The organism is Mixta mediterraneensis, from assembly GCF_030283135.1.
Taxonomy (GTDB): Bacteria; Pseudomonadota; Gammaproteobacteria; order Enterobacterales; family Enterobacteriaceae; genus Pantoea; species Pantoea mediterraneensis.
This window is the reverse complement of sequence record NZ_JASUAZ010000002.1, coordinates 168,901-284,243: the sequence shown is the minus strand read 5'-3', so window position 1 is coordinate 284,243 and position 115,343 is coordinate 168,901. Positions and strand designations below refer to the sequence as shown.

98 protein-coding genes, 2 tRNA genes and 3 pseudogenes (1 of these 103 running past the window's edge) are annotated in these 115,343 nt (G+C 53.1%); 45 read left to right on the top strand and 58 right to left on the bottom strand.

The annotated features are described in order from the left end of the window. Positions 1-19: 19 nt before the first annotated feature. The 4 genes from QRY16_RS03060 (at position 20) to QRY16_RS03045 (ending at position 2,603) form a co-directional block, all read left to right on the top strand. The gene (locus tag QRY16_RS03060; RefSeq protein ID WP_289775593.1) at positions 20-649 is read left to right on the top strand and encodes a LysE family translocator; all 630 of its coding nucleotides are present in this window, start codon (positions 20-22) and stop codon (positions 647-649) included. Between the two features lie 91 nt (positions 650-740). Further along, positions 741-968 (top strand): putative quinol monooxygenase, encoded by a 228-nt coding sequence (locus tag QRY16_RS03055; RefSeq protein WP_289775592.1) that lies wholly within the window; start codon positions 741-743, stop codon positions 966-968. A gap of 263 nt (positions 969-1,231) precedes the next feature. Next, on the top strand, positions 1,232-1,867 hold the full coding sequence (locus tag QRY16_RS03050; protein ID WP_289775591.1) for a hypothetical protein: 636 nt from the start codon (positions 1,232-1,234) through the stop codon (positions 1,865-1,867). Between the two features lie 64 nt (positions 1,868-1,931). Next, positions 1,932-2,603: a MarC family NAAT transporter gene (locus tag QRY16_RS03045; RefSeq protein ID WP_289775590.1), complete on the top strand. Its 672-nt coding sequence runs from the start codon at positions 1,932-1,934 to the stop codon at positions 2,601-2,603. Positions 2,604-2,649: 46 nt separating this feature from the next. On the opposite strand, the gene QRY16_RS03040 is transcribed toward QRY16_RS03045, so the two are convergent. The 3 genes from QRY16_RS03040 to QRY16_RS03030 are packed head-to-tail and all read right to left on the bottom strand — an operon-like array spanning position 2,650 to position 6,456. Then, on the bottom strand, positions 2,650-3,915 hold the full coding sequence (locus QRY16_RS03040) for a c-type cytochrome (RefSeq protein WP_289775589.1): 1,266 nt from the start codon (positions 3,913-3,915) through the stop codon (positions 2,650-2,652). Positions 3,916-3,919: 4 nt separating this feature from the next. Beyond that, positions 3,920-5,689, bottom strand: coding sequence for a GMC family oxidoreductase (locus tag QRY16_RS03035; RefSeq protein ID WP_193406441.1), 1,770 nt, complete (start codon positions 5,687-5,689; stop codon positions 3,920-3,922). Positions 5,690-5,727: 38 nt separating this feature from the next. Then, the gene (locus QRY16_RS03030) at positions 5,728-6,456 is read right to left on the bottom strand and encodes a gluconate 2-dehydrogenase subunit 3 family protein (protein WP_289775588.1); all 729 of its coding nucleotides are present in this window, start codon (positions 6,454-6,456) and stop codon (positions 5,728-5,730) included. An 847-nt stretch (positions 6,457-7,303) separates the two neighbouring features. On the opposite strand from QRY16_RS03030, the gene QRY16_RS03025 reads away from it, so the two are divergent. Both QRY16_RS03025 and QRY16_RS03020 read left to right on the top strand, forming a co-directional pair. Then, positions 7,304-8,806 carry a helicase HerA-like C-terminal domain-containing protein gene (locus QRY16_RS03025; RefSeq protein WP_289775587.1) on the top strand — a complete coding sequence of 501 codons (1,503 nt, stop codon included), beginning with the start codon at positions 7,304-7,306 and terminating at the stop codon, positions 8,804-8,806. Between the two features lie 26 nt (positions 8,807-8,832). Next, a complete protein-coding gene (locus QRY16_RS03020; RefSeq protein ID WP_193405141.1) occupies positions 8,833-10,104 on the top strand; it encodes a DUF445 domain-containing protein in 1,272 nt (423 codons plus the stop codon). 149 nt (positions 10,105-10,253) lie between these two features. On the opposite strand, the gene lptG is transcribed toward QRY16_RS03020, so the two are convergent. Continuing rightward, complete coding sequence (lptG, locus tag QRY16_RS03015) at positions 10,254-11,330, bottom strand: LPS export ABC transporter permease LptG (protein WP_289775586.1); 1,077 nt, start codon at positions 11,328-11,330, stop codon at positions 10,254-10,256. After that, entirely contained in the window at positions 11,330-12,430 is a 1,101-nt protein-coding gene (lptF, locus tag QRY16_RS03010; protein ID WP_289775585.1) for an LPS export ABC transporter permease LptF, read from the bottom strand. Before lptF ends, lptG begins: the two co-directional genes overlap by 1 nt. A gap of 268 nt (positions 12,431-12,698) precedes the next feature. Here lptF and pepA point away from each other — a divergent pair, with 268 nt between their 5' ends. The 4 genes from pepA to QRY16_RS02990 all read left to right on the top strand — a co-directional run bounded on the left by pepA (position 12,699) and on the right by QRY16_RS02990 (position 18,184). Continuing rightward, on the top strand, positions 12,699-14,210 hold the full coding sequence (pepA, locus tag QRY16_RS03005; RefSeq protein ID WP_289775584.1) for a leucyl aminopeptidase: 1,512 nt from the start codon (positions 12,699-12,701) through the stop codon (positions 14,208-14,210). A gap of 66 nt (positions 14,211-14,276) precedes the next feature. Beyond that, on the top strand, positions 14,277-14,735 hold the full coding sequence (locus QRY16_RS03000) for a DNA polymerase III subunit chi (RefSeq protein ID WP_193405145.1): 459 nt from the start codon (positions 14,277-14,279) through the stop codon (positions 14,733-14,735). A 5-nt stretch (positions 14,736-14,740) separates the two neighbouring features. Continuing rightward, a complete protein-coding gene (locus QRY16_RS02995; protein WP_289775583.1) occupies positions 14,741-17,596 on the top strand; it encodes a valine--tRNA ligase in 2,856 nt (951 codons plus the stop codon). Between the two features lie 78 nt (positions 17,597-17,674). Further along, positions 17,675-18,184, top strand: a complete 510-nt coding sequence (locus QRY16_RS02990) for a GNAT family N-acetyltransferase (protein ID WP_419776104.1) — start codon at positions 17,675-17,677, stop codon at positions 18,182-18,184. A gap of 37 nt (positions 18,185-18,221) precedes the next feature. Here QRY16_RS02990 and miaE read toward each other — a convergent pair whose 3' ends face one another. Both miaE and rraB read right to left on the bottom strand, forming a co-directional pair. Beyond that, positions 18,222-18,983, bottom strand: a complete 762-nt coding sequence (gene miaE / locus QRY16_RS02985) for a tRNA isopentenyl-2-thiomethyl-A-37 hydroxylase MiaE (protein ID WP_193405147.1) — start codon at positions 18,981-18,983, stop codon at positions 18,222-18,224. Positions 18,984-19,037: 54 nt separating this feature from the next. Then, entirely contained in the window at positions 19,038-19,457 is a 420-nt protein-coding gene (gene rraB / locus QRY16_RS02980) for a ribonuclease E inhibitor RraB (RefSeq protein ID WP_289775582.1), read from the bottom strand. 162 nt (positions 19,458-19,619) lie between these two features. Here rraB and argF point away from each other — a divergent pair, with 162 nt between their 5' ends. The 4 genes from argF to ridA all read left to right on the top strand — a co-directional run bounded on the left by argF (position 19,620) and on the right by ridA (position 22,739). After that, positions 19,620-20,627: an ornithine carbamoyltransferase gene (argF, locus tag QRY16_RS02975; protein ID WP_289775581.1), complete on the top strand. Its 1,008-nt coding sequence runs from the start codon at positions 19,620-19,622 to the stop codon at positions 20,625-20,627. A 242-nt stretch (positions 20,628-20,869) separates the two neighbouring features. Then, positions 20,870-21,805, top strand: a complete 936-nt coding sequence (pyrB, locus tag QRY16_RS02970; protein WP_289775580.1) for an aspartate carbamoyltransferase — start codon at positions 20,870-20,872, stop codon at positions 21,803-21,805. Positions 21,806-21,817: 12 nt separating this feature from the next. Then, positions 21,818-22,282: an aspartate carbamoyltransferase regulatory subunit gene (gene pyrI / locus QRY16_RS02965; RefSeq protein ID WP_289775579.1), complete on the top strand. Its 465-nt coding sequence runs from the start codon at positions 21,818-21,820 to the stop codon at positions 22,280-22,282. A 70-nt stretch (positions 22,283-22,352) separates the two neighbouring features. Then, positions 22,353-22,739, top strand: coding sequence for a 2-iminobutanoate/2-iminopropanoate deaminase (ridA, locus tag QRY16_RS02960; protein ID WP_193405152.1), 387 nt, complete (start codon positions 22,353-22,355; stop codon positions 22,737-22,739). Between the two features lie 37 nt (positions 22,740-22,776). Here the strand turns inward: ridA and lplT are convergent, their stop codons facing one another. The 11 genes and pseudogenes from lplT to QRY16_RS02905 form a co-directional block, all read right to left on the bottom strand. After that, positions 22,777-23,973 carry a lysophospholipid transporter LplT gene (lplT, locus tag QRY16_RS02955; protein ID WP_289775578.1) on the bottom strand — a complete coding sequence of 399 codons (1,197 nt, stop codon included), beginning with the start codon at positions 23,971-23,973 and terminating at the stop codon, positions 22,777-22,779. Next, positions 23,970-26,120, bottom strand: coding sequence for a bifunctional acyl-ACP--phospholipid O-acyltransferase/long-chain-fatty-acid--ACP ligase (aas, locus tag QRY16_RS02950; RefSeq protein ID WP_289775577.1), 2,151 nt, complete (start codon positions 26,118-26,120; stop codon positions 23,970-23,972). The genes lplT and aas overlap by 4 nt, the downstream gene beginning before the upstream one ends. A 63-nt stretch (positions 26,121-26,183) precedes the next feature. Continuing rightward, positions 26,184-27,575, bottom strand: coding sequence for an efflux transporter outer membrane subunit (locus tag QRY16_RS02945; protein WP_289775576.1), 1,392 nt, complete (start codon positions 27,573-27,575; stop codon positions 26,184-26,186). A gap of 3 nt (positions 27,576-27,578) precedes the next feature. Further along, positions 27,579-30,655 (bottom strand): annotated as a pseudogene (locus QRY16_RS02940) (efflux RND transporter permease subunit). Further along, positions 30,652-33,789 (bottom strand): annotated as a pseudogene (locus tag QRY16_RS02935) (efflux RND transporter permease subunit). The pseudogenes QRY16_RS02940 and QRY16_RS02935 overlap by 4 nt, the downstream one beginning before the upstream one ends. Positions 33,790-33,836: 47 nt before the next feature. Next, positions 33,837-34,969, bottom strand: a pseudogene (locus tag QRY16_RS02930) (efflux RND transporter periplasmic adaptor subunit). A 266-nt stretch (positions 34,970-35,235) separates the two neighbouring features. Next, positions 35,236-36,642, bottom strand: coding sequence for an efflux transporter outer membrane subunit (locus QRY16_RS02925; protein ID WP_289775575.1), 1,407 nt, complete (start codon positions 36,640-36,642; stop codon positions 35,236-35,238). Continuing rightward, positions 36,632-39,760, bottom strand: a complete 3,129-nt coding sequence (locus QRY16_RS02920; RefSeq protein WP_289775574.1) for an efflux RND transporter permease subunit — start codon at positions 39,758-39,760, stop codon at positions 36,632-36,634. The genes QRY16_RS02925 and QRY16_RS02920 overlap by 11 nt, the downstream gene beginning before the upstream one ends. Before the next feature lie 9 nt (positions 39,761-39,769). After that, entirely contained in the window at positions 39,770-40,906 is a 1,137-nt protein-coding gene (locus tag QRY16_RS02915; protein ID WP_289775573.1) for an efflux RND transporter periplasmic adaptor subunit, read from the bottom strand. A gap of 561 nt (positions 40,907-41,467) precedes the next feature. Then, positions 41,468-43,195 carry a penicillin-binding transpeptidase domain-containing protein gene (locus tag QRY16_RS02910; RefSeq protein WP_193405162.1) on the bottom strand — a complete coding sequence of 576 codons (1,728 nt, stop codon included), beginning with the start codon at positions 43,193-43,195 and terminating at the stop codon, positions 41,468-41,470. Positions 43,196-43,475: 280 nt separating this feature from the next. After that, complete coding sequence (locus tag QRY16_RS02905; RefSeq protein WP_193405163.1) at positions 43,476-45,749, bottom strand: molybdopterin guanine dinucleotide-containing S/N-oxide reductase; 2,274 nt, start codon at positions 45,747-45,749, stop codon at positions 43,476-43,478. A gap of 191 nt (positions 45,750-45,940) precedes the next feature. Here QRY16_RS02905 and galR point away from each other — a divergent pair, with 191 nt between their 5' ends. From galR to nrdG, 3 genes are all read left to right on the top strand, one after another. Then, the gene (galR, locus tag QRY16_RS02900) at positions 45,941-46,942 is read left to right on the top strand and encodes an HTH-type transcriptional regulator GalR (protein ID WP_289775572.1); all 1,002 of its coding nucleotides are present in this window, start codon (positions 45,941-45,943) and stop codon (positions 46,940-46,942) included. A gap of 138 nt (positions 46,943-47,080) precedes the next feature. After that, the gene (gene nrdD / locus QRY16_RS02895) at positions 47,081-49,219 is read left to right on the top strand and encodes an anaerobic ribonucleoside-triphosphate reductase (RefSeq protein WP_289775571.1); all 2,139 of its coding nucleotides are present in this window, start codon (positions 47,081-47,083) and stop codon (positions 49,217-49,219) included. Then, positions 49,216-49,683 carry an anaerobic ribonucleoside-triphosphate reductase-activating protein gene (nrdG, locus tag QRY16_RS02890; protein ID WP_193405166.1) on the top strand — a complete coding sequence of 156 codons (468 nt, stop codon included), beginning with the start codon at positions 49,216-49,218 and terminating at the stop codon, positions 49,681-49,683. The genes nrdD and nrdG overlap by 4 nt, the downstream gene beginning before the upstream one ends. Here nrdG and QRY16_RS02885 read toward each other — a convergent pair. Then, entirely contained in the window at positions 49,675-50,310 is a 636-nt protein-coding gene (locus tag QRY16_RS02885; protein WP_289775570.1) for an NAD-dependent epimerase/dehydratase family protein, read from the bottom strand. The genes nrdG and QRY16_RS02885 overlap by 9 nt on opposite strands. Before the next feature lie 237 nt (positions 50,311-50,547). Between QRY16_RS02885 and QRY16_RS02880 the strand changes: the two genes are divergently transcribed. Continuing rightward, on the top strand, positions 50,548-51,069 hold the full coding sequence (locus QRY16_RS02880) for a type 1 glutamine amidotransferase domain-containing protein (RefSeq protein WP_289775569.1): 522 nt from the start codon (positions 50,548-50,550) through the stop codon (positions 51,067-51,069). A gap of 35 nt (positions 51,070-51,104) precedes the next feature. Here QRY16_RS02880 and QRY16_RS02875 read toward each other — a convergent pair whose 3' ends face one another. Next, a complete protein-coding gene (locus tag QRY16_RS02875) occupies positions 51,105-51,539 on the bottom strand; it encodes a YhbP family protein (RefSeq protein ID WP_289775568.1) in 435 nt (144 codons plus the stop codon). Positions 51,540-51,632: 93 nt separating this feature from the next. Between QRY16_RS02875 and QRY16_RS02870 the strand changes: the two genes are divergently transcribed. Further along, the gene (locus tag QRY16_RS02870; RefSeq protein ID WP_193405170.1) at positions 51,633-51,920 is read left to right on the top strand and encodes a GIY-YIG nuclease family protein; all 288 of its coding nucleotides are present in this window, start codon (positions 51,633-51,635) and stop codon (positions 51,918-51,920) included. On the opposite strand, the gene QRY16_RS02865 is transcribed toward QRY16_RS02870, so the two are convergent. Beyond that, positions 51,904-52,410, bottom strand: coding sequence for a GNAT family N-acetyltransferase (locus QRY16_RS02865; RefSeq protein ID WP_289775567.1), 507 nt, complete (start codon positions 52,408-52,410; stop codon positions 51,904-51,906). The genes QRY16_RS02870 and QRY16_RS02865 overlap by 17 nt on opposite strands. Next, on the bottom strand, positions 52,404-52,892 hold the full coding sequence (gene ubiT / locus QRY16_RS02860) for a ubiquinone anaerobic biosynthesis accessory factor UbiT (protein WP_289775566.1): 489 nt from the start codon (positions 52,890-52,892) through the stop codon (positions 52,404-52,406). The genes QRY16_RS02865 and ubiT overlap by 7 nt, the downstream gene beginning before the upstream one ends. 202 nt (positions 52,893-53,094) lie before the next feature. On the opposite strand from ubiT, the gene QRY16_RS22180 reads away from it, so the two are divergent. Together QRY16_RS22180 and QRY16_RS02850 are read left to right on the top strand one after the other, a co-directional pair. Continuing rightward, entirely contained in the window at positions 53,095-53,451 is a 357-nt protein-coding gene (locus QRY16_RS22180) for a hypothetical protein (protein WP_419776105.1), read from the top strand. Positions 53,452-53,638: 187 nt separating this feature from the next. Beyond that, positions 53,639-54,649 carry a luciferase-like monooxygenase gene (locus tag QRY16_RS02850; protein ID WP_289775565.1) on the top strand — a complete coding sequence of 337 codons (1,011 nt, stop codon included), beginning with the start codon at positions 53,639-53,641 and terminating at the stop codon, positions 54,647-54,649. A 437-nt stretch (positions 54,650-55,086) separates the two neighbouring features. Here QRY16_RS02850 and QRY16_RS02845 read toward each other — a convergent pair whose 3' ends face one another. From QRY16_RS02845 to rlmE, 18 genes are all read right to left on the bottom strand, one after another. Beyond that, entirely contained in the window at positions 55,087-56,985 is a 1,899-nt protein-coding gene (locus QRY16_RS02845) for a DEAD/DEAH family ATP-dependent RNA helicase (RefSeq protein WP_289775564.1), read from the bottom strand. Next, positions 56,978-57,052 carry a protein YrbN gene (gene yrbN, locus QRY16_RS22175; protein ID WP_419776103.1) on the bottom strand — a complete coding sequence of 25 codons (75 nt, stop codon included), beginning with the start codon at positions 57,050-57,052 and terminating at the stop codon, positions 56,978-56,980. The genes QRY16_RS02845 and yrbN overlap by 8 nt, the downstream gene beginning before the upstream one ends. 110 nt (positions 57,053-57,162) lie before the next feature. Continuing rightward, a complete protein-coding gene (nlpI, locus tag QRY16_RS02840; protein ID WP_289775563.1) occupies positions 57,163-58,047 on the bottom strand; it encodes a lipoprotein NlpI in 885 nt (294 codons plus the stop codon). A 129-nt stretch (positions 58,048-58,176) separates the two neighbouring features. After that, the gene (pnp, locus tag QRY16_RS02835; protein ID WP_289775607.1) at positions 58,177-60,309 is read right to left on the bottom strand and encodes a polyribonucleotide nucleotidyltransferase; all 2,133 of its coding nucleotides are present in this window, start codon (positions 60,307-60,309) and stop codon (positions 58,177-58,179) included. Between the two features lie 306 nt (positions 60,310-60,615). After that, positions 60,616-60,885, bottom strand: coding sequence for a 30S ribosomal protein S15 (gene rpsO, locus QRY16_RS02830; RefSeq protein WP_193405177.1), 270 nt, complete (start codon positions 60,883-60,885; stop codon positions 60,616-60,618). Between the two features lie 128 nt (positions 60,886-61,013). Continuing rightward, positions 61,014-61,958, bottom strand: a complete 945-nt coding sequence (truB, locus tag QRY16_RS02825; RefSeq protein WP_289775562.1) for a tRNA pseudouridine(55) synthase TruB — start codon at positions 61,956-61,958, stop codon at positions 61,014-61,016. Beyond that, complete coding sequence (gene rbfA, locus QRY16_RS02820; RefSeq protein WP_193405179.1) at positions 61,958-62,365, bottom strand: 30S ribosome-binding factor RbfA; 408 nt, start codon at positions 62,363-62,365, stop codon at positions 61,958-61,960. Before rbfA ends, truB begins: the two co-directional genes overlap by 1 nt. A gap of 65 nt (positions 62,366-62,430) precedes the next feature. Next, entirely contained in the window at positions 62,431-65,121 is a 2,691-nt protein-coding gene (gene infB / locus QRY16_RS02815) for a translation initiation factor IF-2 (protein ID WP_193405180.1), read from the bottom strand. Between the two features lie 17 nt (positions 65,122-65,138). Then, on the bottom strand, positions 65,139-66,626 hold the full coding sequence (nusA, locus tag QRY16_RS02810; RefSeq protein WP_289775561.1) for a transcription termination factor NusA: 1,488 nt from the start codon (positions 66,624-66,626) through the stop codon (positions 65,139-65,141). Positions 66,627-66,650: 24 nt separating this feature from the next. Beyond that, on the bottom strand, positions 66,651-67,103 hold the full coding sequence (rimP, locus tag QRY16_RS02805) for a ribosome maturation factor RimP (protein WP_193405182.1): 453 nt from the start codon (positions 67,101-67,103) through the stop codon (positions 66,651-66,653). 209 nt (positions 67,104-67,312) lie between these two features. Continuing rightward, positions 67,313-67,389 (bottom strand) — tRNA-Met (locus QRY16_RS02800). A 59-nt stretch (positions 67,390-67,448) separates the two neighbouring features. Then, positions 67,449-67,535, bottom strand: a tRNA-Leu gene (locus QRY16_RS02795). A 48-nt stretch (positions 67,536-67,583) separates the two neighbouring features. Further along, entirely contained in the window at positions 67,584-67,919 is a 336-nt protein-coding gene (gene secG, locus QRY16_RS02790) for a preprotein translocase subunit SecG (RefSeq protein WP_193405183.1), read from the bottom strand. A 278-nt stretch (positions 67,920-68,197) separates the two neighbouring features. Next, the gene (locus QRY16_RS02785; protein ID WP_193403339.1) at positions 68,198-69,238 is read right to left on the bottom strand and encodes an IS481 family transposase; all 1,041 of its coding nucleotides are present in this window, start codon (positions 69,236-69,238) and stop codon (positions 68,198-68,200) included. A gap of 104 nt (positions 69,239-69,342) precedes the next feature. Further along, positions 69,343-70,677 (bottom strand): phosphoglucosamine mutase, encoded by a 1,335-nt coding sequence (gene glmM / locus QRY16_RS02780; RefSeq protein WP_289775560.1) that lies wholly within the window; start codon positions 70,675-70,677, stop codon positions 69,343-69,345. 6 nt (positions 70,678-70,683) lie between these two features. After that, a complete protein-coding gene (gene folP, locus QRY16_RS02775; RefSeq protein ID WP_193405185.1) occupies positions 70,684-71,517 on the bottom strand; it encodes a dihydropteroate synthase in 834 nt (277 codons plus the stop codon). An 80-nt stretch (positions 71,518-71,597) separates the two neighbouring features. Beyond that, positions 71,598-73,526, bottom strand: a complete 1,929-nt coding sequence (ftsH, locus tag QRY16_RS02770) for an ATP-dependent zinc metalloprotease FtsH (protein WP_289775559.1) — start codon at positions 73,524-73,526, stop codon at positions 71,598-71,600. Between the two features lie 113 nt (positions 73,527-73,639). Continuing rightward, a complete protein-coding gene (gene rlmE / locus QRY16_RS02765) occupies positions 73,640-74,269 on the bottom strand; it encodes a 23S rRNA (uridine(2552)-2'-O)-methyltransferase RlmE (RefSeq protein ID WP_193405265.1) in 630 nt (209 codons plus the stop codon). A 127-nt stretch (positions 74,270-74,396) separates the two neighbouring features. On the opposite strand from rlmE, the gene yhbY reads away from it, so the two are divergent. Beyond that, the gene (gene yhbY / locus QRY16_RS02760; RefSeq protein WP_289775558.1) at positions 74,397-74,690 is read left to right on the top strand and encodes a ribosome assembly RNA-binding protein YhbY; all 294 of its coding nucleotides are present in this window, start codon (positions 74,397-74,399) and stop codon (positions 74,688-74,690) included. A 106-nt stretch (positions 74,691-74,796) separates the two neighbouring features. On the opposite strand, the gene greA is transcribed toward yhbY, so the two are convergent. Further along, positions 74,797-75,273, bottom strand: a complete 477-nt coding sequence (greA, locus tag QRY16_RS02755) for a transcription elongation factor GreA (RefSeq protein ID WP_289775557.1) — start codon at positions 75,271-75,273, stop codon at positions 74,797-74,799. Between the two features lie 248 nt (positions 75,274-75,521). Here greA and dacB point away from each other — a divergent pair, with 248 nt between their 5' ends. Continuing rightward, the gene (dacB, locus tag QRY16_RS02750) at positions 75,522-76,955 is read left to right on the top strand and encodes a serine-type D-Ala-D-Ala carboxypeptidase (protein ID WP_289775606.1); all 1,434 of its coding nucleotides are present in this window, start codon (positions 75,522-75,524) and stop codon (positions 76,953-76,955) included. 54 nt (positions 76,956-77,009) lie between these two features. Here dacB and QRY16_RS02745 read toward each other — a convergent pair whose 3' ends face one another. After that, a complete protein-coding gene (locus QRY16_RS02745) occupies positions 77,010-79,277 on the bottom strand; it encodes a TonB-dependent siderophore receptor (RefSeq protein ID WP_289775556.1) in 2,268 nt (755 codons plus the stop codon). A gap of 254 nt (positions 79,278-79,531) precedes the next feature. Between QRY16_RS02745 and fes the strand changes: the two genes are divergently transcribed. The 3 genes from fes to QRY16_RS02730 are packed head-to-tail and all read left to right on the top strand — an operon-like array spanning position 79,532 to position 84,930. After that, positions 79,532-80,749: an enterochelin esterase gene (fes, locus tag QRY16_RS02740; RefSeq protein WP_289775605.1), complete on the top strand. Its 1,218-nt coding sequence runs from the start codon at positions 79,532-79,534 to the stop codon at positions 80,747-80,749. Between the two features lie 40 nt (positions 80,750-80,789). Next, positions 80,790-81,011, top strand: coding sequence for an MbtH family protein (locus tag QRY16_RS02735; RefSeq protein WP_289775555.1), 222 nt, complete (start codon positions 80,790-80,792; stop codon positions 81,009-81,011). Then, the gene (locus tag QRY16_RS02730; RefSeq protein WP_289775554.1) at positions 81,004-84,930 is read left to right on the top strand and encodes an enterobactin synthase subunit F; all 3,927 of its coding nucleotides are present in this window, start codon (positions 81,004-81,006) and stop codon (positions 84,928-84,930) included. The genes QRY16_RS02735 and QRY16_RS02730 overlap by 8 nt, the downstream gene beginning before the upstream one ends. A 29-nt stretch (positions 84,931-84,959) precedes the next feature. On the opposite strand, the gene QRY16_RS02725 is transcribed toward QRY16_RS02730, so the two are convergent. The 3 genes from QRY16_RS02725 to fepD are packed head-to-tail and all read right to left on the bottom strand — an operon-like array spanning position 84,960 to position 87,720. After that, complete coding sequence (locus tag QRY16_RS02725; RefSeq protein ID WP_289775553.1) at positions 84,960-85,757, bottom strand: ATP-binding cassette domain-containing protein; 798 nt, start codon at positions 85,755-85,757, stop codon at positions 84,960-84,962. Continuing rightward, complete coding sequence (gene fepG, locus QRY16_RS02720) at positions 85,754-86,734, bottom strand: iron-enterobactin ABC transporter permease (protein WP_289775552.1); 981 nt, start codon at positions 86,732-86,734, stop codon at positions 85,754-85,756. Before fepG ends, QRY16_RS02725 begins: the two co-directional genes overlap by 4 nt. Next, positions 86,731-87,720 carry a Fe(3+)-siderophore ABC transporter permease gene (gene fepD, locus QRY16_RS02715; RefSeq protein WP_289775551.1) on the bottom strand — a complete coding sequence of 330 codons (990 nt, stop codon included), beginning with the start codon at positions 87,718-87,720 and terminating at the stop codon, positions 86,731-86,733. The genes fepG and fepD overlap by 4 nt, the downstream gene beginning before the upstream one ends. A gap of 145 nt (positions 87,721-87,865) precedes the next feature. On the opposite strand from fepD, the gene entS reads away from it, so the two are divergent. Then, complete coding sequence (gene entS, locus QRY16_RS02710; RefSeq protein WP_289775550.1) at positions 87,866-89,113, top strand: enterobactin transporter EntS; 1,248 nt, start codon at positions 87,866-87,868, stop codon at positions 89,111-89,113. Here entS and fepB read toward each other — a convergent pair. Further along, positions 89,108-90,076, bottom strand: a complete 969-nt coding sequence (fepB, locus tag QRY16_RS02705; protein WP_289775549.1) for a Fe2+-enterobactin ABC transporter substrate-binding protein — start codon at positions 90,074-90,076, stop codon at positions 89,108-89,110. The two genes, entS and fepB, sit on opposite strands and share 6 nt — an antisense overlap. A gap of 177 nt (positions 90,077-90,253) precedes the next feature. Here fepB and QRY16_RS02700 point away from each other — a divergent pair, with 177 nt between their 5' ends. The 5 genes from QRY16_RS02700 to QRY16_RS02680 are packed head-to-tail and all read left to right on the top strand — an operon-like array spanning position 90,254 to position 95,110. Then, positions 90,254-91,432, top strand: coding sequence for an isochorismate synthase (locus QRY16_RS02700; RefSeq protein ID WP_289775548.1), 1,179 nt, complete (start codon positions 90,254-90,256; stop codon positions 91,430-91,432). A 10-nt stretch (positions 91,433-91,442) separates the two neighbouring features. Continuing rightward, entirely contained in the window at positions 91,443-93,059 is a 1,617-nt protein-coding gene (locus tag QRY16_RS02695; RefSeq protein ID WP_289775547.1) for a (2,3-dihydroxybenzoyl)adenylate synthase, read from the top strand. Between the two features lie 18 nt (positions 93,060-93,077). Next, positions 93,078-93,932 (top strand): isochorismatase family protein, encoded by an 855-nt coding sequence (locus QRY16_RS02690; RefSeq protein WP_289775546.1) that lies wholly within the window; start codon positions 93,078-93,080, stop codon positions 93,930-93,932. After that, the gene (dhbA, locus tag QRY16_RS02685) at positions 93,929-94,687 is read left to right on the top strand and encodes a 2,3-dihydro-2,3-dihydroxybenzoate dehydrogenase (RefSeq protein WP_289775545.1); all 759 of its coding nucleotides are present in this window, start codon (positions 93,929-93,931) and stop codon (positions 94,685-94,687) included. Before QRY16_RS02690 ends, dhbA begins: the two co-directional genes overlap by 4 nt. A 3-nt stretch (positions 94,688-94,690) precedes the next feature. Continuing rightward, a complete protein-coding gene (locus tag QRY16_RS02680; protein WP_289775544.1) occupies positions 94,691-95,110 on the top strand; it encodes a hotdog fold thioesterase in 420 nt (139 codons plus the stop codon). 50 nt (positions 95,111-95,160) lie between these two features. Here QRY16_RS02680 and cgtA read toward each other — a convergent pair whose 3' ends face one another. The 3 genes from cgtA to rplU all read right to left on the bottom strand — a co-directional run bounded on the left by cgtA (position 95,161) and on the right by rplU (position 97,165). Then, the gene (gene cgtA, locus QRY16_RS02675; protein WP_289775543.1) at positions 95,161-96,336 is read right to left on the bottom strand and encodes an Obg family GTPase CgtA; all 1,176 of its coding nucleotides are present in this window, start codon (positions 96,334-96,336) and stop codon (positions 95,161-95,163) included. 244 nt (positions 96,337-96,580) lie between these two features. Then, positions 96,581-96,838: a 50S ribosomal protein L27 gene (gene rpmA / locus QRY16_RS02670; RefSeq protein WP_006121751.1), complete on the bottom strand. Its 258-nt coding sequence runs from the start codon at positions 96,836-96,838 to the stop codon at positions 96,581-96,583. 15 nt (positions 96,839-96,853) lie between these two features. Next, on the bottom strand, positions 96,854-97,165 hold the full coding sequence (gene rplU, locus QRY16_RS02665; RefSeq protein ID WP_193405201.1) for a 50S ribosomal protein L21: 312 nt from the start codon (positions 97,163-97,165) through the stop codon (positions 96,854-96,856). 255 nt (positions 97,166-97,420) lie between these two features. On the opposite strand from rplU, the gene ispB reads away from it, so the two are divergent. Beyond that, a complete protein-coding gene (ispB, locus tag QRY16_RS02660; RefSeq protein WP_289775542.1) occupies positions 97,421-98,392 on the top strand; it encodes an octaprenyl diphosphate synthase in 972 nt (323 codons plus the stop codon). Positions 98,393-98,638: 246 nt separating this feature from the next. Then, the gene (locus QRY16_RS02655; protein ID WP_193405203.1) at positions 98,639-98,980 is read left to right on the top strand and encodes a helix-turn-helix domain-containing protein; all 342 of its coding nucleotides are present in this window, start codon (positions 98,639-98,641) and stop codon (positions 98,978-98,980) included. Positions 98,981-99,036: 56 nt separating this feature from the next. Here the strand turns inward: QRY16_RS02655 and murA are convergent, their stop codons facing one another. The 7 genes from murA to mlaF form a co-directional block, all read right to left on the bottom strand. Beyond that, a complete protein-coding gene (murA, locus tag QRY16_RS02650) occupies positions 99,037-100,296 on the bottom strand; it encodes a UDP-N-acetylglucosamine 1-carboxyvinyltransferase (protein WP_289775541.1) in 1,260 nt (419 codons plus the stop codon). Positions 100,297-100,363: 67 nt separating this feature from the next. Then, the gene (gene ibaG / locus QRY16_RS02645; protein ID WP_193405205.1) at positions 100,364-100,621 is read right to left on the bottom strand and encodes a BolA family iron metabolism protein IbaG; all 258 of its coding nucleotides are present in this window, start codon (positions 100,619-100,621) and stop codon (positions 100,364-100,366) included. Positions 100,622-100,734: 113 nt separating this feature from the next. Then, a complete protein-coding gene (gene mlaB / locus QRY16_RS02640; protein WP_289775540.1) occupies positions 100,735-101,040 on the bottom strand; it encodes a lipid asymmetry maintenance protein MlaB in 306 nt (101 codons plus the stop codon). Positions 101,041-101,042: 2 nt separating this feature from the next. Continuing rightward, on the bottom strand, positions 101,043-101,672 hold the full coding sequence (mlaC, locus tag QRY16_RS02635) for a phospholipid-binding protein MlaC (protein WP_193405207.1): 630 nt from the start codon (positions 101,670-101,672) through the stop codon (positions 101,043-101,045). Between the two features lie 17 nt (positions 101,673-101,689). Beyond that, on the bottom strand, positions 101,690-102,232 hold the full coding sequence (gene mlaD / locus QRY16_RS02630) for an outer membrane lipid asymmetry maintenance protein MlaD (protein WP_193405208.1): 543 nt from the start codon (positions 102,230-102,232) through the stop codon (positions 101,690-101,692). Positions 102,233-102,236: 4 nt separating this feature from the next. After that, positions 102,237-103,019 carry a lipid asymmetry maintenance ABC transporter permease subunit MlaE gene (gene mlaE / locus QRY16_RS02625; RefSeq protein ID WP_193405209.1) on the bottom strand — a complete coding sequence of 261 codons (783 nt, stop codon included), beginning with the start codon at positions 103,017-103,019 and terminating at the stop codon, positions 102,237-102,239. 4 nt (positions 103,020-103,023) lie between these two features. Next, the gene (gene mlaF, locus QRY16_RS02620) at positions 103,024-103,839 is read right to left on the bottom strand and encodes a phospholipid ABC transporter ATP-binding protein MlaF (RefSeq protein WP_193405210.1); all 816 of its coding nucleotides are present in this window, start codon (positions 103,837-103,839) and stop codon (positions 103,024-103,026) included. A gap of 226 nt (positions 103,840-104,065) precedes the next feature. Between mlaF and QRY16_RS02615 the strand changes: the two genes are divergently transcribed. The 11 genes from QRY16_RS02615 to npr all read left to right on the top strand — a co-directional run bounded on the left by QRY16_RS02615 (position 104,066) and on the right by npr (position 112,044). Further along, positions 104,066-105,046 (top strand): calcium/sodium antiporter, encoded by a 981-nt coding sequence (locus tag QRY16_RS02615; RefSeq protein WP_289775539.1) that lies wholly within the window; start codon positions 104,066-104,068, stop codon positions 105,044-105,046. A gap of 16 nt (positions 105,047-105,062) precedes the next feature. Beyond that, on the top strand, positions 105,063-106,049 hold the full coding sequence (gene kdsD / locus QRY16_RS02610; protein WP_289775538.1) for an arabinose-5-phosphate isomerase KdsD: 987 nt from the start codon (positions 105,063-105,065) through the stop codon (positions 106,047-106,049). 13 nt (positions 106,050-106,062) lie between these two features. After that, a complete protein-coding gene (gene kdsC / locus QRY16_RS02605; RefSeq protein ID WP_289775537.1) occupies positions 106,063-106,629 on the top strand; it encodes a 3-deoxy-manno-octulosonate-8-phosphatase KdsC in 567 nt (188 codons plus the stop codon). Continuing rightward, entirely contained in the window at positions 106,626-107,204 is a 579-nt protein-coding gene (gene lptC / locus QRY16_RS02600) for an LPS export ABC transporter periplasmic protein LptC (RefSeq protein WP_193405214.1), read from the top strand. The genes kdsC and lptC overlap by 4 nt, the downstream gene beginning before the upstream one ends. Beyond that, complete coding sequence (gene lptA, locus QRY16_RS02595) at positions 107,173-107,718, top strand: lipopolysaccharide ABC transporter substrate-binding protein LptA (protein ID WP_193405215.1); 546 nt, start codon at positions 107,173-107,175, stop codon at positions 107,716-107,718. The genes lptC and lptA overlap by 32 nt, the downstream gene beginning before the upstream one ends. 5 nt (positions 107,719-107,723) lie before the next feature. Beyond that, entirely contained in the window at positions 107,724-108,449 is a 726-nt protein-coding gene (gene lptB / locus QRY16_RS02590) for an LPS export ABC transporter ATP-binding protein (RefSeq protein ID WP_193405216.1), read from the top strand. Between the two features lie 48 nt (positions 108,450-108,497). Further along, the gene (gene rpoN / locus QRY16_RS02585) at positions 108,498-109,931 is read left to right on the top strand and encodes an RNA polymerase factor sigma-54 (RefSeq protein ID WP_289775536.1); all 1,434 of its coding nucleotides are present in this window, start codon (positions 108,498-108,500) and stop codon (positions 109,929-109,931) included. Between the two features lie 21 nt (positions 109,932-109,952). Next, the gene (hpf, locus tag QRY16_RS02580) at positions 109,953-110,240 is read left to right on the top strand and encodes a ribosome hibernation promoting factor (protein ID WP_193405218.1); all 288 of its coding nucleotides are present in this window, start codon (positions 109,953-109,955) and stop codon (positions 110,238-110,240) included. A 153-nt stretch (positions 110,241-110,393) separates the two neighbouring features. Next, entirely contained in the window at positions 110,394-110,873 is a 480-nt protein-coding gene (ptsN, locus tag QRY16_RS02575; RefSeq protein WP_193405266.1) for a PTS IIA-like nitrogen regulatory protein PtsN, read from the top strand. Positions 110,874-110,920: 47 nt separating this feature from the next. Next, positions 110,921-111,775 (top strand): RNase adapter RapZ, encoded by an 855-nt coding sequence (gene rapZ / locus QRY16_RS02570; RefSeq protein ID WP_193405219.1) that lies wholly within the window; start codon positions 110,921-110,923, stop codon positions 111,773-111,775. Continuing rightward, the gene (gene npr, locus QRY16_RS02565; RefSeq protein ID WP_193405220.1) at positions 111,772-112,044 is read left to right on the top strand and encodes a PTS phosphocarrier protein NPr; all 273 of its coding nucleotides are present in this window, start codon (positions 111,772-111,774) and stop codon (positions 112,042-112,044) included. The genes rapZ and npr overlap by 4 nt, the downstream gene beginning before the upstream one ends. A gap of 3 nt (positions 112,045-112,047) precedes the next feature. Here npr and mtgA read toward each other — a convergent pair whose 3' ends face one another. Both mtgA and arcB read right to left on the bottom strand, forming a co-directional pair. After that, the gene (mtgA, locus tag QRY16_RS02560; protein ID WP_289775535.1) at positions 112,048-112,764 is read right to left on the bottom strand and encodes a monofunctional biosynthetic peptidoglycan transglycosylase; all 717 of its coding nucleotides are present in this window, start codon (positions 112,762-112,764) and stop codon (positions 112,048-112,050) included. An 877-nt stretch (positions 112,765-113,641) separates the two neighbouring features. Further along, positions 113,642-115,343, bottom strand: partial view of an aerobic respiration two-component sensor histidine kinase ArcB gene (arcB, locus tag QRY16_RS02555; protein ID WP_289775534.1) — the 3' portion only. It continues 635 nt past the right edge of the window; only the last 1,702 of its 2,337 coding nucleotides appear in the window; its start codon lies beyond the right edge, outside the window; its stop codon occupies positions 113,642-113,644.

The following is a 115,343-nucleotide window of genomic DNA, read 5'->3' as shown; positions in this document are numbered from 1 at the left end:
CGCTTACTATCCAACGCCTATGGAAATCAACCTCATCGGCTTTATGCCTGCACTACTACCTGTAGCGCTCTCGCCGGGAGCCAGCTTCACTCTTGTCATGAGTAGCGCTCTGGCAGACGGACGTAAAGGGCTTTTCAGCACCCTGGCCGGCACAGCTCTGGGCATATACACACATGCGCTTTTTATCGGATTCGGTATAACCGCTGTCATTGTCTCGTCTCCCACCGTTTTTGGTAGCTTGAAAATGGCAGGAACGATTTATCTCCTTTGGTTAGGCGTGATGCTTATCCGCAGCGGCCTGAAAACAAAGCATATCGAACTTAATAGCAGCCTGTCTTCGGTTACGGTAAGCAAGGCGTGGCTGGCGAATGTTCTGAACCCTAAAGCCATCATGTTCTATCTGACGGTCATTCCACAGTTTGCTGGAAACCAGGGAGGCGTTAGCAATTATTTGACCCTGGCCTCTGTTCATGTAGCAGTGATGAGCCTCTGGCTTATCGCCATCAGTCATGCCCTGATTTTTTCAGCCAAAAATACCGATCCACTGCGGTTGAAAAAATACGTCAACTGTGTGGGAGGGCTTCTGCTCATTATTTTTTCTCTGTTCAGCCTAATTGAGTCAGTTTCTCCGTTGCTGTATCAGTTATAAATCTTCCCTGATACATCGCTCATCGATCCTTTGGTATAACGTTTACCTGAAGGAGAACATCCTACGAATCAATCAAAAGAAAGGGATAATAATGATTAAACTGACTGGGCGTTTAGTATGCACAAATAGAGAAGAGTCGAAAATTGTCCGTCATTACCTTCCAGAACATAAAAGGCTGACGCATGAAGAGGCCGGATGTATCTCTTTCGACGTAACAGAAACAGCAGATCCGTTGATCTGGCAGGTCGAAGAATGTTTCACGGATAAAGATGCCTTCGATACTCACCAAATAAAGAACGAAGGTTTCAGTTTGGGGTAAAGAAACCGGCGCGATTGCCAGAGAGTATAAAATATTCGACGTTGAGTAGCTGTTAGCAGTCAGGAACCTTCATAGCGGATTATGTATTTGATTTCGCTAATCTGGCTGTCGATCATTTCCTTATAGTCGCACGCGCTATATCACTGCGGCGGGCGAGTGAATCGTGCGGACATCATGCAACGCAACCCGTCATTAACACCTGACGTTTCCTAACTGTCCATCCAGCGTTATAGTGAGTTTTTGAATCACACAGGACAGCACGTATGAAAGGCTTCAACATTGCGATTTACTTTGATCCCGATCTCATTAAAGCCTGCGTACATGATCCGGATGGCAGCTATTTCAACAAAAAATTCGAGTACGACGACGGCGTCATTGAAGAGATTTACCAGTGGCTCGATCAGTATGATCCGCACAAAACCCATATCTGCCTGATCGAAAATGAAACCGCAGAACTGCTCGCCGATGAGTTAGTCGACAGCGGCTACCATGTGCATCAAATCACTTTGCATCAGTTACTGAGCTGGTTCGCTGCCGAGCCGCCCACAGCACCAGATGGCACACCGATGCGCGCCATGCTGCGTTTTCTTGAGGATGAACATCCACACGAATATCAGTCACGCACGCCACAGACCGAAGCGCTGATGGAGATGTTTGATGAGCTGGATGCGCTGGAAATGGCTGACGACGCGGATGATGAGGACAGCCTGCCCGACGCAATGTTGCGTATCATGAAGAAGCAAAAGGTCAGTGCTACCCGCGCTGCACAGCTTTTGATCCCCGACGTCAACGAACGCATCCGTGAACATTTGATGCAATATCCTGAATTAATGACCCCTGAGATCCTGCAAGACTTCTTCCCGGAACTGCTGGAAGCGCTGGAACGTCCGAAACATTAAACGCATCGCTTTGATTGCTGCGCGTCAGTATCCTGCTGGCGCGCTATTCTCCTGGAGCAGCAAAATGCTGGAGTTATTTAAAGCCATCGGATTGGGGCTGGTGGTTATTTTGCCGCTGGCAAATCCACTCACCACCGTGGCGTTATTTCTTGGCCTGGCGGGCGATATGAGCTATAGCGAGCGCAATCGTCAGGCGCTGCAAGCCTCCGTATATGTGTTCGCCATTATGATTGTGGCATGGTACGCCGGTAACGCAGTGCTGCATACTTTCGGTATCTCAATTCCGGGTTTGCGCATCGCCGGGGGCTTGATCGTCGCCTTTATTGGTTTTCGCATGTTGTTCCCGGTTAAACCGGCGGGTCAATCGGTTGAAGCCAAACATAAACAGGATGAACTGGAGGCGAAAAAAGAAAGCGTTAACATCGCCTTTGTTCCTCTGGCGATGCCCAGCACAGCCGGGCCCGGCACTATTGCAATGATTATCAGCTCGGCCTCTACGGTCAGGAGCGGCGTGGATTTTCCTGACTGGGTGCTGACCGTGGCCCCTGTCATCACCTTCTTTCTGGTCAGCGTCATTTTATGGATATCGCTGCGCAGCTCAGGCGGGATTATGAAGCTGGTCGGCAAAGGCGGCATCGAAGCCATTTCGCGTTTGATGGGATTTTTGCTGGTGTGTATGGGCGTGCAGTTTGTAATAAATGGTGTGCTGGAAGTGGCTCACGGCCTGCACGGATAAAAACGGGGCGCTAATGACGCCCCGTTTTCCGTTAAGTACTCAGTATTTAGTGCTCAAATGACTTACGTACTTCCGCTACCTGCTCTTTGCTTACCGCAGGGGCTTTGTTGCTCCAGCCTTGACGAACGAAAGTTGCAAGCTTCGCGCCTTCATCATCGCTCAGACGATTGCCGAAGCCCGGCATCGCCAGTTTCGAAGGGGCTTTCTCAGTTGATGGCTGTTGTGCTCCCACCAGAATAGTGTGGATCAACCCGGTTGGATCCTTCGCATTGACAAGAGTCGCCTGATCCAGCTCCGGAAAAATGCCTGCCGCGCCTTTACCGGTGACAAAGTGGCAAGCGCCACAGTTGTCGAGGTACAGACGTTCACCTTCAGTCAGGTTTTTCGCCGTCGTCAGCCTGGCCTCGGTTGCCTGTTGCGCCTGCACGTTATAAGCCTGCAGCGGCGGGTTGCCACCGATAAATTTCAGGTAGGCGGCGATAGCTTTCAGGTCTGCATCGGTCATGTGTGAGCTGCTGTGCTCAATCACCGACTTCATCTCGCCCCCTACTGCGGCTTTGTCGTTACGACCGGTTTGTAGATAATCAACGATCTCCTGCTCGCTCCAGCGCGGCAAGCCACGCAGTGACGGCACATCCCAGTTATTCAGGCTGCCGCCCGCCAGGAATTGATCATCCCTGCTGTCGAGCGCTTTCTCGTTCATGCCAAACCCGCGTGGTGTATGACAGCTACCACAGTGCCCCAGCCCTTCGACAATATACGCACCGCGATTCACTTCTTCAGACGCGCCACCAATCGGCTGGAAGGGCTTATCGGAAGTGAATGCCCAGTTCCAGAAACGCATACCCCAGCGCTGGCTGAACGGAAAGCTCAGTTTGGTTTCCGGCGGCTGCTCAGCGCCTGGCTTCACGCCTTTCATAAAATAGACGTACAGCGCGTGCATATCAGCATCGCTGATCCTGGCGTAATCCGGGTACGGCATCGCCGGATATAAACGCGAACCATCCGGCAGTATGCCTTTACGTACCGCGTCAGAAAACTGCTGTTCGGTGTAATTACCGATACCGTGTTGTTTATCTGGCGTGATATTGGTGGAGAAAATGGTGCCAAGGTTCGACTCAATCGCCAGGCCGCCCGCGTAATCTGGCTTACCCGCAACCGAGTGACATGCCATGCAGTCGCCAAGGCGCGATAAATACTCGCCCTGTTTGATCAGTTGAGTTTCATCTTCTGCGTGCGCCTGAACTGCAAAACCGCTGGCCAGCAGTACGGCGTTGGCGAGTAACAATGATTTAAAATTCAGCTTGTTCATGCGCTTATGCCTGTACCAGTGGACCGGGATTTTTCAGATACTGATCTTTGATCGCCTGTGCCGCCATCAGGGTAATCGCACCGATGGTATCGGTCGGGTTTGCCTGGAAGTTTTGCGGGAAAGCGTTGCCGCCCGGCACAAACACGTTGTGCACGTCCCAGCTCTGTAAATATTTATTCAGTGCTGAGGTTTTCGGGTTATCGCCCATTACCGCTCCGCCCACGTTGTGAGTGGAAACGTATTTGGTCAGATCAAAGTCAGCGCCCATTGGCAGGAAGCTCATGCTCATACTGTCTGGATTCAGTTCTTTCGCGATATTGCCCACAATTCCTTTCAGATATTGCTGCAGTTTCAACTCGTTCTCTTTCCAGTTGAACGTCATACGCAGCAGCGGCAAACCGTGGTGATCGTTATAGTTCGGATCCAGATCCAGATAGATGTCACGGTACGACTGGCAGGTCGTCGTGATACTGATCTTCATTGAATGGCCATACCACTCTTCCAGGCCCTCTTTCCAGCCTGCTCCCCAGGTCGGCGTGCCTTTTGGCAGAGCCGCGCTGATTGGCGTTCCCGTGGCCTGTGAACTATGGATCTTCGCACCGCCAAGGAAACCGAGTGAAGGACCATCGAAATTGCCCGGCGAGATGTCGTTGAACATCTGGCCCGTTGCTCCCGCAGTCGCATACGGGTTGAAGTGCTTATCTTTGAAGAATAGCGTCGCGCCGCCGTTCGACAGGAACGCATAGTTACGCCCTACTACACCTTCTTCGGTAATAGGGTTGTACGGCTTGCCAATGCCAGACAGCAACATCAAACGCACGTTATAAAGCTGGAAGCTACTCAGCACCACAATCTTCGCTGGCTGGAAGCATTCATTGCCCTGACCGTCGATATAGATCACACCTTTAGCGGTTTTCTTGTCGTCGTTCAGCACCACTTTGATCACTTCCGCGTTCACTTCATAAGAGAAGTTCGGCATACGCTTCAGGGCATCCATCACGGCCGTTTGCGGTGAGGCTTTAGAGTAGTTCAGGCAGGGATATTTACTGCAATAGCCGCAGTAGTTACACGGTGCGATCTGGTTGCCGTATGGGTTTTTCCATGCGCGAGAAACACACGCTGACGGGTTCGGGAACGGATGATACCCAAGCTTAGCCGCCGCTTCTTTGAACATCACGTTGTTTAACGTATCATCCAGCGCGGGCAGCGGATAAGGCTCAGAGCGCGGGCCTTCAAACGGATCCCCGCCTTCAAGAATGTTGCCGCGCAGGTTGCCGGTATTACCGGACTGACCGCAAATCAGTTCAAATTTATAGAAATATGGTTCGATTTCATCCCAGGTAAACGGGAAATCCATCACACGCATATCTTCCTGCAGGATGCCTGGCTTGTATGCCTCGTCCACGTAAGTTTTCAGCTTGATGTCGGTTGGGGTTGGACGCAGCAGAACTGCCGTCCAGTGCAGACCGGAGCCGCCCACGCCAGTGCCCGGCGCAAACGCGCCCCATTTACGGGTTGGCAGCGCCGTCTGGCTGGTGTTATAGCGAACCGTTACCGCAGCTTCCGCTGGGGTAGCAAACACTTTATTACGTACCGCATACGCATACTCATCCGCCGGTTTTGGATAGGCGAACTCATCATAATCGCGATCGCCGCCGCGCTCTAATGCGCGCACTTCAAGCCCTGCCAGCGCCAGCTCAATGCTCATCAGCGAGCCGGCCCAGCCGAGTCCGCAGACGACGACATCGACTTCTTTTTTAGTAACCTGTGCCATGATAATCCTGTTTCAAATACCTGATTCGGAATGCGCGGTTAAGCGCGTTCGCCCTTCACACTAACCGGGCCTAGCGGATACGGAACGTTGTGCTGTTTCACCCATTCGGTGAAGCTGGCACGCGCACCGGGGAAGCCGATGGCAATCCAGGCTTTCATACCTTTATTGCCGCCGTACATCGGATCGGCGAGGTAACCGTGTTTGGTATCGGAAAGCAGTTGGTTAAAGAATTGCGACGCTTTCAGGTTGGCTTCACCCAACGCTGCGAAGTCGACAGTATTTTTGTTGATCCCGGTCAGCGCGTCGTCTTTCTCTTTCTCAGAAAGCTCATGGAAGGGTTTTTGATAGGTGCTCTGCGCCCACTGATTAACCAGTTTGATGCCCGTCTGGTACATCTGCTGTAGCCGGAAAGGAATCTGGTAACCCATCGTAGCAGGTGCGTGCACGTTAAACGGCCCCTGAAGATAGATTTCGCTGCCAAATTCTTCGCTGTGCAGCTGCTGATCGATAAAAATGGGTACGTTGGTTTCCAGTGCGCCCGGCGCTTTACCTTTGCCGCCCGCCGGAATCAAACGATCGGTGGCCGCTAAAATAAATTGCCACTCTTCAGCACTGAAGAATATGGGTTTGTAATCAGCTAATTCCGGTGCTGCCATTTCTGCGGCTTGCGCTGCAGTTATTCCTTTAAATACCAGGTCACTTAATGGCAAAGCCAATAATGAACCCAGCAGAAATTTACGTCTGGTGGTGGGTTTTTGAAGAAGCATAGCCGCACGACTCTCATCTGCCAGATACCCAAACAGTCACCTTCTTACAAAAAAGTATCATTTTGTGCCCCATAACCTTACTGAAGTAAGACGCAGGGAAAACAGAATAAGCCAACCCATTGCAATCAGGATAATGCCGGATAAAAGTAATAATTATGTGAATGACGAAATATATCGGTTAATAAGCTGGCAATATTAGGGATATAGGCATTTCTAAATGTAAAAAATAAATACCATTTATTTTATAGTGAAATTTAATCAACTGTTGCGCTTAGGTTACAGCGAGGTAACGGACTATCGAGGCAGGAATTTAACTAAAAACCGCACAAACATCGGGGAACAAGACAATATTGTATAAATAACACCCACAATTATTTCCGGAATGTAATAATCGCGAAAAATAATCGATAAATAAAAATCATACTTCCATACAAGATAACTATTCTCATTAGCAACATTATATTTACTTTTATCGCCTGGCAAACGGTAAATAATCGGGTTGTGATCTAAAACGGAATAAACCGCTTATTCCCTTTCGATTAAAACGCCAGGCAATAACGTTGCTGAGCCTGACGCTTAATGCGTTCCATTGCCTAAAACACACCTTATAAACGGGCAGGTTGCCTATTTCGTCTTGCGATTATGAATCCGCAGTGCGGTTCAGACAAAACCAGCAAAATATGATCAAACAACAGCGTCACGTCTCCCAACTTACACACGATTAACTAGCCAGCCGCCAACGTATACTCGACGAGCAATGCTTCACTTTCGGTTAAATTTCCTCCTCATGGCCGTGCGCCGCTTGCTATTCTTCAGGCATCACCTATTACCTGAGAGTGGAAAAAATATGCCTTCCCCGCTACTGATAGCCCAAACGCCCGACGTCCAGCTATACCTTTTGCCGCAAATGGCTAACCGCCACGGTTTGATTACTGGCGCAACCGGCACCGGTAAAACCGTCACGCTGCAAAAGCTGGCGGAGTCTTTTTCAACTATCGGCGTACCGGTGTTTATGGCTGACGTCAAAGGCGACTTAACGGGGATCGCCGCTGAAGGCCAAAGCAGCGAAAAATTACAGGAAAGGCTGGCGAAAATCGGCGTCAGTCACTGGCAACCGCAGCGCAACCCGGTCATGGTGTGGGATATTTTTGGTGAGAAAGGCCATCCGGTACGCGCCACGGTTTCCGATCTCGGCCCACTGATGCTGGCGCGATTATTGAATCTGAACGATGTACAGAGCGGCGTTTTACAGATCATCTTCCGTATTGCCGGCGACCAGGGATTGTTACTGCTGGGTTTCAAAGATCTGCGCGCCATGACGCAATACATCGGCAACAATGCCAAAGCGTTCCAGACGCAATACGGCAATATAAACAGCGCCTCGGTGGGGGCGATTCAGCGCGGTTTGCTGGCGCTAGAAGAGCAAGGCGCTGAACACTTTTTTGGTGAACCGATGCTGGAAATTGCCGACTGGATGCGCGTGGACAGCGACGGCAAAGGCTTTATTAACATCTTAGCCGCCGAAAAGCTGTATCAGATGCCAAAACTCTACGCCACCAGCCTGCTGTGGCTGCTATCGGAGTTGTATGAGCAACTGCCGGAAGCAGGCGATTTAGATAAGCCCAAACTGGTATTTTTCTTTGACGAAGCGCACCTGCTGTTTAACGATGCTCCGCCCGTGCTGCTGGAGAAAATCCAGCAGGTGATGCGCCTAATTCGTTCCAAAGGCGTTGGCGTATGGTTTGTGACGCAGAACCCAGCCGATATTCCCGACAGCGTGCTCGGTCAGCTGGGCAACCGCGTCCAGCATGCGCTGCGCGCCTTCACCCCGAAAGATCAAAAAGCAGTAAAGACTGCCGCAGAAACCCTGCGCGCTAACCCAGACTTTAATACCGTCGAGGCGATCCAGACGCTCGGCACGGGCGAAGCGCTTATCTCCTTTTTGGATATGAAAGGCAGCCCCTCCGTTGTCGAACGCGCCATGGTGATAGCGCCAGGTTCGCGCATGGGTCCGATCAACACCGATGAACGAAATGGCCTAATCAATCACTCCCCGCTGGCGGGCAAATACGACACCGAGATTGATCGTGAGTCGGCGTTTGAACGCCTGCAACAAGGTGTGCAAGCCGCCAGCGAAAAGGTCAACGCACCGGAAGCCAAAGGCAACGCTGTCGCGGTTGATGGCGGAATCCTTGGCGGTCTGAAAGATATTTTATTTGGCAGCACCGGCCCGCGCGGCGGAAAAAAAGATGGCGTAGTGCAAACCATGGCGAAAAGTGCCACACGCCAAATTACCCATCAAATCATTCGCGGTGTACTGGGAAGCCTGCTGGGCGGACGCCGACGCTAACGTTGCACCTTTGCTAAGATCACAACATGGATAAAGAATACGAACTGAAACGGACCAAGCGACTGGCGCTGCTGCTGCTGCTGCTGGCGACCGCCACTTTTATCATCACGCTTTTTCTGCCGCCTGGCTTTTGGGTTAGCGGTGTGAAAGCCATAGCCGAAGCGGCGATGGTGGGCGCGCTGGCAGACTGGTTTGCCGTCGTCGCGCTGTTTCATCGCGTACCGGTGCCGTTTATTTCTCGCCACACCGCGATTATTCCACGTAACAAAGATCGTATCGGCGACAACCTTGGCCGCTTTGTGCAGGAGAAGTTTCTCGATACCGATTCTCTGCTGAGCCTGATCCGTCGCCATGATCCGTCACGCATGCTGGCAGACTGGCTGAACGCACCCGGCAATGCCGATCGCGTTGGCCGTCACCTGTTGCAGGTAATGCGCGGTTTCCTTGATCTTACCGATGATGCGCGTATTCAGGACCTTATGCGTCGCGCCGTGCATCGCGCCATTGATAAAGTTGATCTCAGCCAAACCAGCGCGCTGCTGCTGGAAAGTCTGACTAAAAATAATCGTCATCAGGAATTGCTCGACGCCGCAGTGGAACAGCTGCTTCGCCTGTTGCATAAACCCAGCACCCGCGAGTTTATCGCGCTACAAATTGTGCGTTGGCTGAAGCGGGAGCACCCGATTAAAGCCAAAGTATTGCCGACGGAATGGCTTGGCGAGCACAGCGCAGAACTGGTCGCAAACGCGGTTGATTCGCTGCTTGATGATGTTGCGCGTGATCAGGGCCATGAATTGCGCCTCGGTTTTAATCGCGCAGTAGAGCGGCTGACGGAGAAGCTGAAAAGCGATCCTGATATGGCTGAACGTGCCGAAGTCATAAAAAGCTGGCTGAAGGAAGATGCCTCGCTCAATCGCTATATTGGCGAGTTATGGAACGATCTGCGTAGCTGGCTGAAAGCCGATCTCAACAGCGAAGATTCTCGTGTTCAGGAAAAAGTGCGGCTTGCTGCCTTATGGCTGGGTGAGACGCTGGCCGCCGATGAAGCGCTGCGTCATTCCATGAATCAGCATCTGGAAGACGCCGCACGCAGCGTCGCGCCAGAATTCGCGACTTTTCTTACCCATCACATTAGCGATACGGTGAAAAGCTGGGACGCACGCGATATGTCACGTCAGATTGAGTTGAATATTGGGAAAGATCTGCAGTTTATCCGTATCAACGGCACACTGGTCGGGGGGACTATTGGTCTGGTTCTTTTTTTACTGTCACAACTTCCGCTGCTGTTCTCTGCGTGACCGTAAATTTGATAATGAGAAACGACCTGCTGATTAAAGCCTGGTGTGAACATTTTTCTGGCCATATAACAAATACCCCTAATCGCTGGGTATCCAGCTTTCGGGGTTCACTTCACCGCTGCGGCTTTTTATCGTTATTTGCGACTTCGTTAGCGCCGCTTAATTAACATAAACATACTAATCGCAAAGAAAGCGAAGCTTGGCAGTATCGCGCCCAGCACTGGCGGCAAGCCATACACCAGGCTGAGCGGCCCAAATATCTGATCCAGCACATAGAACAGAAAGCCGAAGCTGATGCCGGTGACAACGCGTATGCCCATCGAAACGCTACGTAATGGACCAAAGATAAAAGACAGCGCCATCAGCATCATTACCGCGACTGAAATCGGCTGGAAGATTTTTCCCCACATATTGAGCCGATACCGCCCAGACTCCTGGCCGCTCTGCTTTAAATACTTACTGTAATTGTAAAGGCCACGAATCGACAGAGCATCAGGGTCCAGCGCCACCACGCCCAGCTTGTCCGGCGTCAGATTGGTTTTCCATTCACCACTAAGGCTTTGCGAGCCGGTGATTTGTTTCGGATCTTTCAGGTCCGACTCATCCACCTGCGACAGCATCCAGTCCTTTTTATCTTTGTTCCAGACCGCCGTAGCCGCGTAACGTACACTCAGCAAACGGCGTTGATCGTTAAAGCTGTAGATGCTTACACCATCAATGATGTTGTCGCCTTTGATACGTTCGATATAGATGAAGCTATTACCGTCTTTCGCCCATAAGCCGTTTTGCGTGGAGACCAGCGCGCCGCCATAAAGCTGCTGTGCCCGGTAATTACGCGCCATTTGCTCGCCCTGCGGCGCAACAAACTCACCAATCGCCATTGTCAGCAGCACCAGCGGAATTGCCGTTTTCATCACCGACAGCGCTACCTGCGTGCGGGTAAAACCCGCCGCCTGCATGACCACCAGCTCGCTGCGCTGAGCCAGCGCGTCAAGGCCAAGCAGCGCCCCCAGTAAGGCCGCCATCGGAAAAAAGATCTCAATATCTTTTGGCACACTGAGCAAGGTGTAGTAACCGGCATCCATTGCGCTGTATGCGCCCTGCCCGGTTTTGCGCAGCTGATCGACAAACTTGATGATGCCAGAGAGCGACACCAGCATGAACAACGTCAACATGATGGTGTTGAAGATAGCTTTACCGATATAACGGTCAAGAACGCGAAACATCAGACCGACCCTCCGCGAGTAAAGCGGGCGCGTATTCGACGCATCGGTATCGTGTCCCACAGGTTAAGCAGCACCGCCAACAGCAGGTAACTGATATTGACGATCCACATCCAGATAGCGGGATCGAGACGGCCTTTGGTGCCACTCGATTTCAGCGAACTCTGCAGCAGGAAAAAAATCAGGTAAAGCAGCATCGCAGGCAGCATCGACAAAACGCGGCCCTGGCGTGGATTAACCACGCTGAGCGGCACCACCATCAGCGCCATGATCAATACCGACATCACCAGCGTGATGCGCCAGTGCAGCTCGGCGCGGAAGGCGGGCGTGTCATTATGGAACAGGCCGATAAAATCAGACTGCTCAGCATCGTTCGGATCGAGCGTCGCTTCTTTATAGCCGACAATCGCCTGATAATTATTAAAGTCGGTGATGCGGAAATCACGCAGCAGCGCCGTGCCTTCAAAGCGGGTGCCTTTATCCAGCGTAACCACCTGCGAGCCGTCTTTACGCTGCTCCATATGGCCGCTGTCGGCCAGCACTACCGATGGCCGTGCATTGCCCTTTGGACGTAGCTGCGCCAGGAACACATTGCCAAACTGGTTGCCTTTCACGTCTTCAATAAACAGCACCGCATTACCATCGCTGGAGGTCTGGAATTGCCCCGCAGCCAGTGCAGCGGCACCGGGGTTCGCTTTGGCGTTTTGCGTCACTTCATCCTGATAACGCGATGACCATGGCCCCAGCCAGACAACGTTAATCGCCGCCACAATGGACGTCAGCAACATCAGCACCATCGCCGCCTTGACCAAAACAGCTTTACTCAGGCCGCAGGCGTGCATGACGGTAATTTCACTTTCCGTGTAGAGCCGCCCCAGCGTCATTAAGATCGCCAGAAACAGACTCAAGGGCAGAATAAGTTGCGCCATTTCAGGCACACCAAGTCCTAACAGGGTCAGAACGAGGCTTGTCGGAATGTCGCCATCCACCGCGGCTCCCAGTATCCTGACTAACTTCTGGCAAAAGAAGATTAATAACAGGATGAAGAGGATAGCCAGCTGGCTTTTGAGCGTTTCCCGAACCAAATATCTAATAATGATCACGCTTAATACGCCTGTGAAAACTTGTCTTTTTGCAGGAAAATCGCTAATTTCAACGCTTATCAGCCATTTTTCTTCATCAATGGCCGTTACCGCAGCTAAAATTGTATGACAATTGCGTTTGGGTGGTGAAAAAACAACATCTTGTCACCCTGATTCATTATGACCTCCAGTGGCTAAATGTCATGTTGCCACGATTAATAAACAGGTCAGGAACGGGCTACATTCTAGCGATAGCGGCGGCCGTTGTCTTTAAGATTCAGGAGAGTGCATGGAGTTCAGTGTAAAAAGCGGAAGCCCGGAAAAACAACGCAGTGCTTGCATTGTCGTTGGCGTTTTCGAACCGCGCCGTCTGTCACCAATTGCCGAACAGCTGGATAAAATCAGCGATGGCTATATCAGCGCCCTGTTGCGTCGCGGCGAGCTGGAAGGAAAAGTGGGCCAGACCCTGCTGCTGCATCATGTACCTAATATCCTGTCTGAACGTATCTTGCTGATTGGCTGCGGTAAAGAGCGTGAACTGGACGAGCGCCAGTACAAGCAGATTATCCAAAAAACCATCAACACGCTGAATGATACCGGCTCGATGGAAGCGGTATGTTTCCTGACGGAGCTGCACGTGAAAGGGCGCAATACGTACTGGAAAGTGCGTCAGGCGGTGGAGACCTCCAAAGAGACCCTTTACAACTTCGATCAGCTGAAAAGTAATAAAGCCGAACCACGTCGCCCGCTGCGCAAACTGGTATTTAACGTGCCAACGCGCCGTGAACTGACCAGCGGCGAACGTGCCATCCAGCATGGCTTAGCGGTTTCTGCAGGTGTTAAAGCCGCAAAAGATCTCAGTAATATGCCGCCAAATATTTGTAACGCTGCGTATCTGGCGTCGCAGGCTCGTCAGTTAGCCGATGCGTTCAGCAAAAATGTTACTACGCGCGTCATTGGCGAACAGCAGATGAAAGAGCTTAGCATGCATGCCTATCTGGCAGTCGGTGCCGGTTCGCAAAACGAATCGCTGATGTCGGTAATGGAATACAAAGGCAACCCCGATCCAGAAGCGCGCCCAATTGTGCTGGTCGGCAAAGGGCTGACGTTTGACTCCGGCGGTATCTCCATCAAACCCGCCGACAGCATGGACGAAATGAAGTACGACATGTGCGGCGCGGCATCGGTCTATGGCGTGATGCGTATGGTGGCGGAACTTAACCTGCCCCTGAACGTGGTTGGCGTGCTGGCTGGCTGTGAAAACATGCCAGATGGCCGCGCTATGCGTCCGGGTGATGTGCTCACCGCCATGTCTGGTCAAACCGTTGAAGTATTAAATACCGATGCGGAAGGCCGTTTGGTGCTGTGCGATACGCTGACCTACGTTGAACGTTTCGAACCGGAAGTGGTTATTGACGTCGCGACGCTGACCGGCGCCTGCGTGATTGCGCTGGGCCACCACGTTAGCGGTTTGCTGTCGAATCACAATCCGCTGGCACACGAGCTGATTAGTGCATCTGAGCAATCCGGGGACCGCGCATGGCGTCTGCCGATGGCCGATGAGTATCAGGAGCAACTGGAGTCTAACTTCGCCGATGTGGCAAACATTGGTGGACGTCCCGGCGGCGCAATTACGGCGGCTTGCTTCCTGGCGCGCTTTGCGCACAAATATAACTGGGCGCATCTCGACATCGCCGGCACCGCGTGGCGTTCCGGTAAAGCCAAAGGCGCAACCGGCCGCCCAGTCCCGATGCTGTCTCAGTTCCTGCTGAATCGCGCTGGGTTTAATGGCGACGACTGATCGCCAAATCAATTCTGAAAGCAAGGGCGGACACCATCCGCTCTTTATCTTCTGACAGGCATTCCGATGAAAAACGCAACCTTCTACGTGATGGAAACCGATGCATCAAGCGACGGCCTGAGCGCCATCGAAGCGCTGGCGTGCGATCTGGCGGAAACGCGCTGGCGGGCGGGTAAACGGGTACTTATTGCCTGTGAAGATGAGCAGCAAGCCATTCGTCTCGACGAAGCGTTGTGGCAACGACCGGCAAACGCCTTCGTACCGCATAATCTTGCCGGTGAAGGCCCACGCTACGGCGCACCGGTTGAACTGGCCTGGCCACAGCGTCGCGGCAATTCGCCTCGCGATCTGTTAATTAGCCTGCTGCCACAGTTCGCAGATTTTGCTACTGCTTTCCATGAAGTGGTAGACTTCGTTCCTTACGAAGAATCTCTCAAACAGCTGGCGCGCGACCGCTACAAAGCGTATCGCAGCGTTGGGTTCCAATTGAATACGGCAACGCCGCCTCAGCCGCAAACGACATAGCAGAAATGGAAAAGACATATAACCCGCAAGATATTGAGCAGCCGCTTTACGAGCATTGGGAAAAGCAGGGCTACTTCAAACCAAATGGCGACACCAGCCAGGAAAGCTTTTGCATTATGATCCCGCCGCCGAACGTCACCGGTAGCTTGCATATGGGTCACGCTTTCCAGCAAACCATCATGGATACCATGATTCGCTACCAGCGCATGCAGGGTAAAAATACCCTGTGGCAGGCCGGTACTGACCACGCGGGCATCGCCACGCAAATGGTGGTTGAACGCAAGATTGCGGCTGAAGAAGGCAAATCCCGTCAGGATTATGGTCGTGAAGCCTTCATCGACAAAATCTGGCAGTGGAAAGCCGAATCAGGCGGCACTATCACCCGTCAAATGCGCCGCCTTGGCAATTCTGTTGACTGGGAACGCGAGCGTTTTACGATGGACGACGGTCTGTCTAATGCGGTGAAAGAAGTTTTTGTTCGCCTGTATAAGGAAAACCTGATTTACCGTGGCAAACGCCTGGTAAACTGGGATCCAAAACTGCGCACCGCGATTTCTGACCTCGAAGTGGAAAACCGCGAGAGCAAAGGCTCCATGTGGCATATCCGCTATCCGCTGGCGAAGGGTGCCAAAACCGCCGATGGCAAAGATTATCTGGTGGTGGCCACTACCCGTCCAGAAACGCTGCTGGGTGATACCGGCGTTGCGGTTAACCCGGAAGATCCGCGTTATAAAGATCTGATCGGCCACTATGTCATGCTACCGCTGGTCAATCGTCTGATCCCAATCGTTGGCGATGAACACGCCGATATGGAAAAAGGCACCGGTTGTGTGAAGATCACCCCTGCGCATGATTTCAACGACTACGAAGTCGGTCGTCGTCATCAGTTGCCGATGGTTAATATCCTGACTTTCGATGGTGATATTCGCGAACGCGCCCAAGTTTATAACACCAATGGTGAAGACAGCGATGCCTGTTCCGACGAGATCCCGGCACAGTTCCAGAAAATGGAGCGTTTCGCTGCACGTAAAGCGATCGTGGCGGCTGTTGACGAACTTGGCTTATTGGAAGAGATCAAACCACACGATCTGACCGTGCCTTATGGCGATCGTGGCGGCGTAGTGATCGAACCCATGCTGACCGATCAGTGGTACGTGCGCACTGCCCCGCTGGCTAAAGTTGCTGTAGAAGCGGTTGAAAACGGCGACATTCAGTTTGTGCCGAAGCAGTATGAAAACATGTATTTCTCCTGGATGCGTGACATTCAGGACTGGTGTATTTCACGTCAGCTCTGGTGGGGACATCGCATTCCGGCATGGTATGACAACGACGGTAATGTCTACGTTGGCCGCACCGAAGCTGAAGTGCGCAGCGAAAACAACCTGGCCGCCGATGTGGCGCTACGCCAGGATGATGACGTGCTGGATACCTGGTTCTCGTCTGGTTTGTGGACTTTCTCTACGCTGGGCTGGCCAGAAAACACCGAAGCGCTACGCACCTTCCATCCAACCAGCGTGCTGGTCAGCGGCTTCGACATCATCTTCTTCTGGATTGCCCGCATGATCATGCTGACCATGCATTTCATCAAAGATGAAAACGGCAAGCCGCAGGTGCCATTTAAAACGGTTTATATGACCGGTTTGATCCGCGATGAAGAAGGCCAGAAAATGTCAAAATCCAAGGGCAACGTGATTGACCCGCTGGATATGGTTGACGGCATTTCGCTGGAGTCGCTGCTGGAAAAACGTACCGGCAACATGATGCAGCCGCAGCTGGCTGAAAAAATTCGCAAGCGCACCGAGAAACAATTTCCGAACGGCATCGAGCCTTCTGGCACCGATGCGTTGCGCTTCACGCTGGCTGCGCTGGCTTCTACTGGTCGTGACATCAGCTGGGACATGAAGCGCCTTGAAGGCTATCGCAACTTCTGTAACAAGCTGTGGAACGCCAGCCGCTTTGTGCTGATGAACACTGAAGATCAGGATTGTGGTCAGAATGGCGGCGAAATGACGTTATCGCTGGCCGATCGCTGGATCCTCACCGAGTTCAATAGCACGATCAAAGCTTATCGTGATGCGCTGGACAGCTACCGTTTTGATATTGCCGCGAACCTGCTGTATGACTTCACCTGGAACCAGTTCTGTGACTGGTATCTGGAGTTGACCAAGCCGGTAATGAGCAACGGTAACGAAGCTGAGCTGCGTGGTACCCGACATACGCTGGTGCATGTACTGGAAGCACTGCTGCGCCTGGCGCACCCCATTATCCCTTTCATCACCGAAACCATCTGGCAGCGGGTGAAAGTGCTAAAAAACATCAGTGATGACACCATCATGCTGCAACCTTTCCCGCAGTTTGACGCGGCGAAAGAAGATGCTGAAGCCAAAGCGGACATTGAATGGATGAAGCAGGCGATTATCGCGGTGCGTAATATCCGGGCCGAGATGAACATTGCGCCGAGCAAGCTGCTGGATGTGCTGCTGCGTGATTGCTCGGCAGCGGCGCTGCGTCGGGTTGAAGTTAACCGCAACTTCCTGTCGCGCCTGGCGCGTCTGGCAAGTTTAACGGTGCTACCGGCTGGCGAGAAAGGCCCCGTGTCCGTGACCAAAATCATTGAAGGCGCTGAGCTGCTGATCCCTATGGCTGACCTGGTTGATAAAACCGCGGAGCTGGAACGTCTGGCGAAAGAGCTGGTTAAGCTTGAGGTGGAAATTGATAAGATTCAGGTCAAGCTGGCTAACGAGAGCTTTGTTTCTCGCGCCCCGCAAGCAGTGGTAGTGAAAGAACGCGAGCGTATGGCCGAGCTGGAACAATCAAAAGCAAAACTGATTGAACAACAGGCCGTGATCGCGGCATTGTAACAGTCTTAGTCTGACAGCTTAATTAACAAGCCGGGCTAGCCCGGCTTTTTTATGTATTTCGCACTGGATTCAGAAGAGATGATGACCTCCAACGCAACGCGACTTGATCTTCAGGTACGTCCAATTATGGCCGTCGATAATCCGCATATCGCTCAGGTGATCCGTGATGTATCTGCTGAGTTCGGCCTGACTGCCGACAAAGGGTATACCGTTTCCGATCCCGATCTTGATCGGTTATTTGAAGTTTACAGCGCCAAAGACAGCGCCTACTGGATCGTCGAACATCAGGGTAAAGTGATGGGCGGTGGCGGCGTGGCGGCTCTGTCCTGTAGCGCGCCAGATATTTGTGAACTGCAGAAGATGTATTTCCTGCCGGAAGTGCGCGGTTTGGGTTTAGCGCGTAAACTGGCGGTCTGCGCCATGGAACATGCGCGTCAGCGCGGCTTTCGTCGCTGCTATCTCGAAACCACCGCCAGCCTGACACGGGCGATTAAATTATATGAATCACTGGGCTTTGAGCTGATTGATACGGCTATGGGCTGCACCGGTCATGTCGATTGCGAAGTCCGGATGTTAAAAGTGCTGTGATGTTTTTCCTCACCGGTTTTCAGGTGAGGAAAAGGACTCAGAATGCGGGTACGCCGCTATGAAAACGCAGCTCGCTGTCTGGCTCGCTGATTAACCGCCCTTCCGTTGCGCCAATCGCCTGTACTCTTGGCGCAATGTCTGTCGGTGAAATTTGCGCTGCCAGCGTCAGGTAATCCTGATAATGACGCGCTTCCGAGCGCAGTAGTGAGATATAGAACTTCTCCAGCTCACTATCCAGATAAGGCGCTAAGCTAGCGAAACGTTCGCAGGATCGCGCTTCGATATACGCGCCACAGATCAACTTATCCACCAGCGTATCCGGCTCGTGTGTGGTCACTTCACGCAGCAATGATCTGGCATAGCGGCTTGACGTTATTTTCTGATAAACCAGCCCGCGCGTCTGCATAATTTCCCAAACCTGATAAAAGTGATGCAGCTCTTCTTTGATCAGCAGCACCATTTTTTCAACCAGTTCGTCCGTCCATGGCAATGCATTGCGAACAATAATGCTTTTCGACAGATTTTTGTGGGCATTGATAAAGTCGCTGTCGTCCTCCTCCCGGAAGATAAAATCCTCATAAGGCTTCAGCCAGGCGCGAATAGCTTCACCACTCGGCTGGTCAGCCACATATTTACGAATTAGCCAAACCGCAGTCTGCGCCGCTTTAAGTTCGCATACCAGATGGTCGGTCAGTAACAGCGTCAGGTTCTCCGGCTTGCGCGCTTCGTCAATCCAGGCTTGTGGCGTGCGGCAGTGGAGAAACTGGTAAACAGGTTCAAGTAAAAGTGCGTAGTTCATCGAATCAAAACGTGGTAGCAAAGAGGAAGGCGGAGCAGCTCCGCCCTTTAGAAATTAATGGCGAATACCGGTATCTTCATCGTCGTCGATAGCTTCGTCATCGTCCTCATCTTCAGCATCGGGATCTTCGAAATACGTGCCCCAACCGTCATAATCAACGTTGTATTTACCCACCAGATTGACCAGTTGCTCAACCTGCGCGTCGATCAACTCTGGGTTCAACGCGGCTTCGCTGAGAATATCCACGCACATCACCGTGGTGCCATCCTCCAGTTCTAATTCTTCCGGCTCGGTCACTTCGTAGCCCAGCTTGAAAGCGTCAACGGCCGCTTTCTCCAGCGAGTCAAAGTTGTTGCACGAGAGATGGTGCTCAATGGTATAGAGCGCGTCGGGATCGCTGCCATCCTCCAGCAGCTCTTCAATGATCAGGCGCGTCTCTTCACGCTGCTCTTCCAACAATGCTTCATATGCCATGGCGATGTCCTCTCTGAGTTCGGCAATAAACAATTATTTTCCCACACTGCCCGGCGCGCCACTACACAAAACGAAAAGTTTATTCACGCCGGGGTTGAAAATGCATATTCATACGGTTAGATTGAATTTTAATTCATTTAGACTGGTTACATGGAGCGCTGTATGAGTCAGCTTTATCAACGCCATTTCCTCAGGCTGTTGGATTTTTCCCCCGCCGAAATTGATTATTTGCTTACCCTTTCCGCTGAATTAAAAAGCGCTAAAAAAAGTGCGTGCGAAACGCAGTATCTGAAAGGCAAAAACATTGCGCTCATCTTCGAAAAAGACTCAACCCGTACCCGATGCTCTTTCGAAGTTGCCGCTTACGATCAGGGTGCTAACGTGACCTATCTCGGCCCAAGCGGCAGCCAGATTGGGCATAAAGAGTCGATGAAAGACACCGCGCGCGTGCTGGGCCGGATGTATGACGGCATTCAGTATCGTGGATACGGCCAGCAACTGGTTGAGACACTGGCAGAATACGCCGGCGTGCCGGTGTGGAACGGCTTAACCACCGAGTTTCACCCCACGCAATTACTTGCTGATTTACTGACGATGCAGGAACATCTGCCCGGGAAAAAGCGCAGTGAGATGACGCTGGTGTATGTTGGCGATGCACGCAATAACATGGGCAATACGATGCTGGAAGCGGCAGCGCTGACGGGGTTAGATCTGCGTTTAGTGGCGCCGAAAGGCTGCTGGCCGCAAGACGAGCTGGTGGTGCACTGCCGTCAGCTAGCCCAGCAAACCGGTGGCAAAATCACACTAACCGAAAATATTGCCGAAGGCGTGCAGGGCGCGGACTTTATCTATACCGATGTGTGGGTATCGATGGGGGAAGCCAAAGCGGTGTGGGAAGAGCGTATCGCCCTGCTGCGCGGTTACCAGGTCAACAGCGAGATGCTGGCGCTGACCGGCAATCCACAGGTTAAATTCCTGCATTGCCTGCCCGCTTTTCATGATGATCAAACCACGCTGGGCCGCCAGATGGCGGAGCAATACGGTTTGCATAACGGTATGGAAGTCAGCAATGAGGTGTTTGAATCAGCGCACAGCCTCGTTTTTGATCAGGCGGAAAACCGTATGCATACCATTAAAGCGGTAATGGTGGCGACACTCGGTCAGCGCTGATTAGCGGCAAGCAAACGTTTTCGGTGGGTGTGATTTACCCTTGAAGCAAATCACTGATGGCGTATAATGCGCCACAATTTGCCGGAGGAAACATGCAACAGTGCAGCGGACAATTTAACGCGCCATTTCGCCTGACAGCAGGCGGCGCATCTGTTTCTTTCCGTCATCGACCCGATCTTAAAAAAGCCCCTTCAGCAGGGGCTTTTTTTTGTCCGTAATCCGGCAGCACCGAGGAGAGAGTTATGGCTAACCCGCTATATCGCAAACACATTATTTCAATCAACGATCTCAGTCGCGACGAGCTGGAACGGGTGCTGCATACCGCTGCACAGCTCAAAGCTCATCCGCAGCCGGAACTGTTGAAGCACAACGTCATCGCCAGCTGCTTCTTTGAAGCCTCAACACGTACTCGCCTGTCATTTGAAACCGCTATCCATCGTCTTGGCGCCTCAGTCGTCGGTTTTGCTGACGGCAGTAATACCTCGCTGGGCAAAAAAGGCGAAACGCTGGCAGATACCATTTCCGTCGTAAGCACTTATGTTGATGCAATTGTGATGCGTCATCCGCAGGAGGGCGCGGCGCGTCTGGCAACGGAATTCGCCGGTGGTATCCCGATTCTGAATGCGGGCGATGGCGCGAATCAGCATCCGACACAAACCCTGCTCGATCTGTTCACTATCCGCGAAACCCAAAGCCGCCTCGACAATCTCAATATAGCGATGGTCGGCGACCTGAAATATGGCCGCACCGTGCATTCGCTGACGCAAGCGCTGGCTAAGTTTGATGGCAACCGTTTCTTCTTTATCGCCCCCGATGCGCTGGCAATGCCGGGTTACATCACCGACATGCTGGATGAGCAAAATATTGCCTGGTCGCGTCACGACAGTTTTGAAGAGGTGATGCCAGAGCTGGATATTCTTTACATGACGCGCGTGCAGAAAGAGCGTCTCGATCCCTCTGAGTACGCCAACGTCAAAGCGCAATTTATCCTGCGCGCGGCTGATTTAGCCGGTGCGCGCGACAACATGAAAGTGCTGCATCCGCTGCCGCGCATCGATGAAATTACCACCGATGTAGACAAAACGCCCTATGCCTGGTATTTCCAACAGGCCGGCAACGGCATTTACGCACGTCAGGCCCTGCTGGCATTGGTACTCAACAGCGAACTCGCCCTGTAAGGAGAAAACCGCATGACTCACGACAATAAATTGCAGGTCGAAGCGATTAAACGCGGCACGGTAATCGACCATATTCCGGCTCAGGTCGGCTTTAAGCTGCTGTCGCTGTTCCGCCTGACCGAAACCGATCAGCGCATTACTATCGGCCTGAATCTGCCTTCGGGTGAAATGGGGCGCAAGGATCTGATCAAAATCGAGAACACCTTTCTTACTGATGATCAGATCAATCAGCTGGCGGTTTACGCGCCGCATGCCACGGTTAACCGCATTGATGAATATGAAGTGGTGGCAAAAATTGCGCCAGCCTTACCAGATCGTATCGAACGCGTGCTGACCTGCCCCAACAGCAACTGCATCAGCCGCAGCGAGCCGGTGCTCTCCAGTTTCGCCGTAAAAAATCGCGCTAATGATGTCTATCTGAAGTGTAAATACTGCGAGAAAGAGTTCGCTCGCCATGTGGTGCTGGGTCACTGGTAATCAGTTTCCTCGTCTCTATAATGAAACCGTCGCGGCGCTAAGCCGCTTTGCACAAAAACCAGGAGCAATGATGTCTCGCGAAATCAGTACGGAAAAAGCCCCCGCCGCAATCGGTCCTTATGTTCAGGGCGTTGATCTTGGCAGCATGATCATCACCTCGGGTCAGATTCCCGTCGATCCGGCGACCGGTGCCGTCGCAGACGACGTGTCAGCACAGGCGCGTCAGTCGCTGGAAAACGTAAAAGCGATTGTAGAAGCGGCAGGCTTAAACGTTGGCGACATTGTGAAAACCACGGTATTTGTAAAAGATCTGAATGACTTTGCAACCGTGAACGCCACCTATGAAGCGTTTTTCACCGAGCATAACGCCAGTTTCCCGGCCCGTTCCTGCGTTGAAGTGGCGCGCCTGCCAAAAGATGTGAAGATTGAAATCGAGGCGATTGCAGTACGTCGCTGATGAGACTTGCCCTCCTGTTATCGGTGAGGGCAAAGCATTAGCGTTGAGCCGGACGCCAGATCCACAGCACGGCAATAGCCAGAGCGAATAGCGTGCCGAAACCAATCCCGGTTGCCACTGCCGGCACACCCGCTTTAATCGCCAGCGTATACAGCCCCAGCATCAGCAGCATTGCTGTGTTCTCGCCAAGATTTTGTACCGCAATCGCACTGCCTGATCCCACGCTATGCTTGCCACGTTCCTGCAACAAGGCATTCAGCGGCACCACAAAAAAGCCGCCCAGGGCGCCAATGACTGTCAGTAACAAATAGGCATTCATCAGCGAATGCTGCATTGAGAAGATTACCACCATCACGCCGATCAGCACACCCGCGGGCATACAACGACGCACCTTTTCCAGCGTCACCAGCCTGGCCGCCGCCGCTGCACCCAGTACGATGCCAATCGCCACCATCGCGTTCAGCGTGGTCGGCGTTTTGTTATCGCTGATACCGAGCGCTACCGGCACCCACAGCACCAGCAGAAAACGCAGCGTCACACCTGCGCCCCAAAACAAACTGGTGCCCAGCAGTGAAAAACGCGTTTCAGCGTTATTCCATAACACGCGACAGGCGATAATAAAGCTGTGCAGCATCGCCGTGAAGTGCCAGCTTTGGCCCGGACGAGCCACCGGCAATCGGGGAATAAATACATTTGCCAGCACCGCAATGCCGTAGGTCAGCGCACATCCCCCCAGTGCCGCCAGCAGATTCCAGTCAGCCAGGATGCCGCCTGCTACCGAACCAAACAGGATTGCGGCGATGGTTGAACCTTCCATCAAGCCGTTTGCTTTTACCAGCTTCTCGCCCTGGGTGATCTCCCCCAGGATGCCATACTTCGCGGGGGAATATGCCGCCGCGCCAATGCCCACCAGCGTGTAGCCAGCAAAGGGATTGAAGCCGAAGCAGATCACCAGCGCACCCAGCAGTTTCAGACTGTTGGCAAACATCATCGCCCGGCCTTTAGCGACGCTGTCTGCTATCTGGCCGACAAACGGCGCGAGCAGAATATAGGTGGCGACAAATAACATCTGTAGCACCGGCTGGCTCCAGTCGGGATAGAACTGATTTTTTAACACCGCCAGCGTGACAAACAGCAGCGCGTTATCGCCAAATGCCGAGAAAAACTGCGCAATAATGACGGCCAGCATGCTACGCGACATGAGCGGTGCATCACGTTCTGCCCCAGCGATCATGCCTGTGCCTCTTCCGCCATTTTCTTCAGCGTAACGTAATCTGGCTTGCCGCTACCCAGCAGTGGCAGCTGCTTCACTGCGCGAATATCGCGTGGTAACGCCAGCTCCGGCGCGCCCGTTTCGCGGGCGGCTTTTTGCAGTTGATCGCGCGTCAGCGCGTTATCGGTAGTAAACAGCACCAGCGCTTCGCCACGATTACCATCCGGGCGCAACGAGGCCGCATGCTGCTTATCAGGCGAGGCTTTTAGCGCAATCTGTTCAACAGTCTCCAGCGATACCATTTCGCCCGCGATTTTAGCGAAGCGTTTGGCTCGTCCCTGAATCTGGCAAAAACCGCCGTCGTCAAAGCTGACAATATCGCCGGTATCGTACCATCCGGCTTCCATCTGCCCTTCGCCGTTATCCGCCATAGGCGCTTCCAGCATGCCGGGGTTCTCAACCCGTAAATAGCCTTTCATGACGTTTGGCCCACGCAATTGCAGGCGTCCGCCCTTCTCAATGCCCGGCACCGACATCAAACGTGAATCCATGCCCGGCAGAATGCGGCCCACAGTGTGCGTTTTCGCCGCCATCGGCACGTTAATCGCGACCACAGGCGCACATTCGGTCACGCCGTAGCCTTCAAGAATGCGGATGCCGTATTTATCCAGGTAAAGCTGGCGCGTATTTTCCTGCAATTTTTCTGCGCCAGCGACGACGTAGCGCAGACGAGCGAAGTCGTAAGGTGCCGCAAAACGCGCATAGTTGCCCAGAAAGGTCGAGGTGCCAAACAGTACCGTGCAGTTGCGATCATAAACCAGCTCCGGCACGATGCGATAATGCAGTGGGCTGGGATAGAGGAATACCTGTGCGCCAGTCATCAGCGGCGTAAACAGGCCAACGGTTAAGCCGAAAGCGTGGAACAGCGGCAGTGCCGCCATAAAACGGTCGCGTGGGGTAAAATCAGCAACGGTACGAATTTGCTCAACGTTCGCCAGCAGACTTTTATGCGAATGCACCACCCCTTTCGGGTTGCCTTCCGAGCCGGAAGTAAACAGCACCATCGCGGCATCTTCTGGCTGCTGCCTGACCTGTGCACGGCGCGGCATAAGCAGGTGCCCCAGGATCCACAGCTTGTCTTTTAAGGTTACCGTATCCTTCAGATCCTCCAGATAGATCCATTGCACCTCGTTCAGTCCTTGTGGCAGATGCCACAGGCCCCCTTTGTCGAGAAACTGGCGTGAGGTAAAGACGGTTTTTACCTGCGAAGCAGTAAGCGCGGCACGCATACCATTAACGCCTGCGGTGTAGTTAAGCATGGCAGGAATACGACCCCGCATTGACGCGCCCAGAATCGCCACCGCCGTCACGGTGGCATTGGGCAGCAGCAGGCCGACATACTCTTTGGGCTGGCTGTAACGTTCAAGAATGCGCCCCACCCCGAGTGATTTTTTCAGCAAACCGGTGTAGCTGTCTGGTGAGAAATTAATATCTTCCATGCAGCGTTTGAAGGCGCCGTAGCGGGTACGCGCATTAAGAAAGGCTTCAAACAGTGTTTCACGCGAACGCACCGCCATGCGCGCTTCCATCATCACATGATGCAGATGCTCACCGGCTAAAAGACGACGTTCGCGCGCCCGTTTCGCATCGGGCATTGGAATGCGCGTTGCGGGTAAGATGCTTAGCGTGATACGCGGAAATAAGCGGCGTTTGAACACCCCCGCCAGCCGACCAAACAGTGTAAATTCCGCGCCTTCAATGCGCATCGGTACAACATTCGCCCCTGACTTCGCCGCCACAAATCCGGCACCGCTGTAGATCTTCATCAGCGATCCGGTGACGGTAATGCGGCCTTCCGGGAAGATCACCACCGGACGACCGCTGTTGATCATCTGAACCAAATGCTTGATCGACATCGGCCTGGCTGGATCCAGCGGCACATAGTCGATAAACGGCCTGAGCACGCGCATGAACCACTTTTCGCTGATCGTCGAATAGACTGCGAACACCGGCTTTACTGGCAGAAACAACGCCAGCAGCATACCGTCAAGAAACGACACGTGATTAGGCGCGATCAACACCTTCTCTTTATACAGTTCGGCGGTAGCACCACGCAGCTCGACGCGCCATAAAAGACGGAAAATCAGACGGAAAAATTTAAATAACATGCCCGCTCCATAGCATCGTTAAAAACAGGCCTTCACGATGCAGGATCTGACACGGTTCGACAACTATTTATTGGCTGCCTGCCAGCCACCGCCCAGCGCCGCAATCAGCGCCACGCTGCTGACCCATTGGGTGCTTTGCAGCGACAGCAGGCTTTGCTGCTCGCTCAGGCTGCTGTTTTCGGTGGTTGCCACGTCGAGGTAGTCGATCATGCCTGCTTCATACTGATTACGCGTTACGCGCGCCGATTCCTGCGCGGCGGCGGTGGCGCGCTGCTGCGAGGCAATTTCGCCCTGTAACATATTCAGTTCCACCAGCTCATCCTCTACTTCCTGCAACGCTTCCAGCACCGTTTGACGATAGCTGGCCACGCTGGCGTCATATGACGCACGCGCCTGCTCAACCTGTGAAGCAGTCGCGCCAAAGTCCAGCAGCGTGCCGCTGAGTTCCGGTCCCAGCGACCAGACGCGATTGGGCAGCGAGAACAGATTATGCAGCGTGGACGAGCTCACACCGCCGCTGGCGCTCAGCGTCAGATCAGGAAAATAACCGGCAATCGCCACGCCAACCGCTGCGTTCGCCGCCGCGACGTTACGCTCAGCGTAAGCAATATCAGGACGGCGCTGTAAAAGCTGTGTTGGCAAGGCTGAAGGCACATCCGGCAATGTCGCGTCCAGCTTCGCCACCGGCAAGTTGAAGTCGGCAGGCGCTTTGCCAACCAGCAGCGCAATGGCATGCTCCACCTGCGCACGCTGCCATTGATAATCCTGCGCCGAGGCGCGGGCGCTTTCCAGCTGCATCTGCGCCTGCGCTAAGGTGGCGCGTGATTCACTGCCCGCCTGATATTTGTTTTCAATGACTACCAGATAGCGCTGATAGGCATCAATGCTCTGTTGATACAGCGCAATTTTCTGGTCCATGATGCGTAGCTGAAAGTAGTCCTGCGCCAGTTCTGACTGCGCGCTCAGGGTAATATTTGCCAGTTCGGCCGCGCTTGCCTGAGCACTGGCTCTATTCTCTTCCAGCGTGCGCCGCAGTTTGCCCCACAAATCCAGTTCCCAGCTGGCGCTTAGCTCAGCCTGGTGACTGGTTGAGGTGGTGCGCTGGTTGGTTGTGGTGGCGTGGCTGCCGCTGCGGGTGACGCTACTGTCATACCCCACCGAAGGAAACAGTTCGGCGCGTGACTGCGATACCAGCGCCTGTGCCTGGCGATATTGCGCTGCGTAGTTAGCGACGTTCTGATTGTTAATGCTCACCTGACTCAGCAGGCTGCTCAGCGTGGCGTCGTGATAGACCGACCACCATTCACCTTTGTGCTGGTCATCCTGCGGCGTTGCCGGCTGCCAGCCTTTCGCCTCTTTATAATGTTTCGGCACGGGCATAGCAGGGCGTTGATAATCCGGGCCAACGGTACAGCCGCACAGCAGCAGCGCCAGCATAACAGGCGTAATTTTCATGGATTAGGTTTCCACATGGCGCAAGCGGCGCCACGAACGTTTACAAGCGCGGCTCAGACGATCGAGCCAGAGATAAATAACCGGCGTGGTAAACAGCGTCAGCAGTTGGCTAAGCGCCAGACCACCGGCGATAGCTATGCCGAGCGGGCTACGCAGATCGGCATCACCGCCGCTGCCGAGCGCCAGCGGTAGGGCGCCAAAAAAGGCCGCCAGCATGGTCATCATGATCGGACGGAAGCGCATCAGGCAGGCTTGAGTGATGGCCTGCTGGGGCGTCATGCCTAATCGACGCTCGGCATCGATAGCAAAGTCGATCATCATGATCGCATTCTTCTTCACGATACCGATCAGTAAGATGATGCCGATCAGCGCGATCACCGTGAGCTGCGTACCGGTAAGCAATAACAGTAACAATGCCCCCACGCCCGCCGACGGTAGGGTCGACAGAATGGTCAGCGGATGGATGTAGCTTTCGTACAGCACGCCGAGCACGATATACACCGCCGCCAGCGCCGCGATAATCAGCCACGGCATGGTCGCGGTTAGCTGTGCAAATGCCGCTGCCGTCCCGGCAAACCCAGTTTGGCCATTGCCTGTTTGATCAGCACCTGCGCCTGTTCCAGCGACACGCCATCGTTAAGGTTAAACGCTACGGTACTGGTCGCCGACTGGCCCTGATGCGCCACCGACAGCGGCGCGTTGCCACCCACAAAACGGGCAAAGGCGGAAACCGGAATGCGATCGCCATCGTCGTTAATCACATATAACTGCTTAAGAATATTTGGATCGCGGGTATAGCTGCTCTGTAGCGACATCACGACGTGATACTGATTCAGGGTGTGATATAGCGTGGCAATTTGTCGCTGGCTAAAAGCGTTATTCAGCATGGTGTCGAGCATTTGCACATCAACACCAAGCCGGGTAGCGCGATCGCGGTCGATATTGATGACCACTTCCTGCCCGCCGGTTTGCGAATCGGAATCTACGCTGTTGAGCTGCGGTATCGCTGCCAGCGCCGCCTGCACTTTCGGCGTCCATTCGCGCAACAGATCGAGATCGTCGGCCTGCAAGCTGTACTGGTAAGTCGCGTTGGCGCTGCGTCCGCCAATGTGCAGATCCTGCGCCGCCATCAGAAACATCTGGGCACCCGCAATATGGCTGGTTTTCATGCTCAGACGATTGGCGACTTCAGTGGCAGTGGCATTGCGCTGATCAAAATCCTTCAGACGCACAAAGAAGTTGGCGCTGTTGCGTGAACCAAACATACCGCTGCCCATTGACGACATCACACTTTCTACCGCCGGATCGGACTGAATTATTTTGGTGAACATCAACATTTTCGGCTTCATTGCCTGGAAGGAGATATTCTGATCGGCACGCAATGCTCCCATCAGCAGACCGGTATTCTGGTTAGGGAAGAAGCCTTTCTGCACTACCGAATAGAGAAACAGATTGAGCAGTACGGTCAGCACCAGGCTGAACATGGTGAGTTTCTGGTGGCACATTACCCAGCTCAGGCCACGCGAATAGGCCGCCAGCAGGCGATTGAGTTGATTCTCAATCGCCTGATACATAGGATGTGGGCGCTTGCTGACTTGAGGTTTTGGCTTGAGCAAACGCGAACAGAGCATCGGCGTCAGGCTTAATGAGACAAACATCGAGATCAGCAGTGACACGGTGAGCGTTACGGCAAATTCGCGGAACAGACGTCCCACGATACTGCCCATCAGCAAAATCGGAATGAACACCGCAATCAACGACATAGTCATCGACAGCACGGTGAAACTCACCTCCTGCGCGCCACGCAGGGAAGCCCGCAGCGGACTCAGCCCGGCTTCGATATGGCGCGTAATGTTTTCCAGCACCACAATCGCGTCATCAACCACAAAGCCGGTGGCGATAATCAGCGCCATCAACGACAGATTATCGAGGCTATAGCCGAGCAGATACATCACCGCACAGGTGCCAATCAGCGAAACCGGCAACGCCAGCGCTGGAATAATAACCGCCTGCAGATTGCGCAGAAAGACAAACACCACGGCAATGACCAGCAATACCGCTACCAGCAAGGTTTCTTCGGTGTCATACAGCGAGGCACGCACCCCTGGCGAGCGGTCCACCACTACTTTCAGCTGCGTGTCAGCTGGCAACTCTTTTTCCAGCTCCGGCAACTGCGCTTTAACCGCGTCGATGGTAACCAGCATGTTGGCTCCCGCCTGGCGCTTGATGCTCACCATTACCGATGGCGACGCGTTGAGGAACCCGGCCTGATACTGATCTTCTACCGAGTCGTAAACCGTGGCGACATCATGCAGCCGCACCGCTTTACCGTCTTTATAACTCACAATCAGATCGCGATAGCTTTTGGCTTTATCCAGCTGCCCGTTGCTGTCCACCACCCACGACTGGCTGCTGCCCTGCAACATGCCTTTCGGCAGATTAGTGGTGCTGTTAGCGACCGCGCTGCGTACCGTGTCGAGCGAGATACCGTATTGCGTCAGCTTCAGCGGTTGCAGATCAATGCGCACCGCCGGTAAGGCGCTGCCCATAAGCGATACTTCGCCCACGCCTTTCACCTGCCCCATCGCCTGCTCGATTTTACTTTCGGCCAGATCATAGAGCTCACCCGGCGTGCGGGTTGCCGACGTTAGCGCCAGCATCACTATTGGCGCATCGGACGGATTAGCTTTGCGATAAGTGGGCAATGACTCCATCGCGCTCGGCAGCAGGCTGCGGGAGGCGTTAATCGCCGCCTGCACGTCACGCGCCGCGCCATTAATGTCGCGACTGAGTTCAAACTGCAAAATAATGTTGCTGGAACCTTGCGAGCTGCTTGATGTCATTTCGGTAACGCCCGCGATCTGACCCAGCGATCGCTCCAGCGGCGTCGCCACCGTGGCCGCCATGGTTTCTGGGCTGGCCCCGGCCAGGCTGGCGCTGACCATGATGGTGGGAAAATCCACCTGCGGCAGCGGCGCAACCGGCAATAAGCGATAACCCAGCGCGCCAAGCAGCAAGATCGCCATGGTCAGCAGCAAAGTGGCGACCGGGCGAAAGATAAACAAGCGTGTCAGACTCATTGCCCGCCCCGCGTCTGCTGCTGGCGACGTTTCACCCATGCGTTGCCGCGCTGTGCGATACCATCAAACCACAGATAAATCACGGGTGTGGAGAACAGCGTCAGCATCTGGCTGACAATCAAACCGCCGACAATCACCAGGCCCAGCGGCTGACGCAGTTCCGCGCCTGAGCCGGAGGCCAGCATCAGCGGCAGCGCGCCAAGCAGGGCCGCCATCGTGGTCATCAGGATTGGACGGAAGCGCAATAAACAGGCCTGATGGATCGCATCACGCGGGCTGAGGCGCTGTTTATTCTCCGCTTCCAGCGCAAAGTCGATCATCATAATGGCGTTTTTCTTCACGATGCCGATCAGCAGAATGACACCAATCAACGCAATCAAACTGAATTCAGTGCCCGCCAGCATCAATGTCAATAACGCGCCGACCGCCGCCGACGGCAACGTGGAGAGAATCGTTACCGGATGAATAAAACTTTCATACAGAATACCCAGCACGACGTACATGGTGATCAGCGCCGCCAGTATCAACCACAGCGTGTTGCCAGTGGCGCTCTGGAATGCCGAAGTTTCGCCCTGATAACGCAACGTTATGCTCGACGGTAATTGCAGCTGCTCACGCACCTCAGCAATCGCTTTCTGGCCATCTTCCAGCGAATAGCCAGCGTTCAGATTGAATGAAATCATCACCGCCGGGAACTGGTTCAAACGCATATGCATGAGCGAACCGGTACGCTGATGAATAGTGGCGATAGACGTAAGTTTCACCATGCCGCTGGTACTGGCAGTCTCACTGCTGCTGGTTGCGTTGGTGCTGCCTGACGACGATGTGCTGTCCGTGGAAGAACCGCTTTCGTCATCCTGGCTGCTGGAGGGTTGCAGGTAGACGTCATCAAACGACGCCGGGCCTTGTTGATACGTCGGTGCGACTTCCAGCACCACGCGATACTGATTCGACTGCGTAAAAATAGTGGAAACCAGACGCTGACCAAAGGCGTTGTACAGCGCGGTATCCACGTCCGACGCGGTGATACCATAGCGCGCCGCTTTATCACGGTTCAGTTCGACATAAGCCACGCGGCCCTGGTCCTGCAAATTACTGACCACACCGTTAAATTCGGGGCGCTGTTGCAGGGCCGCCGTCAGTTTCGGTGACCATTGCACCAGGTTTTCGCTGTCGGCATCGTCCAGTGTGAACTGATACTGACTTGGCGTAACCTGGTCGTTGACGGTTAGATCCTGCGCCGGTTGCAGAAAAAGCTGAATGCCCGCTACCTGCGCTGCGGCCTGTTGTAGCTGTTTGATGACAACATCGGCTTTGTCATCACGCTCATCAAATGCCTTGAGGTTGATCTGAATACGTCCGCTGTTCAGGCTGGTGTTGTTGCCATCAATCCCGATAGTGGAGGACAAACTTTCCACCGCCGGGCTCTGCAAAATCACCTTTGCCAGCGCCTGCTGCCGTTTCGCCATCTCGTTAAATGACACATCCTGAGAGGCCACGGTCACGCCCTGAATCAGGCCGGTATCCTGGGTTGGGAAGAAACCTTTCGGCACCATCACATACAGCAGCGCGGTAAGCGCGAAGGTGGCAAGCGCCACCAGCAGCGTGAGCTTTTGATGATTCAATACTATTATCAGCAGGCGATCGTAACCACGCACCAGCTTGTCAAACACCTCACCGCCTTTGCGTGAAAAGCGCGATTGCTTCTCCGGCGGAATATGGCGCAACAGGTAAGCACACAGCATCGGCGTTAACGTCAACGACACCAGCATCGATACCAGAATCGATACCGCCAGCGTGATAGCAAATTCGCGGAACAAACGTCCGACGACATCGCCCATAAACAGCAGCGGGATCAGTACCGCAATCAGCGAAAAGGTTAACGAGATAATCGTGAAGCCAATCTGCTGCGAACCTTTTAGCGCGGCTTCCATCGGCGACTCGCCCTCTTCCAGCCGCCGCGAAATGTTCTCAACCACCACAATCGCATCATCGATCACAAAACCGGTGGCAATGGTAAGCGCCATCAATGACAGATTGTTCAGGCTGAAATCGGCGAGATACATCACGCCAAAGGTGCCAATCAGCGACAAGGGCACCGCGACGCTTGGGATCAGCGTCGCCGCCACGTTGCGCAGAAACAGGAACGTCACCATCACCACCAGCGCAATAGAAAGCATTAGCTCAAACTGCACGTCGCTGATCGAGGTGCGGATGGTTTGCGTGCGATCAGACAAAATCGTCATTTTCACCCCATCCGGCAGAGCGGCTTGCAGCGTGGGGAGCTGCGCCTTGATCCCATCGACGACCTGAATGACGTTAGCCCCCGGTTGACGCTGCACGCTGATGACAATCGCGGGACTGTTATTGGCCCACGCCGACTGAAAGCTGTTTTCCGGGCCTTGCTCAATGTGTGCAATATCTTTCAGACGCAACGCCGCGCCGTTTTGCCAGGTAAGAATCAGATTGCCGTATTCATCGGCGGTACGCAGCTGGTCATTGGCATCAATCGTGACCGAATGATATTGACCATCAAAGCCCCCTTTCGAACCGTTCACGTTGCTGTTACTGATTGACGTCTTCCAGCGTCAGGCCGTGCGCCGCCAGCGCTTTCGGGTCCATCTGCACGCGAATGGCGGGTTGATGCCCCCCGCCAGCGTCACCATGCCGACGCCAGAGATTTGCGCCAGCTTGAGTGCTACGCGGGTATTCACCAGATCCTGCACCTGCGTCAGCGGCAGGTTGTCTGAGCTGGCGGCTAAGGCGATCACCGCGCTGTCCGCCGGATTGACCTTTTTGTAGGTCGGCGGATTGGGCAGATCATTCGGCAACAGATTATTGGCAGCATTAATCGCCGCCTGCACTTCCTGCTCTGCCACATCCAGTGACAGATCCAGGCTGAACTTCAGGGTGATGATCGACGATCCACCGGAGCTGGTGGATGTCATCTGGCTCAGACCCGCCATTTGTCCGAGCTGACGTTCCAGCGGCGATGTCACCGACGACGCCATCACATCCGGGCTGGCGCCAGGATAGAGTGTGGTGACCTGAATAGTCGGATAGTCCACCTGCGGCAGCGCTGAGGTGGAAAGAAATTTATAAGCAAATATCCCGGCGATCAGCACGCCCACCATCAACAGGATGGTAGCGACCGGACGCTGAATAAACAGGCGTGACGGGTTCATTTGGCCTCGGCGGGGGTGGTTTGCGTTTCATTCGCCACCGACACTTTACTGCCGTTGGTCAGGCGATCGATGCCTTCCGTTACCAGGCGATCACCCGGCTCCACGCCTTTCAGTATCGCTTGCCGATCGTCACCAAATGCCGGACCGGCAGTCACCGCTTTACGCGTCACCGTGCTGTCTTTGTTGATAACAAACACAAAGCTACCGTCGCTGCTCAGCTGTAGGGCCTGCACCGGGATCACCGTTGCGCCTTTTAGCGTGTTGGTTTGCAAACGAAGATTGACGAACTGATTTGCGAACAGCGCTTCATCTTCATTTGGGAAGATCGCCTTTAGCTCAACCGTGCCGGTGGCAGTATCAATCTGATTACTGATGAATTTTACCTGGCCGCTGGCGATAGCGGTGGTATTGTCCTGATCAAAGGCGGTCGCAGGCAGGCTTTGCGCGTTATGCAGCGCGCTGACCAGCGTCGGGATGTTGCTCTGCGGCACGCTAAACGTTACCGCCGCAGGCTGCATCTGGGTGATGGTGACCAGGCCGGTACTGCTGGAGGTTTGTACCATATTGCCCGGATCGACCTGACGCAAACCAACGCGACCGCTGACCGGCGCGGTGATACGGGCATATTCGATGCTGAGTTTCGCACTGGCGATCTGCGCCTGATCGGCGGCAACCGCGCCACGGTATTGCCCGACAGTGGCAATCTGCGTATCCAGATCCTGACGCGACAGAGAGTCCTGCGCCGCCAGCTTGCGATAGCGCGCCAGCGTCAGATCTGCGCCAGTAACTGACCCGCCTCGACTTTTTGCCCTTCAGTGAAGTAAACCTTCTCCAGTTGCCCATCGACACGGCTGGTAACGGTAACGCTGGCATTGGGAATGACCGTGCCAAGCGCATTCAGATAAACCGGCACATCGGCGGTGCTGGCGACACCGCTGTGCACCAGGGTCGCGCCGCCTCCCATCATCATGCCGGGACCGCCACGTCCGCCCGGTGGCATCCTGCTTCCCGATCCTTTACCAAATGGCAATACTCGCCAGGCCACAGCGGCAATAATCAATACCACAATTAAAATAAGTAGCCATTTCAGCCAGCGGGAACGAGAGGAACGGGGCACGTTAGTAATCATCGAACTCTTCAGGTAAACAAGGAATAAGGAAACCCCCTGCAAACCAAGGGATTATTTCAAGGCGCAACCCTAAATAATTTGAGCTGCTTCAAGGCCGCAAGCGAACAAATCCCGGATCAGGTCGCTAACAATATGATCCGGGTGAGTAAACGCAGCCAACAAAGCGGCAAGGTGAAGTATGACGGGCGCACCCCTTACGGCGCGTATTATCGGCTAAACCTTACGCGATTTTCCATCGACAAACCGTAAAGGTTTCGTTAAGAAAATCAGGACTTCCAGCCGCCTCCCAGCGCCTCATACAACGTAATTTTTTGATTGAGCTGGCCCAGATGTGCAGCGATCAAAGCCTGCCGGGCAGCATAAAGCGAACGTTGTGCCACCAGTACATTGAGATAGTTATCAACACCCTGCTTATAGCGTAATTCAGAATAGTCGTAATCGCGCTGGTTTGCCGCTACCTCTTTTTGTCGTGCCGTTAACTGGTTTTGCCAGGTGTCCTGTCCCGCTAATGCATCGTTGACATCTTTAAACGCGGTCTGAATTGCCTTTTCATAGTTGGCGATCTCAATGCGTTTTTCGAGTTTGGCGATGTCGAGATTAGCCTGATTCACGCCGCCATCAAAAATCGGCAGATTAATTGACGGCACAAACGACCAGGCCGCCGTACCGCCTTCCAGCAAATGGCCGAGCGAGCTACTGGTTGAACCGCCTGATGCCGTTAACGTGATGCTCGGGAAGAAGGCCGCCCGTGCCGCACCAATATTGGCATTCGCTGCTTTTAGCGTGTGCTCCGCCGCGATAATGTCCGGGCGACGCGTCAGCAGGTCCGATGGCAATCCGGCAGGCGTTTGCGGAAATTGCCAGTGGCTGTTAAGTGTGGCGTTTTTTAGCAGCGTAGCAGGCAAGTCGGTGCCAGCCAGCAGCCGCAACGCATCAACATCCTGCCGTACCTGGCGGGTGTAACTCGCCACATCGGCTTCGGCGCTACGTACTGTGCTCTCCGCTTCAGCCAGATCCTGATCGCTGCTGACGCCGCCGTTGTAGCTGATTTTGGTGAGATCGTATGACTTCTGCTGACTCTGCGCGGTTTGCCCGGCGAGGTGGAGCAAATCATTATCGGAGCAGAGCGTCAGCCACGCCGACGCCACCTGCGAAATCAGCGAGATACGCGTGGCGCGTTCGGTAGCAGCGGTTGACAGGTAAGTTTCCTGCGCCTGATCGCGCAAGCTACGCAAACGTCCCCAAAAATCCAGCTCCCAGGATGTCACGCCTAATCCGGCATTCAGTTCGTGATACGTCACCGCGCCTGTCGATTGCGTGTTGTACAAGTTAGCTGGCTCATGGGCCGAGGTCTGGCTGGCTGTGGCATTAATTGATGGCAACAACGCAGCGCGATCGATTTGCACCGAAGCGCGCGCCTGCTCAACGTTCAACGCTGCCACGCGCAAGTCGCGGTTGTTTTTTAACGACAGATCGATCAGGTTGCGCATCGTGGCATCGTTAAAGAAGTTCTGCCACGGCAGATCGGCCACATTACCGACCGGCGTGTTTTGATCGTAATGTGCCTTAACCGGCATTGTTGGACGATGGTAGTTGGGCTGTAACGTACAGCCAGTTAAGCCAAGGGCAGTAGCCAGTGGCAGCAGCGCCCAGCGGGATGCTTTAGTTATCATTGTGAACAACCTCTGGCTTTTTCTTACGCGAGAAGAATTGCGAAACCACTACGTAGAACATCGGGACAAAGAAGATGGCGAGGAAGGTCGCGGTGAGCATGCCACCCGCTACCGCCGTACCAATCGAGTGCTGGCTACCCGCACCGGCGCCGTTAGAGATCGTGAGCGGCAGTACGCCAAGAATAAATGCCATTGACGTCATGATGATAGGTCGGATACGCAAGCGCGACGCCTCAATCGCCGCTTCCACCAGCGATTTACCCTCACGCTCGTGCAGCTCTTTAGCGAACTCGACAATCAATATGGCGTTCTTTGCCGCCAGGCCGACGGTGGTTAACAGCCCTACCTGGAAGAACACATCATTCTGCAGGCCGCGCAGCAGCACTGCGCTGATGGTGCCTAATACGCCCAGCGGCACGACTAACAAGACTGAAAAGGGAATTGACCAGCTCTCGTACAGCGCAGCCAGACACAGGAACACCACCAGCACCGAGATGGCATACAGCTGAGTAGTTTGCGAGCCGGATGCCTGTTCTTCATAAGAGATGCCGTACCACTGCACGCGGAAGCCTTTCGGCATCTTTGTGCCGATCTCCTCTACCGCTTTCATCGCTTCGCCGCTGCTGTAACCGGCGGCTGGCGAGCCGAGGATTTCCTCCGCCGTCATGCCGTTAAAGCGCTCGTAGTGTGGCGATCCGCTGACCCATTTACCGCTGGCGAACGCAGAAAATGGCACCATAGTTCCGCTGCTGTTGCGGAAATACCATTTATTAAGATCGTCCGGCGTGACGCGCGAATCGGCTTTGCCCATCAGGTAAACTTCTTTGACGCGGCCGTTATACATGAACTGATCAATGTAGCTGGAACCCCACGCCACTGACAGGGTGTTGTTCACATCGGCCATGCTCAGACCAAGGGCGCTGGCGCGCTCATCATTGATCTCTAACTGATATTGCGGCTCATCTTCCATACCGTTAAGGCGCACGGCGCTGAGGCGGGGATCTTTGTTCGCCAGCTCAAGAAATTTGTGGGTGGCATCCATCATTTCCTGGTGCGTATGACCGGCGGTGTCCTGCAGATAGAAGTCGAAACCGGTGGCGTTGCCCAGCTCCATTACCGCTGGCGGCACCATCGCAAAGATTTTGGCATCTTTATAATGGGCAAAATGCGCCATGATGTTCGCCGCCAGGCTTTTTACGCTCTGGCTGGATTCGGTACGCTCACTCCAGTCCTTCAGGCGCACAAACGCCATGGCGCTGTTTTGTCCGCGCCCGGCGAAGTTAAAGCCGTTGGCGGCAAAGACAGTGGTCACCACTGATGCCTGCTTGTCGTGCAGATAATCATTGAGATCGTTAATGACTTTCTGGGTGCGCTGTGACGACGCATTCACCGGTAGCGTGATCTGCACCATCATCAATCCCTGATCTTCATCTGGCAGGAACGTGGTGGGGACACGCGTGAACAGATAACCGGTTACGCCAACAATGACCAGATACACCACCAGAAACAGACCGCGACGCGAAATCACTTTGCTGACGCCGTGAGTGTAGTGCAGCGTGCCGCTGTCAAATTTGCGGTTGAACCAGCCAGCCAGGCCCGTCGTTTTGTGCTCAGCAGAAGAGGGTTTCAGCAGCGTGGCGCATAGCGCGGGCGTGAAAATCAGCGCCATCAGCACCGATAAAGCCATCGCCGAGACAATGGTGATGGAGAACTGGCGATAAATCACGCCGGTTGAGCCTGAGAAAAACGCCATTGGCAGCAACACCGCCGACAGCACTAACGCAATACCAAACAGCGCGCCTTGTATCTGCTGCATTGATTTGATGGTGGCGGTTTTTGGATCAAGCTGCTCTTCATGCATCACGCGCTCGACGTTTTCCACCACCACAATGGCATCGTCCACCAGCAAACCTATCGCCAGCACCATGCCGAACATCGTCAGCGTGTTAATGCTGTAACCAAAGGCAGAAAGAATGCCAAACGTGCCCAGCAAGACCACCGGCACGACCAGCGTGGTGATGAACGTGGCACGCAGATTTTGCAGGAAGATCAGCATCACAACAAAGACCAGCACAATCGCTTCAAGCAGGGTTTTCACCACTTCTTCAATGGATGCGCTGACCACCGGCGAGGTGTCGTAGGGGTATTGCACTTCAACATTATCCGGTAGTGAATCTTTCAACGCCGATACCGTGGCGCGCACGGCTTTGGCGGTATCCAGCTCGTTGGCACCGGTTGCCAGACGTAAGGCGATACCGGCTGAAGGCTTGCCATCCATCGTGGAGTCGATGGTATAGCTTTGCGGCCCTAATGCCACGCTGCCGACATCTTTCAGGCGGATCTGCGAACCATCACTGTTAACCTTCAACAGCACGTTTTCAAACTGCTTCACCGTAGTGAAGCGTGATTTCCCCAGAATAGTGGCATTGGTTTTCGCATCGTGAATGGTCGGCAAACCGCCGAGGGAACCGGAAGAAACCTGCACGTTCTGGTTATCTATTACGGTGCTGACGTTACCTGGCATCAGGTTATATTTGTATAGCCTGGCCGGATCGAGCCAGATACGCATCGCATATTCCGATCCCAGCACCATAAAATCGCCTACACCTTTGGTGCGCGAAATAGGGTCCTCCAGTTTAGATACCAGCATGTCGGCAAGATCGCCGTTGCTCAGCTTGCCGTCTTTCGAAATCAGGCTGATAACCATCATGAAGTTTTTTTGGTACTTACGGATGCGGATCCCCTGCTGCGTTACGTCAGTTGGCAACTGCGATTCCGCCAAAGAAACGCGGTCCTGTACCTGCACCTGGGCGATGTCCGGATTGATACCCTGATTAAAGGTGGCGATGATTTGCGCACTACCATCGCTGGCGCTGCTTGATTCCAGATAGCGTAAACCATCCAGGCCGTTCAGCTGTTGCTCAATGACCTGCACAACCGTGTTCTGCGTGGTTTCCGCGCTGGCGCCCGGATAGGTGACAGAAATGGAGACCGCTGGCGGCGAGATGTTGGGATATTGATTAACCGGTAGATTCAGGATGGCAATCGTGCCCACCAGCATGACGATAATCGCCACAACCCAGGCGAATATCGGACGTTCAATAAAGAACTTAGACATAGCGTCTCCTTATTGGGCCGACGGATCGGTCATCGTCAGGCTGACGCTGTCAGCGGAAGGCGTATCGTTCACATTGGCTGCCACGGTTTTCACTTTGCTGCCGCTGTGTACGCTTTGCAGACCATTCACCACCACTTTTTCGCCGTTGTGCAGGCCGCTGGTAATCAGCCATTTTTCATTAATCATTTCGCCGGTAGTCACACTGCGCTGCTCAACGCTGCTGTCGGCTTTCACCACGTAAACGTAGGGCTGACCTTTGGTGTCATGCATAATCGCTTCCTGTGGCACTAAAATGCCTTGCTGCTGTATTCCCTGCGGGAAGCTGGCGTGGACATACATTCCCGGCAGCAATTCGTTTTGCGGATTCGGGAACACCGCACGCAACACCACGCTGCCGGTCGCTTCATCAACATTCACTTCCGAAAACGCCAGTTGGCCCTGCTGGCTGTAAGTGCTGCCATCTTCCAGTTGCAGTTTTACTGCTGCCATGTTGTCGCCTACTTTTTTCAGCTTGCCCTCGGCCAGCGCTCTACGCAGACGTAGCAGGTCAGTGGAAGATTCACTAACGTCAACGTAGACAGGATTAAGCTGCTGGATAGTAGCGAGGTAATCGGTTTGACCACTGGTGACTAACGCACCTTCGGTGACCAGTGAACGGCTGATATGTCCGGAGATGGGGGCTTTGACCAGCGTGTAATTAAGGTTGACCCTGGCGGTTTCCACATCAGCTTTGGCTTCGCGCTCGGCCGCAAGGGCATCGTCATAGGTTTGCTGACTAATGGCATGGGCAGCGGCCAGTGGCTGATAACGCTTTACCACCATCGCATCATTTTGCCAGGTTGCCTGCGCTTTATCGTAGGCGGCTTTATAGGTAGCAGGATCGATTTGATATAGAGGCTGGCCCGCTTTAACTTCGCCCCCTTCGGTAAACAGTAACTTCTGGATCACCCCACTCACCTGCGGGCGAACTTCAGCCGTTTTCACCGCAGTGGTACGGCCCGGTAATTGAGTAAGCAGCGTCACCGGCTCGCTTTTGAGCGTGACGATGCCGACTTCTGGCGTGGATGAAGTGGCAGTTTGCGTCGTCCCCTGATCACAAGCTGTCAGTAATAACACCACGCTGACAGAAAGAGCTTTCATGCGCATAGTTTTTCTCAGCAAGAAGAATAAAAGTAACGAGAGTGATTACTCTCAAAGGTGACCATTGTAGAGAGGGATAGCGAGGTAAGCTGTTAAGGAAGCGTAAAATATATTTTCGAATCGAAAATCCTAAACTTTCTGTGCGCACCTTTCGCACGTAATGTTTAGTTAGCCTTTGGTTTCGATAGCGCGACGGGGTGATGCGCGTCGCATCAGCTTTTTCTGCCAGCAGCCGAACCTGCTGTTTTTGTCGTCAGGGCGATGGCGTTAATGCACATATCGCTGCGGGTAGACAAAGGCTAGCGATCTGCTTTCCCCGCACGGCTTTTTGTCTTTAGGACAGGTAAAAAAAACCCACGCATCTACGTGGGTTGGTGCAATAACAGGTTAAATACCCTTCTTTGGGTATCACTGCCGGAGCAGCTTCGCTTTCACACCTATCTATACCTCTGGGACTTTTATCCTCGCACCCTTATGGGCTGGGCAACAGGCAAAAAAAGAAAATGATTACGCTGAAATGAAACGAGGTGTGAAAAACTTTCACGCCTCGCTTACATTGTGATTTTATTAAGATTTAACGGGAGGTTTACTATAGATGGCATCAGGCGCGACGTTCATATGTTTAAGCACCGGCCCCATGATATTACCGAATACCGGGGCAGCTACCGATCCGCCAAAGTGATCGCCTGCGGTGGGATGGTTAATCATGACTACCAGCGCAACTTCAGGATGGCTGGCGGGCGCGAGGCCTGCAGTGTAGTTGACATAGCCGCCATCATATTTGCCGCTGCTTCCCATTTTTTCTGCCGTCCCGGTTTTGGTCGCGAGTCGATAGCCCGGCACCGCCGCTTTCACACCGGTCCCGCCCGGTAATACGTCGCTCTCCAGCATATGCACCACTTCTTTTACCGTTTCCGGATTAGCGACCTGCTTGCCGAGTACTGGCGGCGTGACCTTCGTGATCGACAGCGGACGATAGATGCCGTAGGAGCCGAGCGTGGCATATTCACGGGCGATTTGCAGCGGCGTGACGCGCAAGCCATAACCAAAAGCAAACGTGGCGCGTTCAATATCGGCCCAGCGCGTGCGGTGTAGCGGGAAATACCCGACGCTTTCACCTGTCAGTCCCAGACCGGTAGGTTTACCGAGGCCAAAAGCGTGATAGGTATTCACCAGCGCTTCAGCAGGCATCGCCAGAGCGATATGCGAAACGCCAATATCGCTCGATTTCTGCAAAATGCCGGTCATGGTCAGGCGCGGCCAGTGTCCGACGTCGCGGATCAGGTGGCCGTTAACGCGATAGGGCGTCGTGTCGATAACCGAATCCGGGCGAACCAGATGGCGTTCTAATCCTTCCATCACTACCAGCGGTTTTACGGTGGAACCCGGTTCGTAGCTGTCGTTAATCGCCGAGTTGCGCATTTGCGCCGGTGTTGCTCCGTCGTAGTTGTTCGGGTTAAACGACGGATATGATGCCATTGCCAGGATTTCGCCGGTATCGATTTTCACTAATACCGCAGCGCCTGAATCAGCCTTATTCAGTAGCACTCCATCACGGAGTTTGCTGTAAAGCGTGTACTGATCGAATTTATCAATGCTGAGCTGCACGGTTGGCGGCTGTGTTGGCGGCTGGTAATTGATCATAGAGATGATATTACCCATCGCGTCCTGACGATAAACTTCTTTGCCCGGCACGCCCTGCAACACTTTATCGAAGCCCTTTTCCAGTCCGTTCAGGCCAATATTATCAGCGCCGACAATGCCAATCAGCGGCGCTGAGGCTTCACTCATCGGATAGAAACGACTGTCGTCATACACTTCGCTGATGCCTTTCAAACGCAGCTCTTTAATATCTTTGGCGATGCCCAGCTCGATTTTGCGTCCCAGATAAAGGAAGCGACGTTTAGGATTGGCGGTGATCTGTGCCGCAATCTGCTCCGGGCGGGTATTCAACGCTGCAGCAAGATAAGCCCATTTGGCGCTGGTGAAATCCGGGTTACTCTCCAGTACACGCAGCGGATCGGCGATAACATCGCGCGACGGCACGCTGAGCGCCAGCGCTTCGCCGTTGCGATCCAGCAAGGTGCCGCGGCTAGTTGGCAGCGTCACGGTACGCAGCGAACGCTGATCGGCTTCGTGTTCAAGCATCGGCTGATTCAGGAATTGCAAATCGGCAACGCGTATCAGTAGCACTACCATACAGGCCAGCACGCCCAGGCAGATCAATCGAAATCGAAAGGGGTTAAACGGCGCTTTGATCTGGTCTTTTCCCAGTAGTTTTTTAATCCGGGGCATGGCATTCCGCTGCACTGAAAAATAAAAAAAGAGGCTGAAGTCAGCAGTTATAAAGAAAGCGCTGGCGGGATAACAGGAAAACTGTGTATCAGTTCGTTAGCAGACGACAAATTTTGCGCAAAAAAAACCTGCGCATCAGCGCAGGTTGGTGTAATCAAGAAAATCTATTGATGTTCACCCATCAATACCTCTGGGACATTGACTGTAGCAAGCTGGCTTGATCGGCTGCCATCACTCAAACGCAACAGTTACTCGCAAAATGTAACCAGCCATGAGATCCCTACGCTATTTTGCAAAAGAGATGTTTTTTGATTTCTACCAGGCAGCTCATGGCATTCGGCCCCTGCGTCAGCGACGAAGTGCCAATGTCCAGGGTCAGCACGTTTGGGTTCCCCGCGCGATCCCAGGGCTGCCAGTTGCCACCAAAACCGGGATCAAACCAGGCGCCGGTAGAAACGATCACCACCCCTGGCGTTAAACCAGCGGTTAAGCGCACGCCAGCCAGCATGGTGCCTCGCGTATTGCTTACTTCAATTTCATCGCCATCCACGATGTCACGGGCTGCGGCATCTTGCGGATGCATATACAGCGTTTCGTGTCCGGCTGTTTTATTTTTCTGCACGGTTTCTGTGGCATCAAGCTGGCTGTGCAGCCGATCAGACGGCTGGACTGAGATCATATGCAGCGGGTAATCACGGCTTAACGGTGCGCCCAGCCACTCCTGCGGCTCACGCCATTCTGGATGACCGGCAAAGTCCTCCAGCTGATAATCGGCGATGGTCTGGCTAAACAGTTCAATCTTGCCGCTAGCAGTCTGGATAGGATGCGCAATCGGATCGGCGCGGAAGTTGTCCATAAATACGTAAGGCTTACCGCCTTCCGGTATTTCAACGAAGCCACGCTGCCAAAACGCGTCAAACTCAGGAAAGTGGATGCCTTTGTGTGCATGCGCCACCGCACATTGCTGATACAGGTGCGCGATCCACTGCATTTCATTGCGTCCTTCGGTGAAGGTCTCGCGATAGCCGAGACGCTCAGCGAGATCAGCAAAAATATCGAAATCATTACGCGCCTGATGCTGCGGTTTCACCGCCTGATGCATCGCCAGCACAAAGCGATCGCGCGATGAGCCGCCAATGTCATTGCGCTCCAGGGTCGTGGTGGCGGGCAAAACAATGTCCGCCATCTGCGCGGCGGGTGTCCAGACAATATCCTGCACCACCACCGTATCCGGTTTCTGCCAGCCTTCCACCAGACGATTCAACTGCTGATGATGGTGGAACGGATTACCGCCTGCCCAGTGAATTAAATGGATGTCAGGATAGTGCAGCGTTTCGCCCTGGAAGGGATACGGCTGACCAGGATGTAGCAGCATATCGCTGATGCGCGCCACGGGAATCGACAGGCCTGCGGGATTAGGGCCGGTACTCATCATCGGTGCAGGACCTTCCTGACGCGGGTTACCGACACTGTTCATTGAGCCGTGACCGAACGAGAAACCGCCCCCCGGCAGGCCCGGCTGTCCCAGCATTGCAGCGAGCGCAATCATCATCCAGTACGGCTGCTCGCCGCGATGAGCGCGCTGCACCGCATAAGAACAGGTAATGAAGCTGCGTTTGCCGATAAGCTGCTGTGCCAGCTGTACGATGCGATCTGCCGGAATACCGGTGATGCGACTGGCCCAGCCAGCAGTTTTTGCCACGCCATCGTTTTCGCCCAGTAGATAGGCACGCAGCTGCGGCCAGCCGGTACAGTGGCTGGCAAGGAAAGCTTCATCTGTTCCACCGCGCTGATTGATTTCATAGCCGAGCGCCATCATCAGGGCAACGTCGGTATTCGGGCGAATCGGGAACCAGTCGGCGTTGACAAAGGCCGGGCAATCATCACGCATTGGACTGATGTTAATGACCGGCGTACCTTTGGCTGCAAGCTGCTCCAGCGCGGGCTTCAGGCTGTGCTGACCCGCGCCACCCGATGCCACCTGTGCGTTTTTCAGCGCCAGGCCGCCAAAAGCGACAAAAATCTCCGCGTGTTTCACCACTTCCGGCCAGTCGGTCACGCGACCGGTTAATGGCATATACGTGCCAATCACATAAGGCAGAAAGAATTGTGCCGCTCCCCAGCTGTAGTTGCCTTGCTGATCGACGCCACCCCCACCGTTGAAGTAAAAACGACGGATCAACGTGCGCGCATGGTTAACACGGCCCGCTGAGGACCAACCATAGGAGCCGTTGAAAATGCCCGATGCGCCATAGCGCTCACGGATGCGCCGGTTTTCATCTGCCACCAAATCCAGTGCGGTATCCCAGTCCACCGCGACAAAATCCTCCCGGCCGCGCAGCGTGCGATCGCTGTTTTCGCGGGATTTAAGCCATGAGCGACGCACCATCGGCTGACGGATACGCTTATCGGAATAGACCAGCTCGGGAAGGGTATTGAGCATCGGCGAAGGATCGCTATCGGCAAAGAAAGGTTCACAGCCAATGAGCCGATCATTTTCAGTCACTGCGGTAAAGGCGCCCCAGTGCGCCAGATGCGGCACTCTCGTTTTCATTTTTGTCTTTCACTGCAGATATGGAGGGAAAACAGCATAACATGCAATCCGCCCCCCTCGTAAGCTGACGCAGAGGGCCTGATTTTGCTCTCTTTTGCGACAGCGCTGACATTCTGTCGGCTTGATGTGTCCATCCTTTTCCGTAACACTGATGTGATGTGTAAACGTTTTCCCCGCAAGCAGGTAAACGCATGTCAACCATAAAGGATGTTGCCAGACTGGCGGGTGTTTCTGTCGCCACGGTTTCTCGCGTTATTAATCATTCTCCTAAAGCGAGCGAAAGCTCGCGCCTGGCTGTTAGCCAGGCGATGGAACAGCTTCAGTATCATCCAAACGCCAATGCGCGCGCCCTGGCGCAGCAATCCACGGAAACGTTGGGTTTGGTGGTGGGCGATGTTTCCGATCCATTTTTCGGTGCGATGGTGAAAGCGGTTGATGAAGTAGCAGGACAAACCGGCAACTTTTTGCTGATTGGTAACGGTTACCATAATGAGCAAAAAGAGCGACAGGCTATTGAACAACTGATGCGCCATCGTTGCGCGGCCCTGGTGGTGCACGCCAAGAAAATTTCTGATGCCGAACTGGAAGTACTGATGAAGCAAGTGCCGGGCATGGTGCTGCTGAACCGACTGCTGAAGGGCTTCGAAAAACGTTGTATCGCCCTTGACGATCGTTATGGCGCCTGGCTGGCCACGCGCCATCTGATCCAGTCTGGTCATCAAAATATTGCCTTCGTCTGTTCTACCCACACGATTTCTGATGCTGAAGATCGCCTGCAGGGTTATTACGATGCGCTCAAAGAGCATGGTTTACCCTGTAACGATCGTCTGGTGACATGGGGCGAACCGGACGAAGTGGGTGGTGAACAGGCAATGACCGAACTGTTAGGGCGCGGCAAAAATTTCACTGCTGTCGCCTGCTATAACGATTCGATGGCCGCAGGTGCGCTGGCGGTGCTGAGCGATAATGGTGTACGCGTGCCGGAAGAGATGTCGCTGATCGGTTTCGATGATGTGCTGGTATCACGCTATGTACGTCCGCGCCTCACTACCGTACGTTATCCGATTGTGACCATGGCGCAGCAGGCGGCCGAACTGGCGCTGGCATTAGCTAATAATCAGTCGCTGCCAGAAGTGACCAATATGTTTAACCCAACGCTGGTCCGTCGCCACTCGGTCAGCGGCCCTGCCTGAAGAGATTACGGACGGCTTTTTCTGCTGCTCTTCGCTTCCTTGTTTCAGGTCAAACCGGATACAACTATTTCGCGGCAATAACTACATGTTGTGCGTAAACTTTCTGGGAATCCCCACATATGGATTTCTGGAGTAAGTATGGCAACGGTGGTAATCAAACGCGACGGTTGTCGCACAGGTTTTGATGTGCAACGTATTCGCGCGGCCGTCGCAGCAGCGGCACGGGCAGCAAACGTTGACGATACAGGCTGGTGCGCAGCGGCGGCCGATAAGGTCAGTGCACGGCTGGCTGAAAAACATGAAGTCGATATTCGCGATATTCAGGATGCGGTAGAAGAAACGCTGATGTCCGGCCCTTACCCGCAGCTGGCGCGAGTGTATATTGAATATCGCCACGACCGCGACGTTGCGCGGGAACAGCGTGGCAGTCTGCATCACGCTATCCACGGCTTAGTCGATCAAACCAACGCGGCGTTGCTCCATGAGAATGCCAATAAAGACAGCAAAGTGATCCCAACCCAGCGTGATTTGCTGGCAGGGATCGTCGCTAAACACTATGCGCAACAGCAGATCCTGCCACGCGACATTGTGCTGGCGCATCAGCGCGGCGAAATCCACTATCACGATCTCGACTACTCTCCCTTCTTTCCAATGTTTAACTGCATGCTGATCGATTTAAAAGGTATGTTGAATAACGGCTTCAGGATGGGAAATGCCGACATTGCACCGCCGAAATCCATCGCTACCGCCACTGCCGTTACCGCGCAAATTATTGCTCAGGTTGCCAGCCATATTTACGGCGGCACCACCATCAATCGCATCGATGAAGTACTCGCGCCGTTTGTTGCGTTGAGCCTGGAAAAACACCGCGCGGTGGCGCTTGCGTGGCAGATAGCGGATGCAGAAGCCTATGCGCGAGAGCGCACCGAAAAAGAGTGCTATGACGCTTTCCAGTCACTGGAATATGAGGTGAATACGCTGCATACCGCCAATGGTCAGACGCCTTTTGTGACCTTTGGCTTCGGCCTGGGCACCGACTGGGCAGCGCGTCTGATCCAGCAATCGATCCTGCGTAATCGCCTGGCCGGATTGGGTAAAAATCACAAAACGGCGGTATTCCCCAAGCTGGTTTTTGCCATTCGGGAAGGCGTGAATCGTCGTCCCGGTGACAGTAATTATGACATAAAGCAACTGGCTCTCGAATGTGCCAGCAAGCGTATGTATCCCGATATTCTTAATTATGATCAGGTAGTTAGCGCAACTGGTTCGTTTAAGACCCCGATGGGCTGCCGCAGCTTTCTTGGCGTGTATGAGGAGAACGGCCAACAGATCCACGAAGGACGTAACAACATTGGCGTGATTAGCCTGAATTTACCGCGCATCGCGCTGGAAGCCAGCGGTGACGAAGCGCGTTTCTGGAAATTACTGGATACGCGTCTGGCTCTGGCAAAACGCGCATTGATGACACGCGTGGCACGCCTGGAAAAAACTAAAGCGCGCGTTGCACCGATCCTCTATATGGAAGGGGCGTGCGGCATACGCCTGAATGCAGAGGATGAGGTTGGGCCAATTTTTCGCAATGGCCGCGCTTCGCTGTCGCTGGGTTTTATTGGCCTGCATGAAACGCTGAACGCGCTGAGTGGTAATGCGCGGCATCCTTATGATGATGCCGCTCTGCGTGCTAAAGGCATCGCAATCATCAGGCATATGCGATTGGCCGTCGATGCATGGAAAGCAGAAACGGGTTACGGTTTCAGCCTGTACAGCACGCCCAGCGAAAATCTATGCGATCGCTTCTGCCGCCTGGATACCGCTGAGTTTGGGACGATCGCTGGCGTGACCGATAAAGGTTATTACACCAATAGTTTTCATCTGGACGTTGAGAAAAAAGTGAACCCTTACGACAAAATTGACTTCGAGGCGCCTTATCCGCCGCTGGCGAATGGCGGTTTCATTTGCTATGGCGAATACCCTAATGTGCAACACAATCTGAAAGCGCTGGAAGATGTCTGGGATTACAGCTACAACCGCGTGCCCTATTACGGCACCAATACACCCATCGATGAATGTTATGAGTGCGGCTTCAGCGGCGAGTTTAGCTGTACCAGCCGCGGATTTACCTGCCCCAACTGTGGCAATCACGATTCGGCGCGTGTTTCAGTGACGCGACGCGTCTGCGGTTATCTGGGTAGCCCGGATGCTCGTCCGTTCAATGCCGGTAAGCAGCAGGAAGTACAGCGCCGGATCAAACATATGGAAAGCGGGTCGCTGGGATGATGCATATTCATCGCTATTATGATGTCGATATTGTGAATGGCCCCGGCACGCGCTGCACGCTGTTTGTCGCCGGGTGCGAACATCAATGTCGCGGCTGCTACAACCAAAGCACCTGGCGGCTCGATTCCGGTCAGCCATTTACCTTAGCAATGGAAGAGCAGTTGCTGAGGGATTTGCAGGATACGCGCATTCCGCGTCAGGGTTTGTCGCTCAGCGGCGGCGATCCACTGCATCCTCATAATGTGCCGCACATTCGCCGCCTGGTAAAACGCGTGCGCCAGGCGTGCCGCGGCAAAGATATTTGGGTATGGACCGGTTATAAGATGGCGGAGCTGAATGCGGCCCAGCGCGAGGTACTGAGCAACATTGATGTGCTGATTGATGGTCGCTTTATTGAGGCAGAGAAAGATGCCACGCTGCAATGGCGCGGTAGCCGCAACCAGCACATTTGGTATTTACGCTGAATGGCGCGGAATGTCAGCGGATTCAATAACTTTCACGCGTTCACCGCCCGGTAAAAAAGCCTGATGATACAGACACTGCGCCACGTCGTGCGCATGCACAGAACGCCAGTTGCCCGGTAGCAGGCCGAACAGCGGCGCCAGCAGGTTTTCGCCACCGCGTTTGGCCTGTCGTTCACCCAGTAATAACGAAGGCCGTACCAGCGTCAGACGTGGCCAGCCTTGATGGCGCAGCGCATTTTCCATTTCACCTTTTACCCGATTATAAAAAAACGGCGAATGACAATTGGCGCCGTGAGCGCTTACTACCAGCATCTGCTTCGCTCCCAAACGTAAACCGCTTAATCCGCTGTCTACGACCAGGGTGTAATCGACCTGCACAAAGGCTTCTTTACTGCCCGCCTGTTTTCGGGTGGTGCCCAGACAGCAAAACACCGTGTCTAGCGAGGTTTCCAGCGGGCCTAACAAGTCAGTTAAATCTGCTTCAACCGGATTCACCACTTTACGCATCTCTGGCAATGCACGGCGCGTGGGCGCAATGATTTCGTCGATCCGTGAATCGTCAATCAGCAATCGCAGCAGATGTGACCCGACTAGCCCAGTTGCACCGGTCAGTAGTATGCGATTCATCGTATCTCCTTAGATTCGCAACATCATGCTACTTAAGACTATATCCTAAATACCTTACGTTGCAGGCAGGCGGCCAAACCGGGCGTTTTCCGGGATGGCTTCCGGGCAGCGAGCAAGGACTTTACAGCCAGTAGCAGGACGGATATACGGCTTGGCTTGCGTTTTTATAATGAATGACCAGGCTTATTGAGTATTCAGGATAGCGCCATTCGCGCTTCACGTTGTTCAGGAGGAAAAATGAGCAAGAAAGTTGCGGTTTTAATCACCGATGAATTTGAAGACTCAGAATTTACCTCACCTGCGGATGCTTATAAGCAAGCGGGCTTTGAAGTCATCACTATTGAAAAGCAAGCCGGGAAAACCGTTAAAGGCAAAAAAGGCGAAGCGGAAGTGACTATCGATCGTAGCATTGATGATGTCAGCCCAGCGGAATTTGATGCGCTGCTGCTGCCGGGCGGACACTCGCCGGATTCGCTGCGCGGTGACGATCGCTTTGTCAAATTCACCAAAGATTTTGTCGCTAGCGGCAAACCTATTTTTGCTATTTGCCACGGCCCGCAGCTGCTGATCAGCGCCAACGGCGTACGCGGTCGTAAGATGACCTGCGTTAAGGCTATCGCTGTCGATTTGATCAATGCCGGTGCCGACTTCCACGACAAAGAAGTGGTCGTTGATGAGGATAAACTGGTGACCAGCCGTACCCCAGAGGACTTACCGGCGTTCAATCGTGAGTCGCTGCGTATTCTGCAAGCAGCCTGACTCATTTTCCCTTTCCCGCCTGGGAAAGGGAATTTTCATTCCACATCAGAACGTTGCCAGATGATTTTCTTGCCAAACCCCAGGGCGTTATCGGTCATTTTAGCTTCGTCTAAGCGGATCTCCCACAGGGGAGCAGAGACGTTGCGCGAGACGGGAAAACGTTTCTGATAAGTCTGGCGCGCCTGAGCTTCCGCTTCCTCACTTAATAATGCAATCCTGCCGCGATATTGCACGCCTTTAATCAGCAATACGGTTTTTGGCTGGCCATTTACCGTGCCTGCAACCCGGGCATTTTTTGTCAGCAGCAGGCCGTGACGCGTATCGGGTTCGGTCATGATCCAGAACGCCATGCGCGCTTCATCGAAAACATAAAAACAGTTGGCGCACCATAATTCATCATCGGCGCTACAGCAGAGAGAAAGAACGTGTTGTTTTTTCAGATAACGAATCAGATGAGCGTGGTCGGACACCGTTAACTCCAGTCAATGCGCCCCGTCGCCAGATAGCGGCCATACGACAAGCGCGCTACACTGCCCGGCAGGCTTTATGTAGAGAAGATGAAGATGAATCAGAGCTGGCAGCTCTATATTGTGCGTACCGCCGCTGGCGCGCTTTATACCGGTATTACCACTGACGTGACGCGTCGCGTGAACCAGCACCAAAGCGGACGCGGTGCACGCGCGCTACGCGGCAAAGGCCCGCTGGATTTAGTCTTTCACTGCGACGCAGGCGATCGCGCCAATGCATCACGACTGGAATATCAGGTTAAACAGCTAACGCGTCAGAAAAAGCTGCTCCTGGTTGCCAGCCAGCCTGTCAGCCTGGATAGCTGGTTCAGTCGAAGCGATTAAATGGCTCTGAATACTCGATACGCCCTTCTGCACCTTCAAAGGCGGTATCTGCCAGCTGATAAACCTGAAAAGCAGCCTCAGCGCCCGGCCAGCGACAATGCAAACCGTGACGCGCCGCGGGTTCAAAACCAAAACGGTTATAGAACGCCGGATCGCCCAGCACAACCACCGCGCTGTAGCCGAACTCGTTAAGCGCATCCAGTCCTTCATAGATCAACTGTTTAGCGATGCCTTTGCCGCGCAGGCTTTCATCAACCGCCAGCGGAGCGAGTCCAACCCAGCCACGCTCTTCACCTTGCAAGGTCACCGGACTAAAAGCAGCATAGCCTAATACCTGCCCTTCATCGTCCGTTGCCACTACGCCAAGCGTCAGTAAACCATCTTCACGTAGTGCCTGTGTCAATTCCGCTTCGGCAGCGGTTTTAAAGCAGCGTTTAAGTAAGCCATCAATGCCTGCTGCATCAACGCCGATCTCGGTTCGAATTAACATATCGCACCCGCGCGTGCCTGTACGGCTTTCGCGTCCAGTTTCATTCCTGCCTCCACAAAAGCAGCCAGCTGCTGTAATCCCGTGCGTAACGGCATGGACATAGCGTCAAGTTCAATTGCATCCATTACGTGCTTTACCTCCAGCCCCAGTTCTGTGTCGTCCTCAATCGCCAGACGCCGTTGAAAGAACAACATGTCGGGATCTGCTTTACGTGCTGCCATCAGCAACAAATTATTGGCATTGCCCCGGAACCAGACATCTGCCCTGGCATCCGGCAATACCGCCAGTTGGCCATTCTGAATCGTGGTGATCCCTGTCAAATTCATATCATCCATTTCGATCCCCAGAAAGCGCCCTTGCAGGAAGTCTAACTCACCTTCAGCCAAAGAATAACGAAAATGCCAGTTCAGGCGTTGTTGCAATAACAACTTTTTAACCTTGAACGGGGTAAGTGCTGCGGGTAACTCCAAGATTTTAGGCATTTTTTCTACGCAATACAGATGCCACCGCTTTAACGCCGCTATCGCTTCCTTAAAAAGATTTTACGTATAGTGCCATATCCTTCTGTCTGCGCCTCCGCTGAGATCAATAAAGTTTTCCAGAGAAGGTAAAAAACGCAGCGATAAAGAGGATTTTGCATTTCGCAGCCTTACAAGCGTATGTCCAGACGCGGCGCTCACCACTATGTCGGGTGAATTTGGAATGACTATGGCCGACAGGCACTCTGACCGCCCTGCGAACCGCGGTGGGGCGGATGCGGTCTGTGTCGGCCTGAAAGATAACACCAACGCACGCCATTTTGCCGGTTTGAAACTCATGGATAAAAACTGGCGAAAGCCGCACGTTATCTCCATCAGCATCATCTGCATCGCCGTAAATTGTAGGTGGCGATTAACGCTCTTGCGCATCCGGGCGGTGTGGTGCGCTGGCGCTGTTGACGTGTTCGCTCAGAAAATCGAGCCAAAGGTGCCTGCGGAACCTGCTGTATCCATTATCCCAGGGGGCGGCGCGTTAAATCGCACGCGCGCCAGGCGCCGCTGATGTTAGCGAACGGCAACGAATGCAACGGGTACTGGCGCAGGCTGACGGCTATGGTTCTGACATAGCCCGAATGAAAGGCACATACAGGCTATATTCCGGCTAACGTTAACAGTTTTAATATGGGTAAGGATGCATAATACTGGTTGGAGCAGGATTTAACGCTTGCGCCATACACTTTGGAGTACCCATGTCTGAGAAAAAAAACGTCCGCCTTTCCGTTTTGGATCTGGCCCCGATTCCACAAGGCGCCACGCCGCGTGACGCTTTCCATAACTCACTGGCGCTGGCGCGTCAGGCTGAAGCGTTAGGCTATCAGCGCTACTGGCTGGCTGAGCACCATAATATGACCGGCATTGCCAGCGCGGCAACTGCGGTGCTGATTGGTTATCTCGCGGCGAATACTGAAAAACTGCAATTAGGTTCGGGCGGAATTATGCTGCCTAACCACGCGCCGCTGGTCATTGCCGAGCAGTTTGGTACGCTCGCCTCACTTTATCCTGGCCGTATTGATCTGGGCTTAGGCCGCGCGCCTGGCTCAGACCAGCGCACCATGATGGCACTGCGTCGACATCTTTCCAGCGCTCAGGCCGACACCTTCCCGGATGATGTTCAGGAACTTATCAACTGGTTCGATGCAGAAACAGATGAGCAGCCGCCCGTGCAGCCCGTGCCGGGTTTAGGGATGAAAATTCCGGTGTGGCTGTTGGGATCCAGTCTTTATAGCGCCCAACTGTCTGCAAAAATGGGCTTGCCGTTTGCTTTTGCCTCGCATTTTGCGCCGGACCAGCTGTTCCAGGCTCTGCATCTTTATCGCGAAAACTTCCAGCCCTCTGCACGGCTTGCCAGGCCTTACGCGACGGTATGTATTAATGTCGTTGCCGCCGACAGTGATAAGGATGCGCGCTTCCTGTTTACTTCGCAGCAGCAGCAATTTATCAACCTGCGTCGTGGCAAACCTGGCCCGTTACCTGCGCCCGTACAGAACATGGATAGCCTGTGGTCGCCGTCAGAACAGTACGGCGTGCAGCAGGCGTTGAGCATGTCATTAGTCGGTGATGGCGATAAAATACGCCACGGTTTAGCGGCTCTGCTGCGCGAAACGCAGGCTGATGAGATTATGGTTAATGGTCAGATCCATGACCCGCAAGCACGTTTGCGTTCATTTGCCATCGCAATGGACGCCGCCCGCGCGTTGTAATCCAGGCTGCGGTGGGGCGGCTTATCGCTCTGTGCCCCTCACCGCCAGTTGATAAAGAGTCGCGCTTACCTGTCGGCTTATGGATGGCAAAACGGCGAGGCACGTTGTTACTCCCCAATAATCTGTCCGCTTCGTCATCATAAATATCTTTCATTTAATGACGGCTGGTTTTTGCACCATGCCGTTAGCAAATTCTGCTGCGTCGAAACGGGCAGTAAGAAAGGCTTACTGGTTTGCAGAAACAAAGAGTCAGGATGAGTTTGGCAGACACGGAAAGGCGCGAAGGTAGGGATGGGTGAGGAATGTAAGTAGCCAGCGCTTACCTGGCCTGAAATAAAAACGCCTGATGCAATGCATCAGGCGTTTTAGCGTACAGAAAACAGTAACCCGCGCTAAGGCTGGTCACCACTTAGCGGGCATTGCTGCCCCGCTCAGTTTTATGCATCACGACGACGTGGTGCAGCACCATCTTCACGACGAGGGCCACGACCGCCTTCGCGGTTGAAGCTACGTCCAGCGCCTTCACGGCCGCCAGGGCGTTCAGAAGAGAAACGACGACCGCCTTCACGACCCGCACCGCCACCACGACGCTCGCCACCGAAGTCACGACCACCTGAACGACGCTCACCGCCACGGCCTTCGTGCGGCTGTGCATCACCCAGCAGTTGCATATTCATCGGCTTATTCAGAATACGCGTGCGAGTAAAGTGTTGCAGTACCTCGCCCGGCATGCCTTTTGGCAGCTCGATAGTTGAGTGCGTACCGAACAGTTTGATGTTACCAATGTAACGGCTGCTGATGTCGCCTTCGTTAGCAATCGCGCCAACAATGTGACGAACTTCAACCCCATCATCACGGCCAACTTCAATGCGGTACAGCTGCATTTCGCCAACATCACGACGCTCGCGACGAGGACGATCGCCATCACGGCTGTCGCGTGAACCACGAGATTCGCGGCCGTCACGACGACCATCACGGTCATCACGATCGCGGAACTCACGGCGCTGTGGACGCGGTGCATCTGGTGGCAGGATCAGCGGACGTTCGCCTTGCGCCATTTTCAGCAGCGTAGCAGCCAGCGTTTCCATATCCAGCTCTTCTTCCGGCTGTAACTTAGCCAGCAGCGCACGATACATATCCAGATCGCTGCTTTCCAGCTGCTGCTGAACTTTAGCCGCAAACTTAGCCAGACGACGCTGACCCAGCAGCTCTGCATTTGGCAGCTCAACTTCCGGGATAGTCAGCTTCATGGTGCGTTCGATGTTGCGCAGCAGGCGGCGCTCGCGGTTCTCAACGAACAGCAGCGCACGACCAGCACGGCCAGCACGACCGGTACGACCAATACGGTGAACGTATGATTCTGCGTCCATCGGGATGTCATAGTTAACAACCAGGCTGATACGCTCAACGTCCAGACCACGAGCAGCAACATCGGTAGCAATCAGGATGTCCAGACGACCATCTTTCAGGCGCTCCAGTGTCTGCTCACGCAGGGCCTGATTCATGTCACCATTCAGTGCAGCACTGTTATAACCGCTACGCTCCAGCGCTTCGGCCACTTCCAGAGTTGCGTTTTTAGTACGTACGAAGATGATAGCGGCATCAAAATCTTCAGACTCAAGGAAGCGAACCAGCGCGTCAGTTTTGCGACCGTAAGCGGTCCAGTAAGACTGGCTGATGTCCGGGCGCGTAGTCAGGCTTGACTGGATTCGCACTTCCTGCGGATCTTTCATGAAGCGTTTAGTGATACGACGGATCGCTTCCGGCATGGTGGCAGAGAACAGAGCGGTCTGATGACCTTCTGGAATCTGCGCCATGATAGTTTCAACGTCCTCGATGAAGCCCATACGCAGCATTTCATCAGCTTCGTCCAGCACCAGACCACGCAGATTAGACAGATCTAACGTACCGCGTTTCAAATGGTCTAGCAGACGGCCAGGCGTACCCACAACAACTTGTGGCCCCTGGCGCAGGGCGCGCAGCTGTACGTCGTAACGTTGGCCGCCGTAAAGGGCCACAACATTCAGGCCGCGCATATGTTTAGAGAATTCAGTTACAGCTTCAGCAACCTGAACCGCCAATTCGCGGGTGGGTGCCAGCACCAGAATTTGTGGTGCTTTGACGGTTGGATCAATGTTGTTTAACAGCGGCAGTGAGAAGGCCGCAGTTTTACCACTCCCGGTCTGCGCCATACCCAACACATCACGGCCAGCCAGCAGGTGAGGAATACACTCAGCCTGGATTGGAGAGGGTTTAACGTAACCCATACCGTTCAGTGATTCGAGGATGTCGGCGTTCAGGCCAAGGTCAGCAAAAGTGGTTTGAATATCAGTCATGTAGTACACGTGCCTCGTAGATTTCGGCGGCCAGTCTACATAACTCGTCGTGAAAACTTTCAGTCATTTTCATCAAAAAGTGTGAACCGGCTCAAATTAAAAGTTTTGACGAACAAAAAAGCCTTCACCCTTGAAGATGATGACTTTACAGGTATTCAGGCAATAAAAGTTCGTCAGCTATTGCTGGTCAGATTCTGATAAATCGTCTTGTGCCTGGCCGAGTTGCGCCAGTTCCAACAATGCGTATCGGTGTTCAACAAAGTTGTTTACGTTGTTGGCCACCGCCAGTTTGAACAACGCTTTCGCGTCGTCCTTCTCCCCCAGACTTAGGTAGTACTTACCTAAATAGAAGTTGGTTTCACTGAGATGTTCAGCGAGCGAGGTATTATCCGTTGCGTCTGCCTTGAGACGTTCCATCAGCGTTTTTTCGCTGATGTCGCCAAGGTAGAACTCGACAATATTCCATCCCCATTGATCTCGAACCGCTTTGTCATAACGCTGTTGCAACGTTACTTTTGCTTTGTCGACATCTGTCTCACGTTCAACGAGATAGAGCCACAAACTGCGGAAAGGATCGTTAGGATCGTCTTGATAAAACGCCAGCAGATCATCTTGCGCTAACTTGTATCGACCGCTGTAATAGAGGGCGATACCACGGTTTAAATGCGCATAGTTGTAAGTTGGATCAAGCTCAAGTACAGAATCAAACGCTTCATAGGCGGCATCAAAATTGCCCGCCTGCGTTAAATATATGCCGAGGTAATTAAATACTTCCGGCATATCAGGTCTAATAGACAACGCTTGCGAGAAATCGTTCCGCGCTAATGCCCGTAGACCTAGACTATCATACAACACTCCGCGCTCATATAACAGCTGTGCGCGTTCATCATCGGTGAGGGCGCGACTGGCAAGTATTTGTTCCATACGCGCCAGAATCACTTCCTGTTGCAGTGTGGGCTGTAGAGGTACTGCAAGAACTTCGTTCTTACGCCAATTGGAGTTGCTGCATCCTGCCAGCGTTAAAGCTGTCGCAACAAAACACCAGCGCAAAAAAGGCTTCATTTCCCACTCCCGAATACAAACATTGGGATAACCGTCCTGTCATCCGCCTGCTGTGCACAAGGATTCCCGCCCTCGCGATAACACAAACGCCTCTCCCCGCCAGGCAAGGAGAGGCAAATCAGGAACGTATTACTCAGCGTCAGGTGTGCTCGCTGCAGCTTCTTCAACCTGCGGCGCGGCTTCTGTCGCTTCTTTAATGCTCAGACGTACGCGACCCTGACGATCAACTTCCATCACCTTGACCGGTACTTCCTGACCCATCTGCAGATAGTCAGTGACTTTCTCAACACGCTTATCGGCGATTTGCGAAATATGCACCAGGCCTTCTTTACCGCCGCCGATCGCAACAAAAGCACCGAAATCAACAATGCGCGTTACTTTACCATTGTAAATGCGGCCCACTTCGATTTCAGCTGTAATTTCTTCGATGCGGCGAATAGCTTCTTTCGCTTTCAGACCGTCGGTGGCCGCAATTTTCACGGTACCGTCATCTTCGATTTCAATGGTCGTACCGGTTTCTTCAGTCAGCGCACGAATCACTGAACCGCCTTTACCGATAACATCCTTGATCTTGTCTGAATTGATTTTGATGGTGTAGATGCGTGGTGCAAATTCAGAAATCTCGGTACGCGGTGTGCTGATTGCCTGTTCCATAACGCCCAGGATATGCAGACGTGCACCCTTAGCCTGGTTCAGCGCTACCTGCATGATTTCGCGGGTGATACCTTCGATTTTGATGTCCATCTGCAGCGCAGTTACGCCATCACGGCTACCCGCGACTTTGAAGTCCATGTCGCCAAGGTGATCTTCATCGCCCAGGATGTCAGACAGAACAACAAACTTCTCGCCCTCTTTCACCAGGCCCATTGCGATACCTGCAACAGCGGCTTTAATCGGCACGCCTGCATCCATCAATGCCAGTGAAGCACCACAGACCGAAGCCATGGACGATGAGCCGTTTGATTCGGTGATTTCTGACACTACGCGCACGGTGTAAGGAAAATCTTCCGCTTTTGGCATAACGGCCAACACACCACGCTTCGCCAGACGACCGTGACCAATTTCACGACGCTTCGGCGAACCAACCATACCGGTTTCGCCAACGGAGTAAGGAGGAAAGTTATAGTGGAACAGGAAGCTGTCGGTACGTTCACCCATCAGCTCATCCAGATTCTGCGCATCACGCGTAGTCCCTAGCGTCGCGGTAACCAGCGCCTGCGTTTCGCCACGGGTAAACAGTGAAGAGCCATGAGTACGGGGTAACACGCCAGTACGAATGTCCAGGCCACGGATCATATCTTTTTCACGGCCGTCAATGCGCAGCTCACCATTCAGAATACGGGTACGTACCACGTTCTTCTCAATAGCGTGCAGCAGATCGCTGATTTCACCTTCGTCCAGCGTTTCGTCTTCCGCCAGCAGAGCAGCAGTAGTTTCGCTTTTGATCAGGTTGATCTGCTCGTAGCGCTGCTGTTTTTCTGTAATGCGGTAAGCATCACTCAGGCGCGTTTCAGCCAACGCAGCGATGCGTGTATTGAGTGCATCGTTGGTCGCTTCTGGTTGCCAGTCCCAACGTGGTTTGCCCGCTTCGGCAACCAGCGCATTAATATTTTCGATAACAATCTGCTGCTGATCGTGGCCGAAAACGACCGCGCCCAGCATTTGTTCTTCAGTGAGCACGTCAGCTTCAGATTCAACCATCAGTACCGCATTCTGCGTACCGGCAACAACCAGATCCAGACGAGATTGTTTGAGCTCATCCGCAGTTGGGTTCAGTACGTATTGGTCGTTGATGTAACCGACGCGCGCAGAACCGATTGGGCCGTTGAATGGGATACCAGACAGAGACAGCGCAGCAGAAGCACCAATCATCGCAACGATGTCTGGATGAACCTGCGGGTTTACCGAAACGACGGTAGCGATAACCTGAACTTCGTTAACAAAACCTTCCGGGAACAACGGGCGAACCGGGCGGTCAATCAGACGCGCAATCAGCGTTTCGCCTTCGCTTGGACGGCCTTCACGACGGAAGAAGCTTCCAGGGATACGACCAGCAGCATAGGTACGTTCTTGATAGTTTACAGTCAGTGGGAAGAAATCCTGACCTGGCTTAGCTTTTTTCTGGCCAACAACGGTAACGAATACTGCCGTATCATCCATGCTCACCATAACGGCTGCAGTGGCCTGGCGTGCCATCATGCCGGTTTCCAGCGTGACGGTATGCTGACCATATTGGAATTTGCGTACGATCGGGTTCAGCAAAATTAACATCCTTAACTTCGGGGCAGAGCTATCTTTAGCCTGCCATTGATTACCGATCTTCTGTTGCATCCTCGCGACTAATGACAACCCTTAACCGCCCCTGCGGTAAAGCCTCTCATTAGCCGCGCGAACCTCTGCAATCGAAGATCACTCTAAGCAACAATACATGAGTTTGGTCTGGATTGCTGCCGATTGCTCGAAAAAAGGGGCCATAAAGGCCCCCTTTTCGCGAAACTCGCACGAATCTGATCGTAGACGATTTTTTGCAAACTGTCTGCGTGATGTCCTTGATCAGATTCTTCAGACTTAGCGACGCAGACCGAGGCTTTCAATCAGGCTGCTGTAGCGTGCAACGTCTTTACGCTTCAGGTAATCCAGCAGCTTACGACGCTGAGATACCATACGCAGCAGACCGCGGCGGCTGTGGTGGTCTTTTTTGTGCTCAGAGAAGTGGCCCTGCAGATGGTTGATCTGCGCGGTCAACAGTGCAACCTGAACTTCGGTTGAACCGCTGTCGTTAGCGCCACGACCATATTTAGCAACGATCTCTGCTTTAGTTTCTACGCTTAGAGACATAATAAACTCCAGTTAAATGAATGTATGGGTGCCGATCTCTAATTCAGCATCCCGCTTTAAAGCCGCGCCATTCTACTCTTCGCCCGATGGCAACGCAAATGTCCCGTCAGGCGAAAACAGCGCATGGCTCAATCCTGGTACTCAACCACCAGACGACGTGGCGCCACACGTCCATCATCAGCAATTTCGGCCATGCCAATGAACTTGCGTTCATCCCCTTCCGTAACGCGTACTAATCCTTCCGGGGGGGTATTGCTGGCCTGTACCGGCTGCCCTTGCCTGAAGTAGGCTGCAACCGTCGAAGGCAGATTAACTTCCGGAAAAGCAGAGGCCGGACTATCCATTGGCAACAACAGCGGATCAAGTTGCTCAGCAAGCGGAATTCCTGCTTCAGTGGCGGCGTTAAGCAGCGCATTAAGCTGCTCCAGCGTTACCATTTTTTCAAAGGGATACCGCGCAACCTGCACGCGGCGCAACATAATGACGTGGGCACCGCAGCCGAGCTTCTCGCCCAGATCATCGATAATGGTGCGAATATACGTCCCTTTGGAACAATGGATTTCCAGCTCCAGCTCATCATCGTGCCAGCGAATAAATTGCAATTCGTAGACGGTGATGGGGCGCGCATCTCGCGCTATTTCAATGCCCTGACGCGCATATTCGTAGAGCGGTCGTCCCTGATACTTCAATGCTGAGAACATTGACGGAATCTGTTGCGTCTCGCCACGGAAACTATCCAGCGCAGCATCCAGTTCAGCCTGAGTAAAAGTGACCGGGCGCGTTTGCACCACGTTGCCGTCGGCATCCGACGTATCAGTACGCTCGCCAAGACGGGCGATAACGCGATAGCGCTTATCGGAATCTAACAAATACTGGGAAAACTTGGTCGCTTCTCCCAGGCAAATCGGCAGCATGCCGGTTGCCAGCGGATCAAGCGCGCCAGTATGGCCTGCCCGGTTTGCGTTAAAAATACGCTTCACCTTTTGCAGAACATCATTGGAAGAGGCACCTTGCGGCTTATCCAACAGCAGAACGCCATGGACATCACGGCCGCGTCGACGGGGACGACTCATTACGCTTCCTCGTCCTCATCCTTTGCATCTGTTCCACGACGTTCAGCATCGTTTTTCACGACGCTACTCACGAGATTAGACATACGCATCCCTTCTATCAGTGAGTTGTCGTAGAAAAAGGTCAGTTCAGGCACGATGCGCAGGCGCATCGCTTTGCCCAGCAGAATGCGAATATAGCCAGACGCTTCTTTCAGTGCTTTCAGGCCGTTTTTCACCGCTTCTTCATCTTTGTCGTTGAGGAAGGTGACAAACACTTTGGCATAAGCGAGATCGCGTGAGACCTCAACGCCGGAGACGGTAACCATCATGCCCAGACGTGGATCTTTAATTTCGCGCTGCAGAATCATCGCTATCTCTTTTTGCAGCTCTTGTGATACGCGCTGCGGGCGACCAAATTCTTTCGCCATAATCATTTCTCCAAAATAATTCGGGAGGCCAGCGGCCTCCCAAATTGCATCACATCAGCGGATATTTATGCGATGGTGCGTTTAACTTCAATCACTTCAAAGACTTCAATCATGTCGCCAGTACGGACGTCGTTATAGTTCTTAACGCCGATACCACACTCCATGCCGTTACGAACTTCATTAACGTCATCTTTAAAGCGACGCAGTGATTCCAGTTCACCTTCGTAAATCACCACGTTGTCACGCAGAACGCGAATTGGATTGTGACGTTTGATATTACCTTCCGTCACCATGCAACCTGCGATAGCGCCAAATTTCGGTGATTTGAACACATCACGGACTTCAGCCAGACCAATAATCTGCTGTTTATACTCCGGTGCCAACATGCCGCTCATGGCTGCTTTCACTTCATCGATCAGGTTATAGATGACCGAGTAGTAGCGCAGGTCCACGCTTTCCGCGTCAATGACGCGACGCGCTGATGCATCGGCACGCACGTTAAAGCCCAGGATAATGGCGTTCGAAGCTGCTGCCAGGGTGGCGTCGGTTTCTGTGATACCGCCTACGCCAGAGCCAACAATCTTCACTTTCACTTCGTCGGTAGAAAGTTTTAGCAAGGAGTCGGAGATAGCTTCCACAGAACCCTGTACGTCAGCTTTCAGCACGATGTTCAACTCGGACACTTCGCCTTCAGTCATGTTGGCGAACATATTCTCCAGCTTCGACTTCTGCTGGCGCGCCAGTTTCACTTCGCGGAATTTACCCTGACGATACAGCGCAACTTCACGTGCTTTTTTCTCGTCACGCACTACGGTCGCTTCATCACCCGCAGCCGGAACGCCAGACAGGCCCAGAATTTCAACCGGGATAGAAGGACCCGCTTCCGCCACTTCACGACCCAGTTCATCACGCATCGCACGAACGCGACCATATTCGAAGCCGCACAGTACGATGTCGCCTTTGTTCAGCGTACCTTCACGTACCAGCACGGTCGCAACCGGACCACGACCTTTGTCGAGGAACGATTCGATAACGACACCGCTCGCCATACCTTCACGAATAGCTGTTAATTCGAGAACTTCCGCTTGCAGCAGAATGGCGTTAAGCAGGTCATCAATACCGGTTCCGGCTTTTGCAGAAACGTTGACGAACATGTTTTCGCCGCCCCACTCTTCCGGGATGATACCGTACTGTGTCAGCTCATTCTTAACACGGTCTGGATCGGCTTCTGGCTTATCAATCTTGTTCACAGCCACCACAACCGGCACTTTCGCCGCTTTGGCATGCTGGATTGCTTCAATGGTCTGTGGCATGACGCCATCATCCGCTGCAACAACCAGGATAACGATGTCCGTTGCCTGAGCACCACGCGCACGCATCGCGGTAAACGCGGCGTGACCTGGGGTGTCAAGGAACGTCACCATGCCATTGTCAGTTTCGACGTGATAAGCACCGATATGCTGAGTAATGCCGCCCGCTTCGCCAGAGGCGATTTTGGTGGAGCGAATGTAATCCAGCAAGGAAGTTTTACCGTGGTCAACGTGGCCCATGATAGTCACAACGGGTGCACGAGACTCCTGCGCCGCATCGGTATCACGATCGCCCATTACCGCTTCTTCCAACTCGTTTTCACGACGAAGGGTAACTTTATGGCCCATTTCTTCAGCAACCAGCTGAGCGGTTTCCTGATCGATAACCTGGTTGATAGTCGCCATGGCGCCCATCTTCATCATTGCTTTAATGACCAGCGAACCTTTCACCGCCATCTTGTTAGCCAGCTCGGCTACGGTGATGGTTTCACCGATGATGACATCGCGGTTAACGGCCTGAGCGGGTTTGTTGAAGCTCTGCTGTAACGCGCTTGGCTTACGATGTTTGCCACCTTTACCGCCACGAATAGCGGCACGCGCTTCTTCACGGTCAGTTTTGGCTTCTGAATGCTTGTTGCCTTTTTTCGCCGGACGCGCTGCTTTGGTGCTGCGAGTACGTGCACGACCAGCTTCGACCTGACGATCGTTCTCGTCTTCTGCCTGGCGTGCGTGCGTAGAAGTCGTGACGTGATAATCGCCTTTATCTTCTTCTTCCGGTTTTTCCCATTCAGCCGCTTTTTCTTCGGCCAGACGGCGGGCTTCTTCAGCTGCGAGACGCGCCGCTTCTTCGAGCTTGCGGCGGGCTTCTTCTTCAGCCTTACGCTTCAGTTCGGCAGCTTCTGCTTCGCGACGGGCTTTGTCAGACTGCGCAGCCCTGGTCGCGTGATCGGTAGGTTGATTTGTCACTTTCTCGTTTTCCGCTGCTGCACGTTTGGCCTTGTCAGCGGCTTCGCGCCTGGCTTTTTCTTCGGCTTCACGTTGCGCTTTTTGTTCAGCTTCGCGACGGGCTTTCTCTTCAGCCTCGCGTTGCGCCTGCTCTTCCGCTACACGCTGCGCCTCAGCTTCTGCTTCTGCCTGAGCTTGCTCAGATTCTGCATCGCCTTTCACGTATGTGCGCTTTTTGCGGACTTCAATTTGCACCGACTTACTTTTACCCCCGGTGCCTGGAATATTCAAGGTGCTACGCGTTTTGCGCTGCAACGTCAGCTTGCCTGAACCGGCCTGACCATGCTCACGATTCAGGTGAGACAGTAAGGTTTCTTTCTCGTGCTGGGACACTGCGTCGTTTTCAGACTTAGGGATCCCCGCATCAGCAAATTGCTGTACCAGGCGATCGACCGGAGTCTGAATTTCTGCGGCCAGCGATTTTACGGTTACATCTGTCATGCTGTTCCTTCCTGTTATTACGCGTCATCGCCGAACCAGCAGATATTTCGAGCGGCCATAATTAGCGCGCCAGCTTGCTCATCAGTCAAACCTTCAATATCCGTCAGATCGTCAACACCTTGCTCAGCGAGATCTTCCAGCGTGCAAACGCCTTTTGCTGCCAGGCGATAAGCCAGCGCACGATCCAGGCCTTCAAGATTCAGAAGATCCTCAGCGGGCTCCTGATTACCAAGGCTCTCTTCTTTCGCTAATGCCAGGGTGGTTAACGCATTTTTTGCTCGTTCACGCAGGGCTTCTATAGTCTCTTCGTCGAGACCGTCGATTTCCAGCAACTCGTCGATTGGCACATAAGCCAACTCTTCCAGCGAGGAGAATCCTTCTTCTACCAATACGGTGGCGAAGTCTTCATCGATGTCGAGATGTTTAGTGAACATATCGATGGCGGCGTGCGCTTCAGCTTGATGCTTAGCTTGCAGATCATCGACAGTCATCACGTTCAGTTCCCAACCACTTAACTGGGAAGCCAGACGCACGTTTTGGCCGTTACGACCGATCGCCTGAGCCAGATTGCCAGCTTCAACAGCGATATCCATGGTGTGATTATCTTCATCCACCACGATTGATGCCACATCAGCCGGAGCCATGGCGTTAATAACAAACTGTGCCGGGTTGTCGTCCCACAGAACAATATCGATGCGCTCGCCACCCAGTTCGCTGGAAACAGCCTGGACACGCGCGCCGCGCATGCCTACACAGGCACCCACTGGATCGATACGTTTGTCATTCGTTTTTACCGCGATCTTGGCACGCGAACCCGGATCACGAGCTGCGGCTTTAATTTCGATCACTTCTTCGCCAATTTCAGGCACTTCAATGCGGAACAGTTCGATCAACATCTCTGGTTTAGAGCGGGTCACAAACAGCTGCGCGCCACGCGCTTCTGGGCGCACTGAATACAGCACGCCGCGAATGCGGTCGCCTGGGCGGAAGTTTTCGCGCGGCAACATGTCTTCACGCAGAATAACCGCTTCGGCATTGTTACCTAAATCCAGCGAAATATTGTCGCGGTTAACTTTTTTCACCACGCCAGTAATAATTTCGCCTTCCTGCTCGCGGAACTGATCAACCACCATTTCGCGTTCAGCTTCACGTACTTTTTGTACGATAACCTGTTTCGCGGTTTGGGTAGTGATGCGGTCGAAGGTCACCGATTCAATCTGATCTTCAACATATTCGCCCAGATTGAATGCTTCATCTTCGAAGCGGGCCGCATCCAGCGTGATCTCGCGGGTCGGTTGTGTAACCTCTTCTACGATCTCCCAACGGCGGAACGTATCGAAATCGCCGCTTCTGCGATCAATGCTTACGCGTACGTCAATTTCTTGCTCGTACTTTTTCTTGGTCGCAGTAGCCAGCGCGCTCTCCAGCGCTTCGAAGATTTTCTCACGCGGCAGGGCTTTTTCGTTAGAAACGGCTTCTACAACAGCTAAGATCTCTTTATTCATCCTGGTTAGCCTCAATCCGGACTTTTAAAAGTGGGGGACCAGGTTCGCTTTCTGAATATTACTCAGCGCGAACACTTCATCGTTACCCTCAACGTTTACCGTGATCATCTCGCCTTCAACAGACTTAATGATCCCTTGCCATTTACGGCGGTTTTGAACGGCCATACGCAGCACCAGACTCACTTCATCACCTGTAAAGCGCACATAATGTTCAGCGGTAAACAGCGGACGATCGAGCCCCGGTGAGGACACTTCAAGGTTGTAAGGCACGGTAATGGGATCTTCCACATCCATTACTGCGCTTACCTGGTGGCTGACATCCGCACAATCATCGACATTGATGCCATCTTCACTATCAATATAGATGCGCAGAATGGATGTGCGACCACGAACGAATTCAATTCCCACCAGTTCGTAGCCCAGCGCTTCTACTGGAGCCGATACCAACTCTGTCAATTTTTGCTCTAATGTGGACAAGCCCACCCCCAAGACATAAAAAAAGGGCCTAAAGCCCAGTATTACGATTCACTAATAACAAAAAACCCCGAAAATTCGGGGCTTTTTATCACTGGACCCTGTATGCCGCAAAGCGGCCCGGACACAATCCAAAAGAATTTTTTTAAAATTCGCTGTAAATGCGCCCGTAGATGCACACAGTATATTTGAAAAAGAACGCTAAGGGAAAGTGGTTGCGGGGGCCGGATTTGAACCGACGACCTTCGGGTTATGAGCCCGACGAGCTACCAGGCTGCTCCACCCCGCGTCCGAAAACGTGGCGAATATTACGCCGAACAAGCATAGAATGCAAGTAATACTAAGATTTGGTACCGAGGACGGGACTTGAACCCGTAAGCCCAATCGGGCACTACCACCTCAAGGTAGCGTGTCTACCAATTCCACCACCTCGGCACTTTTCAGACCGCAACGTGAATCAGTTGCGTCGCAAGCATTGACGAATTATTTTGGAATATCGTTACCCGGCGTTGCCGGTTGCGCTGGCTGTTCAGTCTGCTGAGACTGCGCTGGCGCTGAAAGGTTTTCCCACTCGCTTCCTTTCGAAGTTTTATTGCTGTTCAGGTTACCGAGAACCAGGCTGATGATGAAGAACAATGCCGCCAGGATGCCAGTCATGCGGGTCATAAAGTTACCTGAACCCGTAGAACCAAACAGCGTGCCGGATGCGCCTGCACCGAATGAGGCTCCCATATCAGCGCCTTTGCCTTGCTGCAGCATGATCAAACCCACAAGGGCGATAGCCACAATAAGGAAAACAACTAAAAGAGCTTCGTACATATTCAACCTGTTCCTTGCACGATAATCGCACAGTTAAAGCTTCAACCAGTATTGATGGGGTATCTCGTCATCGCCCATCAGAAGCGGGTGTGAATACTAACCAAAGGCGCAAACCTCTGCAAGTGCAATTTACGCCACGCACGCCGTTTGCGGAAAAAAGCGCCATCCCGGTGATTTTACAGGCGGTTCGATAAGCAGAACCGCCTGTCATCCGCTTAAATGTACTAGCTCAGACCTGATCTGACAGTTACCGGTTATTTATACAGGTGTCTGTCAGATTAAATCTGGTTCAGATTCTTTTCTGCCCAGACCCGTTTTCCATCAAGTAACGTGGCCATTGGCGTACGCCCGCAGCACATTTTCCCCTGATGAGTTCGCTCATTATTGTAATGCCACAACCAGTTGTCCAGATCCATTTGCAGGCTCTCCAGGTCTGCATATAGCTTCTTGCGGAACGTAACCTGATAAAACTCCTGCAAAATGGTTTTATGGAAGCGCTCGCAGATACCGTTCGTCTGCGGGGACATCGCTTTCGTTTTCGTATGGTCGATATCGTTGATGGCCAGATACAGCTGATAATCATGTTGCTCTACTTTACCGCAGTACTCTGTGCCCCTGTCGGTCAGTATTCTCAGCATCGGCAGCCCCTGAGCCTCATAGAACGGCAGTACCCGATCATTAAGCAGGTCGGCTGCAGTGATCGGCGTTTTACTCGTATACAGCTTGCAGTGAGCCATTTTCGAGTACGTATCCACGAACGTCTGCTGGTAGATGCGGCCAACGCCTTTCAGATTCCCAACGTAGAAGGTGTCCTGCGACCCCAGATAACCCGGGTGAGCCGTTTCGATTTCACCGCAGGCTTCGTCATCGTGCACCTTCTTCTCCAGTGCGGCGATTTGAGCATCGGTAAGCACAATGCCTTCTCTGGCGACCTTTTCCGTAAGCGCCTTCAGCCGCTTACGGAAGTTCTCCAGGTCATGTCGTTGCCAGATGGAGCGCACGCCGCTGCCGGAGATAAACACGCCTTTTTTACGCAGCTCATTACTGGTCCGGTGCTGACCGTGGGCCGGGAACTCAACGGCGTACTCAACAACCGCCCGTTCAGTGGCTTCATCGGCCCGATTCTTCAGGTTGGGTACCCGACGGTTTTGATTAACCAGCGCGTCAATGCCGCCTTCTTCAGCTAGCTCCTGGTAGCGGTAGAATGTGTCGCGTGACACCCCCATGATTTTACAGGCTTTTGATACGTTACCGAGTTCTTCGGCCAGATTGAGCAGGCCGGCTTTGTGTTTGATGATGGGATTGTTAGTATGAAGCATGAGAGTTACCTCGTGTTTTGTATAAGGATTAGACACCCATATCAAAACCGGTAACTCTCAACCTTTCAAGGTCCAGTGTCAGATCAAGTCGCGACTAATACAGCTTAAATAGCCTTCACCTGGTCAGCGATGCGATTAGCTAACTCAGTGACCTGCGACTCATTTTCACCTTCAACCATGACACGAATCAGCGGTTCAGTACCTGATTTACGTAACAAAACGCGGCCACGACCTGCCAGCGTTTTTTCAACTTCCGCAGTGACTTCTTTTACTGATTCGCTTTGTAGGGGATCGTGTTCGCCCGAAAAACGTACATTCACCAGCACCTGTGGCAGCATTTTCATACCGCTACACAAATCATGCAGGCTCATATGATTACGCACCATTGCAGTGAGCACTTGCAAACTTGCCACAATACCGTCCCCGGTGGTGGTCTTATCCAGCAAAATAACGTGGCCGGAGTTTTCTGCTCCCAGCCGCCAGCCTTTTTCCTGCATTTTTTCCAGGACGTAGCGGTCGCCAACTTTTGCCCTGATAAAGGGGATACCAAGCTGCTTAAGTGCCAGCTCCAGCCCCATATTACTCATCAGAGTGCCTACGACGCCGCCGCGCAGTTGGCCCTGACGCAATCCTTCACGCGCGATGATGTAGAGGATTTGGTCGCCATCCACTTTTGCGCCCAGATGATCAACCATCATGATGCGGTCGCCATCACCGTCATAGGCTAAACCGATATCCGCTTTTTCAGCGAGTACGCGCTGCTGAAGCGTTTTCAGATCGGTTGCGCCGCATTCTTTGTTGATATTCATCCCATCGGGTTGTGTCGCGATAGCGATGACGGTCGCGCCTAATTCACGCAGTACATTCGGGGCGATGTGATAAGTGGCACCATTTGCGCAATCCACCACAATTTTCAGGCCATTGAGGTTTAACTCGCTCGGGAACGTACCTTTGCAAAATTCAATGTAGCGTCCGGCTGCATCGACGATGCGGCTGGCGCGTCCCAGTGCAGCAGACTCCACACAGGTGATTGGCTTTTCCATTTCCAGTTCAATCGCTTCTTCCACCTCATCGGGCAATTTTGTGCCTTCGGAAGAGAAAAACTTGATGCCGTTATCGTCAAAAGGATTATGCGATGCAGAAATAACGATACCGGCCTCAGCGCGAAAGGTGCGCGTCAGGTAGGCAATGGCTGGCGTCGGCATCGGGCCAGTAAAGGCTGCGGATAAGCCCGCTGCCGCCAGACCTGCTTCTAACGCCGATTCCAGCATATAACCAGAAATACGGGTATCCTTGCCGATAATGATTTTTTTTGAGCCGTGACGTGCCAGAACTTTGCCCGCCGCCCAGCCCAGCTTCAGTACAAAGTCAGGCGTGATCGGCGTTTCTCCCACCTTGCCGCGAATACCATCTGTACCGAAATATTTACGATTGCTCATATCTGCTTATCCTTTTACTCTCCGTGTCGCTTCGACTACGCGCATCGCCTCGACCGTTTCTTTAACATCATGTACGCGAATGATTTGTGTGCCTTGCATTGCGGCAATGACTGCGCAAGTCAGGCTACCGGTTAAGCGTTGCGCGGGTCCGACATTCAATAACTGGCCAATCATCGATTTCCGCGACATACCGACTAGCAGCGGCAGACCAAAATGGTGGAAGTCGCTAAGATGTGCCAGTAATTCATAGTTGTGGCTGAGATTTTTACCGAAACCAAAGCCTGGGTCGAGCAGCAGATTCTCTTTTTTGATACCCGCCGCTTCACAGCGTGCGATCTGGTTAGCGAAGTAAGCGTCCACTTCGCTTACAATATGGTGATATTCCGGTGCCTGCTGCATGGTACGTGGTTCTCCCTGCATATGCATCAGACAAACAGGCAAGCCAGTAGCGGCAGCGGCTTCAAGCGCACCCGGTTCAGTCAACGATCGAATATCATTAATGATGTGAGCGCCTACTCGTGCTGATTCGCGAATCACTTCCGCTTTTGAGGTATCCACTGAAATCCATACTTCAAAGCGCTGCGCGATGGCTTCCACCACCGGGATAACGCGCTCCAGCTCTTCCTCAACACTGACTTCATCGGCTCCAGGCCGCGTTGATTCTCCGCCGACATCAATAATGGTTGCGCCCGCATTCACCATTTCATTGGTATGTGTCAGTGCATCAACCAGGGCGTTATGTTTACCGCCATCAGAAAAGGAATCCGGCGTGACGTTCAAAATACCCATCACATGGGGAAAGGATAAATCGAGATGGGAATCACGAGCGAACAGCTTCATGGCGAAAAACTCCTTATGTATCAATTTCAGGATGTAAAAAACCCCGGACCAGCCGGGGTTTTATTTAACGAAGTCACGTCTTATTTGTCGAGCTGCTCTGACATGGTATTACCAGGGTTAGGCGTGCGCGGTTCATCAACCGGACGTGGCGCCTTTGGCGTACCGCTGTTGTCAGAATTGTTACTGCCCGGATCTTCCCAGCCTGCTGGCGGGCGAACTTCACGACGCGCCATCAGATCATCAATCTGCGGTGCATCAATGGTTTCATACTTCATCAGCGCGTCTTTCATCGCATGAAGGATATCCATATTTTCACCCAGAATCTGACGAGCACGCTGGTAGTTACTGTCGATCAGATGCTTAACTTCCTGATCGATAATACGCGCCGTTTCATCAGACATGTGTTTCGCTTTGGCAACTGAACGGCCGAGGAACATTTCACCATCTTCTTCCGCATACAGCAGCGGGCCTAGCTTTTCAGAAAAGCCCCACTGAGTGACCATATTACGCGCCAGGTTAGTCGCAACTTTAATGTCATTCGACGCGCCAGTCGAAACATGTTCAGCCCCGTAGATGATCTCTTCTGCCAAACGACCGCCATACAGCGTGGAGATCTGGCTTTCCAGTTTCTGGCGGCTGGCGCTGATAGCATCGCCTTCCGGCAGGAAGAAAGTCACACCTAATGCCCGACCGCGTGGAATAATTGTCACTTTGTGAACCGGATCGTGTTCTGGTACCAGTCGGCCAATAATGGCATGGCCGGCTTCGTGGTACGCGGTCGATTCTTTCTGCGATTCAGTCATCACCATGGAGCGGCGTTCTGCACCCATCATGATCTTGTCTTTCGCTTTCTCGAACTCAACCATGGATACAACACGTTTATTAGAACGGGCAGCAAACAATGCCGCTTCATTCACCAGGTTCGCGAGATCCGCACCAGAGAAGCCTGGCGTACCACGCGCAATGATCGCAGCATCAATATCGGTTGCCAACGGTACGCGACGCATATGCACTTTCAGAATCTGCTCACGTCCACGTACGTCTGGCAAGCCAACCACAACCTGACGGTCAAAGCGGCCTGGACGCAGCAGCGCGGGGTCAAGCACATCAGGACGGTTAGTTGCCGCGATAACGATAATACCTTCGTTACCTTCGAAACCATCCATTTCAACCAGCATCTGGTTTAACGTCTGCTCACGTTCGTCGTGACCACCGCCTAAACCGGCGCCACGCTGACGGCCCACCGCATCGATTTCATCGATAAAAATGATACAAGGCGCGGCTTTCTTCGCTTGTTCGAACATATCACGCACACGTGATGCGCCCACACCGACGAACATTTCGACGAAATCAGAACCAGAGATAGTAAAGAAAGGCACTTTTGCTTCACCGGCGATTGCTTTCGCCAGCAGGGTTTTACCGGTACCTGGCGGCCCCACCATCAGCACGCCTTTCGGAATTTTACCACCCAGTTTTTGGAAGCGGCTCGGCTCGCGCAGGTATTCAACCAGCTCGCCAACTTCTTCCTTCGCTTCGTCACACCCTGCAACGTCCGCAAACGTGGTTTTAATCTGGTCTTCCGTCAACATACGGGCTTTGCTCTTGCCGAAGGACATTGCGCCCTTGCCGCCGCCGCCCTGCATTTGCCGCATAAAGAAGATCCATACGCCAATCAGCAGCAGCATCGGGAACCATGAAATGAAGATGGAAGCCAACAGGCTTGGTTCTTCAGGCGGTTCGCCAACCACTTTGACGTTTTTGGTCAAGAGGTTATCGAGCAACTTGGGATCATTGACAGGAATGTAAGTGGTGTATTTATTACTGTCTTTTTTGATTACGTTAATTTCACGCCCGTTAATACGTGCCTCGCGGACCTGATCCTGGTTCACTTCCGACAGGAAGGTTGAATAATCAACCCTTCGGCCATTCGACTCGCTGGGCCCAAAGCTCTGGAATACAGACATCAGCACGACCGCGATGACTAACCAGAGAATCAGGTTTTTCGCCATGTCACTCAAGGGATTAACCTCATATTACAACGGTGTTAACAGATAGCGTAGGGTACTATATATCCTTCATACATGGAATCGCAGCGATCCAGCCTGCTTCTCCAGCAATTGGGTTATAGTTTGCGCCCAGTCGCCACAATATACACTTCACGCGAACGTGAACGTGAAGCGTCCGGCTTCCGAATTTTCACTTTCGTAAAAAGGGAGCGAATTTCCCGTAGGTATTCATCGAAGCCATCTCCCTGAAACACTTTAACTACAAAGCTACCGCCGGAGGCCAGAATATCCCGACTCATTTCCAACGCCAGCTCCACTAAATACATCGACCGGGGAATATCTACGGCAGGTGTACCACTCATATTCGGCGCCATATCAGACATGACAACCTGGACTTTTTGGTCGCCAACGCGCTCAAGCAGCGCCTTGATGACCGATTCTTCACGAAAATCGCCCTGAAGGAAATCAACACCTACGATCGGATCCATCGGTAGAATATCACAAGCGATAACCCGACCTTTTGCACCTATCTGCTGTACAGCATATTGCGACCAGCCGCCGGGTGCAGCGCCCAGATCTACCACGGTCATACCGGGTTTGAAAAGCTTGTCACCCTGCTGTATTTCCTCAAGTTTAAACCAGGCGCGCGAGCGCAACCCTTTTTTCTGTGCCTGAAGCACATATTTATCGCTAAAGTGTTCCTGGAGCCAGCGACTGGAACTGGCTGAACGCTTTTTACCCGTCATAATTTTTCCAACTAAATCGTCATCGTAGCGATAAACCTGCACGCAATGGGTTGCGTCGATTTGGCGATATACCCGAGATGGCGGTAGAATGAACCGTTTTCAATCCCTGAGTAAGTAAAAAAATACGATGAATCTAAGTACCAAACAAAAACAGCACCTGAAAGGTCTTGCCCATCCGCTTAAGCCGGTCGTAATGATCGGTGGAAACGGCCTGACCGAAGGCGTGCTGGCCGAGATCGAATACGCCCTGGGGCATCACGAATTGATTAAGGTGAAAATCGCCTCGGAAGATCGTGAAACCAGGCAGCTGATCGTTGAGGCCATCGTGCGTGAAACCGGCGCCAACAATGTCCAGGTGATCGGCAAAACGCTGGTGCTGTATCGCCCTTCTAAAGAGAGCAAAATTTCTCTGCCACGTTAACCGGGCAAAGAAAGTGCCATGCTCTCACAGTGGGTAAAAGGCCGCAGCGCGGCCTTTTTCCTTTCTTTACATTGTGCTTCAAGGCATTTCAAAGCGTAGCAATAACTTAAAGGTATTCCACCTTTAGGATCTCATATTCCACATCGCCGCCCGGTGTTTTGATGATGGCCACTTCATCAACTTCTTTACCTACCAACCCGCGCGCCATAGGAGAATTCACCGAAATCAGATTTTGTTTAAAATCCGCTTCGTCGTCACCCACGATGCGATAAGTCGACTCTTCGTCGGTATCAAGGTTCAATACGCTAACCGTCGCACCAAAAATGACGCGCCCGGTTTTTGGCATTTGCGTCACATCGATAATCTGTGCATTGGAGAGTTTGGCTTCAATCTCCTGAATGCGGCCTTCACAAAAACCCTGCTCTTCACGCGCAGCATGATACTCCGCATTCTCTTTTAAATCGCCATGCTCGCGGGCTTCAGCGATAGAGGCAATAATGCGCGGACGCTTCACGGTTTTCAGCTCGTTCAGCTCTTCGCGCAACCTTTCAGCGCCTCTTAACGTCATCGGAATCTGATTCATTTAAGCTCCTCGTCTTCTTTCCTGTTTAACGGTGTCATCCTGACCGGTGACTGCAGAAAAAAGCGTTCTGCGGCGCGTTACCCCGTTTTGCAAATAAAAGAATCCTGGCCCAGAAAAGGTTCCGGGCCAGAAAAAGGTTTTGCAATTTGATACTCATTTTAACCCAGAGTTCCCTGCGGGTCATCGTTTACTTTCCACCGCCCAGGGACGTAGTATTGACGGCCTCATATGCCAGTTACCGCGAGATTATGCGATTTTTACGACTTGTTACCGGATTAACCTGTGCATTTATGCTGCAGGCCCAGGCCGCCCCCGTAGATGAATACATGAAGGTCCTGCCCGACGGCGCTAATTTAGCGCTGCTGGTGCAGAAGGTGGGCGCATCCGCCCCGCTCATTGATTATCACGGCAAGCAGATGGCGCTGCCCGCCAGTACGATGAAAGTGATCACCGCACTGGCGGCATTACTGGAACTGGGAGGAGATTACCGCTTTCAAACCACGTTTGAAACGAAAGGCGCGCTGGTTGATGGCACGCTGAACGGTGATTTGGTGGCACGCTTTGCAGGGGATCCAACCCTGAGCCGTCAGGATCTGCGCAATATGGTCGCCGCGTTAAAAAAGCAGGGCGTGACGCACATTAAAGGCAACCTGGTGATCGACACCTCGGTATTTGCCAGTCATGACATGGCGCCAGGCTGGCCATGGAATGACCTTACCCAATGCTTTAGCGCCCCGCCAGGAGCGGCAATAGTAGATAAAAACTGTTTCTCGGTTTCACTGTATAGCGCCGATACGCCAGGGGAAAACGCCTTTGTCCGTATAGCCTCTTACTATCCGGCGCATATGTTAAGCCAGGTGCGTACCATTGGTCGTAACAGCGGCGAGGGGCAGTACTGCGAACTGGATGTCGTGCCGGGCGAGTTAAACCGCTACACCTTAACCGGCTGTATGCGTCAGCGCGCCGAACCCTTGCCCCTGGCCTTCGCCGTTCAGGATGGTGCCGCCTGGGCGGGAGAGATCTTAAAATCTGAACTTCAGGCAGCAGACATCGATTACAGCGGCCATTTAGTGCGCCAGACGCAAGCCACCCCACCCGCCACGGTGCTGGCGTCAACGCAGTCTGCGCCACTGCATACGCTGTTACATAAAATGTTGAAGAAATCAGATAATATGATCGCCGACACCGTGTTCCGTACGATTGGTCATCATTACTTCAACGTGCCCGGTACTTTCCGTGCAGGTTCAGATGCGGTACGCCGCATTCTGAAACAGAAAGCGGATATTGATATGGGCAACAGTATCCAGGTTGATGGTTCCGGCTTATCGCGCCACGATTTGGTTTCGCCGGACACCATGATGCAGGCGCTGCAATACATTGCTAAAAACGACAGCACGCTGGATTATATTTCGATGCTGCCGCTGGCGGGTTATGACGGTACGTTGCAATATCGTGGCGGGTTGCATGAAGCCGGGCTGGATGGCAAGGTTTCGGCAAAAACCGGTTCGCTGCAGGGCGTGTATAACCTGGCGGGCTTTATGACGACGTCAAGCGGGGCGCGGGTCGCTTTCGTTCAGTTCTTATCGGGTTACGCGGTTCCACCGGAAGATCAGCGACAACGGCGCATTCCGCTGGTACGTTTCGAAAGCAGGCTTTATAGCGATATAAATAAGAATAATTGAGTGAAATAAAAATAACGCAGCGGACTTGTTAGCCGCTGCGTTTTTTATTGCTGGTTAGAAGTGCGTATTCACACTCATGTAGTACGTTCGTCCCGCGTCGTTATAAGTGTTGGCACCTGCGCCATACATATACGCCCCGGTGGTTGCGTTACCGGTCGTCTGCGCATTGCCTTCGCGGAAATGGCGCTTATCGAACAGATTATCAATACCGACCGTAACGCTGGCGTATTTATTAATGTCATAGGTTCCACTCATACCCACGACAGAGTAAGGACTAACTTCGTCTTTTTCGCTGCCGGTGACCGCTTCCCCTTTGTAGTTATATTTTTTCGGCGTCTGTGTGCCGTACCACGTCAGCGTCGTTTGCAGCGACAGATCCTGCGTTGCCTGCCAGCTCAGTGAAGAGTTCAGCGTATATTCCGGGATAATCGACAAACGATCGCCGGTTTCCTTGTTCTTACTCTGCAGCATGTAGGTGATGTTATTGTTCCATTTCACCGTATCGGAGAAAGGAATATTCAACGTGCCTTCCAGGCCCTCAACCACCGCTTTCGGTACGTTTTCCCACTTATAGACATCGGTAGTGCCAGTGCTCGACGTCCCTTCAGGCAAATAACCTGCTTCGATTTTGTTGCGATAGTCGTTACGGAACCAGGTGACACCAGCCTGATAGCCTTCGTGTTTCCACTCCAGCCCAATTTCTTTGTTAATACTGGTTTCGGCTTTCAGGTCGTCGTTACCTATCAGGTAGCAGGCCCCTGCGCTGGCGGCACATCCCTGACCGCGGCTATAAAGCACGTAGTTAGGGTTGGTTTGATACAGGCTGGGCGCTTTATAAGCGCGCGCTATACCGAGCTTCAGCGTAAAGTCGTCGCCTAAACCTTGCGACAGGTTCAGCGACGGACTCCAGTTATTGCCGACAATCGAGTGATGATCAAAGCGCAACGCTGGCGTCAGCATGGTGCTGTCGGTGACTTCCATGTTGTCTTCTGCAAACAGCGAAAAGATTTCAGCCTGTGAATAAGGACTACGCGTGCCGCTGGTTAAGCCTTCAATATTGCCACCCGCCAGTGACTGGCTATTTGAAGAGCTGTCCTTCATACGCTGCTGGTTCCATTCCGTGCCGATGGTCGCGGTTTGATTGAACACCAGCTCAAACGGCACGCTCACTTCGCTGTGCAGCAGAACATCATCCAGCTGGATAGTCGTGAATCCATCATCAGAGAAGATGCCTTCCGTTCCACCCGCCAGGCCTTCATTCATGCGTGAGTTACGGGTGTTTTCATACTGCGCATAAGTGCGGGTGCTGATACCGTTATCCCATGCGCCTGTCCAGGTCACCGCAAAGTTTTGACGATACAAACGGTTAGTCTCATCACCATATTTGCTCTGCACTAATGCGCTGGTGTTGGTGTTCTGGGTATCGCCGGCATACAGATTGCCCTGACGGCTGTAACCCGCTTCAAACTCCAGGGCCTGCATCGGTGCAAAAGCCCAGCGCAGCAGCGCATTAATATCTTTATTGATTACCCCTTCCCGGCCCGCCGGCACGGTTGTGGCATACGTTCCGGTGCGCAGCGACTGATGCCCTTCATTAATGAATCGCGCATCAGCCTGCGTTTTCGCTAATCCGCCATACAAGCGAAAGCTGAAGTCATCACCCAGTGGGCCTGACAAGCTGAAATTGGTGCGTTTGGTTGAGCCCTCTTCCTTGTGCTCTGGCGCGTTAAAATAGGTATTCCATGAACCGTGCCATTCGTTGGTATCTTTCTTCGTGATGATATTTACCACCCCGCCCGCAGCGCCATTACCGTAACGCGCCGCCGCCGGTCCACGTATAACTTCTATACGGTCGATCATTTCCGGTGGTACCCAACTGGTATCCCCCCGCGTATCACGCTCGCCACGCCAGCCAAGGCGCACCGAATTGCGGCTGGTCACCGGCAGACCATCTATCAGAATCAGGGTATTTTCCGGTCCCATACCGCGAATATCAATTTGACGGTTGTTACCACGCTGGCCGCTGGTCGAATTTCCGGTGAGGTTTACCCCCGGCATGGTGCGAATGATTTCAGAGACATCACGTGCTGGTGGACGTTTTTTGATTTCGTCAGAAGTAATAGTAGAAACGCCTGGTGCCTGCAGCGTTTGTTCTGCTGCGTTAACTACCATGGTTCCACCGTCAGCCTCAACGGTGTCAGTTGTATCGCTGGAATTTGTTGATTCGGTCGTTGTTTCCGTGGCGGTTGCTGCGGGAATAAAAGACGCGGCCAGACCGATTTCAAGCAGAATGGCTAATGAAAGCCGTGATAATTTTTTCATTTTATTTGTTCCTGGATTGCCAGCAGCGTTATAACCACTGGCGCGCCGGTGAAAGGTGATTTACCTTGCCTGCTACGCATTCCAGATCTGACCGGGCCGTCCTGTGGAGAACATCGTCTCTTTATTAAAGCCGATGCGGTAGACGGAACGCGCGCGCTCCCCAAAGAGCGGAAACACCCTATTGCAAATGCAAATAATTATCAATAGTATTATTTATAACATTCTTGCCAGTAACAATGCGCAGTAATCGGCTGATGGTATGTATGACGTGGTTAAATGAAATGACCGGTAGTGAAGGCTGGTGGCAGGAACAACAACAGCGCGGTATCCCCTTCATTGAGTCCCATGAAACCGGTGATTGTCAGGTCACGTTCTTTTGGCGCGACCCGCACGGCACCCAGTCTCAGTCAGCAATACTACGCGTCTGGATCAATATCACTGGCGTGACAGATCATCATCAGTCAGCCGCTCCTGTCTCTTTAGCCCGCGTACCTGATACCGATGTCTGGTTCTGGCAAACCCTTTTGCCCGCCACCTGGCGTGGCAGCTATTGCCTGATGCCCGACGCACAGCCCGTTGCCTTTCAGGGTCAGCCCGATATGCAAACGCTGCGTAACTGGTGGCGCGATAAATTCCCTACCGCGCAAAGCGATCCACTCAATCGTTTACGCAGCTGGTCTGGCGGACGCGGGATGAGCGTCTCTCCGCTGCATCTGCCGCAGTCGCCTAATCAGGATGTCTGGCGCGCGACTGATGAAGGCAAGGCGCCGATGCTGCCGTTGCAGCATTACATCTGGCGCAGCGAACGCTTAGGCAATCAGCGCTCAATATGGATTTACACCACCCACGATGCCCAGCCGGAAAATCGCCCGCTCGCGCTGCTGCTGGACGGACAGTTCTGGGCCAATACGATGCCCATCGCCGGGCCGTTACAGCAGCTCACCGACGCGGGCGAACTGCCACCTGCGGTCTATGTGATGATTGACATCATCGATCGTGAGCACCGCACCCGTGAACTGACCTGTAATCCCGATTTCTGGCTGGCGATTCAGGAAGAGCTGCTACCACAAGTCCAGCAATGGGCCGCGCATCGTCGCGACGCAGTTAATACCGTCGTCGCAGGACAAAGCTTTGGTGGATTGTCATCGGTCTATGCGACGTTGCGTTGGCCTGACACCTTTGGCGCAGCGGTCAGCTTATCGGGCTCTTTCTGGTGGCCCGAGCGTGTCAATGCCAACGGCTGGCTACCGCAACAGTTACAACAAGGTTTACTGGCCGCCGCGCCGCGCCGCTTTTATCTTGAAGCGGGCAAGCGCGAGCGCCTGATACTGGCGGCGAATCAACAACTTCAAAAAGACCTGATTTCTGCCGGACATCAGGTTAATTATCATCCGGTCGAAGGCGGCCACGACGCGCTTTGCTGGCGCGGCGGCCTGCTGAACGGACTGAAAGCAATGTGGCAATACCTGTAATTCGCTTATCTCGCTCGCCTTTTACGAGCAGGAGACAGACATGCAACACCTGAACCCGTTTGACGATCCGCAACTGGATTGTCACGTGCTGCAAAATGCGCAGCAGCAATACAGTTTGTGGCCCGCCTTTAAGGCGCTTCCACCCGGATGGCAAACCGTATTTGGTCCGCAACCGCAGGCAGTCTGCCTGAGCTGGTTGAATGAGAACTGGCGCGACATTCGTCCGGTGACTGAAAACGCAAACCGGAGCGACAATGTCTGAAATTCTGATGAGCCGAAACCGAACCAAAATCAATACGCTGCCGCTGGTTGCCGCGCAGCCTGGGATCTGGATTGCCGATCAGCTGTCGAAGCATCACAACGCCTATGCGGTGGCGCACTTTATTGAGTTGCGTGGCGACTTGGACAGTGCACTGTTAGCTAAAGCTATCGTTGCCGGCATGAAGGAAGCGGATACGCTGAATATGGCGTTTGGCGAACAGGATGGCGAGCCACAACAGTGGTCTGCCCCCCAGGCGTTTAGCGAGCCGAAAATCATTGATTTGCGTCATGAAGCCCATCCCGATACCGCTGCGCGCGCGCTGATGCGTCAGGATATGTCCAGCGATCTGCGCGTGTTAAGCGGTGCGCCACTTTATCATCACAGCCTGATACGCCTGGGCGATCAACACTGGTATTGGTATCAGCGTTATCACCATCTGGTGGTCGATGGTTTTAGTTTTACCGCTCTGACTCGCCGTATCGCCAGTCTGTATAGCGCCTGGCAGCGTAAAGACCTGCCGGAATCCACCCCTTTTGTGCCGTTCAGTGAAGTGGTTGAGGAGTATCAGCGCTATCAGGAATCCGCCACCTGGCAGCGCGACCGTGCGTTCTGGCGCGAAAAAGGCGCTCAGCTACCGCCCCCCGCCTCACTGTCTACGCAGCCATTATCCGGGCAAAGCGCCAGCACCGATCTGCTGCGTCTGGAACTGGCGCTGGATCGCCCTCTCTTCCAGACGCTGTTATCACACACCCAACAACATCATCTCAGCACAGCAGATACCGCCTTTGCGCTGGTGGCGCTGTGGCTGGCGCGCCTGAGTGGGCAAAACGATTTTGCCGCAGGCTTTATCTTTATGCGCCGTATTGGCTCGGCCGCGCTGTGCGCCACCGGTCCGGTGATCAACGTGCTGCCAATGGCAGTGCATTACGATCCCGCACAGCCATTAAGCGCGCTGGCCGTGCAGCTGGCGAAGGAAGTTAAGAAAATGCGTCGCCATCAGCGCTTTGACGCTGAACAGGTACAGCGCGATTTAGGTCGTCTGGGTGATAGCGATCCGCTTTATGGCCCGGTAATCAATCTTAAAATGTTTGATTACCGGCTGGATTTCGCTGGCATTGAGGGTATCACGCATCAGCTGGCTTCCGGCCCGGTACGCGATTTAGAAATCGCCATTTACCTCAGCGAACAGGGTGATTTAACGATTGAGCTGCTGGCAAATGCCGAACGCTACAGCGAAAGCATGCTGAAGCAGCATCTTAACCGCTTCCCTCTGCTGCTGACACAGCTAGCGACACAGCCAGAACGAGCCTGTGGCGAGCTGGATCTGTTGATGCCGGATGAACATCAGCAGCTGACAGCGATCAATCAAACCGGGGTAGCCTTACCCGCCGAAACCTTATGCAGTCTGCTTATCAGGCAGGCGCAGCGGACCCCCTATGCACCGGCGCTGTCTGATGCGTGTCACCAGCTAAATTATCAGGAAATGCAGCAACAGGTTCAGGCGCTAGCGCAGCAGCTTATCGCCAGAGGCGTTCAGCGCGGCGATATTGTCGCCGTGGCGCTGCCGCGCTCGGTATTTCTGTCGCTGTCATTGCAGGCGATCATTAGCATTGGCGCAGCCTATTTACCCCTGGATACCGGCTATCCAGACGATCGTCTACAGCTAATGCTGGCAGACGCCGCACCAAAAACGCTGATTACCAGCCGTGCATTAGCCGATCGTCTGGCTGCTATTTCGCCGGTAGAAGCGATGTTCTACGATGCATTGCTGGCGCCCGTAGCTGAGAGCACGTCACAAATGCCGCGCCCGCAGGATGGGGCTTACATTATTTATACCTCCGGCTCTACGGGGCGCCCGAAAGGCGTGCTGGTGGGCCATGAAGCGATTGTCAATCGTCTGATGTGGATGCAGGATCACTATCCGCTCGCCGCTGACGATGTGGTATTACAAAAAACTCCAGGCAGTTTCGACGTTTCTGTCTGGGAGTTTTTCCGGCCGTTAACGGTAGGTGCACAACTGGTGATGGCCCCGCCGGATGCGCACCGTGATCCAGAAGCGTTGCAACAGCTATTCGCCCATTTTCGCGTTACCACGACACACTTTGTGCCATCAATGTTAGCGGCCTTTGTTGCCTCGTTGCAGGACAAAACCGCCGTGGCGCATTGTGCCAGCTTGCGTCGCGTATTCTGTAGCGGCGAAGCGTTGCCAACTGAGCTGTCACGGCAATGGCAAGCGCTTACGCAAATCGAGCTGCATAATTTGTATGGCCCAACCGAAGCGGCGGTGGATGTCAGTTATTATCCGGCCTTCGGTGCTGAACTGGCCGCGGTTGAGGGCGCCAGCGTGCCCATCGGCTTCCCGGTCTGGAATACCGGCTTACGCATTCTTGATGCAGGCTTACAGCTCGTTCCGCCGGGCGTGGCAGGCGATCTTTATCTGACCGGTATCCAGCTGGCGCACGGGTATCTTGATCGCCCCGATCTGACTGCCAGCCGCTTTGTCGCCGATCCTTATGGTAACGGCACGCGCATGTACCGCACCGGCGATGTGGCGCGCTGGCTGTCAAATGGTGCGGTGGAATATCTGGGGCGTAGCGACGATCAGTTAAAGATCCGTGGTCAGCGTATTGAACTGAATGAGATCGACCATGCGCTTGCTGCCCTGCCTGGCGTGGAGCAAGCGGTTACGCACGCCGTGGTGCTGGGCGGCAGCTCAGCGCAGCAAGGCGATGCGCGACAGCTGGTTGGCTATGTCGTCGCCAACCAGCCAGTTGATCAAGAAGCAATGCGTAAAGCCCTTGCCGCGCAATTACCCGCGCATATGGTGCCGGTAGCCATTGTGCAGCTAGAGGTTTTCCCGCTCAGCAGCAACGGCAAGCTGGATCGCAAAGCGTTGCCGTTGCCGCAAAGCCGTGCCGCAGAATCAGGGCGTCTGCCCCATCCTGGCCTGGAAACCACGCTTGCAAAGGCGTTTGCAGCCTTGCTGGAACGTGACAATATTGGCGCTCAGGACGACTTTTTTGCCCTTGGTGGTCATTCGCTGTTAGCAATGCGCCTCGCAGCACAGTTGCGACGTAGCCTGAATCAGCCCGTTTCTGTCGGGCAAATTATGGTGGCCTCGACAGTGGAAAAACTCGCCGCCTTGCTGAGCAGCGAAGATGCCGCAGCTGGACGCGCAGGGTTTGAAGCGGTGCTGCCGCTACGAAAAGGCGCTGGCCCAACGCTGTTCTGCTTCCACCCCGCCTCCGGTTTTGCCTGGCAATTCAGCGTATTACAACGTTATCTGGATAAACGCTGGTCGCTGATAGGCATACAATCACCCGATGTTGACAGTCCACTCAATCAGGGCGGACATCTTGATGAGGTGTGCGATGCGCATCTGGCCACAATTTTACAGCAGCAGCCTCATGGTCCTTACTATTTCATCGGCTATTCCCTGGGTGGCACTTTAGCGCAAGGCATTGCGGCTCGTCTTGAGGCGCGCGGGGAAGACGTTGCGTTTCTTGGCCTGCTCGATACCTGGCCACCAGAAACCCAGAACTGGGACGAGAAGCGCGGTGAAAACGTGCTGGATCCGGCGGTACTGGAAGAGGTCAATCGCGAGCGCGAGCAGTTTATCGCTGCACAGCGTCAGCAGGCGGGTGAAGGCATGGAGGCAATGTTTAATACCATTGAAGCTAACTACGCCAGCTCGGTACGCTTGCTGGCAACGGCGCGCAGCGCGCGTTTCAATGGTCGCGCTACGCTATTCTTAGCCAGGCAGACACAGCAACCAGGCCAGGATGCGCATCGCGCCTGGGCGCCATATGTGGCAGAGCTGGAAGTATGGCCGCTCGATTGTGCGCATGTTGATATTATCTCGCCACGCATGTTTGAACAGATTGGTCCGCGCTTGCAGCAGCTGTTAGCCCGGTTTTGATTATTACGGGCGGAGATTTCCGCCCTTTTTCATTCATTCTGTCGTCCCAGCGGCACAATCATTGGGGTGTGAGCGACCGGATCCTCAATAATCACGCAGCGTAAGCCATAAATGGATTCAATCAGCGCCGGCGTAATAATTTCGCTGGGCCTGCCTTCGGCAATGATTTTTCCGTGACGCATCGCAATCAGATGCGTGGCATAACGGCAAGCCTGATTAAGATCATGCAGGACTACCACAAGCGTGCGTCCGTGCTGTTGATTCAAATCCTGCATTAATTCCAGCAGTTCAATCTGATGGGTAATATCCAGCCAGGTGGTGGGTTCATCCAGCAGCAGCAGCGGCGTTTGTTGTGCCAGCACCATGGCAATCCAGACACGCTGTCGCTGGCCGCCAGAAAGCGTATCCACCTGCTGATTCCCCAAATCGGCGACACCGGTTGCCAGCATTGCCTGCTGCACTGCTACTTCATCTTCTTTTCGCCAGCGACCAAACAAGGGCTGATGCGGATAGCGCCCACGCGCAACCAGTTCGCTGACGCTGATCCCGGCAGGCGCATGAGAACTTTGCGGCAGCAGGCCCAGGCGGCGCGCCACGTCTTTCGTTGCGTAGTGCGCGATGGCTTCACCATCCAGCATGACATGCCCTTTTAGCGGGCTGGCCAGGCGACTTAACGTGCGTAATAGCGTGGATTTACCGCAGGCATTGGGACCGATAATCACTGTCAGCTCCCCATCGGGAATTGCCACCGACAGATTTTCCGCCACGATTTTTTTATCGTAACCCAGCGTCAGCGCATCACCCTGTAATCGTGAGGTTATGGTCATTGGCGTCGCGCCTCCCGCACCAGTAGAGCAATCAGATAAAGCCCGCCAAGGCTGACAGTAATTACGCCAACCGGTAATTGATAAGGCAGGAAAAAGTGCTGCGCAGCGTAATCCGCAGCCGTCAGCAATAGCGCGCCACACAAGGCCGCCAGCGGCAAGATACCTTTAACACCGCCCCCCAGGCGACGAGCGATTTGCGGGGCCAGCAGGGCAATAAATGAAATGGGACCGACCAGCGCCGTGGACGCGGCGGTTAACACCACACCCAGCAGCATCAGCCAGATACGGCTGCGCTCAACCGGCACGCCCAGTGCGCAAGCCGTGTCGTCCCCCATTTCCAGCAGGCGCATACGTCGCGCTAACAACGCCGTTACCCCCATAGCCAGCAGCAAGACAATAATCACCGGCGTCGTTTTGGCCCAGGTTATACCGTTCAGCGATCCGGCGCTCCACAAACCCGCACTGAGCGCCGCTTCCAGCGAGGCGCTGATAATCAGCCAGCTATTGAGTGCCATTAACAAGGCGCGCACGCTTATCCCGACAATAATCAGTCGAAAAGTGTCAACACCGTTTCGCCAGGCAAACAGATAAACCACGGCTGCGGTAATCAATCCTCCCAGTAGCGCTGCCAGCGTCATACCTTCAATGTTCTGCTGAAACAGCACAAGCGCCACTAACACCCCGCTGTAAGCGCCAGTGTTAAAACCCAAAATGTCCGGGCTGCCAAGCGGATTACGCAATAGCGACTGAAAAATCGCCCCGCTGATGCCGAGCGCCGCGCCCGTTAACAGCGCCATTAATACGCGCGGCAAACGCCACTCAACCACAATCAGCTGAATATTTCTGGGCGCATCTCCGCTAATGACCTGCCACAACTGCTCAGCGGAGATCGGTAATGCCCCGCGCGTTATGGCGAAAAATGACAGCAGTATGCACACCAGTAGCAGGCCGACGCTGTTGATCATCACCCTGCTCATACTTGTCCTCTGCCCAGTTTGCGTCGTACCAGAATAATTAGCACTGGCGCGCCAAGAATCGCGGTGACAACAGACACGCACAGTTCCCCCGGCACCAGAATACGGCCCAGAATATCAGCAGCCAACAGCAGACAAGGCGTCATAAATAAGGTGCCGGGCAGCAGCCAGCGATGATCATTACCCACCAGCCAGCGCGCCAGGTGCGGCGTCATCAGGCCAACAAAAGCAATCGGCCCAACGGCGGCCGTGGCCGCGCCGCTCAGCAAGGCAATCGCCAGCAACCCAAAAAGCTGAGTGCGGACTACGCGTGTACCGAGCGCGGTTGCCATGTCACCGCCCATGCTCAGGCTATTTAACGACCTTGCCAGCAGTAACGCTATCACGCCGCCAATCACAACCGCCGGATACGTCGTTTTCAAAACGGCAAAATTACGTATATCAAGCGAACCGCTGTGCCAGAAGCGCAGATGATCGTAAATGTCAGGATTAAGCAAAGATAAACCGGAAGTTAAGCCTTCCAGCACCGCCCCAAGCGCCACACCCGCTAATGTCAGGCGAACCGGATTGACACGACCGCCGCCAGGCGCGCCGATTAATGTCACCAGCAGAGAAGCGATCAGCGCACCCGCAAAGGCAAAGCCGAGCCAGTCGAGCGGCGAATCGGCACCAAACAGCGCAATGCCAATCACGATGGCAAAGCCCGCCCCGGCATTCACGCCCAAAACCCCCGGATCGGCCAGTGGATTACGCGTCAGGCTTTGCATCAGCGCACCAGCAAGCCCCAGCGCAATGCCCGCAAGCAGGCCCGCTAAGGTACGCGGCAAACGCGCATCACGTACAATCACGCAATCGGCGCTGGTACAGTCAGAAAGCAGCGCGTGGATGACATCATGAAAGGCAATGGATTTTGCCCCCAGCATTAAACTGAACGCAAGAAGCAGCAATAGCAGCATCCCTGAACCTGCTATCGCACGAAGTTGGCGCATAACGTATTAAACCTTTACTGATCAACGACACCGCAGGCAAATCATTTTGATAATGATACTTGTTATCGTTATTAGGCGTATTTTTGTATGTTACCATGACTCATTCACTCGATGACGAGGAAAATCGGCGTTTCAAGGCGAAAAAATGAACAAACCCTCCCACTTTATCGATCTCAGCCTGATTAAAACGCATTCCGCTTTTCGCGCCGTGTTTATTGCGCGCTTTATTTCCATTGTCGCACTGGGCATGCTGGCTGTTGCCGTGCCGGTGCAAATCCAGCAACTCACGAATTCACCCTTGCTGGTGGGATTAGCGGTAACACTGGCAGGCGCAGGCATGTTTATCGGTCTGCTGACCGGCGGCGTATTAGCCGATCGCTATGAACGTCGCCGCCTGATCCTCTTTGCCCGCTCGACCTGTGGCCTGGGCTTTGTCGCGCTATGCATTAACGCCTTATTGCCTGCCCCTTCAGTGGTTGCCGTGTTCGTGCTGGGTTTGTGGGACGGCTTCTTTGGCGCGATTGGCGTTACGGCGCTATTAGCCGCGACGCCAGCGCTGGTGGGCCGTGAAAATCTTATGAAAGCCGGGGCGATTACCATGTTGACGGTGCGCTTCGGGTCCATTCTTTCACCTGCGGTTGCCGGATTAGTGATCGCGCACGGCAGTGTGGCGTGGAATTACGGTTTAACCGCTTTCGGGACATTACTCACCGTGTTAACGCTGTTGAAATTACCCGCTTTGCCGCCACCGCCACAACCGCGTGAACATCCGCTCAAAGCGCTGGCAACCGGCGTGCAATTTCTGTTTGCCAGCCCGCTGGTGGGCATGGCGGCATTCATTGGCGCTCTGGTGACGTTAGCCAGTGCGGTACGCGTCCTTTATCCCGCACTGGCCCCGCACTGGCAGATCGATATAAACCAGCTCGGTTTGATGTATGCGGCGGTGCCGCTTGGTGCGGCCATCGGCGCGTTGACCAGCGGCCGCCTGGCCCATTCTCCACGTCCCGGCGTGCTGATACTGGCAAGCGCGTTTGCCGCCTTTGTTGCACTGGGCCTGTTCAGCCTGATGCCGCTTTTTGAACTGGGATTGCTGTGCCTGGTAGCGTTTGGCTACTTCAGCGCGATCAATAGCCTGGTGCAGTACACCATGATTCAGGCACTGACGCCGGATGCGCTGCTGGGACGAATCAACAGCCTGTGGACGGCGCAAAACGTCACCGGCGATGCCATTGGTGCTGCCATTATCGGTTCAATGGGTTCGTTGCTGCTGCCGCAACAGGCGGCAAGCCTGTTTGGTTTTGCTGCCGCACTGTTGGGTCTGTTGATGTGGCGGGTTATGAGGCGCTTACGCCAGTATCAGCCGCCCGCGCCGACGCTGGCGGAACAATTATGATTTAACGAATAACTGTTCCAGACGCGTCAGCAAACGGCTGGCGCTGTAATAATCGAGACGAAAGGTCTCTAGGCCCAGTGCGTAAACCTGCTTATTTTTCACCGCCGACGTTTGTGCCAGGAACGGATTATTTATTACCGCGTGAGCGGTTTTATCCTCGGCGGCGAACAGCATATAGCTGTTACCGTTCAGGCCCGCCGCCAGGTTCTCGCCTGAAAGCTGAATGATGTCTTTACGCTGGCCCATGCTGTGCCCCTGCTGAATATTGGTGGGCGGTGCCGCTAACTCAAAACCCAGCTGCTGCAGTAGCTTGCCCTGTGCAGATTCAGCGGTCCACAGATTTACCGCCCGGCCATCACCATTCCATACCATGGCAGAAACGGGTTGAGGCGGCAGTGTCAGCTTACTTTTTAATGCATTTTCACGATCGTCAAACGCCTTTATGCGCGCTGCTGCTTGCGCTTCATGGCCGGTAGCCTCGCCCAGTACGCCAACTAACTGCTGCCAGCTTTTATCGTCATAATTCACGACCAATGTTGGCGCGATGGCAGAAAGCTGATCGACTAATTTAATGGCCGAATCATTACCGGTTGCACTCACCACAATCAAGTCAGGTGCCTCAGCAGCGATGGCTTCAGCACTTGGCTCACCAATATATAAACGCTTAACTCCACGCTGTTTCGCGACCTCTCCCCATTGACGAAAGAAACCTTGTGCATCAGCAAGGCGACTATTCGGGGCCGTCGCGCCGCTGGCAATCACCGGCGCGTCAATTGCCAGTAAGGAGCCGGTTAATGTAACGCTAGTGGAAACAATACGCTTTGGTGGCTGCGGTAAAGTGACGCTGCCGTTGATCCCCTGGATGGTGCGCGGCCAGCCGTTTTCAGCTTGCGCGGCGTGACTCCACAGCACGCTGCTGATGAAGAAAAATACAATGAAAGTGCAAAAACCACGTTTATACATAAGATCCAGTCCACCTTTTGCTGTGACATTAACCCTGCTGGATATGCTGATTTAGCATGAAAACGCAGTAGAAATGCCGCGAATTTATTGACACCTCAGGCTAATCAACGTAGCTTAGAGAGCCACAATACAAATGATAATCATTATTAATTCTCTTATCATTTATAGGTGGAAATTATGGTGGAAACATTGACGTTTGAAAATCCTTTGTTGCAGGATTTCTCGGCCCTGTGTCGGGGCTTTCTGTTTACTTCGCCGTGGCGCAGCCTGACAACTCAGGGTTGTTTCACTACCATCACAACGCCAGTTAAAGATGGCGATGTGTTAACCGGCGATTTTCAACAACAATTGCAGCACCATTTTGCGTCGGCAAGAAAACAGGGCATCGCCAACCCGATTCTGGTGGGCGCAATCCCGTTTGACGTCAACCAGCCTGCTGCACTGCTTATTCCTGAGACATATCAAACCTTTAATCGCGCCGATTTGAAAGTGCCAGCAACGGTGGTTGAAGCAGCCCTGCCCCAGGTGCGCCGCCGTACCGCCGTGCCGGACCACGCGGAGTTTACCGATATGGTGGCGCAAGCTGTCGCTGCCACCCAGCGGGGCGATCTGGACAAAGTGGTGTTGTCGCGCCTGATGGATATTGTCACCGGGCAGCCAGTTGATACTGCCGCGCTGATGCAGCGTATTGTGGCGCAAAACCCCACCAGTTATCACTTTCACTTGCCGCTGCCGCAAGGCGGTGCGCTGGTTGGCGCCAGCCCGGAACTGCTGCTGCGCAAGCAAGGGCGGGATTTCAGCTCTTGTCCGCTGGCGGGTTCGGCACGTCGTGACAGCGACAGTCTACGGGATCGCGCGGCGGGCGAAACCCTGATGAATTCCGGTAAAGATCGCCACGAGCACAAACTCGTTACCGATGCGATGCGCGAAACGCTGCAACCGCGCAGCCGTTTGCTGTCGGTGCCGAACGTACCGTCGCTGATCACGACCTCGACCTTATGGCATCTTGCGACACAAATTGACGGCGAAGCGTTAAACGAACATGAAAATGCTTTATCGCTGGCTTGCCTGCTGCATCCAACCCCCGCATTGAGCGGTTTCCCGCATCAGCGTGCGCAACGTCTGATCCAGCAACTGGAACCCTTCGAACGCCAGCTTTTTGGCGGCATTGTGGGTTGGTGTGACGATCAAGGCAACGGCGAATGGGTCGTTACCATCCGCTGCGGCACGGTAAATGGCGCACGTGTTCGTCTGTTTGCCGGGGCAGGGATTGTTGCTGACTCGCAACCTGAATCAGAATGGCGTGAAACCGGTGTCAAACTCGACACAATGCTTCGCGCATTTGGACTGCAATAAAAGGTAGGTTATGACAATCTTATACAGCCGCTGGCCGGACGATCTGGCCGCTCGTTACCGCGAAAAAGGTTACTGGCTTGATGTACCGATGACCGATATTCTCACGCGCCATAAAAACAGCGATGCCGTGGCGGTGATTGAGGGTGATCGCCAGTTTAGCTACCGTCAGCTCAACGATATGAGCGACAACCTGGCGGCAGCACTGCAAAGACGCGGCCTGAAAAACGGCGATACCGCGCTGGTTCAGTTAGGTAACGTGGCGGAGTTTTACCTGACGCTGTTTGCCCTGTTCAAAATTGGCGTTGCACCCGTCAATGCGCTGTTTAGCCATCAACGGACCGAGCTCAGCGCGTATGCTGACCAGATTGAGCCGAAGCTGCTGATTGCCGATCGCAGCCACGCACTGTTTGTTGATGATCGCTTTATTGAACAGCTTTGCCGCGATCATACTTCGCTTCAGCAGATCATCCTGCATCACGATACCCAGCCGGAAAATACCCTTGAAGCCTTACTGGCGGAAGCCGCTGAAAATTTCAGCGCAACACCAACCGCGGGTGATGAAGTGGCATTTTTCCAGCTTTCCGGCGGCAGTACCGGCACGCCGAAACTGATCCCGCGTACGCATAATGATTATTATTACAGCATCCGCGACAGCGATAAGATTTGCGGCGTAACCGCTGAAACCCGCTATCTGATCGCCCTGCCCGCTGCGCACAACTTCCCGATGAGTTCACCCGGTGCGCTTGGCGTGTTTTATGCCGGTGGACGCATCGTTCTGGCGGCCGATCCAAGCGCGACGCTGTGTTTCCCCCTGATCGAAAAGCATCAGATTACCGATACCGGCCTGGTGCCGCCCGCCGTTAGTTTGTGGCTGCAGGCCATTCAGGAGTGGGGTACCAACAAACAGCTGGCTTCTCTGCAACGCATTCAGGTTGGCGGAGCGAAATTAGGCGAAACCCTGGCAGCGCGTATTCAGACTGAAATGGGCTGTAAGCTGCAACAGGTGTTTGGCATGGCTGAAGGCCTGGTTAATTACACGCGTCTGGATGATGATGAAAAAACCATTCTGACGACCCAGGGTCGCCCGATTTCAGCCGATGATGAAGTGTGGGTTGCTGATGAGAAGGGTAATCCGCTGCCGGTAGGTGAGGTAGGCCACCTGATGACGCGCGGTCCTTACACCTTCCGTGGTTATTACAACAGCCCGGAACACAACGCGACGAGCTTCGATGAAAATGGCTTTTATTGTTCCGGCGATCTGATTGAGATGACGCCAGATGGCAACATCATCGTGCAGGGCCGTGAAAAAGATCAGATCAACCGCGGCGGCGAAAAAATTGCGGCGGAAGAGGTCGAAAATTTACTGCATCGCCATCCTGATGTGATTCATGCCGCCCTGGTTTCAATGAATGACGAGCTGATGGGTGAAAAAAGCTGCGCTTATATTGTCGCCAGCCAGCCGCTCAAACCCGTCGTGCTGCGTCGTCATCTGCGCGAGCTGGGCGTAGCCGAATTCAAGCTGCCTGACCGTATTATCTGTGTAGATGCCCTGCCGCTGACACCCGTCGGCAAAGTGGACAAAAAGCTTCTGCGTCAACAACTTGCCCATCAACAAGCGCAAGCCTGATTTGTTCTGGAGATTTTTATGGCTATTCCAAAATTGACCTCATATCCGCTGCCAACCGCCACCGACTTACCGGACAATAAAGTGAAATGGGCGATGCAGCCCAATCGCGCGGCGTTACTGATTCATGATATGCAGGCCTATTTCCTTAACTTTTGGGGCGAAAACAGCCCGCTGATTAACCAGGTCATTGAAAACATTGTGCGCCTGCGCCGCTACTGTAAAACACAGGGAATTCCGGTGTTTTATACCGCACAGCCAAATCAGCAGAGCGATGAAGATCGTGCCCTGCTCAATGATATGTGGGGGCCGGGCCTGAACAAGCATCCCGACCAGCAGAAGATCGTTGACGCCCTGGCGCCTGACGCAGACGATCATGTTTTGACAAAGTGGCGTTACAGCGCGTTTCATCGTTCGCCGCTGGAAGCAACCCTGCAGGAAATGGGCCGCGATCAGCTGATCATTACCGGCGTTTACGCTCATATCGGCTGCCTGACCACGGCGACCGATGCGTTTATGCGTAATATTCAGCCCTTTATGGTGGCGGATGCGCTGGCCGATTTCACCCGTGACGAACATATGATGGCGCTGACCTACACCGCTGGCCGCAGCGGCAAAGTGGTCATGACCGCCGACCTGATGCCGCTCCCGCTCAGTAAAGACGACCTGCGTGCGCTGATCCTGCCGCTGTTAGAAGATGACGATGTGCCAGAAGATGATGAAAATCTGATTGATTACGGTCTGGATTCCGTCCGTGTTATGTCGCTGGCGGCGCGCTGGCGTCAGGTTCACAGCGATATAGACTTTGTCAGCCTGGCGAAAAATCCAAGCATTGATGGCTGGTGGGCGCTGCTGTCGCGGGAGCCTGCAAAATGAGCCATTCATTCGATTTCAGCGACAAAATTGTTTGGGTAACCGGCGCCGCGCAAGGCATTGGTTATCATACGGCGCTGGCCTTTCATCAGGCGGGCGCAAAAATCGAAGCATTTGATCTGCACTTTCACGACCAGGATTATCCATTTCCATGTCACACCCTGGATGTCGCCAGTCCCGATCAGGTGAAAACCGTTTGTCAGCGCGTACTGGCTGCACAACCACGCATTGATGTGCTGGTAAACGCCGCCGGTGTTTTACGCGTTGGCGCAACGGATGAGCTGACCTTCGCCGACTGGCAAACGTGCCTGGCGGTGAATGCCGGGGGCGCATTTAACCTGTTTCAGCAAACGCTGCCGGTGTTTCGCGAACAACGCGCTGGTGCAATCGTCACCATCGCTTCTAATGCCGCGCATGCACCGCGCATCGGTATGTCGGCTTATGGCGCCTCAAAAGCCGCGTTGCGTAGCCTGTGTTTGACTGTTGGCCTGGAAATGGCGCCCTACGGCGTGCGCTGCAACTTCGTTTCGCCAGGATCGACAGATACCCATATGCAACGCAGCCTGTGGCACACGCCAACGGGCGAACAGGAAATGATCGAAGGTTTCCCGGAGCAATTTAAACTTGGGATCCCTCTGCGCAAGATCGCTAAACCGCAAGAGATCGCGGCTAACGTGCTGTTCCTCGCGTCAGATCTGGCCAGTCATGTGGTGCTGCAAGATATTGTGGTCGACGGCGGCGCGACATTAGGAGCCTGATATATGGCAGCGATCTGGAAAAAATCTATCCATTTAGATGCGCTCAATGCGATGGGCGAAAATTCGCTGGTGGCACATCTGGGGATCGTCTTCACCGTGATAGGTGATGATTATCTCGAAGCCACGATGCCGGTAGACGCACGCACGCATCAGCCTTTTGGCCTGCTGCATGGCGGGGCATCGGTAGTGCTGGCTGAATCGATGGGTTCAATTGCAGGTTATCTGTGTGTTGAAGAAGGCAGCAGCGTGGTGGGTGTTGAAGTGAATGCCAGCCATCATCGTGCCGTTTCCAGCGGGCAAGTGCGTGGCATTTGCCGCCCACTGCATTTAGGTTCGCGTAGTCAAACGTGGCAGATTGAGATTCGTAATGGACGGGACCAATTGTGCTGTAGCGCGCGGCTAAGTGTGGCGGTGCTGGGGTAATAATGAAACTTGCCCCAGGAACGGGGCAAGTTTTGATGAGACTTTACTGCTTAACGCTGATAGATAATTTCGACGCCTTCGTCGTCATCTTCATCCCAGTCGTCGTCCCACTCTTCATCTTCTTCTGCTTCAACCGTATTTTCGATGGTTTCACGATGGTAATCATCCCACATGAACTCCACTTTCTCTGGCTGCTTCTCTTCAGTTTCTGCTTCTTTCGGATTCGCGTTAATAAAGCTCATCACGTCCCAGCATAAATCGCTAACGCCGTTGCGGCTGGCCGCAGAAATAAGGTAATACTTGTCTGTCCAGCCCAGTGCTTCGGCAATCGCCTTCGCACGCGACTGCGCTTCTTCTTCGCTCAGCAGATCAGTTTTGTTGAATACCAACCAGCGCGGCTTGTTGAACAGTTTTTCGCTGTATTTTTCCAGTTCACCAAGAATAATGCGGGCATTTTCCACCGGATCGGTTTCGTCGATAGGGGCAATATCGATCAGGTGCAACAAAACACGACAGCGCTCAAGGTGTTTCAGGAAGCGAATGCCTAAACCTGCGCCTTCCGCTGCACCTTCAATCAAGCCAGGAATGTCGGCCACCACGAAGCTTTGTTCCGCATCCATACGCACGACACCGAGGCTTGGCACCAGAGTCGTAAATGGGTAATCGGCGACTTTTGGCTTCGCCGCTGAAACGGCGCGGATAAAGGTGGATTTACCGGCATTCGGTAAACCCAACATCCCAACGTCTGCCAGCAGCATCAGCTCCAGTTGCAGATCGCGTTTCTCACCTGGCGTTCCCATGGTTTTCTGACGCGGAGAACGATTCACCGAAGATTTAAAACGCGTGTTACCCAGACCGTGCCAGCCACCTTTGCCGACCATCAGCTTCTGCTCATGGCGCGTCATATCGCCCAGCGTTTCACCGGTTCCCTGATCGATAACACGTGTTCCCACGGGCACTTTAATAACGATATCTTTGCCGCGTTTACCGGTACAGTCACGGCTCTGACCGTTCTGACCGCGTTCAGCGCGAAAGGATTTTTCGAAGCGATAATCAATCAGCGTGTTCAGGTTTTCGTCAGCAATCAGATAAACATCGCCGCCATCGCCACCGTCGCCGCCGTCAGGACCACCTTTAGGGATGTATTTTTCACGGCGGAAGCTGACGCATCCATTACCGCCATCACCTGCAACAATCAGGATTGTCGCTTCATCAACAAACTTCATTTTCTTTCTCCGTCACACAATCGTTTACAGCATGCCTGTAAACGGGTCCGCCAGGGTCTTCTGCGCTGACCAGCGGCGGATAAAATCAGGATTGGCTTTCGCCAGTGCGTACATAAAGTATACAGCAATCTTTTGTGATACGTCGCCCTTAAGGCGACCAGGCACAGAATGTAAAAAGCCCCGCAGGAGCTGCGGGGCCTTCAATTCGTGCGGTCAGACGTCAGGCGTCTGCGTCACGGCAACCTTACTCAGCTACGATGCTGATGTATTTACGGTTGTTCGGACCTTTAACTTCGAATTTTACTTTGCCGTCTGCGGTAGCAAACAGGGTGTGATCACGACCACAGCCTACGTTGTTACCCGCGTGGAATTTGGTACCACGCTGACGAACGATGATGCTACCTGCCAGAACAGATTCACCACCGAAACGCTTAACACCCAGACGTTTTGCGTTGGAGTCACGACCGTTTCGAGTCGAGCCACCAGCCTTTTTATGTGCCATTTCTCAGATCTCCTGTTAGGCAGTGATGCCAGTGATTTTCACATCAGTGAACCACTGACGGTGGCCTTGCTGCTTACGGTAGTGCTTACGACGACGAAACTTAACGATTTTAATTTTCTCGCCACGACCGTGAGCAACGATTTCTGCCTTGATCACACCGCCTGAAACCAGTGGCGCGCCGATTTTCACGTCTTCGCCATTTGCAATCATCAGAACCTGATCAAACTCAATGGTTTCACCGGTTGCGATGTCCAGCTTTTCCAGGCGAACGGTCTGACCTTCGCTTACTCGGTGTTGTTTACCACCACTTTGGAAAACCGCGTACATATAAAACTCCGCTTCTGCGCTTGCCTTTCAGTTCATCAGGCGGCGCGCTAAATATTCACAATAGGGCGCGAATTCTACGCAAAACTCCAGAAGAAGACAAGAGCACTTTGCACTCTCTTGCAGAAAAAAAACACAGGCTGAACGCAAACGTTTCTCAAGCGGAAAATTCAAGTACAATCAGTAACAGATTACCTGAACGCTGGCTGGGTAAAAGCCCCTACCATGGCAGAAAACGAGTCATAGCTGAAAAGACGAATGAACTTAGAACAGATTAATGAATTAACCGCGCAGGATATGGCTGCCGTTAACCAGACCATCCTCGACCAGCTGAATTCAGATGTCTCGCTCATCAATCAGCTGGGATATTACATCATCAGTGGCGGTGGAAAGCGCATCCGTCCCATGATTGCCGTGCTTTCCGCACGAGCAATGGGTTATGAGGGCAACCTGCATGTCACCAATGCGGCGTTGATCGAATTCATTCATACCGCCACGCTGTTACATGACGATGTGGTGGATGAATCCGATATGCGTCGTGGCAAAGCCACTGCGAATGCCGCATTTGGCAATGCAGCAAGCGTGCTGGTTGGCGATTTTATTTATACGCGTGCGTTTCAAATGATGACCAGCATGGGTTCGCTGCGCATTTTGGCGTTGATGTCTGAAGCGGTGAATGTAATTGCTGAAGGCGAAGTCTTGCAACTGATGAACGTCAACGATCCTGATATTACCGAAGAGAGCTACATGCGCGTTATTTACAGTAAGACCGCGCGCCTGTTTGAAGCGGCATCCCAGGCCTCGGCGATCCTTGCTGAAGCTACGCCTGCACAGGAAAAAGCCTTGCAGGATTATGGACGCTATCTCGGTACGGCTTTCCAGTTAATTGATGATCTACTAGACTACAGCGCCGACGGTAAGACATTAGGCAAAAACACCGGTGACGATCTCAGCGAGGGCAAACCGACCTTACCGCTGCTTCACGCGATGCAGCACGGTACGCCAGAGCAAGCAAAAATGATCCGGGAAGCCATTGAGCAGGGTAACGGGCGTCATTTACTGGAACCGGTACTTGAAGCTATGCGTCAACGTGGCTCCCTGGAGTGGACCCGCACCCGGGCTGAGCAGGAAGCGGATAAAGCCATTACGGCCTTACAGGCCTTGCCTGAAACGCCGTGGCGTAGCGCGCTGGAATCGCTGGCGCACATGTCAGTGCAACGCGATTTCTGACTTTCTCACGGAGCCGGTCATCGGCTCCGCTTTTCCAGATATTCTCCTTTTCTCTTCAGCGATTTACATCCGTTGCAAATCTTTTGCGCTAATCCCCTCAGTTCTATGTGTTTAATTCGATCTTAACTGGAAATTAAAGGAAAACATTTGTTATAAATATCCATAAGTTTCCAGTTGAGATAGCAAAAGGAAGCCGGGATCGCCCCAGGGGGGTGACGCCATAACAAGGAAAAGGAGAACAGGATTATGCACAAAGGGAATGAGGACTGGCATTCTGCCGATATTATCGCAGCTCTGCATAAGCGCGGCACTTCGCTTGCAGCGTTATCACGTGAAGCAGGATTAAGCTCATCAACGTTAGCCAACGCCTTATCGCGCCCGTGGCCTAAAGGTGAATGGCTCATTGCCGATGCGATCAACGTCCATCCCGCGGTGATCTGGCCAAGCCGTTATTATGATCCCGTTACGCATCGCTTAATAGATCGAAAAAAACGTATTCGACTGGTGAAAAGTCGTGCTTCTGCAGAAAAGGAACATGAGCTTTATACCTTTCAACCGCCGAATAAAAACAAACCGGGTCAGCGATAAAAAAAACCAGCCACGGAAACCGGGGCTGGTTTATTTGACTCATGCTTTGTCAGCAATTATTCGCCGCTGACACGCTCTATGTCAGCGCCCATCGCTTTCAGTTTATCTTCAATATGTTCATAGCCGCGATCGATATGATAGATGCGATCCACAAACGTGGTGCCTTCAGCTATGCAACCAGCCAGCACCAGGCTTGCCGAGGCGCGTAAGTCAGTTGCCATTACCTGTGCACCCGAGAGCGTTTCAACGCCATGGCAGATCGCCGTATTACTTTCGATTTCAGCATGCGCGCCCATGCGAATCAGCTCAGGAATATGCATAAAGCGGTTTTCGAAAATAGTCTCGGTGATCAGTCCCGTACCTTCTGCAACCAGATTCAACAGCGTGAACTGCGCCTGCATATCCGTTGGGAAGCCAGGATGCGGCGCAGTGCGTATGTTCACCGCTTTCGGGCGTTTGCCGTGCATATCAAGGCTAATCCAGTCTGTACCGGTTTCAATGTCGGCACCGGCATCACGCAGTTTCGCCAGCACCGCATCTAGCGTGTCAGGCTGTGTGTTGCGACATGTGACCTTCCCCCCTGAGATAGCGGCTGCGACCAGAAACGTCCCCGTCTCAATACGATCTGGCAGGACACTGTAAACACCGCCTCCTAAGCGCTCGACGCCTTCAATGGTGATTTTATCGCTGCCTGCACCGCTGATTTTCGCGCCGAGCGTGTTAAGGAAGTTAGCGGTATCAACAATTTCCGGCTCGCGGGCGGCGTTTTCAATGACGGTCGTGCCGGTTGCCAGCGTAGCTGCGCTCATAGTGGTGACCGTCGCGCCAACGCTGACTTTATCCATGACAATAAGCGCACCTTTCAGACGCCCTTCAACCGAGGCTTTGACGTAGCCTTCTTCCAGCTTGATCTCTGCACCCAGTTGCTCAAGGCCAGTAATGTGCAGATCGACTGGACGGGCACCGATAGCGCAACCACCTGGCAGTGAGACCTGCCCCTGACCAAAACGCGCAACCAGCGGCCCAAGCGCCCAGATAGAAGCGCGCATGGTTTTAACCAGATCGTAAGGTGCGCAGAAAACATTCACAGCGCTGGCATCGACGTGCACGGAACCATTGCGTTCAACCTTAGCACCCAGCTGACTCAACAGCTTCATGGTGGTATCAATGTCCCGCAGCTTCGGCACATTTTGAATCTCGACCGGCTCTTCAGCCAGTAACGCAGCAAAAAGAATAGGCAGCGCGGCGTTCTTCGCCCCGGAGATGGTAACTTCACCACTTAAGCGGGTGGGGCCTTGCACACGAAATTTGTCCATTAACACGGCTCTCAATTAACTAACTAAAGATCGGGCTTGCCAGGGGCAAGCGCGCCACGCTGAAGACTCAGAAACCATTCAGTTTACGGTCACGCGCCCATTCAGCGGGAGTATAGGTTTTGATGGAGACAGCATGAATACGGTTATCCGCGATGTATTCCATCAGCGGCGCGTAAACAGCCTGCTGTTTTTTCACGCGGCTCAATTCGCCAAACAGCTCGCCTACAGCGATAACCTGGAAGTGGCTGCCGTCATTGCTCATCACATGGACTTCGTCCAAAGGCAGCGCTTGCATCAGCACGGCCTGAATTTCACTGTTTTCCATTGTTTTTAACTTCACTTGATAATAATAAGGCTGCCATCTTAGAGGAAAGCGCCTGACTCTTAAATACGCAAAAGCCCCTGCATAAAACAGGGGCTTAATTTAACAGAAGGAAATCAGGCGTTTTTATCTACAGAAACAATAATCTGTTGCAGATTGTAAAGAGTTATGAGTGATTGCAGTTTATCGCTGATGCCGCTGAAACGCGGCGTGGTGCCCTGGGCGCGGGCTATTTCACGCAAATGTACCAGCAGAGCCAGTCCCGCACTATCAACACGATCCAGCGCGGCCACGTTGATAACGTCAACATCCTTGATTAGCGTTTCTCGCTGCTGCCACAGGGACAGCAGCGTATCGCGATCAAGTTCACCACTTAATAACAGTGTGCTGGCGTTACGCTGCCAGCGAAGTGATTCACGCATGGTTACTGTTTATCCAGCGTAATTGGCTGAGCGGCAGAACGTTTCAGCTGCGCGGTCAGGCCCTCAATGCCTTTCGTGCGCAACAGATCGCTCCACTCATTTTGCTTGGTCGTGATCATGCTAACGCCCTCCGCAATCATGTCATATGCCTGCCAGTTTCCTGTCTGGCTATTTTTACGCCATTGAAAATCCAGACGAACCGGCGGACGGCCATTTGGATCGATAATCGTCACGCGAATTGCCAGGATATTCGCATCGCCAATTGGCTGCTCTGGCTGGATTTGGTAGGTTTGACCGTGATACAGCGCCAGCGCCTGCCCGTAAGCTTGCGCCAGATAATCACTAAACGCACTGAAGTAAGCTTCACGTTGCGCGGGGGTCGAGTCACGATAGTAACGGCCTAACACCAACGCGCCGGCGTATTTAATTTGCACATATGGCAACAGCTCCTGACGCACGATTTCACGCAGATAGTTCGGGTCCTGCTTAATTTTTGGCTGTTCCGTTTTCAGGCGCGTAAAGGTTTTCTGCGCCGCTTCGTTCATCAACTTATAAGGATTACTTTGATCGGCTGCGTTAGCCGCCAGCGGTGCTACCACCAGCATGGCAATCATCAGTAAACGTTTAAACATCGTGTGTGACCTCTTTCTTAAGGTTGAACCGGTGCCGCAGGGGCGTTATTGCTTCCCTGCGTATCCTTATGATCGTTATTGTCTTTATTATCGCCGCTCTTATACAGGAACTGACCAATCAGATCTTCCAGTACCAGCGCTGATTTGGTATCTCGCAACGTATCGCCATCTTTCAGCATCGCCGAGCCAAGTTCAGGATCGTCAAAGCCCAGGTTTAACGCCAGAAACTGCTCCCCTAACAAGCCCTGGGTACGAATCGCCAGCGAACTGGTATCCGAAATTTTATTCGCGTACTGATCGCTGATGTCCATGGTAACGCGCGGCAACAGGGTTTTGGGTTCGAGAGAAATATCGGTGACGCGCCCAATGACCACACCACCGACTTTAACTGGCGAGCTGACTTTCAGGCCGCCGATATTATCGAAGGTGGCGTAGAGCTTCCAGGTCGGATCGGTACCAAGCGATTTAAGATCTGCTACGCGCAGACAGAGAAAGAGCATAGCGATCAGCGCCATAATCAAAAATACGCCAACCCAGATTTCGCTTTTTTTGCTTTGCATTGCATCAATTCCCAAACATCAGTGCTGTCAGCACAAAATCCAAACCGAGCACCGCCAGTGAAGCATGCACCACGGTGCGCGTCGTCGCGCGGCTGATCCCTTCAGAAGTCGGGATCGCATCATAACCATTAAATAAGGCAATCCAGGTTACCGTCACTGCAAAGACGGCGCTTTTGATGATGCAGTTAACCACGTCGGTACGAAAATCGACAGCGTGTTGCATTGCTGACCAAAAGAATCCCGGATCGATACCCTTCCAGCTCACGCCGACCAGCGCGCCACCAGCAATGCCAACGGCGGTAAAAATAAGCGCCAGCAAGGGCATACTGATAAACCCGGCCCAGAAACGGGGCGAAACGACCCGACGCAGCGGATCTACCGCCATCATTTCCATACTGGAGAGCTGTTCGGTGGCTTTCATTAAGCCGATTTCTGCCGTTAATGCCGAGCCTGCACGGCCCGCAAACAGCAGCGCCGTGACCACCGGTCCTAACTCACGCAGCAACGATAATGCCACCAGCATACCCAGGCTGGTTTCTGCGCCATAGGTGGTAAGCACCAGATAGCCTTGCAGGCCAAGCACCATACCGATGAACAGACCGGAAACCACGATAATCAGTAATGACAGGACGCCGACGCTGTAAAGCTGCTTTACCAGCAACGGCGCGTGTTTGCGAAACGCCGGTTTGCCCACCAGCGCATGGAATAGCATTAAGCCTGCGCGGCCAAAGGTGGCGCAGGTTTCAATTCCCTGGCGTCCCAATAACGCCAGTGCCTTCAATAACATCAGATTAGACTCTCCCTGTGCCGGTTAAATCGGCAAGATAATCGCCGGCCGGAAAACGAAATGGGACAGGTCCATCCGCATCCCCATCAATAAACTGGCGCACGCGGGGATCGGGATTTTCCCGTAATTCCGGCGTGCTGCCCTGGGCAATGATTTTTTTTCCCGCCACGATATACGCGTAATCCGCAATACTTAATACTTCCGGTACGTCATGCGAGACCACAATGCAGGTCAGGCCCAGCGCATGGTTCAGTTCGTCGATCAATTTAACCAGCACTCCCATAGTAATTGGGTCCTGGCCCACAAACGGTTCGTCGAACATCATCAATTCGGGTTCTAGCGCGATAGCGCGTGCCAGTGCAACACGACGCGCCATCCCCCCCGACAACTCTGCCGGTTTCAGTTGTGCCGCGCCACGCAGGCCGACCGCTTCCAGCTTCATAAGAACCGTGCTGTGTAGCAGAGCCGGGGGCAACTGCGTGTGTTCACGCAGTGGCCAGGCCACATTTTCGTAGACGGTTAAATCGGTGAACAGGGCGCCGGACTGGAATAACATGCTCATTTTTTTACGCGCTTCATACAATTTAGCGCGTGAAAGCGTGGGGATATTTTCGCCACGGAACCAGATTTCGCCGCCATTCGGCTGCAACTGACCACCGATCAAGCGTAGCAAAGTTGTTTTACCAATGCCTGACGGCCCCATTATTGCCGTCACCTTACCTTTCGGCACGGTAAGCGAAATGTCATCAAAGATTTTGCGATCTCCGCGCGAAAAACTCACGCCACGAACCTCAACCAGATTCGTTTGCTGCTGGATCATTATTACCTCTTAGGCAGATCGGGCGTAAACATGGGGTACGATGGTAGCTTGTTCAACCTTAATGCACGATAGCTTTACAGAAACTTACCGCGGAGATTTGGCGAAAACGGGCATAAAATTTACTTTTTCCGTTTAGACGGTCAAAATCAGCGCCTGTTTCACCACACAGCTTCTGTAATCAGTCGGACAAAGCGTGCCGACATGGATTTTCACGCAAGGATTTTTAATGTTCGTCGCTACCGCACTATTGATTATCGGTCTGCTTTTACTGGCGTATGGTGCCGATCGTCTGGTGTTTAGCGCCTCAATACTTTGCCGCTCTTTTGGCATGCCGCCCTTGATCATTGGTATGACAGCGGTCAGCATTGGCACATCGCTCCCGGAAATCATTCTCTCTTTTTCCGCGGCTCAACATGGTCAGATGGATCTGGCGGTGGGTACTGCACTCGGTTCGAACATTACTAATATCCTGTTGATTTTAGGCAGCGCGGCATTACTGCATCCACTTACCGTCCATTCAAATTTAGTGCGTCGCGAACTGCCGTTAATGCTGCTGGTCTCATTATTGAGCGGCATAACGCTGTTTGATAATGAGCTTAGTCGACTTGATGGTTTGGGCTTAATTGCACTTGCCGCCATCTATTTGATCGTGGTGATCCAGATTGCGCGCAAAGCTGAGCGCAATAATAACGACACGCTGACGCGTGAACAGCTGGCTGAACTTCCACGCGAAGAGAGCGGCAACACCGTCGCTTTTCTTTGGCTGGCAGTCGCACTGATTATTTTACCGATGTCGACGCGTATGGTGATCGACAACGCCACGGTGTTTGCCGACTATTTCGGCGTCAACGAATTAGTGATGGGTTTAACGCTGATTGCGGTTGGCACCAGTTTGCCAGAGCTGGCTACCGTGATTGCAGGTGCGTTGAAAGGTGAAGATGATATTGCTATCGGTAATTTGATTGGTGCCAATATTTATAATGTTGCCATTGTGCTGGGCTTACCAGCGTTAATTCATCCTGGCAGCATAGGTTATCACGCCTTTGCACGCGATTACTGGGTGATGCTTGGCGTGAGCGCACTATTTGCTCTGCTCTGCCTGCTACGCCGCCGTCGTATTGGTCGCGCCGCAGGCACACTTTTACTCTGTGGGTTCATCGTCTGGATGACGCTGCTGTGGTTGCAGCCTGCGTTTATCGACGGCTAAAAAGGATAGATTTTCCATGTCACATCAGCAATCAATCGGTGATTTTGATTTCCAGCGAGCAGGTAAAACCGTGCTGCGTATTGAGCGCGAAGGGCTGGAACAGCTCGACCAGTATATCAATGAAGATTTTGCACGCGCTTGCGCCATGATTTACCACTGCAAAGGCAAAGTCGTGGTGATGGGGATGGGAAAATCGGGCCATATCGGCAAAAAGATGGCCGCCACCTTCGCCAGCACCGGCACTCCCGCGTTTTTTGTTCATCCCGGTGAAGCCAGCCACGGCGATCTGGGGATGGTTGGCCGTGATGATGTGATTATCGCTATTTCAAACAGCGGTGAATCCAACGAAATTCTGGCGCTGATCCCGGTCATTAAACGTCAAAAAATTACGCTTATCTGTATGACCAGCCGGACAGAAAGCGCCATGAGCCGCGTGGCCGACGTGCATTTATGCGTCAAAGTGCCGCAGGAAGCCTGCCCGCTTGGCCTCGCGCCGACCAGCAGCACCACCGCGACCTTAGTCATGGGCGACGCCTTAGCCGTTGCGCTGTTAGAAGCACGGGGCTTTACGCCAGAAGACTTTGCCTTGTCGCATCCCGGTGGCGCATTGGGCCGTAAGCTGCTGCTTCATGTCAGCGATATTATGCACAGCGGCGATGAAATACCGTACGTTGATCACCATGCCTCTTTACGGGATGCGCTGCTGGAAATTACCCGTAAAAATCTCGGTTTGACCGTGATTGTTGACGATCTGATGAAAATTGAAGGTATTTTTACGGATGGTGATTTACGCCGCATCTTTGATATGGGAATTGATTTCCAGCACGCGACCATTGCAGAAGTGATGACGCGTGGCGGTATTCGTGTTCGCCCCAACGTGCTGGCGGTGGATGCGTTGAATCTGATGCAAACCAAAAATATCACTGCGCTGCTGGTGGCCGATGACGATCGTCTGCTCGGTGTGGTACATATGCATGACATGCTACGCGCCGGCGTAGTCTGAACAGGAAAAGAGAATGCCGTTGGAAACTGCCCTAATAGAAACCTGCTACGGCCCGGTTCGCGCCGATGTCATGACGCGCGCCAGTAACATTCGCCTGTTGATTTGTGATGTCGATGGTGTGATGTCAGATGGCGTTATTTTCATGGGAAATAACGGTGAAGAACTCAAAGCCTTCAACGTGCGCGACGGGTATGGCATTCGCTGTCTGCTGACCTCTGATGTGGAAGTGGCTATTATAACTGGCCGCAATGCCCGTCTGATGGAAGATCGTTGTAAAACGCTCGGCATCCGTCATCTTTATCAGGGTCAGTCGGATAAGCTTTTGGCCTATCGCGAACTTCTGGATAAACTGTCGCTTTCCGACGAGCAGGTCGCCTATATCGGTGACGACTTGATCGACTGGCCGGTAATGGCCAAAGTGGGTTTGAGTGTGGCGGTAGCGGATGCACATCCTGTTTTGCTGCCGCGCGCTAACTACGTGACGCGTATTGCCGGTGGACGCGGTGCGGTACGTGAGTTATGTGACCTGATCTTAATGGCACAGAACAAATTTGAGGATGCCAAAGGGCAATCAGTATGAGTAAAAGCAGGCGTTGGATAACGCTGATTCTGATCTTAATTGCACTGATCCTGATTGGCTGGAATCTGACCAATCAGGATGATCCGGGCACGCCCGTAGCTGCCGATAATCAGGCGCCCACTTATACCAGCGCTGACTCCAATACGGTGGTGTACAACCCGCAGGGTGCTTTGGCGTATAAGCTGGTGTCAGACAAAGTCACCTATTTTTCCGTTGACGAGCTGAGCTGGTTCGATAATCCCGTGATGACCACGTACGACGAAAATAAAGTACCAACCTGGTCAGTACGTGCAGACAAAGCAAAGCTGACCAAAGATCGTATGCTTTATCTGTACGGACATGTTGAGCTCAATACGCTGACGCAGGATTCACAGCTTCAGCGTATTAAAACCGATAATGCGCAGGTAAACCTTGTCACTCAGGATGTTACCTCTGACGATCAGGTGACCTTGTATGGCCGCAGCTTTAACTCCACCGGTATGAAAATGCGCGGTAATTTACGGACAAAAAACGCTGAGTTAATCGAAAAGGTCAAAACTTCTTATGAAATCCAAAATGAACAAAAACAACCTTAAGTATTTACTGGCAAGCGTAATGCTTGCGACCAGTGTTCCAGCGCTGGCTTTGACCGGTGACTCGGATAAACCCGTAAATATCGACTCGCAGAACCAGGCGCTGGACCTGCAAGGTAACGTCGCAACGTTTACCGGCAACGTTATCGTGACTCAGGGTTCTATCAAAATCACGGCTGACAAAGTGGTGGTGACGCGTCCGGGCGGTGACAGTAAAAAAACTATTGTTGATGGTTACGGCACGCCAGCAACGTTCTATCAAATGCAGGACAGCGGCAAACCAGTGCAGGGCCATGCAGCAAAACTGCATTATGAGCTGGCTAACGATTTCGTTGAGCTGACCGGCAATGCCTATATCGAGCAGCAAGACAGCAATATCAAAGGCGATCGCATTACTTATCTGGTTAAAGAGCAGAAAATGCAGGCTTACAGCCAGGGCCAGAGCAAGCGCGTAACCACGGTGCTGGTGCCATCGCAATTGCAAAATAAGCCCAACAGCGGAAAGAAGAGTAACTGATAGCTATGGCCACATTAATCGCAGAAAACCTGGCGAAGGCATATAAAAGCCGTCGCGTAGTAGAAGACGTCAGCCTGCAGGTAAAATCCGGCGAGATTGTCGGCCTGCTGGGCCCTAACGGTGCGGGTAAAACTACCACCTTTTACATGGTTGTTGGCATTGTGCCACGCGATGCCGGCCGCATTATTATTGATGATGAAGACATCAGCATTTTGCCACTGCATGCCCGTGCTCGTCGTGGTATTGGCTATCTCCCGCAGGAAGCCTCTATTTTTCGCCGTCTGAGCGTGTTCGACAATTTAATGGCGGTGTTGCAGATTCGTGATGATCTGACTGAAGAGCAGCGTCAGGATCGCGCCAAAGAGCTGATGGAAGAATTTCACATCGAACATCTGCGTGACAGCATGGGACAGGCATTGTCTGGGGGTGAACGTCGCCGCGTCGAAATTGCGCGTGCCCTGGCAGCTAATCCCAAATTTATCCTGTTGGATGAGCCCTTTGCGGGCGTTGACCCTATCTCGGTTATCGACATCAAAAAGATCATTGAGCATCTGCGTGATAGCGGCCTTGGCGTGCTGATTACCGACCATAATGTTCGTGAGACCCTGGCAGTATGTGAACGCGCATATATCGTCAGTCAGGGCCACCTCATCGCCCACGGTACACCCACAGAAATACTTGCTGATGAGCAGGTTAAGCGGGTTTATTTGGGCGAAGAGTTCAGACTCTGATAAGGTGTGGCTAATACTGACGTTTGCTGAGGAAAATCAATCCTGTCTATGAAGCAAGGTTTACAACTCAGGCTCAGCCAACAGCTGGCGATGACACCCCAGCTGCAACAGGCTATCCGGCTGTTGCAGCTTTCGACGCTTGAACTTCAGCAAGAGTTACAGCTCGCGCTGGAAAGTAATCCGCTGCTTGAACAAACCGATGTACATGAAGAAGTCGACGCCCACGACTATCAGGAAGCCGAAGCGCTGGATACACGTGAAGCGCTTGAGCAAAAAGATATGCCGGAAGAATTGCCACTCGATGCAACCTGGGACGAGATTTATACCGCAGGCACGCCGTCAGGCACTGGCACCGATTATCAGGATGATGAATTACCCATTTATCAGGGTGAAACGACCCAATCGCTGCAGGATTATTTGATGTGGCAGGTTGGGCTAACGCCTTTTACTGATAACGACCGCGCGATTGCCACCTCTATCGTTGATGCTATTGATGATACGGGCTACCTTACTGTTTCGCTTGAAGAGATCCTTGACAGCATCGGTAACGAAGAGCTGGAACTGGATGAGGTTGAAGCCGTATTAAAACGCATCCAGCGTTTTGATCCGATAGGCGTGGGTTCCCGTGATTTACGTGATTGCCTGCTGGTGCAGCTATCACAATATGCGCCTGATACGCCGATGCTGGCCGAAGCGCGTTTGATCGTCAGCAATCACCTTGATCTGCTGGCGAACCATGATTTCCGCAGTCTGATGCGTATGACACGTCTCAAAGAAGACGTGTTAAAAGAAGCCATGATACTGATTCAATCACTGGACCCCCGTCCGGGACAATCGGTCAATACTGGCGAGCCGGAATATGTTATTCCTGATGTGCTGGTACGTAAGATCGGATCCCGCTGGACGGTTGATCTTAATGCGGACAGTCTGCCGCGTTTGAAGATTAATCAGCACTATGCCGCGATGGGCGGTTCGTCACGCAATGACAGCGATAACCAGTTTATTCGTAGCCATTTACAGGAAGCCAAATGGCTGATTAAAAGCCTGGAAAGCCGTAATGATACTTTGCTGAAAGTGACGCGTTGTATTGTTGAACAACAACAGGATTTTTTTGAACAGGGCGAAGAATTTATGCGTCCTATGGTACTGGCGGATATTGCCCAGGCCGTTGAAATGCATGAATCGACGATTTCCCGCGTAACCACGCAAAAATATTTGCACAGCCCGCGTGGTATTTTTGAATTGAAGTATTTTTTCTCCAGTCACGTCAATACCGAAGGTGGCGGCGAAGCATCGTCCACCGCGATTCGCGCACTGGTCAAAAAATTAATTTCGGCGGAAAATCCAGCCAAACCCTTGAGCGACAGTAAGCTCACCACCATGTTATCTGATCAAGGGATCATGGTGGCGCGTCGAACCGTCGCTAAATATCGCGAGTCTTTATCCATCCCGCCATCAAATCAGCGTAAACAGCTGGTTTGAAAGAAATGAGAAGGAAGACCTATGCAGCTAAACCTCACGGGGCAACACGTTGAAATCACTGACTCACTACGTGAATTCGTCAGTGGGAAATTTGCCAAACTGGAACACTATTTTGATCATATCAATCAGGTTTATATTGTTCTGAAAATTGAGAAGGTCACTCAAATTGCCGATGCGACTTTACACGTCAATGGTGGCGAGCTGCACGCCACATCGGAAGCGGAAGATATGTATGCGGCTATTGACGGGTTGATTGATAAACTCACTCGTCAACTAACCAAACACAAAGACAAACTGAAAAAACACTAACCTTCACGCTGGCAGAGCGCTTATCGCGCTAACGCGGACAGGATGGGGCGGATTAACCGCCCCGTTTTGTCATCTATACCAGCGCCATCTGATGTCAGCATAAACGTGACATGCCTGCCTCAGTGGCTATGTGAACTCGCAAGTGAAACGATGATGAACAACGATCTGACCCTGGAATTGAGCTCAGTACTTTCGCTGGACTGCACCCGCAGCGGCGTACATTGCCAGAGCAAAAAACGTGCGCTGGAAATTATCAGTGAACTGGCCGCTAAGCAGCTCAACCTGCCGCACCAAACGCTTTTCGAAGCCATTCTTACCCGTGAGCGCATGGGAAGTACCGGCATTGGCAACGGGATTGCTATTCCTCACGGTAAGCTGGAGGAGGATACGCTTCGCGCCGTTGGCGTGTTTATCAGCCTTGAACAGCCTATTGCCTTTGACGCGGTGGATAATCAGCCGGTCGATCTGTTGTTTGCCCTTCTGGTCCCGGCAGATCAGTGCAAAACGCATTTGCATACCCTTTCTCTGGTAGCAAAAAGACTGGCAGATAAAACGGTCTGTCGCCGCCTGCGTGCGGCGCAGAGTAATGAAGAACTCTACGCCATCATTACCGAAAATCAGCCAGAACAATAAAGCGTCACTACCGGCCCCGCGCCGGTTTTAAAACGGGAGAGAAGGTCATGGTGCTGATGATCGTTAGCGGTCGGTCAGGGTCAGGAAAATCAGTGGCACTGCGTGCACTGGAAGACATGGGATTTTACTGCGTTGATAACCTGCCGGTGGTGTTATTGCCAGCGTTAGCAAACTCGCTGGCCGAGCGCAATATCTCCGCAGCCGTAAGCATTGATGTGCGTAACATGCCAGAGTCGCCGGAAATCTTCGAGACTGCGCTGAACAATTTGCCTGATACGTTTTCACCACAGCTACTATTCCTTGACGCCGATCGCAATACCTTGATCCGCCGCTATAGCGATACGCGTCGCCTGCATCCGCTTTCCAGTAAAAATCTGTCACTGGAAAGCGCGATCGATGAAGAGAATGATCTGCTGGAGCCGCTGCGCTCACGTGCCGATCTGATTATCGATACCTCAGAAATGTCAGTGCATGAGCTGGCAGAGATGCTGCGCACGCGTCTGTTGGGTAAACGTGAACGTGAACTGACCATGGTTTTTGAATCATTCGGCTTCAAACATGGTATTCCGATTGATGCCGATTACGTATTTGATGTGCGCTTTTTACCCAACCCGCACTGGGATCCTAAACTGCGCCCTATGACAGGTCTTGATCGTCCGGTTGCCGCGTTTTTAGATCGTCATACGGAAGTGCACAACTTTATCTATCAGACGCGCAGCTATCTGGAGCTGTGGCTGCCGATGCTGGAAACCAATAATCGCAGCTACTTAACCGTGGCAATCGGTTGTACCGGTGGCAAACATCGTTCGGTATATATCGCTGAACAATTAGCTGATTACTTCCGCTCCCGCGGTAAAAATGTGCAGTCTCGCCATCGTACGCTGGAAAAACGCAAATCATGACCATCAAACAAACGGTAGAAATCAAAAACAAGTTGGGTATGCACGCCCGCCCGGCTATGAAGCTGTTTGAATTAGTCCAGAGTTTTGATGCAGAGGTGCTGTTGCGAAATGAGGCGGGCACAGAAGCTGAGGCCAGTAGCGTCATTGCGCTCTTAATGCTGGATTCTGCCAAAGGCGGTCATATTGAAATCGAAGCCAGCGGCCCGGAAGAAACCCAGGCGCTGGCGGCGGTTATTGAGCTGTTTGAAGCGGGCTTCGACGAAGAATAAGTCCTAAAGCCTGTTACGTTGCAGAAACCTTTCGCCGCCTAACTGGCGCATTTGCCGCATGATCCATTGCTGACGCTGGCGAATGTACCCCGACGGCGCATCAGCGCGAAAACGAATGGGATTGGGCAACACAGCAGCAAGTAGCGCCGCTTCCGACATCGTCAGGCGGCTGGCCGGTTTATGGAAATAGCGCTGCGCGGCAGCCTCCACGCCAAACGTCCCCGCGCCGAATTCAGCAATATTCAGGTAAACCGTAAGTATGCGGCGCTTAGTCCATACCGTTTCGATCCCTACCGTCAGCCCCGCCTCCAGCCCCTTTCGTAGCCAGCTACGTCCATCCCATAAGAACAAATTTTTCGCCGTTTGTTGTGATAAGGTCGATGCGCCACGCATTCTTTCATCGCGGCTGTCTAATACCGATTCAATCGCCGCCATATCAAAACCCCAGTGTACCGGAAACTTCTGATCTTCAGAGGCAATAACCGCTAATCCTATCCACGGGGAGATGTCGTCGTGCCCAACCCAGTCGGAATGTGCCACATAATCGAAATGACCGCTGAACCAGGCACCGAGTTGACGTTCAACCATGACGGCTGAAAAAGGGACCGGCAGAAATGAGAAAAGCAGAATCCCCGCTAACCATCCTCCTAACACTGCCAATATTATGCGTAAAGTTAGAGACTTAATTCGCTGCCCTGGGCTTCCTTTATACTTGTTCATGCAATGTTCTCTTACTTGTTTTAAGCATTAATCAATCACTGCGTTAACGACTGGATTAAACGCCAATTTTCCGGCAAAAAATGGCTGCCTTACTGAGCAGCTTCTGTACGAATCACGACAAAAAGAGGGAATTTCACTGAAACAGATCGAATCACTTCAAGCACTTCCGTTAAAAAGGAATCGGTTCCATCACGTTGTCGTATTTAGATAATTTTTAAGTAAATACTTAACGATTTATGATATACGCGCCTGAGAAAGTTTAGTGATATTTAACTATAATCGCATTCCTTGTTCTATATTCTTCTTTGCCTGATCAAAAAATTACGATTATCGAGAAAATTCTGGCCCTTTACCATCTACTAAACAGCAAAATACGTTCAAATTTTAACCGGAATTCATCAGAAAATTAATTGCCATAACTGTTAACTGGAAATTTCTCCGCCAGCTTTCCAAAACGTTTTGGATAAACACTAAACGATTCAGCACTGAGCTTTACTTATCAACCTGTTAACGACAGAAATCGCCCTTTTTACAGGATTGTTATCCATTTGCTGCATGGGCATTTCGTTTAACATGATTCGGTGATGTAAAAGCGAGCAAAAAAGCCAGCGAATGATCAAAATTAGCGCAATACAACGCGTAAATTAATTCCTTACTTGACTGTGTTGCCAAATTAATGTTTTCTGTATTTAAACGCTGCTCAACATCACACATTTTAATGAATCTTGTCACAAACTACGATGAATTTGCTAAAGTGATTTCAGTGTTAACCAATACCACGCTGTTGCGCTCAAATCCTCTAAGTATAGCAACAGCGCTTTTTTCCCTGGTGTTGGCGCAGTATTCGCGCACCCCGGCCTCGGCTGGGGTCATTTTTTTAGGGCTTTTCCTTTTCAGCAACCCATTCGCGTAATACCTGTACATCGTGACGCCATTCGTGCTTCAACTCGTCAATCCATTCCGTTACGTTATCCCACCAGGCTGGCAACTCGGGGCTTTGAATTTGTTTCGCCAGCATCTGCAGATGTTGTAGCCCTACCGATCCCGCCGCGCCTTTAATTTTATGTCCCTCTTCGGCAATGCCTTTCTGGTCACGTGCCATCAGATTAGAATCCAGCACATCCAGATACCCTGGCATCATCTGCTCAAACATAGACAGACTTTGGGTAATCAGGCCAGGGCCAACCAGTTCGAGGTATTGTTCGAGCATCGGCACATCAAGCAGCGTGTGGGTTTTATCTTCCACCGGCGCGCTTTCTCCTTCATCAGCCTCGTCCTGGTCATCCCAGAATTTCTTAATAATCGCCGTTAAAGCCGGAACGGCCAGCGGTTTGCTCAACACCTCATCCATTCCGGCGTCCAGATACTCTTTCTTATCTTTCAGCACGTTGGCGGTCAGCGCGACCAGTGGCGGCAATGGCCCGTTTTGGTACTGCTGATGAATCGCACGAGAAACATCCAGCCCCGTCATATCGGGCAGCTGGATGTCCAGCAGAACTAAATCAAACTCCAGCGGATCAAACATCGCCAGCGCCTCGCCGCCGGTCATGGCGACCTCAACGCTACAGCCAAGCTTTTCAAGCACCGAACGCGCGACAATCACGTTCAGCTCAATATCCTCTACCAGCAGCACGTGCAACGCGGGTAGCGGCATAGGATCATCGATACCGTCATCTTCAACTTCTTCGGCAACCCGAGGTGCTTTGATCACGACGGTAAAGCAAGATCCTTGCCCCGGCGCGCTATCCACGCTGATGTCGCCGCCCATTGCCTGCGCCAGTCGACGCGACACCGCAAGCCCTATGCCGGTGCCGGTTGCGGGTTTGCCGCCGTGCTGATCTTTCACCTGATAGTACATGGCGAAAATTTTGTCCTGTTCCTCCTGACGGATGCCTAAGCCAGAATCCTGTACCTCAAAGCGCAGCGTTTCATCCTGTTCATACGCGACGCGCACGACAATTTCACCCTGTTGCGTGAACTTCACCGCATTCCCAATCAAATTCCACAGGATTTGACGCAGCCGGGTACCATCGGTAGCGATCTTATGCGGCAGTGGCAACTGCGGAGCCATAACAAATTTCAGCCCTTTCGGCTGTGCCAGCAGGCCAGAAAGATTTTCTAAATCGGCAAGGAAGCTGGTGAAATCAACCGGCTGGTTATCGAGTTGTACTTTACGACGCTCGATTTTATCGACTTCAATCACGTCATTAAAAATATTGCCGAGCGTAATAGCCGAAACGTGGATGGTTTTGAGGTATTTAAGCTGCTCCTGGTTGAGATCGGTGTCCAGCAGGATACGACTCAAACCGACAATGCCGTTAAGCGGTGTACGCAGCTCATGGCTGATGGTAGAGATAAAAACGGTTTTCTCCCGGCTGGCATTCTCTAATGCGTCCTGATAGCGCTTACGCTCGGTTATATCACGGCCAAACCCCATCAGCCCGCTGCGTTTACCTACGCGGTCGTAATACGGCACTTTACGAATTTCAAAACAGGCTTTACGCCCATCTGGATATTGCAGCCACTGCTCATAAGTCAGCGCGACATTATGGCGAAACACTTTTTCATCCGTTTCCAGG

Excerpts from the sequence above, each read along its gene's own strand:
- mlaD (WP_193405208.1), bottom strand. The coding sequence starts at position 102,232 with ATGCAAAGCAAAAAAAGCGAAATCTGGGTTGGCGTATTTTTGATTATG.
- QRY16_RS02870 (WP_193405170.1), top strand. The coding sequence starts at position 51,633 with ATGAATCAGAGCTGGCAGCTCTATATTGTGCGTACCGCCGCTGGCGCG.
- lptC (WP_193405214.1), top strand. The coding sequence starts at position 106,626 with ATGAGTAAAAGCAGGCGTTGGATAACGCTGATTCTGATCTTAATTGCA.
- hpf (WP_193405218.1), top strand. The coding sequence starts at position 109,953 with ATGCAGCTAAACCTCACGGGGCAACACGTTGAAATCACTGACTCACTA.
- QRY16_RS02880 (WP_289775569.1), top strand. The coding sequence starts at position 50,548 with ATGAGCAAGAAAGTTGCGGTTTTAATCACCGATGAATTTGAAGACTCA.
- QRY16_RS02865 (WP_289775567.1), bottom strand. The coding sequence starts at position 52,410 with ATGTTAATTCGAACCGAGATCGGCGTTGATGCAGCAGGCATTGATGGC.
- pyrB (WP_289775580.1), top strand. The coding sequence starts at position 20,870 with ATGGCTAACCCGCTATATCGCAAACACATTATTTCAATCAACGATCTC.
- QRY16_RS02695 (WP_289775547.1), top strand. The coding sequence starts at position 91,443 with ATGACAATCTTATACAGCCGCTGGCCGGACGATCTGGCCGCTCGTTAC.
- QRY16_RS03035 (WP_193406441.1), bottom strand. The coding sequence starts at position 5,689 with ATGGCACAGGTTACTAAAAAAGAAGTCGATGTCGTCGTCTGCGGACTC.
- QRY16_RS02850 (WP_289775565.1), top strand. The coding sequence starts at position 53,639 with ATGTCTGAGAAAAAAAACGTCCGCCTTTCCGTTTTGGATCTGGCCCCG.
- rraB (WP_289775582.1), bottom strand. The coding sequence starts at position 19,457 with ATGGCATATGAAGCATTGTTGGAAGAGCAGCGTGAAGAGACGCGCCTG.
- greA (WP_289775557.1), bottom strand. The coding sequence starts at position 75,273 with ATGAATCAGATTCCGATGACGTTAAGAGGCGCTGAAAGGTTGCGCGAA.
- QRY16_RS02915 (WP_289775573.1), bottom strand. The coding sequence starts at position 40,906 with ATGCGCATGAAAGCTCTTTCTGTCAGCGTGGTGTTATTACTGACAGCT.
- QRY16_RS03040 (WP_289775589.1), bottom strand. The coding sequence starts at position 3,915 with ATGAACAAGCTGAATTTTAAATCATTGTTACTCGCCAACGCCGTACTG.
- npr (WP_193405220.1), top strand. The coding sequence starts at position 111,772 with ATGACCATCAAACAAACGGTAGAAATCAAAAACAAGTTGGGTATGCAC.
- QRY16_RS03045 (WP_289775590.1), top strand. The coding sequence starts at position 1,932 with ATGCTGGAGTTATTTAAAGCCATCGGATTGGGGCTGGTGGTTATTTTG.
- ubiT (WP_289775566.1), bottom strand. The coding sequence starts at position 52,892 with ATGCCTAAAATCTTGGAGTTACCCGCAGCACTTACCCCGTTCAAGGTT.
- rpoN (WP_289775536.1), top strand. The coding sequence starts at position 108,498 with ATGAAGCAAGGTTTACAACTCAGGCTCAGCCAACAGCTGGCGATGACA.
- QRY16_RS02690 (WP_289775546.1), top strand. The coding sequence starts at position 93,078 with ATGGCTATTCCAAAATTGACCTCATATCCGCTGCCAACCGCCACCGAC.
- QRY16_RS03020 (WP_193405141.1), top strand. The coding sequence starts at position 8,833 with ATGGATAAAGAATACGAACTGAAACGGACCAAGCGACTGGCGCTGCTG.
- pepA (WP_289775584.1), top strand. The coding sequence starts at position 12,699 with ATGGAGTTCAGTGTAAAAAGCGGAAGCCCGGAAAAACAACGCAGTGCT.
- QRY16_RS22180 (WP_419776105.1), top strand. The coding sequence starts at position 53,095 with ATGTCGGGTGAATTTGGAATGACTATGGCCGACAGGCACTCTGACCGC.
- lptA (WP_193405215.1), top strand. The coding sequence starts at position 107,173 with ATGAAATCCAAAATGAACAAAAACAACCTTAAGTATTTACTGGCAAGC.
- nrdG (WP_193405166.1), top strand. The coding sequence starts at position 49,216 with ATGATGCATATTCATCGCTATTATGATGTCGATATTGTGAATGGCCCC.
- QRY16_RS02730 (WP_289775554.1), top strand. The coding sequence starts at position 81,004 with ATGTCTGAAATTCTGATGAGCCGAAACCGAACCAAAATCAATACGCTG.
- QRY16_RS02885 (WP_289775570.1), bottom strand. The coding sequence starts at position 50,310 with ATGAATCGCATACTACTGACCGGTGCAACTGGGCTAGTCGGGTCACAT.
- QRY16_RS02905 (WP_193405163.1), bottom strand. The coding sequence starts at position 45,749 with ATGAAAACGAGAGTGCCGCATCTGGCGCACTGGGGCGCCTTTACCGCA.
- rplU (WP_193405201.1), bottom strand. The coding sequence starts at position 97,165 with ATGTACGCGGTTTTCCAAAGTGGTGGTAAACAACACCGAGTAAGCGAA.
- ispB (WP_289775542.1), top strand. The coding sequence starts at position 97,421 with ATGAACTTAGAACAGATTAATGAATTAACCGCGCAGGATATGGCTGCC.
- lplT (WP_289775578.1), bottom strand. The coding sequence starts at position 23,973 with ATGATCGCTGGGGCAGAACGTGATGCACCGCTCATGTCGCGTAGCATG.
- kdsC (WP_289775537.1), top strand. The coding sequence starts at position 106,063 with ATGCCGTTGGAAACTGCCCTAATAGAAACCTGCTACGGCCCGGTTCGC.
- QRY16_RS03025 (WP_289775587.1), top strand. The coding sequence starts at position 7,304 with ATGCCTTCCCCGCTACTGATAGCCCAAACGCCCGACGTCCAGCTATAC.
- murA (WP_289775541.1), bottom strand. The coding sequence starts at position 100,296 with ATGGACAAATTTCGTGTGCAAGGCCCCACCCGCTTAAGTGGTGAAGTT.
- glmM (WP_289775560.1), bottom strand. The coding sequence starts at position 70,677 with ATGAGCAATCGTAAATATTTCGGTACAGATGGTATTCGCGGCAAGGTG.
- QRY16_RS03000 (WP_193405145.1), top strand. The coding sequence starts at position 14,277 with ATGAAAAACGCAACCTTCTACGTGATGGAAACCGATGCATCAAGCGAC.
- QRY16_RS02925 (WP_289775575.1), bottom strand. The coding sequence starts at position 36,642 with ATGATAACTAAAGCATCCCGCTGGGCGCTGCTGCCACTGGCTACTGCC.
- QRY16_RS02700 (WP_289775548.1), top strand. The coding sequence starts at position 90,254 with ATGGTGGAAACATTGACGTTTGAAAATCCTTTGTTGCAGGATTTCTCG.
- rbfA (WP_193405179.1), bottom strand. The coding sequence starts at position 62,365 with ATGGCGAAAGAATTTGGTCGCCCGCAGCGCGTATCACAAGAGCTGCAA.
- argF (WP_289775581.1), top strand. The coding sequence starts at position 19,620 with ATGAGTCAGCTTTATCAACGCCATTTCCTCAGGCTGTTGGATTTTTCC.
- QRY16_RS02785 (WP_193403339.1), bottom strand. The coding sequence starts at position 69,238 with ATGCTTCATACTAACAATCCCATCATCAAACACAAAGCCGGCCTGCTC.
- fepB (WP_289775549.1), bottom strand. The coding sequence starts at position 90,076 with ATGTATAAACGTGGTTTTTGCACTTTCATTGTATTTTTCTTCATCAGC.
- folP (WP_193405185.1), bottom strand. The coding sequence starts at position 71,517 with ATGAAGCTGTTCGCTCGTGATTCCCATCTCGATTTATCCTTTCCCCAT.
- nlpI (WP_289775563.1), bottom strand. The coding sequence starts at position 58,047 with ATGAAGCCTTTTTTGCGCTGGTGTTTTGTTGCGACAGCTTTAACGCTG.
- QRY16_RS02910 (WP_193405162.1), bottom strand. The coding sequence starts at position 43,195 with ATGCCCCGGATTAAAAAACTACTGGGAAAAGACCAGATCAAAGCGCCG.
- aas (WP_289775577.1), bottom strand. The coding sequence starts at position 26,120 with ATGTTATTTAAATTTTTCCGTCTGATTTTCCGTCTTTTATGGCGCGTC.
- rlmE (WP_193405265.1), bottom strand. The coding sequence starts at position 74,269 with ATGACGGGTAAAAAGCGTTCAGCCAGTTCCAGTCGCTGGCTCCAGGAA.
- QRY16_RS03055 (WP_289775592.1), top strand. The coding sequence starts at position 741 with ATGATTAAACTGACTGGGCGTTTAGTATGCACAAATAGAGAAGAGTCG.
- ridA (WP_193405152.1), top strand. The coding sequence starts at position 22,353 with ATGTCTCGCGAAATCAGTACGGAAAAAGCCCCCGCCGCAATCGGTCCT.
- secG (WP_193405183.1), bottom strand. The coding sequence starts at position 67,919 with ATGTACGAAGCTCTTTTAGTTGTTTTCCTTATTGTGGCTATCGCCCTT.
- mlaE (WP_193405209.1), bottom strand. The coding sequence starts at position 103,019 with ATGTTATTGAAGGCACTGGCGTTATTGGGACGCCAGGGAATTGAAACC.
- kdsD (WP_289775538.1), top strand. The coding sequence starts at position 105,063 with ATGTCACATCAGCAATCAATCGGTGATTTTGATTTCCAGCGAGCAGGT.
- fepD (WP_289775551.1), bottom strand. The coding sequence starts at position 87,720 with ATGCGCCAACTTCGTGCGATAGCAGGTTCAGGGATGCTGCTATTGCTG.
- lptB (WP_193405216.1), top strand. The coding sequence starts at position 107,724 with ATGGCCACATTAATCGCAGAAAACCTGGCGAAGGCATATAAAAGCCGT.
- QRY16_RS02945 (WP_289775576.1), bottom strand. The coding sequence starts at position 27,575 with ATGAAAATTACGCCTGTTATGCTGGCGCTGCTGCTGTGCGGCTGTACC.
- QRY16_RS02920 (WP_289775574.1), bottom strand. The coding sequence starts at position 39,760 with ATGTCTAAGTTCTTTATTGAACGTCCGATATTCGCCTGGGTTGTGGCG.
- rpsO (WP_193405177.1), bottom strand. The coding sequence starts at position 60,885 with ATGTCTCTAAGCGTAGAAACTAAAGCAGAGATCGTTGCTAAATATGGT.
- mlaB (WP_289775540.1), bottom strand. The coding sequence starts at position 101,040 with ATGCGTGAATCACTTCGCTGGCAGCGTAACGCCAGCACACTGTTATTA.
- cgtA (WP_289775543.1), bottom strand. The coding sequence starts at position 96,336 with ATGAAGTTTGTTGATGAAGCGACAATCCTGATTGTTGCAGGTGATGGC.
- fepG (WP_289775552.1), bottom strand. The coding sequence starts at position 86,734 with ATGAGCAGGGTGATGATCAACAGCGTCGGCCTGCTACTGGTGTGCATA.
- truB (WP_289775562.1), bottom strand. The coding sequence starts at position 61,958 with ATGAGTCGTCCCCGTCGACGCGGCCGTGATGTCCATGGCGTTCTGCTG.
- rapZ (WP_193405219.1), top strand. The coding sequence starts at position 110,921 with ATGGTGCTGATGATCGTTAGCGGTCGGTCAGGGTCAGGAAAATCAGTG.
- dhbA (WP_289775545.1), top strand. The coding sequence starts at position 93,929 with ATGAGCCATTCATTCGATTTCAGCGACAAAATTGTTTGGGTAACCGGC.
- miaE (WP_193405147.1), bottom strand. The coding sequence starts at position 18,983 with ATGAACTACGCACTTTTACTTGAACCTGTTTACCAGTTTCTCCACTGC.
- QRY16_RS03030 (WP_289775588.1), bottom strand. The coding sequence starts at position 6,456 with ATGCTTCTTCAAAAACCCACCACCAGACGTAAATTTCTGCTGGGTTCA.
- QRY16_RS03060 (WP_289775593.1), top strand. The coding sequence starts at position 20 with ATGGAAATCAACCTCATCGGCTTTATGCCTGCACTACTACCTGTAGCG.
- mlaC (WP_193405207.1), bottom strand. The coding sequence starts at position 101,672 with ATGTTTAAACGTTTACTGATGATTGCCATGCTGGTGGTAGCACCGCTG.
- QRY16_RS02735 (WP_289775555.1), top strand. The coding sequence starts at position 80,790 with ATGCAACACCTGAACCCGTTTGACGATCCGCAACTGGATTGTCACGTG.
- mtgA (WP_289775535.1), bottom strand. The coding sequence starts at position 112,764 with ATGAACAAGTATAAAGGAAGCCCAGGGCAGCGAATTAAGTCTCTAACT.
- ibaG (WP_193405205.1), bottom strand. The coding sequence starts at position 100,621 with ATGGAAAACAGTGAAATTCAGGCCGTGCTGATGCAAGCGCTGCCTTTG.
- QRY16_RS02745 (WP_289775556.1), bottom strand. The coding sequence starts at position 79,277 with ATGAAAAAATTATCACGGCTTTCATTAGCCATTCTGCTTGAAATCGGT.
- ptsN (WP_193405266.1), top strand. The coding sequence starts at position 110,394 with ATGAACAACGATCTGACCCTGGAATTGAGCTCAGTACTTTCGCTGGAC.
- lptG (WP_289775586.1), bottom strand. The coding sequence starts at position 11,330 with ATGTTTCGCGTTCTTGACCGTTATATCGGTAAAGCTATCTTCAACACC.
- mlaF (WP_193405210.1), bottom strand. The coding sequence starts at position 103,839 with ATGATCCAGCAGCAAACGAATCTGGTTGAGGTTCGTGGCGTGAGTTTT.
- dacB (WP_289775606.1), top strand. The coding sequence starts at position 75,522 with ATGCGATTTTTACGACTTGTTACCGGATTAACCTGTGCATTTATGCTG.
- nusA (WP_289775561.1), bottom strand. The coding sequence starts at position 66,626 with ATGAATAAAGAGATCTTAGCTGTTGTAGAAGCCGTTTCTAACGAAAAA.
- rpmA (WP_006121751.1), bottom strand. The coding sequence starts at position 96,838 with ATGGCACATAAAAAGGCTGGTGGCTCGACTCGAAACGGTCGTGACTCC.
- pyrI (WP_289775579.1), top strand. The coding sequence starts at position 21,818 with ATGACTCACGACAATAAATTGCAGGTCGAAGCGATTAAACGCGGCACG.
- yhbY (WP_289775558.1), top strand. The coding sequence starts at position 74,397 with ATGAATCTAAGTACCAAACAAAAACAGCACCTGAAAGGTCTTGCCCAT.
- QRY16_RS02655 (WP_193405203.1), top strand. The coding sequence starts at position 98,639 with ATGCACAAAGGGAATGAGGACTGGCATTCTGCCGATATTATCGCAGCT.
- QRY16_RS02725 (WP_289775553.1), bottom strand. The coding sequence starts at position 85,757 with ATGACCATAACCTCACGATTACAGGGTGATGCGCTGACGCTGGGTTAC.
- QRY16_RS02990 (WP_419776104.1), top strand. The coding sequence starts at position 17,675 with ATGATGACCTCCAACGCAACGCGACTTGATCTTCAGGTACGTCCAATT.
- QRY16_RS03050 (WP_289775591.1), top strand. The coding sequence starts at position 1,232 with ATGAAAGGCTTCAACATTGCGATTTACTTTGATCCCGATCTCATTAAA.
- fes (WP_289775605.1), top strand. The coding sequence starts at position 79,532 with ATGGTATGTATGACGTGGTTAAATGAAATGACCGGTAGTGAAGGCTGG.
- ftsH (WP_289775559.1), bottom strand. The coding sequence starts at position 73,526 with ATGGCGAAAAACCTGATTCTCTGGTTAGTCATCGCGGTCGTGCTGATG.
- QRY16_RS02845 (WP_289775564.1), bottom strand. The coding sequence starts at position 56,985 with ATGACTGATATTCAAACCACTTTTGCTGACCTTGGCCTGAACGCCGAC.
- QRY16_RS02680 (WP_289775544.1), top strand. The coding sequence starts at position 94,691 with ATGGCAGCGATCTGGAAAAAATCTATCCATTTAGATGCGCTCAATGCG.
- entS (WP_289775550.1), top strand. The coding sequence starts at position 87,866 with ATGAACAAACCCTCCCACTTTATCGATCTCAGCCTGATTAAAACGCAT.
- QRY16_RS02995 (WP_289775583.1), top strand. The coding sequence starts at position 14,741 with ATGGAAAAGACATATAACCCGCAAGATATTGAGCAGCCGCTTTACGAG.
- infB (WP_193405180.1), bottom strand. The coding sequence starts at position 65,121 with ATGACAGATGTAACCGTAAAATCGCTGGCCGCAGAAATTCAGACTCCG.
- nrdD (WP_289775571.1), top strand. The coding sequence starts at position 47,081 with ATGGCAACGGTGGTAATCAAACGCGACGGTTGTCGCACAGGTTTTGAT.
- QRY16_RS02615 (WP_289775539.1), top strand. The coding sequence starts at position 104,066 with ATGTTCGTCGCTACCGCACTATTGATTATCGGTCTGCTTTTACTGGCG.
- galR (WP_289775572.1), top strand. The coding sequence starts at position 45,941 with ATGTCAACCATAAAGGATGTTGCCAGACTGGCGGGTGTTTCTGTCGCC.